The organism is Desulfobulbaceae bacterium, assembly GCA_013792005.1.
Taxonomy (GTDB): domain Bacteria; phylum Desulfobacterota; class Desulfobulbia; order Desulfobulbales; family VMSU01; genus VMSU01.
Genome location: VMSU01000190.1, coordinates 1 through 93610 on the forward strand (window position 1 = coordinate 1; position 93610 = coordinate 93610).

The window sequence follows — 93610 nt, forward strand, 5'->3', positions numbered from 1 at the left end:
AGCCTTATGATAGCGCCGGAGATCGGTGAAATTATTGCCGATTCGGGAATAGTAAAAAAAATAATTCGACAGTTGCTTGACAACGGCGGTAAATTTACCCCGGCTGGTGGAGTTCTTCGGCTTGAGGCCGGAACGGAGGGAAATTGGTTGTTGATCCGGGTGACGGACAGTGGGCGCGGTATCGTAGGTGAAGATCTGTCCCGCCTGTTTCAGCCTTTCACCCAGCTCGATTCCTCTCTTACCAAGGAGTACAGCGGCATCGGCATGGGACTCTATCTTGCTCAAAAACTGGCAACAGTGCATAATGGTGATATCGAGGTGGTGAGTACAGTCGGTCAGGGGAGTATTTTTACCCTGCGTATCCCCTTGACCGGGGAAGGTGAGAATACCGTTTGAAGGTTTCACTCTTCATGAAGAGCATACAATAATTAACCACAAGAAAGGATACCCTATGGAAAGGAAACAAAAAATCCTGATTGTCGATGACGAACCCTTTAATGTTAAGCTTTTGAAGGCTTTGTGTGAAAACCTCGGCTTTGAGACGGTGGCTGCTGCCGATGGCCGGGAGGCGGTCGCCAAGACCATTCAGCATCTCCCGGATCTGGTGCTGATGGACGTGATGATGCCGGGGATGAACGGGTTTGAGGCGACTGCCCTGATCAAGGCCGACCCCCTGACCCAGGGAATCCCGGTGATCATCGTCACCGCCCTTGGTTCCCGGGGCGACCGGATTACCGGGATCAGCAAGGGGGCTGACGACTTTCTCACCAAGCCGATCGATACTGAGGAACTTACCTTGCGGCTCAAGAATCTCCTGAAAATTAAGGAATACGGCGATTTCTTGAAAAATCACAACAAGAAACTTGAGGATCAGGTGGCGCAGCGCACCGAACAACTTCGTGGCGCCTTCACCGATCTCGAGGAAACTCACCGGTCCATTAAACTGGCCTATATCGATACCATTGAGCGCTTGGCCCGGGCCTCGGAGTTTAAGGACGAGGACACCGGCCAGCACCTGAAACGGGTGAGCTCTTTCACCCGTAAACTGGCGGAACATCTTGGAATGGGTGAAGATTTTTGTGAGGCGATTTACTACGCCTCCCCCATGCATGATATCGGCAAGGTCGGGATCCCTGATCGCATTATCCTTAAGCCGGGCAGTCTCGATCAGGAGGAGTGGGCGATTATAAAGACCCACCCGGGGATTGGCGCTGGCATCCTGCAAGGATCCCAGGCCCAGTATCTGCAGATGGCCGAGGAGATTGCCTTAAACCACCACGAACGGTGGGACGGCGGCGGCTATCCGCGAGGTCTCAAAGGCGAGGCTATCCCGCTCTCCGGCCGTTTGATGAATCTAGCCGACCAGTACGATGCCCTGCGTTCCAAGCGGCCTTATAAGCCGGCCTTTGACCACGCAAAGACCTTTTCCATTATTTCCGAAGGTGATGGCCGCACCACGCCTGAACATTTCGATCCTCAGGTGTTGCAGGCATTTCGCGACTGTCATGAGGATTTCGCCGTCATTTATGAGGAGTTGAAGGATGCGTGAGTTCGAGCAAGTCATACCATGAGGGCACGTAACTGCTTAGGTTAACGGTTTACGGTTGGCAGTTGACGGAGAGTGATCCTATCAATGGCTGAGCACACACTGACTTCATGCATCTACGAAGCATTCATGACTGACCATGATTCTTTTAACTGTAAACCGATAACTGATTACCGTTAACCTAAGTAGTTATAAATATTTTTATCTCAAGGAATAAGTATCATGCAGGTATCGTTTTCCATAACCAAGAAATTTTTCGTCCTGGCGATTCTCCTGGTTACTTTGACTGCTGCCGTGTTCGGCTTTTCCTTTTGGTCCACTAATCATTTTACGAGCGACGTTCAGCGGGTGAGCATCGTCGCCAGGGAGAGGATGCTGGCCCACGAGATGGTTTGGAATCTTTTTGAGGCGATCAGCCATGCCGAAGGTGTCGAGGCGGAGCGCTTGGCCCGGCTGGTCCGTGACCAGAAGCTGCCGAACTTCGAAAAGATGCTTCGTGCCATTGGTGATGGCTCGACTGCGGAGGGCCTGTTGCCAATGGACACTGGGCACTACGACAGTGCGCTCAGCGCTTATGCCGAGCTTGTCTCCGAGTGGCAGAAATCGTTCCGACCGGCCCTGCTCCAGGTGTCTGCGGTAATATTGTCCAGCGAGGCAGGGGAGAAGGAGGAAAGACCGCTCACCAATCTTCATGCTATCCTGAGCCAGGAACTCAAGACCTACATCGAACGCCTTGACCGTTTTTCCTCGATGATGGTTGACAACTACACTGCCGAACTGCATCATCATAACATAATCCTCTTTGTCTTTCTGGTGGTAGTGATGGCCCTCCTTGGAGGGATAGCAGTCGTGGTCCGCCGCTGTTTCGTCCAACCGATCAAGGACTTGGCTCAGGCCGCTCAAGCGGTGACTGCCGGTGATCTGTCGGTCGCCGTGACGGTGAACAGCCGGGACGAACTCAGTGGCTTGGCCACTAATTTCAATGGGATGACCGCAGCTATTTCAGACAGCCTGAGAGACAATGCCCGCCTGCTCCAGCGTTTCAAATCCTTGTCCCGCACTATCGGTCTGGTGCTTTCCGTTACCGAGATCGAAACGCTTCTCCGGGATATAGCTGAGGAGGCCTGCCGGCTGGTCGGGGCCCGCTACGGAGCGGTGGGGATCCGCGACCAGCATGGAGGCTATGAATACTTCATCCACACTGGCCTCAGCTCGGACGTATTGGCCGAGCTGAGGGAAAAATATGGCCTGCCCCAGAACCGTGGCCTGCTGCGGGAAATATTTAATGTCGATCACCCGTTGCGGGTCGCAGATATCGCGGCCCATCCGTCAGCAATAGGTTTCCCGGCAGGCCACCCCGTAATGCGAACCTATCTGGGTGTGCCGGTACGGCTACAGGGCTTGACCATTGGCGCTATCTATCTTGTCGACCGGACCGATGGTGAGCCCTTCTCCGAGGCGGATGAGGAACTGATCAGCGCCCTCGCCAATGGCACGGCCCTGGCAATCAATAATGTCCGGGTTATGACAAAGTTAACGGAACGCAACCAGGAGCTGGATATCCTTAACAGGATGGCGGCCTCTACTCGAAAATTTGAGAACCTTGAGACACTTCTGGCGAATATCCTTGATGAGATTCTTACCTTGAAGTCCCTCCGCCTTTTGAAAAAAGGCGCTATCTTCCTGAGCGATCCAAAGAATCAGGTCCTGCGGATGGCGGTTGAGAGAAACTTTGGCGAGCCGATTAAAAAATCCTGTCGAGAAGTTCCCTACGGTTACTGTCTTTGCGGGTTAGCCGCCGCTAACAAAAAAATAATCGAATGCCCGGCCTGTGTGAAAGACAGTCGGCACGTCATCTATTATGAGGGTATGGAAGAGCACGGCCATATCATCCTCCCACTTCAAGATGGAGATGAGGTGATTGGGGTGCTCTGCCTCTACCTCCCGCCTTTTACCGAGTTGAAAGATAGCGAGCGTCGCCTCTTTCAGGCCATGGCCGACATCGTTGCCATTGCTGTCTGCAACAGCCAGACCTTCGAGGCAATCGAGCATAAAGTTAAGACCCGCACCGCCGAACTGGAGATGGCCACCAACGAGTTGATTATTTCTAAAGAGGCGGCTGAGGCGGCCAATACCGCCAAGAGCGAGTTCCTGGCCAATATGAGCCATGAACTGCGCACTCCGCTGAATGCTATCATTGGTTTTTCCGAGATATTGATAAATGGTGTCGCCGGTCCCATGACCGACGGCCAGAAAGACTATCTCCAGGACGTCTACACCAGTGGTCAGCACTTACTGGCCCTGATCAACTCCATTCTTGATCTTGCTAAGATCGAGGCGGGCCGGATTGAACTTGAATATAAAACAGTGAACATTAGTGAGCTGATCAATGAGAGTCTGCTCTTTATTCGTGAAAAGACAATGACTCACGGTCTTGAGGTGACTGTAACGGTCGAGCCGGAGAACGTTAAGGTCGAGGCCGACCCTTTCCGTTTAAAACAGTTGCTGGTTAACCTGCTCTCTAACGCCGCCAAGTTCACTCCTGATGGCGGCCGGATCACGGTGCAGGTGAAATCGAGGGAGGAGTGCCTTGATCCGACGGAAAAAGGTTGCGCCACCCCTGTCTGCGAGTTGCGGGTAGTAGACAGCGGTCCCGGTATCACCCCTGGCGACCTTCAGAGACTCTTTACCCCCTTTACCCAGTTGGAGTCACATCTGACCCGCAAGTATCAGGGCACAGGCCTGGGGCTTGCTATCTGCAAACGGATCGCCGAGGCCCACGGCGGATCGATCTGGGCGGAGAGCGACTACGGCCACGGCAGTAGTTTCATTCTGCGCATCCCGCTGCAGAGGCCGTTGCCAGAGGATAATGAGGACCAGGTGGCCCAGGGCTTGTTTGGCGGTCACTGGGCCACTGATCCACTTACCGGTATTCTTCTTCACCATAACTTCATAGATCTCGGTAAGCGGGTCTGCGCCTACCACTGCCGAGAGGATCGCCCGTTTGCCATCCTCCGCCTGGAATGCCGGCAAGGGACAATCACCAAAGATTTCCTGCCGGTCATCGAGCTGCTGAAACGGGACGTGCGGCAGTACGAGATCCTGGTCCATGCCGAGCAGCCCGGGGCCTATTACATCATTCTCCTCACCTCTGATTCTCAAACTGTGGCCGGGGCCCATGAGCGGTTGGCCCGTAACCTGGCAGCGGTGAATTGGCGGTGCGGCGTCCAGACTGCGTGTTATCCAGAGGACGGCGAAACGTTTGAGGAGCTGCTGATCGCTCTGGGGAGAAACAATAACGGCGGATCTTGCGAGGTGCGGTAGGCTGGGCAAAGTCGTCAAGGTGCAACCCCGACCCATTCACTCATTTCTGATCAATGTTTGGCAGGGAGCGGCTTCAGCCACGATTCCCGGTATGTATCGCGGCTGAAGCCGCTCCTTGGGATGAGACGGTAAGCAGGCTGGTTTGGCACTACACTTTTTCAGCCTGTTTGTTCTGTCCCTTTGGCTCCGCTCAGCAACGATGGATGAGAGACCGTTCCTTGAACGGAGCTGAAGGGATTATGGCCTTGGGTACGAATCGATTTTTTCATCCACTTATTTACCAAGTTGAAAGTTCCTCCGTTGAAGGGGAGATGGTTATACGGTCAAAATTATCCGGCCCGTGGCGAAAGTTACTTGGAGAGCGACAATGAAGATTTTGGTAATCGAAGACACTCCGGCCAATATGAAGCTGGTATGCGATTTACTTAGACATTCAGGCTACACCGTACTGTCTGCAGTCGATGCCGACCAAGGCATCGACCTGGCTCGTCAGGAACTGCCGGATCTGGTGCTGATGGACATCCAACTTCCCGGTATGGACGGCATTACCGCTACCCGGTTGCTGAAGAACGACGAGGCAACCAGGCATATCAAGATCATCGCCCTTACCGCTTTTGCCATGAAGGGGGATCGGGAGAAGATGCTTGCGGCCGGGTGCGACGATTATATTGCCAAGCCGATTCGGTATAAGGAGTTTCTCGAGACCATCAGCGTTGTTGCCGGCAGGGGGAGGCGCGTTGGATAAGGCTTATTTTTGCCAAATTCAGGCCAACACCTCGTAACACCAAGTACAAAGGGAGATTTAATCATCATGACCCGCAACAACGATCACCACCAAGCCAGCGGCTATATCCCGATGCGCAAGTCATTTTCTCTGCTGTATGGAGCGATGATCATTATTCTCCTGGCCTTCATTGCCAACGGCAGCTGGTTTTCCAGTGAGATCAGCGGCCTGAACCAGGCAATCAACCTGGCCGGCTCCGAGCGGATGCGCACCTTCCAGATCGCCTACCTCCTCACCAGGGCCGAAAGTGAAACCTCGCCCCAGCGGGAGGAGACCCTAGGCCATGTAGCCATGGAGATGGTCCGTTTTGAGGAGATCTTGAACGCCTTAAAGGATGGCAGCAAGAAGTATCAGCTGCGCGATGTTGCAGCTGAAGAAATTGATCAGGCGCTGCAAAAACTCATTCACCAGTGGGAAGAAGAGTTCAAGCCCCGGCTCAACTCCATCATGATCTCCTCCTCCGCCGACAGATTGAAGTTGCTTGAAGATTATAACCGCAAGGTCCATGAGTTTGTGGAAGTGGACATTAATGGGCTCGTTGTTCTATTCGTCGCCAAAATGGACAGGTGTCAGCTGATCTTTATCTACGGTCGCTATCTCCTTACTCTACTGGCCGTTATCCTGATCGCCCTCAATCTGGTGTATGTTCGCCGGCGGATACTTACACCCCTTAGCGCCCTGTTGCAGGATACCGAGGAGGTGATCCGGGGTAATTACGCGGTGGTCGCCACGGTTGCAACCAACAACGAGCTGCGTCTTTTTGCCGAGCGGTTCAACTCCATGACCCGGGCCATTGCCGACTCCTTCGCCATCTTGGAGGAGACAGTCCAGCAACGGACCGAGGAGCTGGCCCTGGTCAATTCCCGGATGCAGTCTTTTTTTGACAGCGCACCTGACGCCATCCTCTCCATCCGCCCGGAGGATAAGACCGTTATTCTCTTCAGCCGTGGGGCAGAGAAGGTTTTCGGTTACCGGGCCGAGGAGGTGCTGGGCAAAAACGTCAGGATGCTGATGCCCGAACCCTTTCACTCCAATCACGACACCTTTGTCAATAACTACATCAACACCGGGGTCAAGAAGATTATCGGCATCATCCGGGAGGTGAAGGCACGGCGCAAGGATGGTGAGATCATCGATATCGACCTGTCGGTGAGTGAGAGCATCACCCCCTCCGGCCGGATATTCAATGCCATTATCCGCGACACCTCGGACCGGGTCAAGGCCGAGCGGGAGATGAAGAAAATGTCCAGCGCCATCGAGCAGTCGGTGGAATCGGTGGTGATCACCGATCGGGGCGGCACCATCGAATACGTCAATCCGGCCTTTGCCCGGTTGACTGGTTATAGCGCCGCTGAGGTCCTTGGCAAGAATCCACGGATTCTGAAGTCCGGGAAGCTCCCCAAGAAGTTCTATGAGGAGATGTGGGAGACGATCCTTAACGGCAATATCTGGCAAGGTGAGCTCATTAATCGCAAAAAGGACGGCGCCTTGTTCTACGAGGTGGCAACCATCACTCCGATTAAGGACGTCCAGGGGCAAATCACCCATTTTGTGGCCATGAAGAACGATATTACCGCCCGCAAACAGGCGGAACAGAAGATCTTGCAAAAAAACAGCGAACTTGAGGCCCGACTGGTTTATGATCGGACCTTTGTTCGGATCGCCACCATCTTCACCACCACCTTTGACCGCAAGCTCGCCCTGCAGAAGATGCTGGCTCTGCTGGCCGAAGCGCTCCCCTTTCCCTGTTCGGCGTTTTATGCCTATGACGAGTGGGTCGGTAAGTTGGTTTGCGAGGCCTTCTGCGGCATGGGCGGTGATCTTCAGCATGAATTTGACCTGCGGGAGGGTTTGGTCGGCCGAGCGGTAACCGATGGCCAACCGATCGTTATCGAGGGCACGGATGATTTTCCCTTGGCCATCGAAACCGGGGTGGGCGGAATTCAGCCCAAGGCTGTACTCTTGCAGCCTATTTTGTATCAGGAAAAAATTCAAGGAGTGCTGGTAATCGCCTCCGTGGTGCCTTCCAGTCAGTATGACCGGGATTTCATAGAGCGGATTGCCAGCAATCTCGGCATTGCCCTGCAGAACTTGAAGCAGTACAGCGATCTCAGAGATCTCTCCGAGCAACTCAAGCTGCGCGGCCTCGAGGTGGCGGAAAAGAACCGGCAGCTCGAGGAGGCCAACCGGCTGAAGAGCGAGTTCCTGGCCAATATGTCCCATGAACTGCGCACTCCGTTGAACGCCATCATCGGGTTTTCCGAGGTGTTGAAGGACGAAGTAATGGGTGAGCTGACTCCGATCCAGCTGGAATACTCAACCGAGATTTTTAGCAGCGGCCAGCACCTGCTTTCCCTGATCAATGATATTCTTGATCTCTCCAAAATCGAGGCCGGTAAGATGACCCTCGATCTTGAGCCGGTGAATATCCCGGAACTCTTGGATAACAGCCTGACCGTAATCAAGGAGAAGGCCATGAACCACCGCATCCGGCTTGGCCTCGAGGTTGATGAGTCAATTGGCAAGATGCAGGTGGATGCCAGGAAGTTCAAGCAGATCGTCTACAATCTCTTGGCCAATGCGGTGAAATTCACCCCTGACGGCGGCTCTGTTACAATTGCCGCTAAAGTAGCGGCAGGGGAAGCAGGGGCAGGTGAGTGGTTGGAGATATCGATCACCGACACCGGCATCGGCATCAGTGAGAGGGACCTCGCCCAGTTGTTTCAAGCCTTTGTTCAGGTGGATGGCTCTTACTCTCGCAAATACGAGGGTACCGGTCTGGGTCTTGCCATGGTCAAGCGGCTGACGGAACTCCACGGTGGCACAGTAGTCGCGGAGAGTGTCCCAGACAAGGGCTCAACCTTTACTGTCAGGCTGCCTTATCGGAAAGTCGAGGAGTCCGGGCCGGATATCGCGGCTCCTCACCCCTTGGCCTTAAACCATAGCGCCACCGAACGGGCTACTCACCACTTACCAGGGAATCAACTGATATTGATCGTCGAGGATGATGATCAGGCTGCCGGACTGCTTCGGGTCCAACTTGAGAAAAATGGCTACCAGACGCTGCGGGCCGCAACCGCCGAGGAAGGGCTGATCATGGCCCGTGACTCCCGGCCCGACCTGATAACCCTGGACATTTTGCTGCCCGGCATGGACGGCTGGCAGTTTCTGGAAAGAATCAAGGCCGAGCGGGAACTGGCCGGAATCCCGGTGGTGGTAATTTCCATCGTCGCTAACCAGCAGAAAGGATTTTCGTTGGGCGCGGCCAATGTGCTGCAAAAGCCGGTGAGCAAAGAGGCCCTCCTGCAGTCGGTTTTTGATCTCGGCGGGCTGGTAATGACAAAAGGCCGACCGTTGAGGATTCTGGTCGTGGACGATGATCCGCGGGCGGTGGAGATCGCCAGTCGGCATCTTGAAGGGGCCGGAAACCAAGTGCTGCGAGCCTATGGCGGCCAGGAGGCCATCGAGATCGCCCAGCGGGAGCGCCCTGATCTGGTGATCAGTGATCTGATGATGCCGGAGGTAAGCGGTTTCGACGTGGTGGCCGGTCTGCGCAGCGATCCGGAGACCAGAGAAATCCCGGTCATTATTTTGACCGCCAAGATAGTCACCCCTGAAGATCGAAAAATTCTGGAGGGGTCTGTGGTGCGGATCGTGCGGAAGGCCGACTTTAGTCCCGCGTTGTTTTTGGCGGATGTGAAAAAGGCCATAGCGAGGCGCCAAGAGAGAATCTTCCCTGGCCAGCCTGCCGCAGACTTGCAAACGCAACCTGAGCACCGGTCGCAAACCATAGCTCCCGTCCCGGCTGCGAACCGTGAGCCCCAACCCCTGGTTCTGGTTATCGAGGACAATCCCCGGGAGTCTGATCTGATCAAACTGTATATGGCCGACCTGGGCTATCGAGTGATCCAGGCAGCCAATGGCAGAGAAGGATTGGAGCTGATGTCCTCAACCCGGCCGGATCTCATCACCCTGGATATGATGATGCCGGAAACAGATGGGCTCACTTTTCTGGACCTCAAGGCGCAGATGTCCGAATTCTCCGATATTCCGGTGTTGGTCATCTCGGCAGCTGCAGATAGCGACAAGATAGGCGCCATGGGTGTCCGGGCCGTTTTACGAAAACCCCTGCGCCAGGGAGAACTGATGCAGGTGATCAGTACCCTGGGACTTCAGGCCCCTGAGGGTGGCAAGGTAAAAATTCTGCTGATCGACGACGACCCGCGAGCAATCAAGATCATATCCTCGTATTTCAACAATGCCGATTATGAGATTCACAAGGAGTATGGTGGCCGGGCCGGGGTGGAAACAGCTCGACGGGAAAAACCGGATGTCATTGTCCTGGATCTGATGATGCCGGACATGAATGGCTTTCAGGTGTTGGAGGAACTGAAAAAACAGCAGGACACCTGCGATATCCCGGTGATCATCCTCTCTGCTAAACTTCTGACCAACGAAGAGCGTGCCGTTCTTGCCAGCCAGGTCCAGATCGTCGTTGGCAAGGCACAACTTAGTCGTGATGATTTTGTCAAAGAGCTGCAGCGATTGTTGGTGACAAACAAGACCAAAAGTTGATGTAATGAATATTAAAAGCCTTTGTAGGGTGGGCGCCGCTCACCAAAGATATTCCGGTCATCATCCTCATCGAGGAAGAGCGGAGGCAGCGTCTCGCCTACGCCATTATGATTTAAGTTGCTGACCGACATTAAACAGTCGCTTGGAATAAATACAAAAAATGAAGAAGTGTGAGGTGTATGAAAATATTGATCGTCGAAGACAATCCGAAAAATCTTAAACTGGCATCCGGTATCCTTGCCCGGTCAGGCTATTCGGTGATCAGCGCCGAAGACGGTGACAGTGGCCTGCTTATGGCCCGGCAAGAGCGGCCAGACTTGATCCTTATGGATATTCAGCTGCCCGGGATGGATGGACTGACGGCCACCAAACTGTTGAAAGGAGCGCCCGAGACTTCCCATATCAAGATCATCGCCTTGACCGCCTTTGCCATGAAGGGAGACCGCGAACGGATGATTGCGGCCGGTTGCGATGACTATATCTCCAAGCCGATCCGCTATAAGGAGTTTCTGGCCACGGTGGCATCGTGGCTGCCCAAGGAGTGAATCGGGGTGAGAGCAGGTTGTTGACGAGAGTTAAAGCATAAATAACAGGTGGATGTACAACGCTTAAGGCGTTTTTTTACCCGAAGGAGATTGTTATATGCACAAAGAGGAAGCAAATATTCGTCGTCAGCTTCTCTGGCCATTGGTAGCTGCAGGTGTACTTATTCTTGCGGGTATATTTTTTTCGGTAATTCGCCTGCAGGAGTGGTTTGTCACCAGGGAGGCCAGGTCTCATCTTGAGGAAGTCGAGAGACTCTTCGTCGGTCTTCTTGATTCCGAGGCCAAGTTTATGCGAGTGCGGCTCGATACCCTGAAAGAGGATGACGCTCTGCAACAAGCTTGGCAGGCGAGGGATCGTCATCAACTGCTGGCTGCGGCCGATCCCATCTTCCAACAACTTCGTTCCCAGTACAATGTTACCCATTTTTATTTTGTCGATCTGGATCGGACCTGTTTTCTTCGAGTGCATAATCCTGATCGGCACGGTGACGTCATTAATCGATTCTCCATGTACCAGGCCGAGGCCACAGGTAAACTAGCCTGGGGCATTGAACTTGGACCGCTGGGGACTTTTACCCTGAGGGTTGTGGTCCCATGGTGGATCAACGACAGGTTGGTCGGCTACTTGGAGTTGGGAGAGGAGATTGAGCATCTGACCCCAATGCTTACTTCTATTCTTGATGTTGATCTGATTTTTGGCATCTATAAATCCTCCCTGGACCGTAAGGTTTGGGAAGAAGGCATGGCCATGATGGGCCGCAAGGCCGATTGGGATGCTTACGGTCATTTGGTGGTGATTGATTCAACATCCGATCAAATTTTGCCGGAAGTGCAGGAACTTTTAGGCAGCGAACATGAAGAGCATACGGAAGAAATAATTCGGGTCAAAATGGGGGACAAGATCTTCATGGGCGGGCTGGTTCCACTTACTGATGCCGGCGGTCGGAATGTCGGCGAGGTTCTGGTGCTGGATGATGAAACCCAGGCGATGAGTGAGGTGCATCGTCAGGTTACCTATCTGTTTTTAATGGTGACTGGTATCGGCGGCGCCATGTTCTTTTTCGTCTTTCTTTACGCCGGTCGCATCCAGCAGCGCCTGGTTGATTCATTTATGAGACTTTCCGAGGAGAGCCGGGAGCATCAGCGAGTAGCCGCAGAATTAGCCGGTTATAAGCAGCAACTTGAGCTTCTGGTGGAGGAACGGACGCGCGAATTGGCCACTGTCAATATGGCCTTACAGGAAGATATCGAGATCCGCGCCAAGATGGAGGCTTCCCTTAGAGATTCCGAGCAGAAACACAAGGCCATCATTCAAACGGCGCTTGAAGGTTTTTGGCAGCTGAGCTATGAAGGTCGCTTTCTCGACGTCAACGATGCTTACTGTCAACTCATCGGTTATAGTCGCGAGGAATTGTTGACCATGAGTGTTATTGATATTGAAGCAGTGGAGACGGAGAAAATTGTTGCCGAACACCTGCGGCATATTATTGACACCGGCTTTGATCGCTTTGAGAGTCAGCAACGGTGTAAATCCGGAGATGTGGTTGATGTCGAAGTGAGCGTCCGTTTTCTGGGTAGCAATACTGTTGTTGGTACTTTTTTCGTCTTTGTACGTGATATTACTAAAAATAAGGAGGTTGAACGTACCTTGAAGCAGGAAGAGGACCGCTTGACCTCGCTGCTTGCCCTTTCCCAGCTCGAGGTACAGAGTGAAATCGAATTGATTGAGCACGCTCTTGAAGAGGGAGTGAGGATCACCGACAGCGAGGCCGGATATCTGCACTTCTTCAGCGAGGCCAATGAGAGCCTTGAGCTTTATGTCTGGTCCAGTGGGGTTAAAGAGGAGTGTAGTCTCTCCAAGATGCCGCACTACCCCCTTGCCGAGGCCGGTATTTGGGCCGATTGTATTCGTCAGCGGCGGCCAGTGATCCATAATGATTTCCAGGAACACCCTGGCCGTAAGGGGTATCCGGAAAATCACTTTCCGGTCTACCGACACCTGTCGATCCCGGTATTCGAGAGCGGCAGGATTGTTGCTGTTGTCGGCGTCGGCAATAAAAAAGCGCCTTATACCGATAATGACATCCGTCAGTTGACGCTGTTTGTGAACTCGATGTGGAGCATTTTGAAGAAACGCCGTGCCGAGGAGGATCTAGCCTTCCGTTCGCTGATGCTTGATAATGCCACTGACTCGGTGTTCGTCTATGATTTAGATGGCCGCATTCGCTACCTCAACAAGGCGGCCTACACCTGTCGCGGCTACTCAGAGGAGGAACTCATCGCACTCTCCCAAGAGGCTGGTGAGGCGCCGATCTTCGCCCGGCTTTCGTCCGAACGGATCAAGGAGGTGGAGAGGGAAGGGGAAATCTCCTTCGAAGAGAGTCACCTCTGTCGGGACGGTTCGCAGTTGGCGGTGGAGGTTTTTTGCGGGGTGGTATCGGTAAGTGAGACGCTGTTGATTTTATCTATTGCCCGAGATATCAGCGACCGCAAAGCGGCTGAGAAGGCGCTGCAGCGGGAGTTGGCGGCTAATATGAGCATCGCCGAACTGGCCGAGTTGCTGATCTCGGCCGAAGTCCCTATCGCCCGCATCTCCAAGGTGGTGCTCGACCATGCCCGACGGTTGACCGGGAGTGAGCATGGCTATGCCGGCGAGATCCATCCGGTGACCGGGAATTTGATTAGCCATACCTTGACCGAGATGCTGGGGGATCAGTGTCGGATGGAAATCGGGCAGATAACCGAATTTCCCAAGGGCGCGGCAGGTTATCCGGACCTGTGGGGGCATGCACTCAACACCAGAGAAGGGTTTTACACTAACGAACCGATCTCACACCTCGCGTTTGCCGATCGATTACCGGAAGGCCACGTGCCGGTGCGTTGTTTTCTATCCGTGCCTGCCCAGATCCGTGGGGAACTGGTCGGCCAGATATCTCTGGCCAATTCTGTCGAACAATACACTGACGACGATCTTGAGGTGGTCAAGCGGTTTGCCGATCTCTTTGCCCTTGCCATTCAACGGAACAGAAACTCCGCCGAACTGGTTGCTGCCAAGCTCCAGGCCGAGGCGGCAAGTTCGGCCAAGAGTGAGTTTCTGGCCAACATGAGCCATGAGATCCGCACGCCTATGAACGCCATTGTTGGTCTCGGGCATTTGTTGCTGCAGACGGAACTGACTCTTAAGCAGAAAGAGTATTTGCAAAAGATGCAGGATTCGTCTCATGTCCTGCTTGGGATCATTAACGACGTGCTCGATTTCTCCAAGATCGAGGCCGGTCGATTGGAGTTGGAGAAGGTCCCTTTTCTGCTCGAAGCGGTGTTGTTCCAAATGAGTAGTATGATGGGGGTGCGGGCCACGGAAAAAGGGTTGAGGTTGATCTTGTCCATTGATGAACAGGTTCCGCGCTACCTGCTTGGGGATCCTTTGCGTCTGGGGCAGATTCTCACCAATCTGGTTAATAATGCAGTTAAGTTCACTGACCAGGGATCTGTTGAAGTCCATGTCGAATTGCTTGCCGAGACCGGCAAGGAAGGGAAGCAGGCGCTTCGTTTTGTTGTCCGCGATACGGGTATCGGCATGACTGAGAAACAGCGGAGTAAGCTTTTCGAGGCCTTTACTCAGGCGGACTCATCGATTACCCGTCGCTTTGGCGGCACCGGACTGGGACTCTCTATCTGCCGGCGGTTGGTGGGACAGATGGGAGGTGCGATTGAAGTGACCAGTGAGTTCGGTAAGGGGAGCGAGTTTTTCTTTGAAATCAGTTTTGCGATTCCGTCTCAAGACGAAATCAACATGGCGCTGGTTGAGGGGGCATCCGAATTCCTGCTTCCTGAGGGCCATGGAAAAGTCCATCGCGCGGGCTGGAATATTGCTCTTGAAGGGGTGCGGATCCTGCTGGTTGAAGATCAACCGGTCAATCAGCTGGTGGCACGGGAGATTCTCGAACAGGCGGGTTGTATCGTGGAGGTAGCGGCCAACGGCCGGGAAGCGTTGGATATTCTCAATCAATTGAGACGCAAGGTTGAAGCAGGGGAGAACCCGCTTCTTTTTGGCGCTGTTCTTATGGACCTGCAGATGCCGGTGATGGATGGCTACACCGCGACTCATAAGATTCGTGCCATGGCCTGGCCGGAAGGGAACAAAATTCCGATTATCGCGATGACCGCCCATGTTTCGACAGAGGAGCGAGAGAAATGTCTGCAAGCTGGGATGAACGATCATGTTGCCAAACCCATCGATGTGGAGCAGCTCTATGCCTCCCTGCTAAAGTGGGTTAGCCCTACTTCTCCTTTCGGGAGATCAAAGGTTGCGGGTCATGTTAGTTCTTGCTCTGAGAGTGATGAACTCTTGGATATGACTGGAATCGATGTCGACTCCGCCCTGGTCAGGCTTGGAGGCAATCGTAATCTGTTAGATAAACTGATTCGGCAGCTCCGGATCGACTGTCACCAACATGGTAACGCCGTTCACGTGGCTCTTGCCGCTGGAGATCGCGGCGCGGCGAGGGAGAGCGCTCATGCCTTGAAGGGGATCGCCGGCAATGTCTCTGCCACCAATTTGTTCGAGACATGTCATGCGCTAGAGTTGGCGCTTGCTGGTAACAATGATCTTGATCTTGCACCGCTGATGGCAGCCTTTGATATCGCCCGTTTAGGGGTGATGGGAACAACAGTTCCAATTGCCGATGCCTTAATAGCGTCGGAATACGATGAAAGAATTCATGGGACGGATGGTAATATTAGCCATCTTGAAGCTTCTCGTCAGGAACTTAATGCCTTCTTGCAGCAACTTGATGGGTTGCTACAGAAAAACAGCATGAAGGCAACTGATCTGATGCCGCAGTTTCATGACCTCTGTATCTCTTCTGGTTGTCTCGAAGCAGTTTCTGCGATTGAGACAGCAGTGGAGGAGCTCCGATTTGGCGATGCCCTCGATATTGTCCGGCGGATGCAAAAAAGAATAGTAGATGCCAACGGTGAAGATAATGAGTGAACAAATTCCGAAGGCGAAGATTCTGATTGTTGATGATGTCCCTACCAATATTAGGATTCTTCACGAAGGATTGAAGCAAGAGGGTGAAATTTATTTCGCCACCAGCGGTGAGAAAGCCCTTGAAATAGTGGTGCAGGAGCATCCTGATTTGGTGCTTCTTGATATTCTTATGCCCGATATGAGTGGCTATGAGGTCTGCCGACAATTGAAAAGCGATTCTACAACGAGTGGGATTCCGGTTATCTTCATTACTTCTTTGCAAGAGGAGGAGGATGAAACCAGAGGATTTGAGGCCGGCGCCATTGATTATATTATCAAACCTTTCCGGATGCCAATTATCCGGGCCAGGGTACGAACCCATCTTGAGCTTAAACGGCGGGGAGATTTGCTGAAAAGTCTTTCGAACCGTGACGGATTGACTGGCATCGCCAACCGTCGGAGTTTTGACGAAACTTTGGACTCTGAGTGGAACCGGGCAAAACGTTTACGTTCGTGTTTGTCTCTGGTGATGGTGGATATTGATCACTTCAAACTCTTCAATGACCACTATGGCCATATTGCCGGTGATGAATGCTTGAGGTGGGTTGCTCAGGCTTTAAAACAAAGTCTGCGACGGGCCTGCGATTTTGTTAGTCGGTACGGTGGTGAGGAGTTTGTCTGTATTCTACCTGAGACAGACCTGGACGAGGCTTTGAAAGTTGCTGAACATCTGCGATCCGCTGTGGCAGAACTTGCCATCCCCCATGCATTTTCAACAGTTGTTGGTACAGTCACAATTAGTATGGGAGTCGCTTCGATGATGCCGCTTCCGGAAAAAGCATCGGTCGACTTGATGCTGGCAGCCGACCAGGCCTTGTATCAGGCCAAGAATACCGGACGAAACAGGGTGTGTTACTTTCAGGATAATCCTCGGTAATTTAACGCGTTGTCTACGTATTCTCAAGTTTCTAGGCAGCAACTAACAGGTAAGCCACATTTTCCTGAAAAATCGTAAGAATCCCATAAAGACAGGCGTTGTCAAACCCGATCAGTTCTATGCCTTTTTACCAAAGATTGAAAGTTCACCATCCACTGACGATGCTTTTTAGGGTTGCTCCAAAAATGCTCTGGATAATGGATGGATTGAAATGACCATTTCTGGAAAACCAAGCAGTCGATTGCAAAGATATCGCCTGACAGAAATGGGACGTTTAAGGCTGAAGAGCTTGAAGTGTCGTAATCGTTCACCAGAAGCGTTGAACGTGCGGATTTCACCGGATTGTAAACGTTTACCGGGCGCGTCTTATATTTTAGGTTAATTTCCTTTGAGAAATGAGGCGAGCACCTCGCTTGCGGCGGAAACCTGGTTGAGTTCAATGTGCTCGTCTACCTGATGGGCCTGAGTGATGTGGCCTGGTCCCCAGATGATGCACGGCCCGTTATCCTGGAGTTCTGAGCAATCGGTGGCGTATCCGGCATTGCCCGCTTCGTCGCTGTGGCCCGCCTTTCGAAGCGCTTCCTGGAATTGTCGTATTAATGGGTTGTCTATCTCGGTCTGTACTCCTCGGGCGAAAAAAAGATTCTCGACTGCCCCTCGGTTGCCAACGACCTGCTGGATGGCTCTGGCGATCTTCTGAGGGTGATGTTCCGGTAATAAGCGCACATCAACCGATATTTCGCAGTGGTCCGGAATGATATTGACGGAGACCCCTCCCTTGATTTGGGTGACGGCAAGCGAGGCTCGTCCGAGTTCTGGATGTTTGCGCCGCGAGAGTCGACAGGCGAAGAGTTGTAAATCGTCAATGATCTCAACCATGCCGAGGATGGCATTTATGCCGAGGTCCGGTGTTGATGAGTGAACAGCCTTGCCATGGCTGGTTACCCGGCAACGGTAAACTCCTTTGTGTGCCTTAACCAGCTTGAGACTGGTCGGTTCGAGGCACAGGCACAGGTCCCACGAGCCAACTCCCTCTCTCAGGGCTGCGGCTCCTCTCAGGCTACACTCCTCATCAATCGTGGCGGCAAAGGTTACGTCATATCGCCACACATCTCGCTGTGTTCGTAATTGGATTAAGGTGCTTAAGGCAGTGGCCAGAGGCCCTTTGTCGTCACACGCGCCACGCCCCCAAATCTTTTCTTCCTTGATCTGCCCGGCAAAGGGATCACTCATGCCGGAGGCGCTGACTGTGTCCAGATGGGCTACAATCAGAAGTTTTGGTTTTTCTGGATTGGGGAATCGGGCAATGAAGTTGGGTCGTCCTGGAACGACCTCTTGGATTTGGTGCTCAATGTCCATGGACGCGCAGAGGTTTGCCAGACGGTTGACCAGTGCCAATTCTGGGGCGGTGGCATCGGTCTGTGTCTGGCCTGATGATTCGCTGGGGATGCCGATCAGCTCCTGAATCAGAGCTATGGTGTGATTGATGTCGATCATGAAGTCCTCCATTATAACCCCTCAGGTGATGAGGATGGATACCGAAGGGTGTCGGCGTTGGTTTGATATTCTAATTGGGTTGTTGTGAAAAATCAGTTGCTACGGATGGAGCGGCGTCGGGTAACCAAAAGGCTGACGGTGAACCAGCCACTGGCGACCAGGATGATAGTTGCCCCGGTGGCGGTGTTGGCCCAATCTTGTGCGGAAATGATCAGCCCGGTAATTGCCGATGACAGGCTGACGATCAGAGACCACCAGAACATGCTTCCAGCGGAACGGGCCAGATTTCTGGCAGTGGCGGCAGGCACTACCAGCAGGGCAGTCACCAGCAGCACCCCAACGGCCCAGACCGCAAAGATGACCACTAAGGAGAGGAGCGCTGCGAAGCAGTATTGATAAATGGCGACCCGCACCTTGTGCACTTGCGCCAGCAGCGGGTTGAAGCCGATGTAGAGCATATGGTTGTAGCCCCAGGCTTGAAAGAGCATGATAATGATGAAGAGCGCAATGAGTGAGGTTATCGTTTCGTCGCCAATGGTCAAAATGTCTCCGTAGAGAAAACGTTGCAGGTCACGGGCGACATTGCGATCCCGGCTGACCACAGCAAGACCAAAGGCGACCACAGCTGAGAAGAAGACGCCGATCACGGTATCGGAAGAGAGGTTGGATTTTCTTTGAACCATCATGATGGTGATTCCAACCATCACTCCGAAGATCAGCATGCTCCAATGAGGGTTGATCGAGAAGATCAGGCCTAGGGCGACACCGGCAAAGGCAGAGTGGCTGATGGCGTCGGCGAAGAATGCCATCCGGAAGTTGACGACCTGTACGCCCATGGTTGCAGCCATGGGGGCAAGGAGGATCAGTCCGATCAGGGCCTGTTGCATGAATGTCGCTTCCAGGCATTGAAAGGGGAGGATGGTGGTAATGAGCTGGGAGAGGAGGCGCTGATCAGTCACGGCGACCCTCCGGAGTGCAGCAGGAGGCGGTACAGCCTGGCCCGGCCTCGGGCATGGCGTGGGTGGCGACAAGTCCCATGTGGAGACCGAAGGTGGCAGTAAGGGTTTCGCTGGTTAACACCTGTCGGGGCGGCCCTGCGGTGATGACGGTGTGATTGAGGCAGATCACATAGGATGAGTGATGAGTCACCGTGGCTAGGTCATGGCTGACAATGAGCTGGGTGAAGGTATGCTTGAGGCGCAGGGTATCTAACAGTTCGCAAAAAATCTGTTCTCCTCGGAAATCTACGCCAGCCGCAGGTTCATCAAGGATCAGCAGATCGGGATCTTGCTGAAGGGCCAGGGCAAGCAGGACACGCTGAACTTCACCCCCGGATAGGGCCCCGAGTTGCCGGTCTGCTAGGCCTTCGGCTTGAACAGTGAGGAGTAGATCGCGGGCGCGATCGGTATGCTTTTGTCGTCTGCCGAGCCAGAGGGGAATACGTTGTTGGCCCATGGTCATGAAATCCATTACTGTCATGGGGATGCCGCGATCAAAGAGAAGGCGTTGCGGAACGTAGCCGATACGTGGCGGAGTCATGGGTTGGTCTGTAGTGATGGTAATAGCGCCGGTGTAGGGCAGTTGTCCCAGTAGCGCCAAGAGCAGGGTTGTCTTTCCTGAACCGTTGGGGCCGACGATGGCGGTGCAGCTGCCTCGGGGGATGGTTGCGCTTACCTTGTCGAGGATTGGTACGCCGCCAAGGGTGACGGTAACTTCGGAAAAGGTAACAGCAATGGGGGGGGGCGCCATTAGCTGCATGTTATCGTGCACCGAGTGTCGAGGAGAGTGTGTCCATATTATCGCGCATTACCTTTTCATAATAATCGAGGTCTGCGTCGTCTGGGCCAGTTGCTACCGGGTCGAGAGTGGCTGATGCGATGCCGATTTCTTTGGCAATCGTTTGAATTACCCTGGAGGGATATTGGGGTTCAGCGAAGATTGCCTTTGCCTGTGAGGCTTTGGCAGTTTTGATCAGGGCGATCATTTCGGATGCCGATGGTTCTTGACCTGGGTCTGATTCTATTACGGCCACGACGTCGAGCCCCATGTCCCGGGCTAGATAATCGAAGACGCTATGTTGGGTTATTATTTTTTTTGAGGAGAGTGTTGAGGCAAGGGTGGTGAATTCTTGGGCAAGGGCATTCATTTTTTCCGCATACGTTTCACTGTTGCGGAGGTAGATTTCTTTGCCGTCCGGGTCAATCCTGCTGAGTTCACGGGCGATAGATATGGCAATCTTTGCTGCCTGGCGAGGACTGGCGAAGAGGTGAGGGTTGGGCGCATTGTGGCCATGGTCATGGTCATCGTGGGATGATTTCTTGTCCTCCGAAGCAAGGATGACAGAGGCTCCCTGTGATGAGTCGATTACGGTGATTTCCGGGTTTGCTTGACGTAATGGGAGCCCCAGGAACTGTTCGAGCCCGAGGCCGTTAATGATAAAGATATCGGCAGCCGCCAGGAGATGCATATCTTTTGGAGTCAACACATAATCATGAGGGCAGCCGAGGTGGGCCGGCAGCATCAGGGCGGCAGATGAGCCCTCTCGTCCTTGGATGATATTGCGGGTAATTTGGTAAACCGGGAAAGTTGAACAGAGGATGCGTAGAGATGGCGCTTGGGCTCGGGCGGGGGAGGTGAGACCTGTTGCCATCAGGATAACAAAAATAATCAGGTTTTTTTTGATGATCTCATATGATGTTTTCATGGATATTTATTGTCAGGTTTGGAAGTCGAGCTTTGTAGAGTTCAACCCGGGCTGGGGGGAAATTTGCCCATACTCTTGTTGATGATGCGTGTTGCATGAAAGGTGTTAGCGGGCTGGGACGATGGGTGATTTGGTAAGTATATTGGATGAGAGTGCCATGGTCTTTTAGCATAACTCGTAACTCCTTGCCAAGGGCTGCAACGGTGGCGCTTGGCAAGGAAAGGAGGGGCAGGCTTGAGACGACAGTGGCTACTTTCCTGTTGTATCGGTTACAAAGTTTACAGAAATTAACGGCGTTGCCATGGATAACCACCACACCTTTGAATCGATTTTTTAAATGGCGGGCCATTCGCTTGTCCTTTTCAACCACGACGAGTTGAGAGGGTAAGACACCTCGGCGCAGTAACGCGGCAGTCACAGCGCCGGTTCCGGCGCCTAGCTCGACGATTAATCCATCGCAAGGGAGTTTGACTTGCTCAGCAATGGCCTTCGCCAGTTTGTGTGAACTTGGGCAAGCAGCTCCGACAGCGCGTGGATTGGATAGGATGGCTCTGGCAAACAAGAAGGGCGGCAGGGAAAAGAATTTTTTTCCAGTCGCAACAAAGGCGCCGGTGCTCAGGCGCTGCCATCCCCTGGCGGGGGCGAACGATAGTGGTTGCATAAGTGAGGTGTTAAGTATTCCGAGTAAAGGAGCGAAAGGTTGTGAAGTGTTGATGAGTGAAGGTGGTTCGATGTGTGGTGAGAGTCGGTTGGTTCTGGCGAAATTTTTATTATGTTGCAGCAAGTCCGAGTTACCGTGTTCAGGAGCACTATTGTTCAATCGAGGCAGCATCTCTTATTGATTTTCAATACCATCATATTCGTTTAAGTGCAAGGTGAAGGATGATGGCGTTGCAAAAAGTCCGATCTACTGCGTTGCGTGGCATTTTTGTTCGTTCGGCATACCATATGTATTGCCTTACTCACAAAAACACCCCGCTCCTTGTATGTCGGCCCTTTTGCTTAGCCATCCCGTGACTTTTTGCGAGTTCATCAAGGATGGCAGCAGGGTAAAGATTTAATGACCTTGGGACTTCCCGGTTAACACTCTTAATCATGAAATCGATACAGGCGGACAGTTCGAGATAGGCATCCCTCGACGTCAAAGGAGGTAGCGGCGGATTGAGAGTGAATTTCAGTTAATTCTTCTTTGGGGAGGAATGGTCTGCCGCTATCGGCGATAATCACATCGCAGCCATGATCGCGCGCTTTTTTGAGCGCAGCGCGCAGTCGCCGGGAAAATTCTTTCTGGTAAAAAAGATCGGCAACCAGAATCACATCGAAAGAGCCAGGGGCGTAGCACTCTGTCGCATCCTTACACATAAGGTCAATTGCTACATTGTTAATGGCCGCGTTGTATTTGGCGACATCTATTGCCGGTTGGTCCATGTCGCATCCCACTGAGCGTGCAGCCTGGTTCATGGCTGCCGCTATCGCCACCACACCTCCCCCGCATCCGCAATCAAGCACGGTTTTTCCCTTTACGAGAGAAGGGTTGTTCATGATGTATTGGGACAGCGCTTGAGCTGCCGGCCAGACAATCGCCCAGTAGGGGACGTCGCAGATTGCCTGGCACTCAGACTCCCAGGCGTGCCAAAGCGCGAAGACGTTTGAGGCTTGGTGCGCGCGAATTTTCGAACAGCCTGCTACTGATGATATGGGGGCATATTCTTGAAGCAGTTTGTGGAATGGGGTCATTGCGCTTGATGTTTTTGTACGGGGAATTTCCCCTTATTTAGTAATTTATCCTTGCACGGAAAACCTGATCCAAGGGGAAAAGTGGTAGTCTGTGACGGATGCATTGTGGGCTATTTGGCCAGAGTGATGGTGAAATAACCCGTTTTTACTGAAATAACCACGGTGTTTACTCTGGTGAACGTGGGGTGGTTTGTTAGTAAGCAAGGACAACATTATGTTGGTGTCGAGTCTTGATGGGGCAGGAACCTACCATGAAACCGTATAAATTTAATTAGTCTCGAATGTTAATGTGGCACTATTTTTGCAAAAAGTGAGATGAATGACCATTCATAATGGAAACGGTTTTTTTAAAACGTGAAAGTATAAAAAGGACTTTTTATGAAAAAAAGCATCATGTTTTTTGACTTTGTCCTGATATCTCGAATTGCCATGGCCTCTGTAGTGGATGCGCCGCACAACGAAATCTCGTGTTCGACTTGTCACAGTTATTCACTCTGGTGGCAATACTCCCCCGCCAGCCAAAATCCTGGCCCTAATGACCATGCTTCAATTGTTGAATCCGTTTGCATGGATTGTCATGATGGTAGCAGAGATATCCCCGCAGTTACGACCCATTCATCGACAGTAATAAATTCCACCGTCCATGGGGTGTGGGGAGTAGGGTGTACATCGTGCCATAATCCTCATTATCAGGATCAGCTAGATTGGGTTGGCAGCGCCACGGAGCCTTATCTGGTTACTGGAACAATTTTGGGACTCACCTATGATAGTATTCTTAATCAGTCTACCATAGCCTATGGGGGGGCAACTGAAAATCAGCATTGGCCGCAAGTAGGGGTTTTGTCCACTGATCCAGATTGGGCGAATAAGAGTGTGGTTAATCCTGATCGGGGCTTAATATTGGTCCACGACAGACAAAAGGCTTTGAGCACCTTTTCGATCATCTCCGCCACTCCCGTCGAAGTCGTTATCAAAGGGGAACTCGACCCGAATGCCGTTAATCCCGATTATGTAAATCCACAAACTCAAATTCGTAACACTACCACCTGTAACACCTTTGGTCTCATTTATGGTCAATTCATTAAAAAGACCATTGCCGGTAAGGATGTTAAATTCTTCGATCCAGCTGGCGGATTTGTGGGAGATGGGACCAGCGCTACCGGCATCTGCCAGGTATGTCATACCGATACCACTCATTTTACCAATTCCGGTGTGTTGCCTACAGGTTCAGATAGTCATAAAGGACGCGAGAGAGGTAATTGTATTACCTGCCATAAGCATAATGAAGGTTTTAAAGGCAATGGCCATGATAATACGAGTTTCGTTTGGGCTGGTAATTGCCGAACCTGTCATGACCCTGACAATGCGATCCAGAATATTGCCACGGAAATTCATAGCAGGTCTTGTGGGCTTTGTCATGTTGAGCCAGGTGGCGGTGGCCCGCAAAAAGACGGTGAGGCATTAAATGGTGTAGATGGCAGCGCCTTAGGAGCTACTAATGCATCAAGCTGTGTCGATTGTCATCTCAACGCACTGTCTTTGACCGCAGACGTTATTCATCATCAGTCCGCCCATGGGTATGCTGATGCGGGCAACTGTACTTTTTGTCATCAAGATACACTTGCGATCCATGATCATCGTGTTGTTGTTCCCAGATGTGCTGACTGCCATGAAACAGGGGCCCAGGCAGAGATTGATATGTTGCACTCACAGTGTAACACCTGTCACCAATACAGCGGCACAAAGCTTACTCTAAGTGTCGTCGCTAATGCTATTGCCACCGGGAAAGGCGCAAGTGGTATTGATATTAATTGTCTTGCCTGCCACATTGGCAGCAATTTTGATACTCAGCAGTTGGTTGGTATAATTCATCATAAGACCACTTCGGCGCAGAATAACGAATGTGAATCGTGTCATACGGCGGTGAACCATAGCCCTATGGTGGCGACCACTCCGGCCTGTACGGCAACCTGTCATGCCGGCACGGCAGGGATGGGGATCGGTGTGCCGGTGTCGTTAACTGATGGCGCTATCCATGATTCCTGCCGCACCTGTCATATCTTTGGCGGCGCTTTTCGCGGCAGGCTGGTTAACTTTACCAATCAAAAGGGGGTCAATGGCACCGGCACATTGCCTGAGGCCGGCACCGTTGGCGGGACGGACGGCGGTGGTTCATGTGCGGTTTGTCATACGGCATCAGCAGATCTAGGACTTTTGCACCACACCAGTTTCTCTTTTACCACAGAGGCTGCCTGCTCATCCTGCCATTCAGGTTTAGATACCGTGGTGAATGTTCATGGTAATAAGTGTTCCCTCTGTCATGTCGATCCGGACAGTGGCAACATGACCCGCAGAACTGGTGTCGATGGTGACGCCCGCAATGCTGATACGGTGACGACAGCTTCCTGTACGGTCTGTCATGAACCAACGACTTTCCCGACCGGTGGCATTCATCATGACACTGTTACTGCGGCGAATAACGACTGTGCCACAACCTGCCACGTGGCGGTGGATCACAGCATTACCGTGGCCGCCAGCACGGATTGCGTTTCTTGTCACAAGAACACGGCGGGGACGGCAACGGGTCTTGCGGTATCACTGACAGATGCTGCGATCCACGACGCCTGCCGGACCTGCCACGCCTTTGATGCCCAGAAACGGGGTATTCTTAAGGGATTCACTAACAGCAAGGGAGTTGTCGGTACAGGGACCCTGCCGGATGGCGGCGGTTTTTGTGAGAGTTGTCATACGATTGAGCCGATATCGGCCTATCATCACACTGTTGCCCGCACGGCGGTTGGTCAATGTGAAACCTGCCATGTTGATCCACGACCGGAGTGGGGGCCCAATAAGCCTGGTGACAATGTCAATGGTGTAATAAATACGGGAGTGTCATTGCCCCGGCCTACTCAGATGGCGTGCAAGAAATGTCATGTCAAATTTGAGGGTGGGAACATGATAGTAACCAGATTCGAACGGCCTAACTCTGATTATTCCACATATCGTAATAATTGGAATAAAACGACAGCACACACTATTCCCATGACTGCCGGCGGCACTATGGGTGCAGGAACTAGGATTAATAATTACGGGATCTGCTTAAGTTGTCATGATGGCGTCAAGGCCACTCAGGTCGGCCTGTGGCACGCTCATCCCAGTCGGTTTGGTGGCTCGTCCTGGACCTTTTCTGCTGAGGGTTTTGGCAAGACGAATCACCGAGGCAGTGGTAGTGCTGCTATGACTGTTAATGAAGGTGGGCCAGGTGATACAGCCCATTATATTCCTGGTCGTTCGAAGCATCTGGCAACCGATATCGCGCCTCAATCGGGGATTGCGGGATTCAATATTTTTACCCCAAACTATGGCGGTTTTCCTGGATATATCAATACCAACTATAGAAGCAATGCCCCCGGCATGGATTACGATGCCTTTCAATATCCAGCCTGGGATACGCCAACCTTTGTCAGGATTTCAGTCCCTGAGACAGCGAAGTTGGGTGTGCCCCCGAGTGTAACCTTAAACAACACAACCCGGTCAGTACCGGTATTTGCAAGCCTCACCCCGGTAGCCAGCCTACCGTCGGTGACCAACAGCGTCAAGGTCAAAAGTGCCATTTACGATAGCACAACATCCACGTTGACGGTTGTGGCAAGCACCAGCAGTGTCTGTGCGAATTTGAGAACGGTGTATGACAGCGGTGAGACAATAATGACCGGCAGTCCGACGAATTGTATCGCAACTATTGCTAATCCGAATTACCCGGCTAACGGGACTACTGTTGATGTGACGATCAAGAATGTCCTAGGGCTCGATGTTATTGGGTATCGGATTACTGCCCCCAATCCGGGCGTCTTAGCCTTCAGTTCTGCCAGCTACTCGGTTGCCGAGACCGGTACGGTTGCCATCGTAGTTTCACGGATGGGTGGTTCAACGGGTAGCGTGAGTGTGGACTACGCAACCTCAAATGGTTCGGCAACTGCAGGCACTGGTACAGGCGCTGACTATACAGCCGCTACCGGTACTTTGACTTTTGATAACGGCGTCACCGAAAAGACCATTCTTATCACCATCAGACCTGATTCAACACCCGAGTATCATGAGACAGTGAACCTGACGCTCAGCAACTCCACTAATGGCGCGATATTGGGGAGACCCGACACCGCCGTGTTGACAATAGTTGATGATGACTTTGTAGCAGGCACAGTTGCTCTGGCGGCTGCCTCTTATACTGTAAACGAGACAGCAGGGACAGTGGCAATTACTGTCAATCGAACGGGAAGTGCAGTAGGGGTGGTGAGTGTAGACTATTCAACTAACTCATTCGGAAGCACTGCCAAGGCCGGAAGTAATTACACTCCCACAGCAGGTACCCTGACCTGGGCGAATGGGGAGTCGGGAAGCCGAACCTTTTTCATCCCCATATTGGTGGATCCGATAGTAATCAAAAATACTAAACTCAATCTTTATATTCACAATCCGACCGGCGGTGTCAACTTAGGTGCTCAGATTACTGCGGTAGTAAATATCATTACCCCGGCCGTGGCGGTTGTTAACGATTGGCCCGCCACGCCGCAGCTTAAGGGTACGACCGGCAACCCTCTGGGGAGTCCGAACAACAACTTTATCATTGGCGCAGGATCTAATCGGCTGCTGCTGGTGGCTGTTTCATGTCTATCCAACAACATCAGCGATTTTGGACAGAATTTCAGCGCTACCTATGGGGGAAGATTGTTAACTCAAGCTGCACGACAAAATTCGATTAACCGTCAGACCTGGATTGGTTATCTTAAAGAAGCCGATATTGTTCTTCGCTCGGATAATGTGGTGAATGTGACCGTCGATGGAGTTCATACCGAGGTTGTCGCATTTATCGCCAGTTACCAAAATGTCAATCAGGCGAATCCTGTTGCCACCAGTGGGGGGAACTCCTGGCCTATCTTAAATTATGACGGGGGATATCGGACGGCGGTCAACACGACTCCGCTTCAGGTTGGTCCCGGGGGGTACGCTATCTATAACTGGTCCAGTGTTTTGTTGACCCGGATAAGTGATAGCGAGAATTACACGGAGAATGCTGATTATCTTCATTCTAGCGGAATAGCATCGAAGCCATTCCCTTCGGCAGCAAACACCAATCCAACTGTGAGTTGGTCTTACTATGCAACCGGTGGTGGCACTGATCGCAGTGGGTCCAGTTCTGGGATTACTCTCAACTCCTATGCCGGAACTGTCGCATTCGCTATGTCCACTTCGACGTACAGCGTTAAAGAAAATGTTGGGGAGGCGACAATCACAGTGCAACGTCTGGGGAGTGCATCCGGTGCGGTAAGCGTCCACTATGCGGCCTCGTCCGGCATCTATTGGACCCTCGCGGGTATCGATTTTACCCCGGTCTCCGGAGACTTGAGCTGGGGTGACGGCGAGATGACCCCCAAGACCTTCACTGTCCCCATTATGGATAATCAGCTGGCTAATTACGATAAGCTGGTAAACGTGACGCTTACCGACCCCACCGGAGCGATCCTTGGTGTACCTAACACGGCAGTGTTGACCATTGTTAATGATGAGTCGACCATCGCTTTCACTGCTTCAACATACAGTGTCAATGAAAATGGCGGCGAGGTGGTTATCACTGCCTCGCGAGCCAACAGTGCGACCGAGGCGGTGAGCGTGAACTACGCTACGATTGCAGGCGGAACTGCGATACCCGGCACGGAGTATCTCCCGGTAAGCGGTACCCTGAATTGGGCGCCAGGTGATGTGGCAAACAAGACTTTTTCAATAGTGATCAACGATAATACGGAATATCAGGGTGATAAGACAATTTATCTGGCCTTGACCAATCCCACCGGCGGAGCGCTCCTTGGAACCAGTAACATGGCGGTATTGACCATAGCTGAGGATGAATCCGGAGTGTGCTTCAGCGCTGGGACATACACTATTAAAGAGGATGGCGGAGCAGCGACCATCACAGTCAATCGTCATGGGACCTCGACCGGGCCAGTCAGTGTGGATTATTTGGCGACGGGAGATACGGCTGCGGCAGGAATTGATTTCGGTCCTGTCTCGGGTGCGCTGTCGTGGGCAGCGGGGGACCTGTCTGCCAAGAACTTTATCGTTCCTATTGTTGATGACACTGAGCCTGAAGACAATAAGAGTGTAACCTTGACCCTCAGCAATCCAACAGGTGGAGCGTTCTTCTGTTCTTCTGCTTCGTCGGTGTTGAACATTATCGATAATGATCACCCCGGGACTATCGCTTTGACCTCTTCTGCCTATTCGATCGATGAGGATAGTCTCACTGGCTGGGTGTATATCACTGCCCAACGGACTGGTGGATCTGATGGGGCAGTAACTGTCAATTATGAGAGTTCCAGCAGCACGGCGGTTGACTATGAAATAAACTGGTATGATACTTACTGGGATTATCATCTTCATCCGAGTTCAGGCACCATCTCTTGGGCTGACGGAGACATGGCGGACAAGAAGTTACTGGTTGAAGTTAATCGTGATAGTCAATGGGAAGGGAACGAAACCGTGAATATATCCCTTACCTCACTTACTGGCCTTGCGACTTTGGGTAGCCCAAATTCGACGGTGCTGACCATTGTTGATGGTGATGATTTTCCGGGCAACTTAGCTTTGGCAGCCATGACTTATTCGGTTGGTGAGGATGCCGGGACAGCGGTCGTCACAGTGACTCGTGCGAATGGTTACAACGGGGCAGTGAGAGTTCACTATGCGACGAGCGGCGGTACGGCAATTGCCAACACCGATTACAGTCATGTCGCCGGCAATTTGAATTGGGCGGACGGCGATACCTCTGCTAAATCTATTACTATACCTATTCTTAATAATTCAGTGCAATCAGCTGATAGAACAGTGGGTATCGTGCTTTCGTCACCCACTGGTGGCGCTACTCTTGATGGAAGTCTGAAGACAGCGGTGCTCACTATTGTTGATGATGAAGCAAAAGCCGGTACCATTGCCCTGACAGCGGCAACGTATAGCGTTAATGAGAACATCGGGACAGTGGCTATTACTGCCGTTCGTTCTGGTGGTTCGACTGGTTCGGTTAGTGTAAGTTGTGCGACGAACGGCGGCACGGCGACGGCTGGTAGTGATTTCATTGCCGCTTCTGGCAACTTGGTTTGGGCGAATGGTCAAACCGGAAGCCAGACTTTTTCGATCACTATCTTAGAGGACGAAGAGGTTGAGGGAAATGAAACGGTTATCTTCAGCCTCAGTAATCCTACAGGCGGCGCGGCTTTAGGAGGTGCCACAGATGGGGTGCTGACTATCGAGGCGCCAGGTGTTGCTGTATTGGACGGTTGGCCCGCTGTGCCGCAGATCTCTGGCTCAAGCTCTACTGTGAACGGGGATTTCAGTATCAGCGCCGGTTCAAATCGTCTTCTGTTGGTTGCTATTTCATGCATAAATCAAGATGTTCAAACCTTTAGTGTTACCTATGGCGGCAAGCCGTTGACTCAGGCAACCATGCAACTATCATCCTCGGCAACATGGCTTGGTTATCTGACAGAGGATGAGATTTCCTCAAGAAACGGCGATGTTGTGCAAGTTTCTGTTGATGGCAGATATCAGACCCTGGCAGCTTCTATGGCAAGCTACAGCAATGTTGACCAGACTAATCCGATTGCGGCTGCTGGCGGTACATTACGCCCTCGCTACGCATGGTTGTCCTATTATAGTAAGCCATGGGCTATTACCCCGTTTCCCCTGGGTGTTGGTACTGGCGGCTATGGGATCTATACTTGGACTGACACAGCTAACTCTTCGTTTGCATCAACGAGAATTAGTGATAACGAGAATTATACGGAAAATATGAATTTTGCATTACCTGGAATTAAGGGAGGTGTTGCCTCTAAAGCATTTTCTGAACTGGCAACAACAAAACCAGCTATTACTTGGGATGCCCCCCCTTATGCGACTCATTCAATTATTACCCTGAATAAGTTTACGGAGACTGAGGGAGTCTCCAGCCCTCTACCATCGTTGCTGACCCTCAGAGCCTCAAGCTATCGCGTCGTTGAGAATGCCGGGAGCATTACGGTTACAGTTTCGCGTGCCGGCAGTAGCCAGGGGGCGGTGTCAGTGGATTATGCCACTTTGGACAATGGTACAGCCACATCAGGCCTTGATTATGTTACCACCTCCGGCACGTTGCACTGGGATGATGGAGACATGTCTGACAAGGCCTTTAGTGTGAGTGTCGTTGATAACACTCTGTATAATCTTGATAAAACCCTATCTCTCTTGCTTTCCTCACCTGCGGGTCATCTTGCGACCTTGGGTAACTCAAGTACAGCGCTGTTGACTATTGTTGATGATGAGCTAGAGCCCGCAACCATCATAGCCTTTCCGAGTGCATCGTATAGTGTTAACGAGAATGCTGGTACAGCAACTATTACTGTTTCTCGAACTGGAGGGGCGAGTAAGTCAGTGTCAGTAAATTATGCTACGAGTGGTGGGGATGCCCAGGTAGGCACGCAATACACTGCCACCTCTGGCACACTGGTTTGGGGGATTGGTGATATGACTGACAAGACATTTACAGTAAGTATCATCGACAATCTCGCGTATTCATCACTCAACAGGCGAGTATGGATTCAGCTTACCAATCCAGCAGGCGGTGCAATTATAGGGACCCAATATTGGACCTGGTTGACTATCGTTGAAGACGAGGTGCCGGCTCTTATCGCTTTGGACTCTTCGACCTATTCTGTTAATGAGAATGGTGGGGTAGCAACTATTACGGCCAAAAGAACCGGAAACAGCACTGGTCCGGTAGGGGTGTATTATGAGGCTAATGGCGGATCGGCAGTTCTATTTTCAGATTATGGACTCACTATGGGGTGGTTAAACTGGGCCGATGGAGACATGGCTGACAAGACCTTTGTTATTCCTATTGTGGACAATAACGTGCATTCCGTTAACAAAACCGTGAATGCCATCCTGTATTTTGCCACCGGTATTGCAGCTATTGGTACCCCGGCATCAGCGACAGTAACCATTGTCAATGATGATCTCTATCTGGATGACGACGAAGATCTTGTTCAGAATGCAGTTGATCTGTGCCCCAATACCCCGGTCGGACAGGCTGTTGATGCTGATGGTTGTGCCCTGTTGCAACTGGATTCCGATCACGATGGTGTTGTCGATCCCCTTGATCTCTGTCCCGGGACTCCTGCAGGGCAGCCTGTTGCGGCAGATGGCTGTGCCGATACTGACCAGGATACCGTGGCAGATACTCAGGATCTCTGCCCCAATACCCCGGCAGGGCAGGCTGTAAATAGCAACGGCTGTGCACTTTCGCAACTCGATACCGATAACGACACTGTTAACGATGACCTGGATCTTTGTTCGGCTACCCCGACCGGTCAGAGCGTCGATGTCAATGGCTGTGCGCTGTCGCAGTTGGATACCGATCATGACGGGGTTTCCGATGCACTGGATCAGTGCCCTTTTACCGCCTCTGGTGCAACTGTCGATGCCTCTGGGTGTTCAGTTGATCAGCAGTCCTATCAGTTCCCGGATAGTGGCCAGACCACTTCGTATACAAATACCTTTGGCGAGGATCATGATTATCCGCTTAACCCATTATCCTATGTGGTGGAAGGTGCTACAGTGGTTGATCAGAATACTGGTCTGATTTGGCAACAGCAAGATGACAATACCAAACGGAACTGGGATGCTGCCATCAGTTATTGCAGTGATCTGACTCTTGGAAATCAATCCGACTGGCGATTGCCGAGCCGACAGGAATTGATCACAATTTTGGATATGGGGCGACAGCAACCAGCCATCAATCCAACTTTTACCAGCACCAAATCGGATAGATATTGGACAGGTGTCTCAGGTGCTCTGTCGTCTACAAGCGCCTGGACGGTGTCTTTTACTAATTTAGTTAATCCTCTGTTCCCGCTGCAAAAGACAGGCGCCAATTATGTGCGATGCGTTCGTGGAGGTCGGTGAGGGTTGCGGAAATTGAATAGTATCAAAGTTTATCATGAGGAGAAGTGATGATTAAGATTCGTAATTTTCTGGCAGTTATTGGCGTGTTGTTGGCGATACCAGCCTGGGCAGTGAATTATACCGACAATGGCAACGGTACGGTAACCGATACCCGCACTAAACTTGTCTGGCAGCAGACGGACGATGGTGTGCAAAGGACCTGGGAAGGGGCTATCGCGTATTGCGAAGGATTGTCTCTGGGTGGGGCGATAGACTGGCGCCTCCCTAATTATAAGGCGTTGCTCTCTCTTGTTGATGATAGTCGGTCCAATCCAGCTATTGACCCGATTTTCGGAAATAACAATTCTCCCTTCTTTTATTGGACATCGACCACAATTCCGGGACAAACACCCCCCAATGGTCTGGCAGCTGCAGTTTTTTTTGAGCAAGGCACAGGAGCACAGGATAATAAGGTTAATCCGTATTCCCTTGCTCGATGTGTAAGGGGAGGCAATTAGCCTCGGAGCTTAATCTGACGGCAGCAGGTTTTTATTTGAGACGGAGTGTATATTGTACAGGGGGCAAAGACTCTGTCATGGTTGCAGCGTATTGAATGTGACAGGTTGAAGAGAATGGTTAACTTTCTTCTTTCCAAACTAATCATTTAATTGTATATGATACACTCTTAAAATGTAGTGCGTCTCGAATGGACATTTTCAATCCTTCCTGAGCGTACTGCATGGACGCTGTGGAGAGGTGTCCGAGTGGCCGAAGGAGCACGCTTGGAAAGCGTGTGTACGGCAACGTACCGAGGGTTCGAATCCCTCCCTCTCCGCCACCATCATATAGATTGTTTTTTTTGATAGCCGGGTCCCGCGCAATAAAGGCTCACGAACCCCGCCAGGTCCGGGAGGAAGCAACGGTAGTGAATACCTTTATGTGCCGCGGGGGTGCCTGGCTATCTTTTTTTTGTCCTCTCGGGTGTGCGAATGCTTTGCCGATCAAGTAAAAAAAACGGTAACCACTTTTCGTAGTCCATGTCATATCGCGTTCTTGCCAGAAAATGGCGTCCTCAAACATTTTGTGACATCGTCGGTCAAGAACCGATTGTCCGCACCCTTCAAAACGCTCTTCGCCGTAACCGTGTCGCCCATGCTCTGATCTTCAGCGGCGTTCGTGGAGTTGGCAAGACCACCATCGCTCGGATCATGGCTAAGGCCATAAATTGTCATAATCCGGCTGAAGCCCCATGCGACAAATGTTCCTCCTGTCTGGCAATCATTAAGGGCAATGCCCTTGATCTTCATGAGATTGACGGCGCGTCCAACCGCGGTATTCAGGAGATCCGCGACCTGAAAGAAAATATCCGCTTCATGCCTGCCCAGGAACGGTTCAAAGTTATCATCATTGATGAAGTTCATATGTTGACAACCGAGGCCTTCAACGCTCTCCTCAAGACCCTCGAAGAACCGCCCGAGCATGTGTTTTTCATGTTTGCCACTACAGAAATCCATAAGGTTCCGGTCACTATCCTTTCTCGGTGCCAGCGGTATGAGTTGAAGCGGGTGCCGTTTAAGGCCTTGTTTGATTTTTTTGCCTCAATTGCCAGTCGGGAAGGGGTGACAATTACTTCGCCAGCACTGGATATAATCGCCACCGAGGCCGATGGCAGTGTTCGTGATGGCTTAAGTTTGTTGGATCAGATCTTTGCCTTCGGTGGAGATACTGTAACGGAAGATGATCTGCGGTTAGTCTTGGGCTTGGTGGATCGTCGGGTATTTGCAACGCTTGCCTCGGCACTTCTTGGTGGGGACTTGGCAGGCTCCTTGTCTTTGCTCAATGAGACCTACAGTCAGGGGATGGATCTGAAACGTTTCGCTCAGGGACTGCTCTTTTTTTGCCGTTCTCTCCTCATCGCTAAAACCAGCAAAGAGCCATCTGTCATCCTTGATATTTCCGAACAGGAGATGGCATTGGTTAAGGAAATTTCCGGCAGGCATTCCATTGAAACTTTAAGCAACTTGTTTAGTTTGGTATTGAAAGGGATGGAGGAGATGCAGTATGCTGCTCATCCCAGGATGATCATCGAGATGCTTTTCGTAAAAGTCGTGCAGGCCGGAGCGATTGTGCCTGTTTCAACCATTCTCACGCGGCTTGATGCACTGCTTGACGGGCATCCGGCGCCGATTTTTCCATCTTCTCTTCCGGAAGGAGATATGTTGGCGCCTGCCTCTACGATTGATAGGGGGGTAGCGGGTGTAGGGTCTGTGAGCAAGCCTGTACCAGGAATCATCCATGTAAGCGCCTCGGTTGTTGTTCCTGCAGAGCCAGCGGCAAAGGCGTCAGACTCTTCTTTGTCTGCTGTGGTGACGGCGGAGGAGGAGACGACGGACGATGAAGAGGTGGAGGACGAGAGTCATTCCCTTGTAGACAGCACACATGTTTCATGCCAAGCTGTGCGCAATGTGGAGCGCGATTGGGATGCTTTTCTTGGTCATGTTCGAGAGCGTAAAAAGTGGATGGCCGTCACGCTCGGTCAGGCTGAGAAGGTGACGGAAGAGAATGGTACGCTCATTGTACGTTATGACGAATCTGCTGAATGTCACATGTTGCAGGATGCAGCCAATCGTAAGCTTCTCACTGAGTTTGCCCAGGATTTTTTCCAGAAGGAACTTGGTGTCAGGATTGAGGTGGCAGGAAAGACGACAGGTGGTGAGCTTGATCAACCCCAGGAAGACCGACGTGCTTTGTCCAACGATCCCAGGGTGCAAATTGCTGTGGAGATTTTTGGAGGCCAAGTGACGGGAATCAGGACCGGCCCCAGGAGTCGGTGAGATAATGGTGCTTTTTCGTAACTGCTCAGCTTGTCGGTTTACAGTTGACGGTTGACGGTTGACGGTGATTGGGTCCTGCCAATGGATGAGGACACACTGATATTGAGTATCATGCGATGATTTATGACTAATCATGATTCTTTTAACCGTAAACCGATAACTGATTACCGTTAACCTGTGTAATTACGCTTTTTCTTAGGCACTTTGTAGTGAGGGGGCATTGTGATTTTGAATACACGATCGGGAGGGTTGTATGGATATTAATCAAGTTATGCAACACGCGCAGCATTTCCAAAAACGGATGGCTGAAATTCAGGATGAATTGGCTGGGCAGAAGATCACCGTAACCGTCGGGGGTGGGATGGTGACAGTGACGGTCAATGGTAAGAGCGAGTTGTTATCAATCGCAATTGACCGCGAGGTAATTAATCCGGAAGAACAAACGTTACTTGAGGATCTCATTGTCGCTGGAGTCAATGATGCTATGCGGAAGGCACGCGAAGCGATGCAAAATGAAATGCGTCATTTGACCGGTGGTTTTAATATTCCTGGTATGTCGGGGATGTTTTCCTGATTGATATGTTCTGGCACGAAAGTGCCTATTTTCGTAGTTATTTAGGCATCGGTTTGCGGTTGACAGTTGACGGTTAGTGAGTAGAGAAGTGGTCGTTTACTCACTGATATCACACATTATTCAATGAGTCATGATTGACCATGAATCTTTTAATCGACAGGGAAGTGTATGGAGGTCGTACCAGCTGCTTTGGCTCGTCTAATTCATGATTTTGAACGTTTGCCCGGGGTAGGTAAAAAAACCGCTACCCGGCTGGCTCTGCATATTCTGAGACGACCTGAGGCCGAGGCTCATGGTTTTGCAAGTGATCTCGCTGAGTTACATGCAGCTATTCGCCTCTGCGAGAGCTGCTTTGCTTTTTCTGAGCATAATCCATGTATGATCTGTAGCGATGAGAGCAGAGACAGGCAGATGATTTGTGTGGTTGAAGGTCCAGGGGACCTCATCGCTATTGAGAAAACAGGGGCGTTTCAGGGGTTGTATCATATCTTGCATGGAGTGCTGTCTCCCATGGACGGGATTGGTCCATCAGAGATCAAAGTTGATGCCTTACTTGATCGGGTCAAGGCTGGCGGAGTATGTGAAGTGCTGCTGGCTACCAGTTCCACTGTGCCAGGAGAGGCGACTGCTTCCTATCTTGCCGAGCGTCTCAAAAACATGGTTGGTGTCTCTCGTTTGGCCTGCGGAATTCCCTTAGGAATGGACATTAAATATGCCGATGAACATACCCTGGCCCGCTCAATAGAATCACGGATGACAGCTAAATAAATGAGACAATATCCTTGACATGGGCCACAATTATTGGTATTCACGGACGGATAAACGCATTAAGCAGTTGTAGGAAAAATATAATGGTCATAGGCGCGTAGCTCAGTTGGTTAGAGCGCTTGCTCGACACGCAAGAGGTCAGCGGTTCGAATCCGCTCGTGCCTACCAGTTAATCATTAAGCTTCGTACTTTGTACGGAGCTTATTTGTTCATAAGGGTAGTTTTTGTTGGGGTGTTGTACACGATGAGCGAGATTTGTATTTCCAATCCGACTGGTGAGAGTAAGGATGTGCCGAATGGCAGCACCGTGGCGGAGGCGATTAAGTCTTTATATCCCAACAAGGTCAGAAAAAGTGCTGTTGCCGCCAGAGTCAACGGAAATCTTGTTGATCTGAGCAGCACACTCACTGAGAATGCCGTTGTCGAGGCCATTTCTGTTGAGAGTACTGAGGGGCTTGATGTCTTGAGGCATAGCGCTGCTCACATCATGGCTCAGGCAGTACTCGACCTGTATGGGCACAAAGTGCAAGTGACGATAGGTCCCTCGGTTGAAGATGGTTTTTACTATGATTTTGACAAGAAAGAGCCTTTCTCGACTGACGATTTTGAAAAAATAGAAGTACAGATGCAGTCCATCGTTGATGCTGACCGTCCTTTTGTTCGGACAGAGGTCAGTAAAGCTGAAGCGCTTGCGTTTTTTCAAGAGAAAGGACAGAAATATAAGCTGGAAATCATCCAGGAATTAGATGCTGAGAGAGTCAGTCTCTATCAGCAGGGTGATTTTGTCGATCTTTGTCGAGGGCCGCATCTGCCTAGTACCGGCTGGCTTAAAGCCTTTACTCTTATTAAGGTGGCAGGGGCGTATTGGCGTGGTGATGAGAAGAACGCCATGCTCCAGCGTTTGTACGGGACTGCTTTTGCTGACCCGAAGGCGCTGAAACTCTTTCTTTATAATCTTGAAGAAGCGAAAAAAAGGGATCACCGCAAACTTGGCAAAGAGCTTGAGCTTTTTACCATAAGTGATCAAGTCGGTCCTGGTTTGATCTTGTGGCAACCGAAGGGTGCACAACTCAGGAAATTGCTCGAGGATTACTGGAAGGACGAGCATTATCGTAATGATTATGAGTTACTTTTTACGCCTCAGATAGCACGGCGTGATCTGTGGAAGACCTCTGGCCATCTCGATTTTTATGTGGATGACATGTTTTCTCCCATGGTAGTTGACGATGTCAATTACCAGATCAAGCCGATGAACTGTCCATTTCACATCGCTATTTATCAGTCGAGAAAACGGAGTTATCGAGAGTTCCCGATTCGCTGGTGTGAACTGGGTACCGTATATCGTTATGAAAGGACTGGCGCCCTCCATGGCCTGATGCGTGTCCGTGGCTTTACTCAGGATGACGCTCATATCTTCTGTCTGCCTCAGCAGTTGGAAAAAGAGATATTCAATATTCTTGATTTGAATCTTCATATTCTGAAGACTTTCGGATTTTCAGACTATCAGATTTATCTGTCAACGCGTCCTGAAAAATACGTTGGTAGTGATGGAAATTGGGAGAAAGCGACAGATGCGCTGAAGCTTGCTCTGGAAAATAAAGGTCTTTCCTTTCAGGTTGATCCAGGGGAGGGAGTTTTTTATGGTCCTAAGATTGATATTAAGATTAGAGATGTCCTTGGCCGTTATTGGCAATGTTCAACAATTCAGGTAGATTTCAATCTCCCTGAACGATTTGGTATAACCTATACTGGTGAAGATGGCGCCGAGCATCAGCCTATTATGATTCATCGGGCATTGATGGGATCTCTTGAACGATTTTTCGGAGTACTGATTGAACATTACGCAGGGGTATTTCCGTTATGGCTCGCCCCTGTTCAAGCCAGGGTTATGAATATCTCCGATGCACAGGCTGAATACGCAGAAGGTGTATATCGTCAGATGAAGAAATCTGGCATTCGGATTGAAAAAGATTTTAGAAACGAAAAGCTAAACTATAAGATACGGCAGGCCCAATTGGTCAAGATACCGTATATGTTGATCATCGGAGATAAAGAAGTTGAGGAGCAAAAAGTGACGGTTCGTTTACGTGACGGTCAGAATTTGCCTGCTATGTCTGTCCCTGAGTTCATCGAGATGATCAGAGTGGAAAGCCAGATCCCTGTTAGTTCGGAGTGACAGTGAATGGTATTGTTCAAAAAAACCTAATGTATGAGGTGCGAATATTAAAGGTCGAACAAAGGCTGCTCCCAAGGGTGCAGAGGCAAGGGTCAGAATAAATAATCAGATTAATAACAAGGAAGTTCGAGTTATTTCTGAAACCGGAGAACAGCTTGGCATATTGTCCAACCTTGTAGCGTTGCGAACGGCACAAGAAGCAGGCCTTGACTTGGTTGAAGTATCAGCTAATGCAGAACCTCCTGTATGCCGGATAATGGATTATGGCAAGTTTCGGTATGAACAGAGTAAGAAACTTGCAGAGGCCAAAAAGAAGCAGACCGTTATCGAGGTAAAGGAAATTAAACTCAGGCCGAAAACTGAGAAACATGACCTTGATTTTAAGATAAAAAATATTCGTAAGTTTATTGAACAAAAAAATAAAGTAAAAATCACGGTTCGTTTCCGAGGTAGAGAGATTGTTTATGCAGAGACTCAAGGGAATGATACGTTAAAGAAAATCGCTGATGCCGTAATGGATATAGCGATTATAGTTCAAGAACCAAAAATGGAAGGCCGACAGATGGTCATGTATGTCGGGCCCAAATAATGTGAGGGAGATTTGTAATGCCAAAGATGAAAACAAATAGAGGCGCTGCCAAGAGATTTAAAATGAGTGCGTCTGGAAAAATAGTACGCAGTAAGGCCTTCTCCAGTCATATCTTGACCAAGAAGACCACCAAGCGGAAGCGTAATTTGCGTAAGAGCGCATTGGTCGATCCAACTAACGCACCAAACATCAAGAAATTACTTCCGTACTTATAAGTCGTTTTTTCATTCAGGGCAGATCGGTTGTATAATGTTTTTTAATTTTCTATCACTTGTGTAAAAGCTGTAATAGATTACGGATTGAATGATCACCTGAGCTAGTTATATATAATTTTTTATCGTGCATTACGAGCAAGGAGAATACGATGCCTAGAGTTAGCCGTGGTTTTAAGGCGCGTCGCCGAAGAAATAGAGTATTGAAAATGGCCAAAGGGTATGTTGGTGGTAGACATCGTCTGATCAGATCAGCCACCGAAGCCGTTGAACGCGCGCTGTGTTATGCTTATCGTGATCGTCGTCAAAAGAAACGAGATTTCCGTCGGTTATGGATAGCTCGTATTTCAGCAGCTGCCAAAATGAACGGACTTTCTTACAGCAAGCTGATTGGTGGTATGAAAAAGGCAAAGATTGAACTTGATCGTAAGGTTCTTTCCAATATGGCCATTCTCGATCCCAACGCCTTCACCCAAGTTATAAAGCTGGCTTCATAACTTGCCATCTCCGTTTCCTATGGAAGAAGAACTCCTCTGCCTAAAAAGCGAGGCGTTGGAAAGTATTGATGCTGTTCAAGCCTGTGATGGCTTGGAGTCCTGCCGAGTAAAGTATCTGGGCCGTAAAGGCCTTTTTACTTCAATTATGCGCAGCTTGAGTCAAGTATCAGAAGCTGACCGACCTCGATTTGGTAAGCTGGCCAATGAGATAAAACAGCAGATCGAGGCGGCTTTTTCTGAGAAACAGTCATCTTTCGACTCAGTATCAGGCGCCTCGAAAAGTAAAGCCATAATTTTAGATGATTTGACCTTGCCTGGCCGTGCTACCCCTTTTTGTAAGCATCATCCGGTAACACAGGTCATGTCAGATATCTGCGCTATTTTTGAGCGCCTTGGTTTTACTGTGGCGGAAGGGCCAGATATCGAACTCGATTTCTATAATTTTGAAGGACTTAATATCCCTGAGCATCATCCAGCTCGTGATATGCATGACACCTTCTACATCAGCTCCAATGTCCTGCTCAGAACGCACACTTCGCCGATGCAAGTGCGCACCATGGAAAAACAGTCGCCTCCGTTGAGGATGATCGCACCAGGCAAAGTCTATCGCTGTGATTCCGATATTACGCATACTCCCATGTTTCACCAGGTAGAAGGATTTCTGGTTGACCGAAATGTCTCATTTGCAGACTTGAAGGGAGTTCTGTCGACTTTTATCTCACAAGTTTTTTCACCGGATACGGCAATACGTTTTCGTCCAAGTTTTTTTCCATTTACTGAGCCAAGCGCGGAAGTTGATATTGCCTGTGTTATTTGTGCAGGGGCAGGGTGCCGTGTCTGTAAACAGACTGGGTGGTTAGAGATTCTTGGCGCTGGATTAATTGACCCAGAAGTTTTTGCTAAAGTTGGTTATGACCCTGAACAGTATAGCGGATTTGCCTTTGGTTTAGGGGTCGAACGGATTGCGATGCTCAAATATGGCATTACAGATATTCGGCTGTTTTATGAAAATGATATCCGTTTCTTGCGGCAGTTCTAAGCAGCTCTCAGTCTAAAATATATCCAATGAAATTTACCGTTAATTGGCTCAAGCAATACGTAGACTTTAGTTTCACCCCGACCGAACTTGCTCACCGGCTTACTATGCTGGGGCTTGAGGTTGATGCGGTAGAGGCACTCTATCAAAACATTGATCAGATTAAAGTCGCGCGGGTGCTCTCTGTCGCAAAGCATCCCAACGCCGATAAACTCACTCTTTGTGAGGTCATTGTAGGTGATGACCGAAAAAAGATTGTCTGTGGCGCCCCGAATGTCAAGGCTGGTATGCTTGTACCCGTTGCTTTGCCAGGGTGCACAATGCCTGCTGGGTTTGTGATCAAAACTTCCAAACTCCGAGGTGAGGTTTCTGAGGGAATGTTGTGTTCTGGTACAGAACTCGGCATTGCCATAGACAGCGCCGGGCTCATGGAATTGTCTGAAGAGTGTCGTTGTGGTGATAGGCTGGTTGATGCTTTGGGGTTGCTCGACACTATGATTGAGGTTGATATTACCCCTAATCGAGCCGATTGTACTAGTCTTATCGGGATAGCTCGTGAAGTGGCTGGTGTTACTGGCGCACAGTTGAAGATGCCGGTGAGTTCCGCTTTCCCCCTCGCGACCAATCACGAGGCTTTTGCTGTTGAAGTTTCTGCTCCAGAAGCTTGCCCTCGTTATGCAGCACGTCTGCTTAAGAATGTTACTGTTGGTCCTTCCCCATGGTGGTTAAAACGACTGTTGATGGCAGTAGGGCTTCGTCCAATCAATAATGTCGTTGATATTACCAATTTCGTGATGCTCGAATACGGGCAGCCACTTCATGCCTTTGATTTCTCCCTAGTCCATGGCCAAAAAATAATCGTTCGCAATGCTGTTGAAGGCGAGAGGATGACCACTCTTGATGGTGTCGACAGGTCACTTGATGCCGACATGCTGTTGATATGTGATGGACAAAGACCGGTTGCTATTGCAGGAGTCATGGGTGGGCAGAATTCGGAAGTATCAGCACAGACTACCGAAATTCTGCTTGAAAGCGCTTGCTTTGATGCGGTTGGTATTCGTCGCACCAGTAGAGCATTAGCGTTATCCACTGATGCATCATACCGCTTTGAGCGCGGTGTTGATCCCAGGGGAACAATTAATGCTCTTGAGCGGGCGGCACAGTTAATTGTAGAGTTGTGCGAGGCAGAACTCGTCCCAGGAGGAATTGACTGTGCCGCCAATTCTTTTGTGCCCAAGCAAATCATCTTGAGAACCAGCAGGACGTGCGCACAGCTCGGAATTAGCGTAGATCAATCGGAAATTTCTTCGTTACTTGCCCGGATTGGTATAGAATCCACAGTTGCAGGCCCTGATACGTTGCAGGTCATTGCACCTAGTTTCAGAGTCGATATTGAACGTGAAATCGACCTGATAGAAGAAATAGCTCGATTAAAGGGTTATAATGAAATTCCGTCAACCATGCCCGTTGTTCCCATGAGCATGTCAGTTCAGGACCCTGCGAGATCAATCAGGCAACGTCTTGCGACTGTAATGGTAGCCCTTGGGGCATATGAAGCAGTCAATTACAGCTTTACCTCGGAGCGGTATGGCGATCTTTTAGGATTGAGAGCAGATGATCCGCTACGGAATCAGGTAAAGTTGATCAATCCCCTGGCAGATGATCAAGGTGTAATGAGAACCATGTTGTTGCCCGGGTTGATGGAGAATCTTAAGCATAACTTGAATCGTCAGAATAGTGACATCGGCCTTTTTGAGATAGGTAAAGTATTTTGGCCAGTGTCTGGGCAGGAACAGCCTCATGAGGGCTTACGACTGACTGCAGTTTTTTCAGGAAGACCCGGTGTCGATTCGCCAGTTCTCCATTATGGCTCACGGTTGTTTGATGTTTATGATCTGAAGGGTATAGTTGAGATCATAATGAATCAACTCGGGTTGAGTAAAGTTCAGTGTGTTGCTTTTAATACGCCGCCTATATACGTTGATCAGGCGGTATCGCTCGCCATAGTGGTCGGGGATCTGCAAGTTGGAATTCTTGGGCAACTTAAGAGATCAACGTTGAAATCATTTGGCATTAAGCAGGATGTTTTCTTTTTTGATATTGACCTTGATCTAATTTTCGACCTTGAACCAGCACGGCCCTTGTTTAAGCCTCTATCCAAATTTCCTTCGGTTTCCTGGGATTTGGCTTGTGTTGTCAGAGAGGATGTTGGTGCGGGCAAAATAGCAGCATCGATCATGGACAATAACTTTCCACTTGTCCGTCGAGTCGAGATATTTGATGTGTATCGAGGGAAGCCTATTGCTGAAGGGATGAAAAGTGTCGCTTTGTCAATTACTTATCATTCTGAAGAGCAGACGCTTGATGATGGAGCTGTTGGTAAGGTTCACAATGCCATCATGGAATTTATTCGTACTCGATTTGATGGCCAATTACGGGAGTTATGAGATGAGTGCTGATAACGTTACACGCAGGCATTTATCTAATGCCATTTATGATCAGGTTGGATTCTCCAAGCAGATTTCTGGAGATATAGTTGATGCTTTCTTCGATCAAATCAAGGAGGCGTTGCTTTCAGAGGAGAATGTCAAGCTGGTTCAGTTTGGATCCTTTAAGTTGAGAAAGAAAACTTCAAGAATAGGCAGAAATCCTAAAACTGGCGAGACTATAGAAATTACTAGTCGAAGTATGGTATCATTTAAGCCAAGCAAATCGTTGAGAGACAGGATTAACAGGAGTATTTGATTCTTCAGACAATAGGGCATCAGCGTGGGGCGTAACAACACTGAGACCATTGAGATTCCAGATAAGGTATATTTCAAAATTGGTGAGGTTTGTCGACTGACAGGCGTCAAGCCGCATACATTACGCTATTGGGAGTCTGAATTCACCACAATAAAACCACAGCGTGTCGGCTCCAAGCAACGGATGTATCGACGTGTTGATGTCGAGAATATCTTACTCCTCAAAAAAATGCTCCATGAAGATGGAATGACCTTAGCAGGTGCCAGAAAGTCCTTGGCGAGAAAACCAAAAGATGATATTAAGGGTACTTTGCCTGTGTCTGTGTTCACTATGGTTCATGAAGTCAAAAGGCAATTGTTAGCGATTAGAGATTTGATATCTTAGTAATTGGGTCGGGATGTAGCGCAGTCTGGTAGCGCACTTGAATGGGGTTCAAGGGGCCGGAAGTTCGAATCTTCTCATCCCGACCAGTGTTGACAAGGGGTTAGCTCTAATTGAGTTAACCCCTTTTTTGTATGTTTGCCCGCCTGAGGCACCTGCAATAAAAACAAAACAGTTATTTTTCGTTACTTTCCGTGAAATCCTGTTATTGCCATATCGCTAGATTTCACTATCATTGGCAGCCATCTTTATCTACTTCCCTCCAATTGAGGCGTTAGCCATGTCACTGCAGACTATTCAAGATCTATTGACCAAACACAAACTCGTGGAAGGAATGATCCATAAGCAGGAGATGCCACGTCAAGACCTGGTCGGATCTATGGTGCATAAGCAGCATTTGGTCGAGCTAGGGGCGGTGTTTGCTCGGATGGCACCTTCTGAAATTGCTGACATCCTTGATGAACTTTCACCGGATGACTTGTTTTTGGTCTGGGGGCAGATCAACGACAAACTGACAGACGAGATCTTAAGTGAGGTTTCCGACGCAACCAGAGATACGCTGGCCACTCGCAGCAGTTATCTCGGATCTGCTTGTGTGGTGAATGCCTTCGAACTGGCGCAGGGCCAATTATGTCAGACCACTATTGAGTCGGTTGAAGATCTGGAGGGTATCAAGCCTATTTGGGTCGATCTGGTTGGGACAACTAAAGCTGATCGGCAAAAAATAGGGGAATATTTTGGGCTGGAACTACCCGATCCAGAAGACCTTACAGACATTGAGTCCAGTGCGCGTTTTTTTGTGGAAGAGAATAACGAAATCCATCTGCATTCTGATTTCTTACTCGACAGGGAAGGGGATTCGCGTAACGTCCCGGTTGCATTCATCTTGTTTCGAGAGATATTGTTTTCCGTTCGCCAGGAGGAACTTCCTGTTTTTCGTCTGCAGCGTTTACGTGCGCGTATTCCTAACAGCTATGTTTCTGATGGCGTAAACATTTTGCTGGATCTTTATGCGGCTGACGCCGAATATTCAGCAGATTCGTTGGAGGAGAGCTACCTTGAGCTTGGTGCGGTAGGTAAACAGGTACTTAACAGAACAATGACCGATGAGGATGCTGCTAAAACCCTTGCTGCAATCGCAGAAGAGGAGGATCTTAACGGACGCATTCGCAGAAATGTTCTGGATACTCGTCGCGCACTGACCTTCCTGATTCGGAGAAAACTTCTCACTTCCGCTCAACTTGAGGATGCTCAACAAATTCTTCGAGACATCAAGTCTCTTGATGGGCATACCGCCTTTTTGTTTGAAAAGATCAACTTTTTGATGGATGCTACTGTCGGATTCATCAATATCAACCAGAATAGGGTAATATATCGCCTGACGGTGCTTAGTCTTATCTTCCTGCCCCTTAATGTGATTGCTGGTATCGGAGGGATGTCAGAGTTTTCGATGATGACTAAGACAATCCCTTGGCCTGTCTCCTATAGCCTGTTTACCGTTGGACTCTTGATCGTTGCCTGGATTACCTTGGTAATTCTAAAGATTTACGAAAGGAGAAACAGTCCAAAATAGTTTTCGAGTTATCTTCTCCTGGGCGTGGAGTGTTGTGAGGCATAACGTCTTGTGATTGATGTATAAAATTCTTTCCACAGCCATGTTGCCTGAGGCTTACGCTTGACTTGATTATCCCTTTAGAAATAGAGTTAGTTGAGCTAATCTCAAGGGAAAAACGGTTTTTTGTTTTCTCAAGTCAACTGCCGCGCCATCTTTTATCCCCGAATCTGCTTCGAATGCCTACCTCCGCATTAAGGTACTGACGCCAACGGTGTCGACACCACCTACTGTTCCGATCTCTTACTCAGGGCGTTTTATCTTTTTTTATCAGACTTTCCTCTGTGTTTGTTTAGGTTGTTTTTTTGCTTAGACAGGTTACTATTATGAGTCAGTGGGCACTGTGGGCAGGGAAAATTTATGAAAAAAACCGTTTATTGAGAGGTTATAACTAATATCTAGAGTATCCTGAGACGTTTTGTGAGAGTTCTTGTATCGTGAGGTGTGTCGAAATTGATTTGAATTATAAAATAATTACTAGTAAAGTAATTGACATATATGGGATTTTTTACTAGTGATTATCATTACGTAAGTTGCTTTCTGATTGTTATGGTATGTCTGGGAAAAGGAATTTGCCCTTGTTCGTTCACCCAACATGTTCTTAATATACGCGGAAAATTATTTAGTTATGAAGGCGATCAAGTTTTCAGAGTTCTTGTTTCAATTGATCGAAAGATTTTCGGTTAATAACCGTCTTTTATCGTGCAGTCCATCCACCAAGTTTTATTCCGAACATTCATATAATAAATTATCCCGGCCGATATTTTTCGCGGCAACTCTATCACATCTATGTCCCCTGTTTTGTCGATTGAACAGGAGCATGTCTATTGAATAATTGCTTTTCTCGGGCCTCTTATTGGTAAATTTATTGAGCAGAGACATATTTAACACAGGAGAATGATTGAATGAGTGCTCAGATCTATTCTAGGGAACAACTAGCGCATGACGTTGTCGAAATCATTAAGGATATGACCCAGGACTGGGATCTTGATTTTAATGGTGGAATTGACGTCAATACGAAACTCGTAGGTGATCTTGCCTTCGAATCCATCGATATTGTACAGTTTATTGTAGCCATGGAAGAGAAGTTTCAGCGTCGGGGGTTACCCTGGGAAGAGGTGCTCATGACCGATGGCCGCTACGTCGATGAAATCATAGTAGACGACGCTGTGCGACTTCTCTATTCTCATCTCAACACGAGCGTTTAATTTGTTAGCGCACACAGGGGAGCGAATGATGCATCCGACCCTTTTGATTGGCCTAGACGGCGCGACCTTCACTATCCTGGATATCCTGATGGAGCAGGGCGTTATGCCTTTCTTGAGTGATTTTGTCCGGCAAGGGGTACGGGCCGAACTCCGTTCTACTGTTAATCCTCTTACTCCTCCGGCGTGGACAACGCTTATGACTGGAAGGACGCCGGGTAACCATGGGATTATCGACTTTATTTGGGCGGAACAACGCACCACCGACCATTATTTTACCCTGTATAATTTTCGCGACATCCAGTGCGAAACGATTTGGTCTATGGTTTCAAGGCAGGGTGGGCGAGTCTGTTCGCTCAACTTTCCGATCATGGCCCCTCCACCGGCTGTGAACGGTTTTGTTGTCCCCGGCCTTGTCTCCTGGAAGCATCTGCGCCGCAGCACCCATCCTCAAGAGATATACGAGGAGTTGAAAACCATTCCTGACTTTAATCCCCGAGAGTTTGCCTGGGATTTTGCTTTGGAGAAGGAGGCGGCTAAGGGAGTGCCGGCGGAAGAGTTCGAGAATTGGGTGTATTTTCATCGCCGACGTGAACAGCACTGGTTTAATATCACCCGTCAGATTATGAGCAAGGGGCAGCTCGATCTTGCGGCTATTCTTTTTGACGGGATGGATAAGATGCTCCATATTGGTTGGCGTCTGCTCGACCCTGCGTGTTTTTCCGGCACTCTTTCCGATGAGGATAACAAGGTGCGAGAGCATATCCTCGGTTATTTCCGGGACCTTGATGGTTTCTTGGCGGATCTCTGCGAGATGGCTGGACCAGATGCCCGGGTTGTGCTCGCCTCTGATCATGGATTTGGTCCCGCGTATGAGGTTTTTCGAGTCAACACCTGGCTTGAACAGGAGGGTTATCTTGTCTGGAAAGATTTAGAATCTTCGGATGCCAAAACTCAACAGAGTGTTCAGCGTTTGGTCGATCAGCACTTTGTCCACCTTGACTGGGAAAAAACCACAGCGTACGCTCGTTCGACGACCTCCAACGGCATTTATATCCGGCAGGCCAAGTCCGGGAATGACTTTGGTGTCCCGGCGGACAAGTACGAAGTTTTTCGCAACGAGCTTCGAGATAAATTGTTAAAGGTTGAAAACCCAGATACCGGACGAACTATTGTCAAGCAAGTTTTCACCCGGGAGGAGGCCTATCCTGGCGCCAATAACGGACAAGCGCCTGATCTGACACTTGTAATGCGGGATCACAGTTTCATCTCCATTCTGCGCAAGGAACCTTGTGTGGCTACCCGCCCGCATCCAGAGGGTACCCACTATCCGCAAGGGGTTTTTATTGCGCGTGGACCAGGCTTTCCACAGGGAGTGACGGCTAGCGAGTTTTCCATCTGCGACATCACCCCGATCCTGCTTTATTCCCTTGGACTTCCCATCTCAGAAGATATAGAGGGAAGGATTCCGCCAGGGGTGTTCGAGGAGGCTTGTCTCAAAGAAACACCGATCAGGAAAGGACCTCCTACCTTGCCGCCAGATTCTTATGCTGTTCAAGGGGCTTATCATACTTCTTCAGACGAAGAGAACGCCATTATGAACCAGATGAAGGCCCTTGGGTATATCGAGTGAGAGGGGGCTGTGGCCAAGATTGTTCGTAACGGTGTAAGTCTTCACCACTCTACTCTCGGTGCAGGCCGAAATGTTGTCCTTATTCATGGATTGGGAGCCAATCACGGATTCTGGGCCCCACGGCTGTTGCTGCCTCTGGCAAGGCGTTACCGAGTCATCCTTATTGACTTGCGCGGCCATGGTCTGAGCAGTATGCCCAAGCTTGGCTATAGTGTGAGTGACTTTGCTGAGGATGTATTGTGTCAGTTAGATAATTTGAAGGTGCAGCAGGCGGATATCGTCGGACACAGTTTTGGAGGGATGGTGGCCCTTCAGTGCGCAGTAATGGCGCCGGAACGGATACGAAGCATTTTTCTCGCAGACACACGGGTGCGAAGTCTTGAGCCGATGAGCGCTGAAGAGACCCCGCCTGAAAGTGCGATTATTACCAGAAAACTTGAGGAAGTAGGACTGGTTATCCCTGCAGGTGAAAAGGAGGCAGGCCTTTGGTTGCTGGAGCAATTCGCCTCACCCCGCAAGGAAAAGGCCAGAGAACAGCTTCAGCAAAGTGAACCTTTTATCCCTTTTTCCGCTAAGGAGGGAGGGAATAAATCGGCTAAACGCTGGCTTGAACTCCTTGAGAACACCTCATTGCGTGAGGAGATTTCCCGGTTTGATCAACCAAGCCGGGAGGCGCTTGCTGCTGTTCGACAGCCCACCATGGCGATGTACGGTGAAAGTGCTCTCACTCGAGAGTCTTTGGAAGGACTCCAGCGCTATCTTCCGCACTTTTGTTCGATGATCCTCCCTGGCGCCGGTCATTTTTTTCCTCTTACTCATACCGATATTTTTTTGCAAACCCTTATGGGCTTTCTGGATGGTCTAACGGAATTGCGCAAGGAAGAGAGACTCCTCATGCAATTTGCCGTGCAGGTGGCGCAAGACGGTAAATCGATTTTTCTTGGCAGGACGCTCAATGTCTCGTCCGGTGGCCTGTTGGTGGAGGGTAGGGTACGACTTAAGATGGCTGAACAGTTGGAACTTAAGGCTCTTTCGCATAAGGGTGAGTCCTTGCCGCCGCTTCTTGGCAGGGTGGTGAGGATTGATGAAGATACAATGAGTAATTTGTATCGTTTTGGCATAGCGCTCTTTCCGACTGAGGAGGATTGGACTCGGCAGACTGTGCTGTGCCAATCAAGGAATACTGATCCGATCACCCCTGTAACTCAGGATGCGAGCAATATTCCACCATGATCGATACAGCGAATCCCCTTAGTGGACAAGTCGCTATTATCACCGGAGGCAGTATTGGTATCGGCTATTGTACCGCCGTGGCTCTTGCCCGGGCAGGGGTGAAAGTTGTCCTTGTTTCTCGGGATCAAGATCGAGTCGATGGGGCGGTGGCTGAATTGCTGCAGGATAGTGTTGAAGCGGAAGCCCTTGGCCTTGCCCTTGACGTGAAAAATCCGACCGACATGGAGACTATGGCCATGCTCACCATGGAGCGTTTTGGCCGTATCGATATCCTGATTACTGCGGCTGGAGTTCTCAGGGTGGGTAGCGGTGTCCCCCGGACTCTGGCTCAGATGCCCGTTACAGAGTGGGACGATGTGCTTACAACAAACCTCCGAGGTGTTTTTCTCGCCAATCGGGCAGTCATTCCCGCTATGCTCCGGCAGCGCGCGGGGCAAATCGTCAATCTTTCCTCCACTTCGGGCCGGAAGGGTCTGGCCTTTGACGCTGCCTATTGCGCTTCAAAATTTGGAGTGATCGGTCTAACCGAATCTTTGGCCGAGGAGCTACGTACCTCGGGGATCAGGGTTCACTCTCTTCTGCCTGGAGCCATCGACACCGGGATGTGGGACCAGAACGGCCCCCTGCCCCCTCCAGAAGATCTTTTGCCGCCTGAACGAGTAGCGGCTTGCATCCATGCCCTTCTTCTGTTGCCGGAGGATGTTGTGTTTGACGCTCCGGTAATTGAACCGCTTAAGAGGCATCAGCCGCCTTCCGTGACCAGCCGGCGGCGGTAATGACCAGATAAGGAAAGAGAAGACTATGAGTTTAGACCATCACGTGGCAGTTGTTACCGGCGGCGCGAGCGGCATCGGCAAAGCGACCTGTCTGGTCCTTGCAGAGAAGGGGGCGAAGCTTGTTATTGTCGACCTTGAACCTCTCCGATTGGAGGCGCTGCTTGGCGTCCTGCGAGCAAAGTTTCCTTTGTGCGAGGCCATGTCCTTTGTTGCCGATGTCCAGAATCCTGAGGCGGTTGAGGCTATGGTGCACGCTGTTGATGAACGTTTTGGCCGGATCGATCTGCTGGTGCATTCGGCTGGAATTCTTCGCCTGAAGGGAAGCGGTCCCAAGCTTCTTCATCAAACAAGCGTTGAAGAATTTGATGCAGTGGTAGGGGTTAACCTCAAAGGAACTTTTTTAACTAACCGGGCGGTATTGCGACTGATGATGCGGCAGCGACGAGGGCACATCGTCAATATTTCTTCCACTTCAGGCATCAAGGGGCGGGCCTTTGACTCGGTATACTGCGCCTCGAAGTTTGGCATGATCGGGCTTTCCGAGGCCTTGGCCGAGGAAGTCAGGGCCGCAGGAATCAAGGTGCATGTGATTCTGCCGGATGCGGTGGATACTCCCATCTGGCAGCAGAACGGTCCGGTCCAACCGCCTGAGGATACCCTTCCTCCAGAAAGGGTTGCGGATCTTATCCTCTACCTTGCTGAGCTGCCAGAGGATACCATTCTCGACCATTTGGTCATTCGAGCGTTTCGCAGTCGTCGTAAGCGTAAAAAAACAACTGATCCTGGCATCGAGGCGGCGCCTAATTCAGCCTGTTCCTCGGAAAAACAGTAAGGAGTGGGAGAGAGGTGAACGTGGAACCGCAAAATGCCCCGACCAAGCAGGCGCTCAACCGTCTTTATGATGAGCGGATGTTTAATGAGATGGTGGATGAGTATTATAGCGGCAGCAGATTCCTGAACTTCGGGTATTGGGAGAATCAGGTGCAGAGTCCCAAAGAGGCCAGCGAAAACCTTCTCGGAAGGCTGCTCTCATTTATTCCGGAAAAGAAGGGGACCATTCTTGACGTGGCTTGTGGCACCGGAGCGACCACCCGCTTTCTCCTCAATTTTTATCCTCCCGAGCACGTAACCGGCATTAATATTTCCGCAAAGCAGCTCGACACCTGTCGGCAGATGGCGCCTGGTTGCCGCTTTTTGGAGATGGATGCGGCAGCACTGCAATTTTCCGATGCCTCCTTTGACGCTATTATTTGTGTTGAAGCGGCCTTTCATTTTCACACCAGGGAGAAATTCCTGCAGGAGGCGTTACGGGTTCTTAAAACTGGCGGCATCCTGGTGCTTTCCGATGCTTTGATCTCCAGCGTTGCCAAAGAGCAGCGGCCACACTTTCCTGAGGCAAATTTCATTGAGCAACTGGAGGATTACCGGGGACTTTACCAACAGCTCGGTTTTGCCAAGGTCGTGATCGAGGATGCGACCAAGCAGAGTTGGGAGGCCTCCTTCTGGAGCGTTATTCAATTTGCCTATGGAAAATTCCTGATTGGCGCCATTGACGCGGATCAGCTTTATGCCTTTCTTGACCGAATCTATCGGCTGACAACGGATCTTCATCACTATGTATTGGTAAAAGCGATGAAAGAGTCCTAACTGGATCTTATTATCGCATATATCTATTTTGAGACATCATTATGACCTCTCCTGATCAGGCAAGTTCTCCGCAGACTTCGGCCATTGCCGCCCACTACGATGCCACCATGTACCAGCCGGTATTCCTTGAGTATTACGGGCACAGCAATTTTTCTAATTTTGGTTATTGGGATCAAGAGGCACAGGATCAAAAAGGCGCCTGCGAAGCTTTGATGAAAAAGCTTCTGGGCTTGTACCCCGGAAGTCGGCAGGGCCGGGTGCTTGATGTTGCCTGTGGCAAAGGAGGGACCACCAAGCATCTGCTTGATCTTTTTGAGTCAGATAACATCTCGGCGGTCAACATTTCGAGTAAACAACTGGATTCTGCCGCCGTTGTTGCTCCAGGGTGTCATTTCGCGGCCATGGATGCCGTGCAGCTGGGTTACAAAGATTCGAGCTTTGACTTGGTGGTGTGCGTGGAGGCGGCCTTTCATTTTGTCACCCGCGAGCGGTTTTTTACGGAAGCATACCGGATTCTTAAACCAGGAGGCACGCTGCTTCTCACCGATATTCTGATGAATATCGAAGCGGAGACCAGATTGCCTTACCGGACTCCGGAGAATTTTGTCGCTGACGTTGAGGCTTATGAAATGATCCTGCGGACCAAGGGGTTCGTAAACATCAATGTAATTGATGTGACCAAGGAGTGCTGGCATGGCTGTTATTGGAATATGGTTCGTCTCGCTCATGCTCAATTTTTAGCTCGGCGCATTGATGCTGCCATGCTGCGTGCCTATCTTGAAAAGGCGTACCGGATGGTAGAAGATATTGAGTACTATTTCTTGGTTTCCGCACAGAAAAAAGGCGAATAAGTGTGAAAAAATTATGAGCGCATCCGGTCAATCATCTTCAGGAGTAAATCGCGAGGGAGTCTTTACGATCACCAAGGACTGTCAGCCGAACAAGGACGGGTATGACAGTCTGATGTACTGGGGACCTCTTGAGGAGTATTATTGCGGCAGTGATTTCGTTAACTACGGTTACTGGATGGAGGATACCCCGGATGCGCGCGTGGCTTCGGAGAACTTGATGGAGCAGCTTCTTGCCTGGCTGCCGAAGAAAGAGGGTGCTATTCTCGATGTAGCCTGCGGTAAGGGGGCATCGACCCGCCATCTGCTTAATTATTATCCATCTGCCGCGATCACCGGTATTAATGTCTCTGAGAAACAGCTTGAGACCTGCCGGCGGCTTGCCCCAGGTTGTCGGTTTATGCTCATGGATGCCGTTGCCCTTGATTTTCCGGATAACTTCTTTGATAACATTATCTGCGTGGAGGCGGCGTTTCATTTCAATACTCGGGAGCAATTTTTCCGTGAGGCATTGCGGGTGTTGAAACCGGGAGGGCGGCTGGTGCTCTCCGATATTCTGCTCACTCAGGAGGCTGAAGAGCGGAGACGGTTCCGTGCTGTGGATAATTTTTTACCTAATCTGGCAGCTTATGAAGCGGTGATGAGGCGGGTAGGCTTTACAGGCGTCGAAGTGACGAATGCCACAGCTCCTTGTTTTCACGGGGCCTACTGGCACCTCATCCGTTTCAGTCACGAAAAACTCCTGCGCCATGATATGACGATAGATTCGATGAAAAATTTTTTGAAACGGGTACTCGCCTTCGTTCCCGAGATTCGCTACTACTTACTCGCCTGCGGGCAAAAATGATGGCGTTGCAAAAATACCGATCTGCTGCGTTGCTGTGCGGTTTTGCTTATTCGGCATACCTTAAAGTATGCCTTCACTCATAAAACACACCCAGCGTCTTGTATATCGGCACTTTTGCTTAGCCATCCCCTGATTTTTTCAACAGATTGTTATGATTCGTTCGTAGAAAATTCATTATTTTCAGGTTTTGATTCCTCCTAACAGAGTTATTTTATGAAAAAATATCAAGTCAACATGACTTACGAGCCCTTTGCCAAGGAGCCGGAATACATTGAGGCCAATCGTGCCTTTGTCCGGAAGATGGATCTTGACGGGGTTGAACGCCTTCTTGATCTTGCCTGCGGGATTGGCACCATGAGTGAACTGCTGCTCGATCGTAAGCCGGGTCTTGATATTGTTGGCATTGATCTTTCTCGGGAATCGTTGGCCATCGGTCTTGATTCTTTCCGCACTGCATCGCAGTTGGAAAGAGAACAAAGAGGACCGTTAGCCTTTGTTCAAGCAACGGCCGATGTTCTGCCCTGTTTTGACGACTGCTTCGATGCGGTGGTGATGGGTAACTCCATCCATATGCTGCCTGATGCCGACAGGCTGGTGACTGAAATTGGTCGGGTGTTGCGGCCTGCCGGATTTCTCGCCTTTAATAGCACCTTTTATGCCGGCACCATGCCGAAGGGTACGGAGAAGTTTCATCACGAGTGGATGAAGCAGGCTGTCTCCTATCTGGTGCGCAAGGATCTTGAACTTCGTAAGGCAGGGGAGCCAGGGATCCCCAGAAAACGGGGGACCATGCCCGGCGCCTTTTCCAACCAGTGGCCTTCGCCTGAGGAATGGACTGCCACTTTGGTGAGACACGGCTTGAGGGTAGAGTACCGTGGGGAACGGATGGTGGAGATGACGCAGCGCAATTTTGAGTACATTGGCGCGTATGGCGGTTTTGCCAAGGTGGTTTTGAGCGGCTATCCGGTCGAGGAGGCAAGTGAGGCTCTGCAGGCCACCGCCGGACCAGCTTTGACTGCGGTGGGTATGACCACCGTTCCCAGGCTTTGGCTGGAAATTATCACAAGAAAAGAGGACGCAGCATGAAGGATCTGGACATTCTGTTTATCGGGGCGGTCATGAATTATGATGGCTCGACCGGCTCACTTGCCAATTACATCCGCAAAAAAGGCAAGTGGATGGCGCCGTTTCAGTATATTTACGATCAGCATCGGGAACTATTCACCTCCGAAGCCGATGCCTGTGTCTATGATATTCCCAATTTAAGCATCTGCGAGCTGGTTGATTACCTCAAGCGTCATGGAGAGCTTGAATTTCATATTATCTGGCATTTCGACTACCATAAGGAAGAGATTCTTGAGATCTTCAGGACCAGGCCTCCTAAGATCATTGCCGTATCGAGCACCTTGGCCTTCTTTCCTGAATATCTGAAGAGCTGCATTCACTGGTTGAACACCCATAAACCGGCGGAAACCCGGGTGGCGGTTGGTGGCAAATGGCTTTATGCCAACTTCAGCCAATTTGGTCCTTCCAACAAGTTTGAGAAAACACTTACCGAAGTGGATGCGGATTATTATGTCATTAATCGCTACGGTCAAGAGACTCTGCGTCTGCTGCTTGCGGCCCATAAGACCGGGGACACCGCTGCGATTCGGGATCTGCCGAATCTTGCCTATCGGCGAAGCCTGGACTTGGGGCAGCCGACGACAGCCACCCATGCCGGAGCAGACTACATCATCAATCCGGTAATCACCGAGGCCCACGAACAGGGAAAGTATCTTGTCGATTTCCACAATATCGGCGAGCGATTCCTTGGTGATATCGTCCACGTACGCACGGCGAGTTCCTGCCCTTTTCACTGCCGTTTCTGCACCTTTCCTGCTTTGGCCGGGGAATATGTCGCCTTTGGTCTCGACCTCGTAATCGCCCAGCTCAAGCAGCTTAAGAGCTTGGGGGTGAAAAAACTGTTCTTCATTGATGATACCTTCAACGTGCCGCTCAAACGGTTTGAGGAGTTGCTTGACCGGATGATCGCGGAAAATCTCGAGTTGGAGTGGGTATCTTTTTTTCGGGCCCAATATTCCACTGCCGAGGTGGTCAAGAAGATGCGGGATGCCGGTTGCCGCATGGTCTTTTGCGGGATTGAATCGGGTAATGATGAGATTTTGAAGGCCATGAACAAGCGGGTAACGGTCGCTGATTTTGAGCGGGGATTCGACTTTCTTCATCGCGCCGGTATTACTATCGCGGCCTCTTATTTTATCGGGTACCCCGGTGAGACCCACCAGACCGCCATGGACACCCTGCGATTGCTCAACGACCCCCGGATTGCCTTTTCCCGTGGCAGCGTCTTCTATTACGATCCCAATGCCCCGGTGGGGGCGATGGCTGAAGAGTACGGGCTTTCCGGTAATGGAGCCGAGTGGAGGCATAATACCATGAGCAGTCGGGAGGCCGCTCAGATCCATCTGGAGATAGTGGACAAGATTCAAAACGTCAATGTCCAGATTTCTGACGGCGCTGGCTGGAGCGTCTTTCACCTCTACTCCAAGGGGCTTAGCATCGAGCGGCTGCAAACCCTCTACACCGAGTTTAATACCATTCAGAAAGAACAGATTCAGGGGGCTGGTCGCACGGCCCTCTCCCAGTACCGGGTGTTTGGCAAAAAACGTAAGGAAGAGGCGTAATCACCATGAGTTCCGGTGCGCTTGCTGATCTGAAGGTCCTCGATCTCACTCATTATATCGCTGGTCCGTACTGCACTAAACTGTTGGCAGGTTTTGGGGCCGAGGTCCTCAAGATCGAACGGCCCGGCACGGGGGACCCGTTGCGATCTGTCGGCCCGTTTACCAAAGGGTGTTCCGATATCGAGATGAGCATTCCCTTCCTCTGGTTGAATACCGGAAAGAAGAGCGTGGCTTTGGATCTTAAGAGCGCCCCCGGCTTGGAATATGTTAAAAAGCTTATCGCCTGGGCAGACGTTTTGGTGGAGAACTTCGCTCCAGGGGTCATGATGCGTCTTGGCCTTGATTATGAAACGATTCAGGCTATTAATCCTCGGTTGATCATGACTTCAGTGAGTAATTTTGGCCAGGTTGGACCTTACCGGGACTGCCGAGCTGAGGAGATTACACTTTATGCCATGAGCGGCCAGATGAACGCCACCGGCGATCCTGATCGTGAACCGCTTGCCCCTGGGCTGGCCATTAATCAATATACTGCCGGTCTTCATGCCTATATCGGGACTCTTGCCGCCCTGCATCACCGTGAGAAGACGGGAGAGGGCCAGCACGTGGATATTTCGCTCCACGAAAGCGGGGTGGACAATATCGAAATTGGGTTGATCAATTTTCTTCATCAGGGCATTCGCAGCAGGCGCAGTAAACATATCATGGTTCCTTGGCGCAATTACCCCTGTAAGGACGGAATGGCGACAGTTATTTGCGCGCCTTTTCGTCACTGGGTACAGGGGGCAAGACTTTTTGAGGCGCCGGAGCTTCTGCAGGAAAAATATCATCATGTCCGGGGTCGTCACGTGGAACGTGAACGGGTGGAGGAGCTTATTCAGCCGTGGATCAGCTCTAAGACCCGCGAGGACATATTTCATGCCGGCCAGCAACAAGGGCTGGCCTTTGGCTATCGGGCCAGTTTGGCCGAAGCCTTGGCGCTTCCCCAACACCTGGCTCGCGACTTTTTTGTGAAAACAGATGACGGACGTGGTGGAAGTTATAACTATCCCGGGGCGCCGTTTAAGCTTTCCGCAACCCCATGGCATCAGGAACGGGCTCCTCTGCTGGGCGAGCATACTGCGGCAGTGCTTAGCAGGACTCTAAAGCTGGACCGTGCCGAGCCGGATCAGCTCGGTGCAGCGGGGGTTGGGGAAGGGTTTAAACAAGCTGCTGCAGAAGACGCGTCTAGGGTTACACCGAGGGGGGCCTTGACCGGTATCCGGGTCCTTGATCTCACCCATAGCTGGGCCGGGCCGCATGGTACCCGTATCCTTGCCGATCTTGGCGCTGAAGTTATCAAGATTGAGTATCTTCCCAGGCTCTGCCTGCTCCGGGCCGGGATCGTCAAAGATCAAATGTACAACAAACGGCCCATGTGGTTTCAAGTAAACAGGGGTAAGCGTTCTGTGACCCTGGACATGAATAACCCTGAGGAGCTGGAGACCTTTCTCGATCTTGTGCGGATCTCCGATGTGGTGGTGGAAAATGCCCGGGGTGGGGTGCTCGAACGTCGAGGTCTTGATTATCACAGTCTTGTTAAGGTGAAATCAGACATTATTTTTCTTTCCATGGCTGCTTTTGGCAAGACAGGGCCTTATGCCTCGTATGCCGGATATGGCGCTACCATGGAGGCGTTAAGCGGAGCAGAATCTCTCACCGGATATTATGGCTCGACCGAAACCAAGCGAGTTCGCGAGATCGATGTGACCAATGGCATTTTTGGCGCTGCCGCAGTCCTTACCGCTCTTCACCACCGCGAGAAAACCGGCAAGGGGCAATGGATTGATCTCTCTCAGTTGGAAACAGTCTCTCACGGCCTTATCGGCGAGCATCTCCTCGCTTTTGCCATGAACGGTATCGTTCCCCCTGTCCGTGGCAATCGTCATGAGCGGTTTGCTCCCTGTGGCTGCTACCCTTCGCTAGGAGAGGATCGCTGGGTGACCCTGGTTATCCGCAATGATCGTGAATGGCTGGAATTATGTGAACTTATTGATAGGCCTGCATTGAGTAATGATCCACGCCTGCAGACCGTCACTGGCCGCATGGCACATCACGACGAGATTGATCGCGCCATTGCTGAGTGGACCTCTGCCAGAGAAGCCGGTGAGGTGCAGGATTTACTTCAGTCGCAAGGTATTGCCGCAGGTGCAGTAATGAACGTTGAAGATCTGAGTCGTGACCCCCATCTCGTGGCACGTGGTTTTTTGGTGACCACAAGCGACGGAGGAGAGGAATTGTATCCCGGCAACCCTATACGACTATCTCGAGATCACTCTCCTCCTGCGTGGCGGGGGCCTGATCTTGGTCGCGACAACGAATATGTCTTGTGCTCGTTACTCGGCAGGAGTCAGGCCGAAGTCCCTCATATCTGCGAAGATGATCTGGGCACGGCCTTGGATCCTTAAATGAGCCTCATGGATATCGAGACCATTCCCCACTCACTCCCATCGATTTCACCGTTGTTGCGGCAGCATTTTTCTCCCGCTGTGGTTGGTGGCTGGGGTGATGGTCAGAATTCGTATGTCCATGCCATGACATGGTTCAAGGGGCATCTGTATGTTGGAGTCACCCGGAATGCCTTAAACGGCGTTCGGCCATACTCCCGGATGGAGGCCATGGAAATTTACCCGGTGAAGGTGCCTGACATCCAGTGGGATCTTGACTGGCGTGCCCCGATTTGGCGGTATAGTCCGGAGGCAGGCACTTGGGAACGGGTCTTTGTCTCACCCATGGTCATGGGTACACGCGGTTTTCCTGTGCCACGCCAGTGGGGTTATCGTAACATGAGGGTTTTTCAAGGAAAAAGCGACCCTGAACCCGCCCTCTATGTTATTTCCTGGGGGTCGCACATGGGACCTGGTCCACATGTCCTGCGCTCATTAGATGGAAAGCATTTTGCCGAGGTTGGAGATGAAGCCCTCAAACGTATCGGCGCCACCACTCTCCGAGGACTTGTTCCCTTCAAAGGCCGCCTCTTTACTTCGCCCGCTGCCCGCTGTGGCGGTACGGATACCGGCACTCACGATGTCCCGATTATCCTTGCCAGCGATGACCCGGCAAACGGATCGTGGAAGCAGGCGTGTATGCCCTGTTTCGGGGATCCGAATAATATCGCCATCTCGGCTATGGCGGTGATGGACGAGTACTTGTATGCCGGCACCATGAATCCTACGGAAGGCTATCAGGTTTGGCGGACCACGGCAGAGGGGGACCCGCCCTATAGTTGGGAGCGGGTCCTCACCCTTGGCGCCTACCGGGGAAATCTCAATGAGGCGGCTGCCACTTTGTGTCCTTATCGCGGCGCTCTTTACATCGGCAGCGGTATCTACAACCTCGGTTTTGACCGTATCCATGGGGTAGGGCCTGGTATGCCGGAATTGATTCGCCTGTATCCCGATATGTCATGGGATCTTATTGCCGGCGAACCGCGATTGACTCCAGATGGGGTAAAGATGCCGATGAGCGGATATGGCGCTGGGTTTAACAGCCCCTTTGTCGGATACATCTGGAGCATGTGTGTCCATGATGGGTGTCTCTATCTGGGCACGGCCAACTGGTCGCCATGGCTGCTGTTCACAAAAACCAGCATTTGGGAGGAATATATTGTTAAGCAACTTCCCTCGGTAGACATGGAAAGCCTGTTAAACTACCTGGGCGGATTTGAACTCTGGCGCACTGGGGATGGGAATCGTTGGGCTCCCATCACGCGCAACGGGTTTGGTAACTGCTTCAATGTTGGGGTTCGCACACTGTCCTCGACTCCGGTAGGGTTGTTTGTCGGGGTGGTGAATCAGTTTGGTGAAGAGGTGGCTGTGCGACGCCAGGCCGGTTGGCGCTACGAATATAATCAGCGGGGCGGTGTTGAAGTGTGGCAGGGTAACACCGAGACTCCTGCACCTCCTGAAAGAAACGAGGCGATCACCATTGTTCCCATGCGGGACGAGTATGGAGTCTTGTTGGGCAGGCCAAACACTGATAAATGGCTTTCGTTTGTCGCTCGGTTCTACCGGCAGAGCGGTTGGCACCATACCGGATTCTGGCGTATTTCCATGCAGGAGGCCAATGATGCCTGCGAAAATCTCATGGCGGAACTTGTCGCTTTTTTCCGGCCTGAAGCCGAAGTGAAGGAGCCTCAATATCCTAAGCCCCAACAGGTGCAGCAGTGGATTGCCTCTCGCAGCGATGAGCCGTGGGAGGATTACCAGCAAAAGCGAAAGAGCAAGAGCAGGGAAACTATATTGGATGTGGGGTGCGGACTTGGCAATTCAACAGACTATCTTGCCCGATATTACCATTCAACGGGCATTATGGGAGTGGCGACGAGTAATGAACTCGCTGCTCTTTGTCGGCGCCGTTATCCGGAACTGGGATTTGTGGCGACACGATTTCCTAAACTTTCCGTGGGCAAGGGCACTTTCGACAAGGTAATCTGTAATGAGGCGCTTGCCAGTTGTAGTTCACGTCGCACGCTTCTGGCCGAGATACACCGCGTGCTCAAACCCGGTGGGATGCTGGTTTTTTCTGATATGATCCTTCCGTCCAGCAAGGACGGACCATTTTCTTTGGAAAAATACCATGAGCTTCTCGAAGAGATCGGTTTTGATAGTGTTCGTATACTTGACGTGACCGCTCATACTTCGACCTTCTTTCGTAATCGGTGTATGAGTTTTTTTCTTACTGAGACGCTGCTCCATAACACCCAGCACAAAAAACCACACGATTTTCTTACTTTACTGCCAGGTGGATTTGGGGAGATTCCTTGCTATCTCCTTGGTTTTGGCGTACAAAAGACGAAAAAGCCAAATATGTTGAAGAGATTGATTTCTTAGTAACCGTTCACCAACTGTAAACGTTCACAGTGCTGCAGATTCGCGAAAGAGGCCTGTGCGCTATACATATGGTCTGCGAACCAGGCCGATGACAAAGCAGATGCGGCGCTGCTGAATGTTTACGATTTCTTAGTTGTTTTCTGTTGAAACGAGGTTTTGGTAAACAGATGGAAGAGACAGAATTTTTCCCCCGCATCAAACGATTGGGCAACGGGCCTCAGGCCAAGTTAGCTCTCGCCATCGCCCATGTGGAAAAGGGGGACGCCCAGGCAGCCATTGTTGAGTGCGAGGGTGTGCTTTGTTGGAATAGTCGCTACGCTCTGGCGCATTTTGTCTTGGCCGGAATTTATACCGATCTTGGCCGCTACCAAGAGGCGCTTGCCTCTTCGGCTGCAGCGCTCGATAGTGATGACAAACTTACGGAAGCGCACCGCTTGCGAAGTTATGTTTTCACTGAAACTCAGCGTTACCGCGAGGCTGTGCGCGAACGGCACGCAGCTCTTGCTCTTGATCCTGAAAATGCTCTTGATTATCACCGTCTGGGAGAATTGTATTTGGCTCTTGGTGAGATTGAGCAGGCTATCCAGGCATTTCGGCAGGCGATACATTACAACCCGCAGATGGCGATGAGTTATTATGGTCTGGCCAACGCTCTGGTGAAGGCCAAGCAGGATGAGGACGCGACAGCGACCTTGGAAACTGTATTGCGGATTAGCCCAGGGTTTCCCAAGTCCCATCTGCTGTTGGGAGATATTGCCATGAACCGTGGCCAGTTTGCCGTTGCCGTATCCCACTATCGGGAAGCGCTTAAGCTGAATCAGAAACAGGCGGAACCGCATTACCGGCTGGGAGAACTATATTTACAGATGGGTGAATATCCCACCGCCTTACTGGAATTTCGGCTCTCTCTTACGATTAAACCTCGATATGCCAAGGCGCACCATCGCTTGGGCAACATCTATTTTGCCCTTGGGAATTTCAACCTTGCCCTGCAACAGTACGAAGCGGCAGTGATTTGCAACCCTAATCTTGCCCGCGCTGTGGCTGATTCCGGCGATGCCCTCCTTGCCTTGGGTCGTTGGGAGGAGTCGGTTGACCGGTATCGTCGCGCTTTAGGTCATATCGATATCGTAAGTAGCGAAGGCGATGCCTTGCTCAGTGAGAACCGTCCCATGGAAGCTATCCTTGAATATCGGGAGCGACTCGGGATGGAGAAAAACCTGATCATCCCGGCGGCTATCACCTCAGAACTGAAAACCCCCAGGCATCTCGAACAGGACGAACGCCGCCGCGAAGATCGTTTGGCCCTTGCCATGCCGGTTGACTTGCGGGAGCAAGCGGGAAGCTACGTAGGGGCCACCTTGGTCAACATCTCGAATAAAGGGTTTCTGGTGGAGACTCCGGAGGAGATGGTGATGGAAAGCGAGATTGAGATTATTACTGATCTTGATGTGGAGGGTCGCAAGATATCAGCTCGCGGCAAGGTAGTCCGTCAGGAAAATGGAAAGCCTAAGGGTCCGTTTCGTTACGGTGTGTCACTTGTTCAAAAAAGTGATGCATGGGAGCGGTATCTTATTGATACGACAAATGACTCAGGAGGAGATTCGTGATACCATTACGGCCGACACTGCGTGAAGATCTGCAGATCATCCCGCGCCACGACGAGGAGGGACGCTGCCGCTACCTGCTCAAGGACCCTATCAGCACTGAAGTTTTCGATTTCGGAGCGGAAGAGCATTTTCTCTGTGAGCGTTTCGATGGTGTCCAGCAGTTGCCTGCGGTTAGAGAGGCCTTTGCTGCCAGTTTTGGAGTGGTTATCGCCACTGAATCACTGGAGGCCTTTGTCCGCTACCTTGGAGCGCTGGGCCTTCTCAAACGGCCCACTGGGGAGGAGACTGTCGCTGCCCATGATCAGGGGATGCATTACCGTCTCTGTAATCCTGACCGGTTTCTCGGGGTTTTTGCCTCCTTGTTTAGCTGGTGCTTCTCTTGGGTTGGACTCGCAGTTGTCGGAATGCTCGCCTTTTTCGCCTTAGGGGTGGCAATGCGGCACGGTAGCGATTTTATATTCGGGCTTCGCTTCATTCCTAAAGAAGAGTTGGTCTTAGCTATTCCCCTCTATTGGATACTGTTCATCAATCCCTTATCTGAAACTGCCAAGGCCCTGTCTTGTCGAGTTAATGGAGGTCATGTCTACGAGTTTTGTTTCTCCTGGGTTTTTCGGGTGGTACCGCATTTTTTTGTCAATGTCAGTGAGGTGTTCTGGGTGATGGATAAAGCAGCGCGGATGCGGGTTCTTCGAGCCGGGCTCATTGTTCAGATATTTCTGGTAAGTGTCGGACTTCTTTTTTGGAATAACGTGGATCCTGCAACGCCACTCCAAACTTTTTTCGTTATCTTTACTCTTGCCGCTACAGCGAATCTTTTCTTTAATGCCCTGCCTTTTATCCAAAAAGACGGGTATTTTTTACTGGCTACCTATCTTGAGGATGGGAATCTTTGGGACCGTGCCCGGGCCTTGGTTAAGTCGTGGGTATTACGTCGTCCCTTGCCGGAGCCACTTTCTCGCCAGGAACAAATGAGATTCAAATGGTTTGGAGGCCTTTTTTACATCGTGCAGTATGGTCTGCTCTATATTCTGATGGGGATTGCGGGGTATCAACTGATGACCAGGCTCAAGGGCATCGGAGCGCTGCTCTTTATGGTTATTTTAGTTCTTCGCTTCGAGCCATTCCTTGCTGAACAGTTTCGTAAGTTGCGATCACTCATCCCCTTGCCTCGATTCGGTAATCAGGTTGGCAGGGTTTGGCTGTCCCGTCTGGTTTGGATCATTTGCTTGATGGGAATAGTTTTGGTCTGTTTTCTGCCGTATCCGTACGAAGTTGGAGGCAACTTTCGTATTGTGCCAGCCACTCAGTATGGTGTCCGCGCTCAGGTGGAGGGAGAAATCGAAACTGTCCTTGTTGGTGAGGGGCAAGTGGTTAAGGCCGGTGAGTTGATTGCCAAGATCCGTGAACGCGATTATCGGATGAAGGTGGAGGCGACACAAGCATCGGTAGATGACCTTCAGGCCCGTCTGAATCTTTTAAAGGAAGGAAAAAAACCTGAGGAGATCGCCCTTGCCGAACAGCAGGTAAACTCCGCGACTAAAAGTTTTGATTACAGTTCCGCCCAAGCTCGGCGATATGAGGACATGTTTAAGAATAGAGCCGTTTCTGCCGAGGACCGAGAGAATATTATGCGCACTCGAGATCTTGATCTTGAACGTCTGGAGCTTGCCCGGCGCAACCTCATTCTTCAGAAAAGCGGTCCGCGCAGCTCTGAAATTCAGGCGTTGGAAGCGGAATTGCGCCTACAGGAAGTTCTCCTTGCTCATGCCAAGCAGGATCTTGTCTTAACCTCCGTGCTCAGTCCGATTGATGGACGGGTGATTACCCCAAATATCCAACAGATCAGAGGACAACGTCTGATGGAGGGTGATCTGTTGCTGGTGATCGAGGATACCAGTTTCGTCCGGGCCGAAGTTGAAATTTCAGAGGATGATATCAGTGATGTCACAACAGGTTCGGAAATAACCTTCAGGGCATGGTCTGATCCTCTAGTTAATTTTCAGGGTAAGGTGGAAGAGATCGCCCCGGTGGCTTATGACAAGAGTCTTAAAAGGGTACGACGGGCGTTGTCGTTGAAGGAGGAGACTTTTGAACAACGAGAAATACTTCGTGATCAGGGCAAGGCTGTCCGCCTGCTCTGTGCCCTTGATCTTCCTGAAGATGCTATTATCAAAACTGACATGACAGGGTGGGCAAAAATCGAAAGTGCCCCACGACCGGTGGGGGTTGCCTTTACTCGTTGGTTCATGCGCTTTCTTTTTGTCGAGGTCTGGTCCTGGATTCCTTGATGAAACTTATACCCCGAGGAGTATCTATGTTACAGTGTCCAATCTACAGGCAGACAATTGCGATTATTCTGGGTTTAACCTTGGTCTTCGGCAGCTCTGGTGTGCAAGCGGAGGCGCTTTCTCTGGAAGAGGCCTATCGTTTGGCACTTATTACCCATGAACGTATTGGCATTGCCGGGCAAGAGGTGAAGAAAAGTGAACTGCTGCCGAAAAAGGCGCTGAGTATCATGCTTCCTCACGCTAGTATTGACGGCTCTTATGTGCTGCTTGACGATGAAATGACCAAAACCACTCGGTCTCATCTCTCGGCACCTCCGTTTATCGACCAAGACATCATGGTAGGTCCTACCGTGGTCGCTCTTGAAGATCAAGTGGGCGCTACTTTTACCCTGCGGCAATCTATCTATAGAGGAGAGTTTTTTCCCCTTAGGAAGGCAGCTGCTCATAAGATTGAGCACAGTCGCGAAAGCCTTTTTGAGACCATCCAAGGTATTTTTTTTGATGTGGCAACAGTCTATTATGAAGGTGTTACCGCCAAGGCTCTGATTAAGACCTCGGAGGAAATGATCGTAGTTGCACAAAATGGATTGGATAATGCCCATTCCAAAGTTAATGCCGGAAAATTAACCGAGGACGCGGTACATCTTGCTCAACTCAATGTGAGTCGCGCTGAGCGTCAACTTATTATTGCCCGGCAACGACTGAAGTTCGCCAAAGATGTTCTTGGGCGATTCACTGGTCAGGAAAATGCTGTGGATGATATCGTGGATCCAACGTTACGTGTTCCCCGTCAGGATGATTTTGACGCCCTGTTGGAGATTGCCTATGCTAACCGCTTTGATCTTAAAGTTGCCAAGATCAACATTGAGCTGGCGCGCGATGATTTGGATATTTCGAAGAGCAAGAATTATCCGGTCATGGACGCGGAGTGGAAATATTTCTGGTATAATGAGGAGCCTCCTTCAATGGATCAGGAATTTTGGGCAGCCTCGGTCAAGCTTTCCGTGCCTCTTTTTGAAGGAGGAGCCCGGACCCAGGAGGTACGGGAAAAAACGATCACGCAGGAGCAGGTTCGCTCGGCATATACCAATCTTACAAAAGACATTCGGCTTGAGGTGGAGGAGAGCCTTCTGATGATTAATGTTCAGGAGGCGACTCTTGATAATATCCGTCAGCAGGTGGAGGCGGCGAAAAAAAATCATCAGATTATCTCTGCCCGCTATGAGTTTGGCGCTGCCACATCCCTTGAAAATGATCAGGCTTTTGCCGCTTTAAACAACGCCAGGACTCAGTTGGATAGTGAGATCTACAATTATCAGATGGCATTACTTAAACTGGAAAAAGTGCTTGGTGTTTTTAATCAAGATCTTATCAAAGAAAAATTTTCCAAGGAGAAGCACGGGACTTGGCAAGAGGGGAAGAAAGAGGTGTCGATCAGTCCTAGTCGGCTGGCGCTTGACTTAACAACAACATCTGATTTTAGTTGGGGCAGGGCATCCGTTTCATCAATGTCCGGGAGGCCACTCTCGGAAACATCTGACAGCAGATTGTGCGCTATGGTCTCTGAATAACCCGTTGCTTAGAAAAGATGGCTTTTTGCAATAGTGCGGTATTTCTGGGATGTCAATCTTGACAATCTCGCAAAAAAGTCCGGGGATGGCTAAGCAGGTAAGCGAGCCTGCGAGACTCCGAAAGGTGCGATATACAGGTAAGCGATCGAAGAGAGACTCCGAGGCGCTGGGTGTGTTTTGTGAGTGAGGCCATACATATGGTATGCCGAACGAGCAAAACCGCCACGCAATTCAGTTCAATCCCCGCTGGTGTTGGACGGGGACGCAGTAGATCGGACTTTTTGCGACGCCATCAATCCTGAGGAATAAAATGAAGCTATTATGCATCTCTTGTCTTTTGACCCTGGGTATTTTTTTTATGAACGGCTGTGTGCCGCCCGCCCCTTCTGCTGCTGATAGCGCCCAACGGTCTGGGACCACTGCTATGCACAAATTACAGCATGGCGGACTTACCCGTACTTTTGCGCTCTATCTCCCCGTACGATACAATCCCAGCGTCAGTCATCCTCTGGTTATCGCGCTTCATGGCGGTGGCGGCGACGCCAAGAAATGGCCCACCTACACAAATAATGGTTTTGAGCGTCTTGCTGATCGGGACCAGTTTCTTCTCATCTACCCAGAAGGCATTGAAGGGCAATGGAACGACAAACGTGGCGTCAAGGATTTTGCCGCCCAGCGGGATAATGTTGATGATGTCGGATTTATTGGGGTGCTTATTGATTATCTTGTATCCAATTACCCGGTGGACCGTGATCGTATCTATGTTGCCGGCGCTTCCAACGGCGGGATGATGGCCAATTATGTGGGGGCGCAGTTCTCGGATAAAGTGGCTGCCATCGCCACGGTTATCGCCTCTATTCCAGATAATCTTCTCCCGCTCATGCATCCAAAGCAGCCCCTTTCCGTACTGATGATTAACGGTTCCGAAGATCCCTTGGTGCGTTGGAAAGGTGGTGTGGTGAAGTTCGGCAAGAAGGAGACCGGGTCAGTGATCCCGGTGGAAAAGACCTTACAGTTCTGGGTTAATCACAATAAGCTTAATTCTCAGCCGAAGGTGATTGATCTGCCGGACAAGAATCCTGAGGATGGTACCAGGATAACTCGGTCCGTCTATCAGGGTGGGGGGGCGAGCGCCGAGGTGGTCCTCTATACGGTAAAGGGCGGAGGTCATACCTGGCCAGCCTTTGAGGATAAACGCGGACCGCTTATGAAGTTGATGGTGGATAAACTGGTTGGCAAGAAGAGTCGGAATTTGGACGCCTGCCAGACCATTTGGGAATTTTTCAAGAGTCATCCTAAAATACGGACACAATAGAACTCATGATTGCTGATGAAATAGTTGTAGTATCCGGTCTGCCACGATCGGGCACATCGATGATGATGTCCATGCTCTCTGCCGGAGGAATTGCGCCACTTAAGGATGAGCTTCGTCAGGCTGACGAGGACAACCCTCGGGGCTATTGGGAGGATGATCGGGTTAAACGGCTTAAGGATGACAGTTCCTGGATGGGTGAGGCCCGTGGCAAAGTGGTAAAGGTTGTTTCGGCGCTGCTTCCCTGTTTGCCGTCCCAGTTTCAATATCGGGTCATCTTCATGGAGAGGGCTCTACCTGAAATTCTTGCCTCCCAGAACAAGATGCTTGAGAGGAGCGGTCGGCAACCGGCAGCCACCGACGACAAGATGACAGTATTTTACTCCCAGCATCTCGATAAGATCCGGGGCTGGCTAGCGACACAAGCTAATGTTACAACGCAGTTTCTTTCCTTCAGCGAAGTCGTTCGCGATCCTCGGCAGGCAGCTGATGATGTTGCTACTTTTCTCACCCAGCCTTTGGATATTGCCCAGATGGTGTCGGTGGTGGATGCCGCTCTCTACCGCAAAAGAGCCTGATCTGCTAGAGGGCGGTAATAATTGATCTCCCCTCCTGGCTTCAACAGCGCAAACCTATTCTCCTGGGACCTTTTTTAGGCGTTTGAAGGAGGTCCAAGATAAGACAACTTAAAACTTGGAGGTCATGCCATGCGAAGTGGAGTTCAGGAGCAAAAGAGACAGGATCGAGCGGGAGTTCAGGGGATATCGGCGAGAGGGATTCTGGTGACAGCCCTGTCATTGTCAGTATGGTGCCTCATCCCTAGCATCGAGCCTCTGGCTGCCCTACACAGAGTGCAGTCGGATGAAAGCCGGGCTTTCTTGACTCTTTCAGCCACGGAATCGGCAAGCCAACGCACCGGAACCGGTCAATATATTCCCCGCTTACGACTGCAAACACCTGAAGACACATCTGCCGGGATAAACAGCTCTGGGCCGCGAACTGGCCTTATCGGCATTGGTGATAGCCTGACCCATGGCACTATGGATGCCACCAATAACCAGATTAACACCTCGAACGCCTATCTGCAGAAGGTCGCTGATTCTCTGGCGGCGGAGATCCCCTTGCTGTTTTCACAGCCCTATTTCAATGAGCAGGAGAAGCGGATTAACCCGTTCCTTATCCCTACTAATGTAGCGGTTGACGGTGACGATATCTTTTCACTGGAAGGGTTGGAGTACTATAAGCGGGTAGGTGCCATTGACAACCTTCTCAGCCGCGACCTTGTTGCCGACCGCCTGTTGCCTGTCTTTTTGAAAGATAACTATGACAAGGTAATCTATCCCATTAATCTCTTTACCCGGAAGCCGACGTCTCAACTCGATGCGGCTATATGGTTGATGAACAACGGCGCCAGACTAGCCCGGGCGGAACGGACGGTGACGGTGTTCTGGGAAGGGAACAATGACAGCAGTCTTGCGACCTTGGGCGGAGGCGGCAGCAATCCTCAGTTTCAGCCAATCCCTTTCGATGTGGTGAAAGATGAGCTTAAACCCGGCCTCCGACTCTTGCTTGCGATTGGCGAGCGCCAAGGCGCTATCTCCTTTGCCCCATACACTCAAGAAGCCATTGAACGCAACCTTACTGATGCTGACGATTTTTCCGCTCAATACGAAAAGGCGCTGAGCAGGTTTCTTGCCGAGACGGTTGGTGCGTCTGCGGAAAACACGGTGCTGGCAGTAACCCTACCGTATTACAGCGCCGTTGGCTATTTGATGGACTCGGAGGATCTTGAGTTCTATCTGAGCAAGATCGATCCTACATACTCCGTGCCGCCTACGTTTGTACGAGTGGCGCCGCCGGATAGTCCAATTATCAATCCCCTGCAGGGAGACAGGATCTCACTGCTTACCTTCGGCATGATGTGCGCCTATCTCAGCGCCGGTCACACGGTGGAGGAGGTTAACCGGGTTCTTGAGATAGATGGTCGGCAACGAGACGGTCTAGTGCTTTCCGAAGAGGAACAGCTGTTTATCATGACCCGCATTGACACCTTCAATGAGGCGATCCGTGCCGTGGCTGCGGCTCATGCGCCAACGGTGCAGCTTGCGGATGTGGGGGCTTTTCTTAATGAGACCTTTCTTGGCCAGCGGGTTATCACTGTGGGTGGGCGGACATTTTCCCGAAAATGGGTGCGGGGCAATGGTTTTTCCTTGGACGGGGTCCATCCCGGCTATACCAGCCAAGCGCTTATCGCCAATCTGATCATCGAACAACTTAACGAACTGTTGGGGATTGCTGCTCAGCCGGTGGATTTGGAAGAGGTTATCCTCCACGATCCCTATATAGACTGGGATGGTGACGGTTGGGCAGCCGGACCGGAGTATGCTTCATCTGGAATAACGCGCCTGCTCTTTATGTTTAAGGACCCTAATGACAGCGATCCTGAGGTGCAGGTGGAACTGCCGACCAATGTCTGGGACCTGATTTCAGATACCTTGCTGGCCGAGATCCTCAATATCCCCGCCATGAAGGATGAGGCAAAACGGCGAGGAATTACCGTGGCTCCTCACTGTTTGGAGTGGGTTAATTGATAAACAGTAGTAAGCTCAAATTCCGTAGGTAGGCAGAAAGTAAAGATGTCAGATAGCTATCTCTGATGCGCCTGAATCAGAGCTCAATAGTTATCTTGATCCCGTCATTCTTTCGACCTTTCAAGATGTCTACCGACTCATCATAAAAACAAGAAGGGGGTGCCAGAAAATTTTGTGAGCACCCCTTCAATTTTTCAAGCATCACAGTAGTTACCATAACTTGGTACCAATGCAGGAATATTTGAGATTGCTGATCAACACATCGCACTCTAAAAAAATTAACTCCTGATCAAGCGACCTACCCCTTAATTGACATCGAGTCCTGACAGTACAACAATCGAAATTTGTCACGGAAAGCAAAGCGCGTCTATTGAGAACCATGATATTTGACGCAATCCTGACCAAGAAGGCTTTGTGCTGAAGGCTTAATGCTTGACTCTCACAAGCTTTGCTTGATAACATGAAAGTTATTCAGGAGAAATTAGTACCGTAACCCATTGAGGCACAAAAACTTATTGCACGAATCATTTCGGCGCCACTACCACACCGAAGGAGACCGGCGTCACTTGAAATTTAATAGACAGGTCCTTTCGTAGTGAGAGAGTTTGCAAAGTTCACAAAAAGGTGAAGGGGTATTCGCATGGAAAATGGTATCCTGAAAGTTTTTGGAAAAAGCCCGATTGCCAGGAGGCTGACTCTCTCAATCATTCTGTTCAGCTCCCTTATCACCCTGCTCATAACTATCGCTCAACTCTATGTAGACTATCGGCACGATGTCGGCCAGATTCACATCGAGATAGGGTATATCAGTCAAAATCACCTTCCAGCCCTGAATCATTCCATTTGGGTCTATGACCCCAAAGCGACTCAACTCATCCTGGACAGCTTGGTCAAATTTCAAGACATCGAATTCCTCGGCGTCACCGTCAAGGGCAAGGAGGAATGGCACAGCGGCACCATTTCATCAAAGCGGCAAATTCGAGAGACAGTCCCGCTCGAATATCTCTCCGCCGGCAAGATGACCCCCATTGGCACCCTTGAGGTTGTTGCAAGTCTTGACACTGTATACGGGCGGCTAGTGCGCAAGGGGGTCATGATCCTCTTGGGCAATGGGCTAAAAACCTTCCTTGTCGCTTTTTTTGCACTTTTTGTGATTCAAAAATTGATAACCAAGCATCTTGTCAAATTGGCAGACAACGCCCAAGTCGTTACCGCTGGCCAAGAGATCATTTTCACCCTGGACAGAGCGGGGGAAAAGGGGACATCCCCAGACGAGCTTGACTATGTCGTCTCAGCCTTGAACTCCATGCAGGAGAGATTGTCTCAGGATTTCATCAACCTCAGCCGGGCCAAGGAACAGATACGGGAGAACAGCCTGCTGCTCCAATCGGTGATGGATGGCACCACGGATTGCATTTTTGCCAAGGACAAGCAGGGGCGCTACCTGCTTGCCAATCGGGCTACTTGCGAGACGATCGGCAAGCCGCACGAAGAGATCATCGGCAGAAACGATTCCGAATTGTTTCCATCAAGCTCGGCCCAGGAGATAGACGGCAACGATTCAACCGTGCTTCGCGAAGGGAAAACAGTGCTCGCCGAGGAAAGGCTTGAGACTGCCTACGGTCATACCGTGTGGCTGACAAACAAGAGCCCATGGATGGACGAACAAGGGCAGGTTGTCGGGCTCATTGGCATCTCGCGCAATATTACGGACATCAAGAACTACGAGGAGGAAAAGCGGCACCTGGAAGAGAGACTCAATCAAGCCCAGAAGATGGAGGCCATCGGCACCCTGGCCGGTGGTATCGCCCATGACTTCAACAATATCCTGGCCGCCATCATCGGCTACACCGAACTCGCCCAGGATAGCGCCCCGCCTAACTCAAGGCAGGCCGCTGATTTGGAAAAGGTACTGCTATCCACCCTACGTGCCAAAGACCTCGTTCAGCAGATCCTCGCCTTCAGCCGGCAGAGTAAGATGGAGGCCATCCTTTTCCAGCCAGCCAACATCGCCAAGGAGGCTCTCAAACTCCTCCGAGCCACTATCCCCACCACCATCGACGTGCAACAGGATATCGACCCCAACAAGTGCGGGTTGATCCTGGCCGACCCAACTCAGTTCCATCAAATTATGATAAATCTCTGCACCAATGCCATGCACGCCATGGAAAGCACCGGCGGCCGCTTGACCGTTTCCTTACGAAATAGACAGGTCGGCGTCGATCCCCTGCCCGCTGACCTGCCTGCTGGTGCCGATGCCTATGTGGAGCTCTCGGTGCAGGATACCGGGCACGGCATCTCGCCTGAGGTTCAGAGTAGAATATTCGAGCCCTATTTTACTACCAAAGGGGTGGGTAAGGGCACGGGCATGGGCCTGGCCATCGTCCACGGTATCGTGCAAAGCTGTGGCGGCCTGATCACCGTTGAAAGCGCCGTGGGACAGGGCAGCACTTTCAAGGTCTATTTCCCGGCGGCCAGACAGGGGGATATTGTCGAGGGAAAAAAGACTGCGGATTTACCAGTGGGTAGCGAGCGCATTCTCCTGGTTGACGACGAGGAGTTTCTTGTTTCCTACGGCAAAGAGTTTCTTGAGCGTTTAGGATATTCAGTCACCGGGCGCACCAGCAGCCTGGAGGCACTGCAAACCTTTCAAAACCATCCCGAGCAGTTTGATCTGGTGATCACCGACCAAACCATGCCGGGGCTGACGGGGATTGATCTCTCCCGGCGGCTGCTGCAGGTGAGGCCTAATATCCCGATCATTTTATGCACCGGCTTCAGCGGCCTAGTCGATGAACACGCGGCCAAGGCGGCCGGCATCAAAGCATTTACCATGAAGCCCATGCTAAAAAAAGGCATAGCACCCTTGATACGAGAGGTGTTGGCCACGGCGCAGGCAAAGCACTAGTGTGCCGTGTTAAGAGGAATATCGATTAATTCAGCAGGGAGGAGAAAACCATGAAGACGATCTGGCACAGTATTGCCATACTTGCGACGAGTGTTATTTCCCTGACGGTGGTCTCCCCATCTTGGAGCGAGGATAAGACCTATACCCTCAGTTACAGCTCAGGGACTCTTTTTCATGAGCTGGTACGAGACCGGATAAAGGTCGTTTACGAGCGGGCCGGACTCAAGGCGAACTTTGTGGCTCTGCCTCACAACCGGGCTCTGATGAGCGCCAACGACGGCACGATCGATGGCGATGTGGGGCGGATAGCCTCGACAGTTGAGAAGTACTCGAATCTGGTGCGCCTCAACGTCAAGGTGATGGACCTAAACGGCGCCGTGTACACCACCCGTGATGATATTGCAGCCTATGACGACTCCATCCTCACCAAGTCCCGGGTTGGCTATATCCTCGGGGTACGGTGGACTGAGGACAAGATGAAGGGGCTTGAGGCAACCGTGGTGCAGACCTACCCTGCCCTTTTCGACCTTCTCCTCGATAATAGGGTGGACGTGATTCTCACCACAGAAGAAAGCGCCGAGCCGATCATCAAATCCTTGGGTGACAGGGCCGCCCCCATCCGAAAGCTTCAGCCCTTTGCCTATACAGCGCCGATCTACCATCTCTTGAACAAAAAAAACGCGGACATCATACCCCGCCTAGAAAATGCCCTGACGGCCTTGCAAAAGGAAGGCTATTGGAAAGATTGAGTCTATTTCCCCTCGTTTGGGCTTCGACTCATGCTACGCAACCTGACTCATTAATAAATGTTTTTTCTCCACCATCCATTAATCACAAAAGCCCCTTTGATGGAGGTGATGATAATTACTGAGCAGATCGCAAATTGACGAGAACGCCTGGGAGCGTTTTCAGCACCCCCTTCGACTTTTCAAGATAACGTATCGCCACCATTAGAATTTTGAATCTTGGTGGCGTGTCGATGCCTTCCGTGTATCATGCCCGACAGTATGTCTCCCCCGGTGACAGGACAAGAAAAATCCAGCAAATCCGATCAGACGGAAGCAGCCACATTTACGGCTTCTTCGTGCGGTACACGCTGCAGTACACTTTGGTGTCGTTCCCGTCACTATGCACCCAGGAAATGATGAAATTTCCCTTGGCTGATGCAGATACCACAAAACTATTTGCCGGCTTGTCTTCCACATTCAGCTGTGAGCCAGGAGTCCCCCACTGACCATTATCGTTTTCAGCAAAAGAAAGACGGGTGAAAGCGTCATCACCCCTCTCCATCCAAACGGCAATCACTTTTGCGTTATCCGCCATAGCACAGCTACCGAAGACCACGAACTGATACTGCTGCGGATCTGCGACCAAGGCATCATCCGCACCGGGATGGCTCCACTTCCCTTCCCGGTACTGACTCAGGTACAGGGAGTGTCTTCGGTCTTGGAAGTCTGTCCATAACAGAAGAACATCACCGTTGCTCGACATGCAAAGATCATTGATATCAGTTGCAATACTGGCTGTCGGGGTAACAGCATCATCAGAAGATTGGGGATGCCTCCACTGGCCGTCTATACGTTCACTCTTGAAAATGACATTCTTGTTGCCAACCCCCTGCTTCCAGAAAATAACCGCATTGCCCTGATCATCCATCGCCACTCGAGGGGCGTATGCGCCTCGTCTCCCCTCACCTTTTGGGTTGATAAAGCTTTTCAGGTCTTCAGGGTGGGTCCATGCATTGCCTGAGGTAGGCTGAAAATGATGGACACGAAAACTCTGATGATTCATAAACCAGAGTGGAGGTGTCACCATGGAAAAAATTCCGCACGGCCGGTACACAAAGGAGTTCCGGGAAGAGGCCGCCCGGATGGTGCTTGAGGGCGGCCTGTCTGCCGGGGAAGCGGCCCAGCGGCTCTCCTTGCCGAAGAGTACTCTCGAGACCTGGGTGCGAGCAGCCAAGGTGGGCAAGCTCGGCAATATTGGCAAGAATCGACGCCCACTGACTGAGGTAGAGATAGAATTGGCCAAGACCAAGAAGGAGCTTGCTATGGTCCGGATGGAGCGTGACATCTTAAAAAAAGCAACCGCGTATTTTGCCAAGGAGTCGCTGCCCGGTACGCGCTGATGGAAGCCATGCGACCCACCTATCCCTTGCCAGTGCTGGGCCAGGCTTTGGCGGTATCTTTGAGCGGTTACCATGCCTGGCGCACCCGGCCGCCGTCGCGCCGACAACGGGAGGACGCCAGGTTGGCGACAGAGATCAAGGCGGCCCACCGCCGCACCAGAGAGAGCTACAGCGCTGAGCGTTTGCAAGGGGACTTGGCTGATCATGGGGTGCGGGTTGGGGTTTGCCGGATCAAGAGATTGCGCCGTGAACTCGGCATCCGCTGCCTCCAGAAGAGAAAATTTAAAGCAACGACCAATTCCAATCACTCCCTGCCGGTGGCCAAAAACTTGCTGTCCCAGAATTTTGCGGCCAAGGCTCCCAATCGGGTTTGGCTGACGGACATCACCTACATTCCCACCGATGAAGGGTGGCTTTACCTGGCCGGACACAAGGATATCTGCACCGGCGAAATCGTCGGCTACGCCATGAGCAACCGGATGACCAAGAATCTGGTCAGCGAATCTCTGTTTAGAGCGGTGACCGTCAAACGGCCTGCTGCCGGTCTTATTCATCACTCGGACCGTGGCAGCCAGTACTGTTCAAGGGAATACCGTAAGCTATTGCAGCAATTCAAGATGCAGTCCTCCATGAGCCGCCGAGGCGACTGCTATGACAACGCTCCGATGGAAAGCTTCTGGGGCACCCTGAAAACCGAGCTGACCTTCCACCGGCGTTACCAGACCCGGCAGGAGGCGATGCGGGATATCCAAGAGTACATTGAGATCTTTTACAACCGGCAGAGAAAGCAGAAGAAGCTTGGCTATCTTTCCCCGGCCGCTTACGAGCGCCGGTTTTATCAAACGCAAAAAGCTGCGTAGGGTTTTCGTGTCCACTATTGACGACCGACCTCAACTTTCTCTTAGGAGTACCATTGAGTCGTTCAGAGGGCATAGCCTCTGAACCTGCACCTTGCCCTCAGGGCAAGGTTTCTAATCATTGAATCAATGAAGCGTCCTGAAAAGATTATTTCACTCATGGAGCGAGTGGCCCGCTTCCTCTATTTTACGCTACCCACGTCAAACAGTAAGGAGCCAAAAAAATCAAACAAGGCGTATCGTGAGTCAGTTGCCGGGAGTCGTTGTCGGTAGCGGAGTTTGTACGGGACGGCGCTTGGCCACATTGATCAAGAAGAATAGTGAACTAAGATTTATCCCCTTGATAGTCCCCTCTATATCGGTAACAATATATTCAGGAAATGAAAAAAGTTACATTCAGTCCTGGAATAGCTCCCATGAATATTTTCCCTAGCTTGACAGTGCCGTTAATAGGTGCTTATATAAGTCCTGTAAACAGACCAAAATGGAGGCCAAATGAATACCATATTTTCTGAAGACATTGTCCCTGTCAGCATGCTCAAATTAAATCCTGGAAAAATAGTCAAACAGGTGCAAGAAGTACATAGGCCGGTTGTTTTAACCAGCCGAGGTCGAGGTGTTGCTGTTGTCCAATCCCTAAAGGATTATGAAATAGGCATAGAGCAACAAGCTTTCATGAAAGCAGTTGTCAAAGGAATGGTTGATCTTGAAGAAGGCCGTGAAGTAAGCTTGGCAGCTATAAAGAAACATTTTAACATCTCCTAAGATGTCCGATAAAATTGAAATTATGTTTGCCAATTCAGCTCTTCGGGATTTGGGAGATGTAACTGAATACTACAGAGAGCGGCAAGTTCCCCACGTTGGAGAAAAAATGGTTGTTAATATCATAAACGACGTAGAGTTACTTGGGGAACAACCAGACATGGGGCGTATTGTCCCCGAATTTGATTTGGAATACCTTCGAGAATTGATTAGACCGCCTTTTAGAATCGTTTATCGGCGTGACCGCAATAAAATTCGAATTGTGAGAGTTTGGCGGAGTGAACGATTGATGGTTCTGCCCAACGCATGATGCTGTCCCTTTTTATTTGAGTACGTCGCTACGCGGTATGAATACAAGAGCCACTTTTGGTGGCCCTATCCCTAAGACTTATCCCCTTGATAGTCCATGTTAATCTGAATCGATGCAGACTGCACAAATTAAGCCATCCTGCTGAAAACTCGTTATCGTCAGCATCCGTCCTTGCTCCGAGCCGTTAACAGAGACGAGAGCGCAAACACTCCCGTTTTGTCGGTTAATCTCTGTGATGGTCAGCGTTTGATCGGTCAGGCCTCCCAGCGCCTTTATTGCCGCCTCACGGGAGCACCAGAGCCGTAGTCGCCATTCTGTTGCCTCCTCCGGCAATCCGGCCAGAAGTGTCATCTCCTTGGGCTTGAACGCTATCTTGGTAAATTCAGTATCAACTACTCTGAACGGCTCAATATCAATGCCTATTCCTCCTGAATCGGATAGGCGGGCGGCCAGAGCCACGACATTGCCTTGCGAATGGGACAGGGATATCCGGGGGGTCCACCTCAGCTTCTCGATCCAGGGACCATTCGCTTGAGGTTGGCCCTTCTCGTCGGCCACAATGATAATATCAGCCGGCCACACATCTTTACAGCCCTGTTGACAAAGCAAACGTCGAATAGCTTCCTTGCAAGCGAGCCTGGCCAATAGCCATTCCGTCCTTCGTGTCTCGGGATAACTCAGTCCGTACCACAGTTTACGCTCCTGTCTGCTCAGAATGATGTGGGCAATAACCTCTCGCAGCACGTCGCCATCAGCGCCGGTAAAGTCCAGTTGTCCTGCCGATAAGATGCTGCAGGCAAGGCACGAGTTGTCGATAGGTTGGTTATGCGGAAGAGGCCAAGGGCGGCTGAGCATGACATCCCGACTGCCCCGGAAATGATGGAGGTATTCGGGCATATTGATCCGTTTGTGGCGTAATCCTTTGATCCGGCACTTGAGTGACCCGTCCTCATCACTGAGGATGATGTCCGAACGGATGGCATCACCCTCAGTGGCGCTCTTGGTCAGGCAGGTCGTGTCGTTGGAATTAGCGGCAGCGTAGAAATCTATTTCCTCGGCAGCCACAGGGAAAATAACGTACTGGTTGGGGATGAAGTGTGCAGCCCAGAGGCCGACCACCTGACCTGCCGCATCGAGGTGGAGTGGTGAGGAGAGGAGGTCGGAACTTTTGTCCCGGAAGAGGGGGACATGATGTTGGATGGTAAGCGTTGCCGCAGCACCACCTTTACCCCAGCGGCGCACCTTGCCGATATTTTGGAAGGCCAGCCCGTGGAAAAGGGCCAGCGGATACAATTGGTCGGGTATGCCGTCCGCAGTCCAGGAGGGATCGGCCTGATCGTCTTCTTCGCTTATTCCGCGAGATAGGGCGTCGCTAAAGAGAACCGTTCCTTCCATAGCGGCTTGACCTGCGTGGCGGGGGCCGATAAAGAGTCTTGCCAAGCCTTGGTTAGACTCTTTTGTTTTTTGTGCCAGCACGGTTATCTGGAGTTGTCGTTTCTTGAAGATAATCCAATTTAGAGACTTTACAGAGCGAAATCCAGACAGATTTTTGCCGGGGAAGAGTTCGGCGGCGGCAGCGGCCAATAGCTCAAGACTCATAGTAAAAGGCATTACGGCAAGGCCATGGAGACTTTTGTCATCTCGGGAAACAGCGCCGCCCAAGGTGTGATCCTGCAAAAAGATATCCCGGTCAAGATCGAGAACAGACTCAAGTTCAACTTCCGTTTTATCTACAACCTTAGCCACGTGATCGATAAGGGTATGCCGATTGACTTCGGACTGGAGAGGTTGTTCGAGGAAAGAAATGATCTCACCCAAGGTCCGTAAGCGGTTCAACTGTTCAGAGCGGTTGTCATCAAAGCCTTCAAGTTCTTTGCCCAAGGCCCCTAAAATCTCGACCCGCTTGATTGAATCAATTCCCAATTCCGCTTCAAGGTCCTGATCAAGAGCCAGCATCTCTTCTGGATAGCCGGTGCGCTCACTAACCAGCCGTAACAGGAGCGTTTTGGCCTTAATAGTGGGGGAGGGAGCAACGGGCAAGGGAGAGGATGGGGCAGCTGGCGGATTCTGTTGGTGAGTGGGCGTTGGTGTTGGATCGGCAGGGCGGGTGGCAACAGAGGAGCTGACAGGGGGAGTTGCTGGAGTTTTGACAACGCGTTCATGTTCCCCAGAGCTGCTGCCAAGAAATCCTTCCATGGTCTGACGTTGGATATCGAGAAAGCGCTCCATGGTTTGAAAGTATTGATCCATCACCGGGTTGGTTGGATGTGTTGCTGAAACCTGTGGTGGACTGGGCATATCCTTCACTGCCGTAGATTCCATTGGGGTCTGTTTGGTCAAAAAAGAGAGGTCTACCCCGTCCAGCTGCAACAGCGGTAAGTCCCGATTCAGCACGATCCCGCCTGGCGCAGTGTCTGGCAGGGTTTGCAGGGTGAAGTCGATCTTGATTGCCTGGCGATGGCTATAGAGCTTCGATAGCTCCATTGGTACCCCATGGGCGGCAGCCATGCCAAGGGCATGCAGTAATTGTTTGATTCCTGAGCGATGATGTGCGTTGGTGGCGACGGCGCAGTGCGGCTGGTCTTTGAGGATATCATTAACAAATCCGGTCAGGTTGGCGCGGGGACCGATCTCCAGAAAGATGCGAACACCATCAGCGTACATCGTATTAATGGTCTGGTGGAAGCGGACAGGTTTTACCCACTGTTCTAGAGCCAGGTGTCGGATCTCCTCGGGCTGGTCAGGGTAGCGGTCGGCTGTCAGGCAAGAATAGAGTGGTATTTCAGGTCGCTGGAAGGGCGCTGCTTCGTACAACCGGCGCAGGCGCTGTAGAGCGGCTTGGAATCGCTTGGTATGATAGGCGCGTTGAAAAGGTAAGACTTGGCAGATGGCCCCCAGCCGTCGCAAGCTGGTCTCGGCCTTGGTGATGGTCTCGTCGGTGCCGCAAAGGACAAATTGGTGCGGACAATTGGCCATGGCCAGACACAGGAAATCATGGCTGTCACCAATGACTTTATCCACCTGCTCGGCGTTAATTCCCCCCACGGCCAGCAGTTTGCCATGGGGGATATCATCGGCTGCCTGTAATGATTCAATGATGCTGTTGCCAATCCGGATGTAGGAGAGGACATCCTCTTCACCTCCTGCCAGGGTGACGGCCCCTGCTGCTTCAAGCGCGGCCAGTTCTCCGGTGCTATGGCCGACCACGGCATCCGGCCTGATGCTTAAGTCGGTGAGAATCCGAAACAGGGCTCGGTTGGCGGTACTGACCGCATCCGCCGCACCAGCCATGGTGAAGATGGTCTTTTCTGCCTCGTGATGCTCACCTGGTGGAGGGAAGATAAACGAGCTGGGCAATAGGCCGTTTTGAAGTCCGGCATAGGCCCGGTCAAGCAAGTCGAAGCAGGAGCGCGCCTCTGGAAAATATCGGCAGAGGTCAGCCAGCATATTAACATATTGCGAGCCCTCGCCTGGAAAGAGAAAGGCTACTTTGCCGTTTGGGGCGAGTTGGTCCTCGAAAAAGAACAGACCGCTTCTGTCTTTGATCTGTTTACGAGCTGGGTCCGCCAGAATTTTTAAGACATGGCGGAGCTTTTTTTCAAGGTCTGACCGATTGTTTACGATCATGGCTAATCGGGGTCCATCTTTTTCTAGTTTGCTGTTGACAGTGAAGCTCATGTCCGCGAGTGAACTGGCTAGCGCCTGTGGCGAGTCGAGCCAGGTGGAAAAATTTTGAATCGTCCTGATCAGAGTGTCTCTCGTGCTGCCGCTAAAGACAAAGAGTTCGGCCTCCCATTCACTATCAAGTCCTTGTTCTATCTGGTTGTTTTCGTGGTGTTCCTCAAGGACTACATGGGAGTTGATGCCGCCAAACCCGAAGGCGTTGACTCCGGACCTGCGCGGATACCCTTCATGGCCATGGATCCACGGTCTGGTTTCGGTGTTGATGTAAAATGGGGTCTCTTCAAGGTGAAGATCGGGGTTAGGGGTGTCGCAATAGAGTGTCGGAGGTAGCACCTTGTGGTGAAGAGCCAGGGCGGTCTTGATAATTCCGGCGATGCCAGCCGCTGGGATGAGGTGGCCGATCATCGATTTGACTGTGCCGATGGCGCAGCGAGATGACATTTCGTCCCGCGAGCCGAAGACAGTGCGCAAGGCCTTAATTTCAGTGGCATCGCCTAAAGGGATGCCGGTGCCGTGGGCTTCGATCAGCTCGATGGTTTTAGGATCAATTCCTGCGGCATCATACGCTCGACGCAGGGCGAGGACTTCGCCGTCAAGCCGGGGTGCAAGTAAACCGGAACCCCGTCCATCGCTGGAAGAACCGACACCCTTGATTACCGCATAGATTCGGTGCTGGTCCCGAATCGCATCGGACAACCGTTTGACCACTATCATACCGATGCCTTCGCCCAGCATGGTGCCGTCGGCATTCTGATCAAAAGGCTTGAGATGCGGTTGGCGAGAGAGCGCGCCGAGGTGGCTGAAGATCATGTGAATAGGGGCATGGGTCGAGATTTGAACCCCACCGACAATAGCGGCGTCGCACTTGTGCAGGGTAAGATCGTCGGTGGCAATTTCGAGTGCCAGCAGACAGGAGGCACAGGCGGCATCCATAACCAGATTGCGGCCATGCAGGTCAAGGCGGTTGGCAATGAGGCCTGCCACCAGATTATGGCAGAGACCTGGCGCGGTTTCAGGAGAAAATGGGGGAAGTTGGATTTTAAGTTTTTCTTTGAGCAGGGCGAGATCGGTGTCGGTGTATTCTGGGTGCAGTTGCCGCAGGAGGGCTATGGTTTGGTCGATGACGACGCTGTGTTGCATCGCTGACATGAATCCCCGGTTGACATAGGTACCGCGGCCAAGGATGACTTCAGTTTTTTCCCGGTTGATGGGTAAGGTGGGAAAGCCGGCGTCAACCATGGCGGCATAGGCCACTTGCAGCGCCATGAAATGTTCTGGTTCAGCGCCATCAATGGCCCGTGGCATGACCCCGAACTCAGAGGGGCGAAAAGGCGGCAGGTGATCAAGAAAACCACCCATTCTGGAATAGACCCGATCATTGGCCGTGCTGTCTGGATCATAGACTTGATGCAAGAGATTCGTGGACGGCGCCTCACCGATGGCGTCGACTCCGGCGACGATATTGTGCCAAAAGGCTTGCAGGCTTGGGGCCTTCGGAAAAAAACAGGCCATACCGACGATAGCGATATCAGCGCTGGTGCGGGTCAGGTCAGGTCGGCTCATATAACGTCTCCTTCGCTGGTGTGTCCTGCTTTTTCAGTCAATCGGTTTAGTTCCTTGCTGCCAGTGGCTTCCAGTCGCTCGATCATACCTAGCAGGACTCCTTTTTGGTCGATAAAATAGAGGTTAAAGATAATCCCATGTTGGTGAACGCTTTCCACCACCTCCAGCTGACAAGACACCTCTGTCACCAGAGAGAAAGGCTGGTACAAATGGACTGCCGCCATGGCTGACGGGAGCATGGTCATGTCCCGATGGAAGCGGGTCCAGATCAGGGCCAATTGCAGCCCGCCATCCAGCAGGATGGGGTCGGTAAGCCAATTTCCTGTCGCGACATTCTGCAGGCATTGCCCAGGTTTCGAGGTCTTGAGAGTTGCCCGCAGGCCGTGGTCGTTAATCCCCTCGATAGAGGTGATGCATTGAAACAGAGGACCATGAAAGAGCCATTTGTCATAGGTCTCATTTATGGACATTCCCAACGGGTGCAGTTCACCAAGCACGGGTAGGGGGCGGACGGCAACAGGCGGTGGGGACTGATGCAACTCCGCGATGCCGCTATAAGAGAGGCGGCCCCCTTCCTCTGTCGAAATCCCGAGTGTAAGTCTTCGGAAGTTGTTTCCGGTTGTGGTGGTCTCGTGAGCCGAAATTACGATTTGGAGACGCTCCTGTTCAATGACAATACCTTTCAGCACTCGGACCTCGCGTATCGCCGTGACCTGCCAGCCGGGGTTGAGGGTGGCGGCTGTCTCTGCCATGATTTCAACAGCTACGGCGGCCGGCAACACCGGCCTGCCATCCAGACGGTGGTCATCGAGATAGAGGTGTGTTTGCGGATCGAGTGTCAGTGGCACAAGGGTGGGGTGATTATCATTATGGTGTGGGGTAATGCCTTGCAGTAGGGGGCAAAGAGTCGATGGCGCAGGGAGGTTGGCCAAGGCAACCCAAGGGCCGTCACCGAGCAGGATTTCGACTTCGTTCTGTTGTCCGTAGGTTATCTCTCGAACGAAGGCTAAGGCCCCTTCATCCTGGCCCACCAAGTGCACCTGACGCTTTAAAAATTGCTCTTGGACCTCCGGGGTTGCCATGCCGGAGCCAGCCCATGGCCCCCAGTTAAGGGCAACGGATCGTCCCGACCAGTGTCGATTCAGCCACAGCGCAGTCTTATTCATTACTTCATTGGCGGCAGAGTAATCGCATTGGCCCCGGTTGCCAAATGTGCCAGCGACCGAAGAGAAGAAGGCTACGAATCGTGGCGCTATTGTTGGCAAGGCGTTGGCAATGGTCCAGGTACTGTTGGCTTTAGTGAAGAAGACCCGTGCGAACGACTCCCATTTTTTATCAACAAATAACTTATCCTCAATAATGCCGGCGCCGTGAATGATGCCGTCGATGGCGCCGTATTGCTGATGAATGCTGGTCAGGAGCGCCGAGAATTTTTCTGAGTCGTTGACGTCGACCTGGTGATAGACGACCCGACTGCCCGCCTGTTGCATCCTGGTCATTGCTGCGCTGATTTCGCGTTCTGCCAGCAGCCGACGACAAGAGTCTTCAACTTCGGCGATAGTTAAAGAGAGCTTTTGTTCCTGCGACTGTTTGATAATGGCCTGCTTGATTTCCAGGGCGGAGGAGAGGTGGCTGAACTCTTGGTTGGTACCAGGAGCAGGGGCTGGTGAGCGGCCAAGCAAAATTAATGTAGGTTGGAACCGTTCTGCCAATTCGATGGCCACCCGGGCGGTAATACCCCGAGCGCCGCCGGTTATAACTATCACCCAATCCGAATCGGGATGCAGTTCGGTTTCAGTGACTTGCGGCAGGGGCGCCAGCCGTCCGACTAAACCGTAACGGTTGCCGCCGAACAGGCCGATCTCTACGTGTTCGTCAGTGGTGATCAGTTCAGCAAAGAGAGAGTGGGCAATGGTTTCGACGGGGTCGGCAGGTGAGGTGTCAATGACTTTGACCCGGACTTCCGGCCACTCAATCGCAAGGGTCTTCATGAAACCAGACAGCGCGCCTTGCCCTGGGAAGAAATCTTGTTGATACGCATCGTCCAAACCGAACGTGCCGCCCATGGCGGTTGCGGCTGCCACCACTCCCCGGGAGTCCTTGAGATCATCTGCAAAGTATTGCAGGAGTGCAAACATTGGCTTGATGTCGGAAATCAAGCGCTGCTGCCATTCGGCGGCATTTATCTCGGCAAAAGGAGCAGGCATCGGCTGCAAGGGAGAGAGGTGGATGAAGCCGCTGATTCCGGCATGACGTTTTTTGATTAGGTCGGCCAGCGACGCGGTAGCGGTTTGGTCCAGAAAATATTCCGTCCAGTTTCCTGCCAGCTGGCGCTGTTTACAGGATCTGAGCAGCAAAACTTCACAGCCATTTTCGTGGAGAGTTCCGGCCAAGGTCTCAGCTATGCCGTGGCCGTCATCGGTGATCAGCAGTGGATAGCGTTTGGGTAAGGGTAAGGTCTGGGACGGCAGAGGCATAGGGCTGGATTCTACCACACAGCGAGGCAAGAAGGCAGGCGGGGGCTGAACAGAAGTCACTGGTTGAGGAGCTGATGAAAACTCCTGATCGGACAGAGGCGGGTCTTCGGTCCGGGATGGTCTTGTGGGTTCTGGCTTTGTTTTGGCCCAAGACAAGATCTGACGTAAAGTCCGAGCTTTCTCGACCTCCGCAGGTGGGACCCCCCTCTCGCCGTCGGTATCGCGACCTTTAAGGAATTCGCCAAGGATCTCTACCCGCTTGATGGAGTCAATCCCTAAGTCGGCCTCCATGTCGCTGTCCAAGTCGATCATCTCTGGCGGATAACCGGTCCGGGCACTGACTACAGCCATCAATTCGGCCTCGGCGTCGTAAGCAGGAGAAAGGATTTGAGTCATCGGTTGGTCTGAGCTGTCGGTCTCATTGTTCACTGGGAGCGGCTCAGGCGGAGTCACTCGGTGATCATCACTTGTTGTTTGGGGTATACTTCTGGTCTCATCGTTTGCGCCAGCAAGGTAGCGCGCCATCACGGCGTGTTGGGTATCAAGAAAATGCCTCATCAACTGTTGAAAACCGATCAGGGCGGCATCTCGGTTTTCCAGCGAAGGATGAGACGCCGAAGAGACGACAGTTTGGTCGGTTGCTGATTGAACGGGATGGTGAATTGGTTTGCGGATAACGTCGTGAAATTGAAAAGGAGTAAGAGGCGGCAATGCGGGCTTGTCAGCCGGTCGGGCGCCGGAGCCATTAACGAGCCAGGTGGTTGGGGAGAGTTTTTTTTGGGGCTGATCGCATTTTTTAGTGAGCCGACCTGCAAACAGAGGGACAAGGTCGATTGGTGTTCCATGAATAAAAAGCTCGGCAAGGGCGAAATGCAATTGAGTAAAGGCAGATCGACCCCGTTGATTAGTCACGACAGCTAGGTGAGGGCGATCTCCCAGGATTTTGTCGACCAGGCCGGTGAGCACTCTGCCCGGACCACACTCCACAAAGATTCTCGCCCCGGCCTGATACATGTTTTCGATCTGTTCGACAAAGCGAACCCGGTTGACCAGGTGATTGACCAGACTGTCTTTGATTGATGCGGGATCAGTCGAGTGGGGCGCTGCGGTGACATTGGAATAGACCGGTAATTTCGGCTGCTGGATGGGCACTGATTTTAGGTAATCGGTCATCGCCGCGCAGGAAGGTTTGATCAATGGGGAGTGGAAAGCGCAGCCTACCGGAAGCTGCCTGACTTTGATCTCCTGATGTTCAAATCGTTTCATCGCTGCCTGAATCGCCTCCGTGGCGCCGCTGATGACCACTTGGTCCGGGGCATTGATGTTGGCGACCCATACTCCAGGGATCTCGGCTATTAATGATTCAACACTGTTGGCATCGGCTTCAACTGCTGCCATGATTCCGGGGGCGTCTCCCGTACCTTCCAGGATGAACCGGGCTCTGGCTTCTGAGAGGTGGAGGAGGTCTTCTTCGCCAATGGCCTTGGCAACGCATAGGGCAACATATTCACCGTAGCTGTGGCCGGCGACCATGTCTGGAATTACCCCCAAACGATGAAGCAGATGATAGATGGTAAGATCGGATGTGCCCATGGCCGGTTGAGCGGCAGTGGTTTGGGCAAGTTCCGCAGCCTGTTCACGTTGTTCTGCTGTGGTGAATACCTGAGCAGGAAAGATTACAGAGGAGAGCGGTGTTGAACGCCGAGCAGTGAGCAGCATGTTGCTCCGCTCGAACAGTTCCTGGACCCATGGAAACTGGATGGCCAATTCCGCCATCATGTTAACGTACTGTGATCCTTGGCCAGGAAAAAGAAAGGCGACCTGCTGGCCTGCCAGGGAGGAGTTCAAACGGTAAAACAGGCCACGGGGGTCAGTAAAGTGCTTGGGGGAGTTGTTAAGTTCTGTCAAGGCCTGGTCAATTTTGGCTAGCAGGTCTTCAGTCGAGTTGGCGATGAGGGCAAGTTTCGCCATCATGCCCTTGTCGCTGGCAGGATGAGTTGAGTTTTTCAGTGTATTGGCATGGGAAAAATCTTTTAAGGAGGCGGTTTTCGATTGATTGACCACGGTCTTGAACTGATGGAGCGCCTCCGACAAAGTCACTCCATCAGTCGCTTGCCAGCAGAAAAGCTCTGTCGGCCAGTCCTGATAGGATGCAGAAAGTTCCGATTGGTAATAGGAGCCAAGGTATTCCTCAAGAACGGTATGGTAATTGGTGCCGCCAAAACCAAAGGCGTTGACTCCTGCCCGGCGTGGATGCTCCGAGCGGAACCAGGGTCTCGGATCCCCGTTGACATACAAAGGGGACCCCGCTTTTTGCAGGCCGGGATTGGGCGTTTCAACCCCCAGAGTGGGCGGCAACACCTTATGATGCAGGGCCAGCGCTGTTTTCACCAGACTGGCCAGGCCGGCAGCGGATTTGGTGTGGCCGATCATCGATTTCACGGAACCGATAGCGCAGTTGCGGGGAGTTGTGTTTTCAGCCTGCAGGACCTGGGAGAGAGACTCTATCTCAATCTTGTCGCCTTCGACTGTGCCCGTGGCATGAGCTTCCATAAGTTCTACCGTTGCTGGTGAAAATCCGGCTTTGGCGTAGGCCCGTTTGAGGGCCCTCATCTGACCCTTGACGCCAGGCGCGGTTAAGGAGCGATCACGACCGTCGCTTGAGGCTCCCATTCCTTTGATTACCGAATAAATTTTGTCTCCATCTCTCTCAGCGTCGGCCAGCCGTTTTAGGACTACCGAGACAATGCTTTCACCGATGACGATGCCGTCGGCCTTGGCATCCAAGGAGTTACACACCCCTCGTGGTGACAGGGCATGAGTCTTGGAAAAACACATGTAGGTAAAGGGGTTTTGCATACAGTCGGCGCCACCGGCTATTGCCAGGTCGCAACTACCGGTCTCTAGTTCCTTGACCGCACTGTACAGGGCGGCAAGAGAAGAGGCGCAGGCTCCGTCAACCAGGGTATTCATCCCACCAAAATCAAAACGGTTGGCGATTCGTCCGGCAGCAACGTTCATCAGGATGCCGGGGAAGGAGTCCTCGGTCCATTCTGGGAGATGGCCATTAAAATGTTTAACAATATCATCTGCTTGATTACCAAAAAACATGGGGAGCATGGTCCTGAAGCTATAGAGCTGGGCCAAGTCGCCGGCACCGCTGATCCCCATGGTCACCGCGGTTCGTTCTCGGTCAAAAGGTCGGCGGTCATAACCGGCGTCACGGAGGGCATGTCGCACCGACTCCAAGGCCATGAGATGAAGCGGTTCAACAGAGGGGATCATCTTGGGCGGCATGCCATAGTTCAGGGGGTCGAAAGGGATATCGTCCAGAAAGGTGCCCCATTTTGCGTAAATCCGGTCAGGAGTATACCGGTTTTCGTTGAAGAGAGCGGTGAAGTCCCAGCGCTCTTTGGGAATCTCCCGAATGGCGTTAACCTTGTTGACGATGTTATTCCAGTAGTGAGTTGCATCCGGGGCGAGAGGGAAAAATCCGGCAATACCGATGATGGCGATGTCTGAAGGTTGCGAGGTGGCGCTCTTTTGGGGGAGGGTGGTTACGGAAGCGGTTGCTGCTGTGATCTTGTGGAAGCTGTTAATTGCCAGATCATGATGAAGCTCGGCAATAGTGGTAATTCCGGTTTGGAGGGCTGCCATCTGTCCGACCATGTAGATACCTTCTTCGTGCTGAACGGCTTCGTCAACGACTTTCAGTGTTGATTTGTCTGAGCGGGTGACCCCCTTTGCGGCTATGCGTAGTCGTCCTCGCTCCATACCTTCCAAGATATGCCTTGCTTCTTCAATGGGTATTTTCTCTGCCAACAGCCTTCGTTTTTCGCTTAAAAAACACGTGGCGAACGGAGTTGTAACACACCGGACAGCATGTCCTGGTCCAGTTTCAAGCAGGGTGGTTTGCTGGCAGTCGATCATTTTCTGCTGGTACAGTGGCACGATGGCGCCGGAAGTCACGGCTTCTTTGGTGAAAAGGTACGCGCTGCCGATCTGTAGGCCGACACTGGCGCCACGGGCTGTTAATGGGGCGGTCATCACCCCGAGCATTGCTGCAGAGAGCGAGTCTTTGATTCCACCCGCAAAGAGGATGTGAAATCCTTGCAAGCTGCCGGATTTCTCGGCATGAACAAGGAGTCGTTGGATCATGGTCTCCCAGAGAACAAATCCACAGAAGGGTCCGACATGGCCCCCTGCTTCGCGGCCCTCGAAGATGAAGCGGCGCAGGCCGTGATCGATAAAAATATCGAGGATACTGACGGTGGGGATATGGACATAGGTGTGAATTCCCTCTTTTTCGAGTCGTTTGGCCTGGTGAGGTTGACCGCCGGCCAGCAGCGCAAATGGAGGGCGGTGTTTAATGAGGACATCCAACTGCTCTGCAAAAACTTGTGTCGGCAGGAACCCGAGCAGGCCCACTCCCCAGTTGGAGTGGTTAAGCAGTTTTGCCGTGGCGCTGAAAAGAGAATCCAGCTCGTCGTGACGCAGCCAGGCGGCAGCCAGGAAGGGAATTGCTCCCTCTTGGGCAACGGACAGGGCAAATTGGGGCGTGTCGCTGACCCTGGCCATGGGACCTTGGACAAGGGCATACTTAGTGTTATGACTTTTGGCCATAGCGCCGGTTGATGAGAATGGATTCCCTTCTGTCATCAACCGACAGTGTTTTTCAACGCTTTGCTTGATTGCCTGGACAATGCCGCTCACAGTAATAAACGTGTCGGCAAAGTAGCTGGCGACGGCAATGTCTTGTCCAAGCATCAGGAAAACGTGTTCTTCGTCAGGGTGACGGGTCGTCATGGTCTCAGCAAGGTGACGCCGCCATTGAAGCAGGCGGTCATCGCTGCCCAGCGGTTGTTGGCATAACTGCTGTTCAATCTGGTGCAACTCGTCAATGACTGTTGAGCCGGAAAGGGATTGAATCCGGTAAGTTTCGCCTACTTCCTCGCCAATTATTTGGGTCTTCCGGCCATCTTGTTTGCGAAGGATCTGTTGAGCTTTGGGGGAGAGAGAGGACTCTCGCGCAAGGCACAGTTGTGCGTCAAGTATCACTCCAGCAGCGCCAGCCATATAACAGGCGCTGGCAGTGTGTAGGCCTATGCCGCCGTGCACCCAAACCGGCTCTGAAAATGCTGCTTTGACTTGCTGCAGTAAAATGAAGGAGGTCTCTGAGCCAACTCTGCCTCCGGCTTCGTTGCCTTTGATAATAAATGCGTCAACACCGCAATGGTGGCCTAACGCCGCCTCATTAAGTGAGGTGCATTCGAGCATGATGGTGATTTTGTGTGTTCGGAGGGAGGATACGGCCTCGTGCAATTGTTCCGGTTTCGGTGTTGTTAAGATGACCGTAGTCAGCCGGGGAGGAGGAGCGGAACAGACTCCGAGAAAAAAATGATCGACTACGGCATTGATTTTAATGCCGTAGTCGTTGATGGCAAAGTGGTCGAGTTTGTTGATGGAGGCGAGGGCAGTGGGAGTATCGTCGCAAAAGGTTAAGTCAAGGACTCCCAACTCTCCAGCCCTGCTGCCGGCAATAGCTAAAGATGGATCAAGGAGACCTGGAATTGTGCACGTTATAATTGATATCATTTTTTGCTTCTCGGTTGATATGACTATTGAGTCGTAGCTTGGATTAGGCCGTTGTTTGACCATGAGAATCCGAATTTGTCTTTTCGAGTGTCTCTGGCTTTCACTTTTCGCCAGGGTGACGTTACATGGCAACGATAAGCATAATAACTTATTGATACTGAGATTGAACTAACAATGATTGAGTGAATTGGCAGACCATCAACGCAACTTCACCCTGATTCTTTGATTTTCCTATTAATTAGGAAAATCAAAGAATCAGGGTGAAGTTGTCAGTCTAACTCAGTGGTGAATGTTTGGGATTTACAGGGTAACACAACCGGTGGCTGGGCAATGTTCACTCAACCATCGGTTGCGCCGGATGATGTTATTCTACTTTCCCGGTCAGGCCGAGATAATCGTCAAAGGTTGCATCGCCGTCTGTATCAATGGAAATCAACCGTGGATCCTTAAATTTTACGAATCCACCAAGATCGAGTCCTTTGATGCAGGCAGGCGGTGCAAAACGATTGGCATTTTGCAGCATGAGATTGATGGTGGTGTCTTGTCCTGATGTGTCGGCCAGGAGGTCGTCATCACCGGTGCTGATTGCTCCGCCACAGACTACTCCCAGAGAGCGGATAGTCGGTTGTACAGAGATGACCCTGGAGAGGAAGCCAGGATCGCCACTGGCACAGACATCATCACAGGTTCCGCCTACTGAGGCGCAATCGCTGTTGGCGCTGCAAAGGATCGATGGATCGTTAGCGCATTGCTTGGTAGCGAGTTGCATGCCGGTTTCGATATTAAGGTCGAGACAGGCGCCAAAGAAACTGCAGTCACCGACAGTTGGCGCATCCTGTGCCAGACAGCTATGGGTGCTGGGCAGTTCGCCGTCAAGCAGGCCGTCGTTGTTACGATCGAGTACCAGGGCGACGGAGAGGTCGTTGAGACGTACTGACGTTTCAACATCGGAAGTAGAGATATCGTCCTGGATCAGCAATCGTGGCGGAACGTCGGCTCGAACGCAGAACAGAAGCGGTTGTGCCGCATTGATGTTGATCTCCGCGAGCTTGGTTTTCGTGGCAGTGCATACCACGCGCTGGGCCAGCGGTAGAGTGGTGCAGTCCACACCTTTAAAGCCGTAGCAGGCGCCTTTTGCTATGGCGGTCTTGACAAGACTTTGCTGGCAGGTGCCGCTGCAATCCGCATCCGTCTTGCAGGAAACGGTATTGTCGTCGCTACAGACACCGACAGACAGTGTCCCGCAGTCCACCGGCAGGAGATCGCCCAGTGTCTTCCCTGTGCTATTGCATCCGGTCTTCAGACGCCCGGATGTGGTCATGCTGGCGAAGAACTGATTAAAGGTGTCGTCGGAGAGGGCGACGAAGACCTCGTCGACACCGTTAACCGGCAGGGATGGGATCGGAGCCGGAGTAAGTACAGCGCCTGGAGTGGGCTCGACCTCGGGGTCAACAACCAGGGTCTCAAAATTTCCCTTAAGTCCGGCAACAAGGCCCTGAGGGGTGATCTGTACGTCGCTTAAAATCGCCGACAGTTTTTGGCCCGTTCCTTCGACTTCCTGCTCATCGACCTTGATATTTTCCAGGGCAATGGGGTCAGGTGCTGATGAACCGACTTCACCCTCGAAGTTGATGTCGATGGTTTGTCCAAAACCGATGACTGGAATGAGGTTGTCCCCGGCAATGATATTAACCAAAGCGGCAATCGGAGTGAGAAGAATATCGCAAAGGGTGGCGAGGCAGCCGATAGAGGCGTGAATGTTGCCGGTGGTTGGCTGCGAGTTGATCGGCTTGGTGAAAAGTGGAGCGCCCGGAGCCTGGGTGCCAAGCAGTTGTCCCTCGGTGATGTCGAATTCCAGTTTTGCCCCGGACAGGGTTGTGCTGGTGGTGCCGGAGACATTGGTCTTGGCGACACAGACACCAAGCACTTCGGTGCGGCAGCGTCCTTTTGCCTCCATGTTGATTTTCACTGTGGGCAGATTTATGGCAACGTGCATCTTGTCGTTTTGAAAATCGACCGGACAGGAGATTTGGTTCGGATCCATTTCGAAACCGGTGACATAGATACGAACTGTCGGGTCACAAGAGCAGGCTGAGACTTCCATCTTTTGTGAACCTACCTCCTTGTTGAGCATGTCCTTTTTCAGGTTGTCATAGAATTGTTGGCCAGCCCCAATGCACCGCTTGTTGA

The 93610-nt window shown here is 51.3% G+C and carries 54 protein-coding genes, 3 tRNA genes and 1 other RNA gene; 49 read left to right on the forward strand and 9 right to left on the reverse strand.

From position 1 onward, the window contains the following. From FP815_12120 to FP815_12155, 8 genes are all read left to right on the forward strand, one after another. On the forward strand, window positions 1–396 hold a 396-nt coding region (locus FP815_12120; protein ID MBA3015676.1), incomplete at its 5' end, for a hypothetical protein. Window positions 397–451: 55 nt separating this feature from the next. Beyond that, on the forward strand, window positions 452–1549 hold the full coding sequence (locus FP815_12125; GenBank protein ID MBA3015677.1) for a response regulator: 1098 nt from the start codon (window positions 452–454) through the stop codon (window positions 1547–1549). A 219-nt stretch (window positions 1550–1768) separates the two neighbouring features. After that, window positions 1769–4870, forward strand: a complete 3102-nt coding sequence (locus FP815_12130) for a GAF domain-containing protein (GenBank protein MBA3015678.1) — start codon at window positions 1769–1771, stop codon at window positions 4868–4870. A gap of 367 nt (window positions 4871–5237) precedes the next feature. Next, complete coding sequence (locus FP815_12135) at window positions 5238–5615, forward strand: response regulator (GenBank protein ID MBA3015679.1); 378 nt, start codon at window positions 5238–5240, stop codon at window positions 5613–5615. 66 nt (window positions 5616–5681) lie between these two features. Further along, a complete protein-coding gene (locus FP815_12140; GenBank protein MBA3015680.1) occupies window positions 5682–10229 on the forward strand; it encodes a response regulator in 4548 nt (1515 codons plus the stop codon). Between the two features lie 179 nt (window positions 10230–10408). Beyond that, window positions 10409–10774, forward strand: a complete 366-nt coding sequence (locus tag FP815_12145) for a response regulator (GenBank protein ID MBA3015681.1) — start codon at window positions 10409–10411, stop codon at window positions 10772–10774. Between the two features lie 97 nt (window positions 10775–10871). Continuing rightward, entirely contained in the window at window positions 10872–15767 is a 4896-nt protein-coding gene (locus FP815_12150; protein MBA3015682.1) for a PAS domain S-box protein, read from the forward strand. Then, window positions 15760–16683, forward strand: coding sequence for a PleD family two-component system response regulator (locus FP815_12155; GenBank protein MBA3015683.1), 924 nt, complete (start codon window positions 15760–15762; stop codon window positions 16681–16683). The genes FP815_12150 and FP815_12155 overlap by 8 nt, the downstream gene beginning before the upstream one ends. A 378-nt stretch (window positions 16684–17061) precedes the next feature. Here FP815_12155 and FP815_12160 read toward each other — a convergent pair whose 3' ends face one another. The 6 genes from FP815_12160 to FP815_12185 all read right to left on the reverse strand — a co-directional run bounded on the left by FP815_12160 (window position 17062) and on the right by FP815_12185 (window position 22621). Continuing rightward, on the reverse strand, window positions 17062–18192 hold the full coding sequence (locus tag FP815_12160; protein ID MBA3015684.1) for a M20 family metallopeptidase: 1131 nt from the start codon (window positions 18190–18192) through the stop codon (window positions 17062–17064). A gap of 80 nt (window positions 18193–18272) precedes the next feature. Continuing rightward, entirely contained in the window at window positions 18273–19067 is a 795-nt protein-coding gene (locus tag FP815_12165; protein MBA3015685.1) for a metal ABC transporter permease, read from the reverse strand. 64 nt (window positions 19068–19131) lie between these two features. Continuing rightward, window positions 19132–19929 (reverse strand): metal ABC transporter ATP-binding protein, encoded by a 798-nt coding sequence (locus tag FP815_12170; GenBank protein ID MBA3015686.1) that lies wholly within the window; start codon window positions 19927–19929, stop codon window positions 19132–19134. Window positions 19930–19939: 10 nt separating this feature from the next. Beyond that, the gene (locus FP815_12175) at window positions 19940–20884 is read right to left on the reverse strand and encodes a zinc ABC transporter substrate-binding protein (protein MBA3015687.1); all 945 of its coding nucleotides are present in this window, start codon (window positions 20882–20884) and stop codon (window positions 19940–19942) included. After that, window positions 20868–21716: a hypothetical protein gene (locus FP815_12180; protein ID MBA3015688.1), complete on the reverse strand. Its 849-nt coding sequence runs from the start codon at window positions 21714–21716 to the stop codon at window positions 20868–20870. The genes FP815_12175 and FP815_12180 overlap by 17 nt, the downstream gene beginning before the upstream one ends. A gap of 257 nt (window positions 21717–21973) precedes the next feature. Next, a complete protein-coding gene (locus FP815_12185) occupies window positions 21974–22621 on the reverse strand; it encodes a methyltransferase (GenBank protein ID MBA3015689.1) in 648 nt (215 codons plus the stop codon). A gap of 378 nt (window positions 22622–22999) precedes the next feature. Between FP815_12185 and FP815_12190 the strand changes: the two genes are divergently transcribed. The 38 genes from FP815_12190 to FP815_12375 all read left to right on the forward strand — a co-directional run bounded on the left by FP815_12190 (window position 23000) and on the right by FP815_12375 (window position 74793). Next, a complete protein-coding gene (locus FP815_12190; protein ID MBA3015690.1) occupies window positions 23000–32614 on the forward strand; it encodes a DUF1566 domain-containing protein in 9615 nt (3204 codons plus the stop codon). A 47-nt stretch (window positions 32615–32661) separates the two neighbouring features. Then, the gene (locus tag FP815_12195; GenBank protein ID MBA3015691.1) at window positions 32662–33111 is read left to right on the forward strand and encodes a DUF1566 domain-containing protein; all 450 of its coding nucleotides are present in this window, start codon (window positions 32662–32664) and stop codon (window positions 33109–33111) included. A 232-nt stretch (window positions 33112–33343) separates the two neighbouring features. Then, window positions 33344–33431, forward strand: a tRNA-Ser gene (locus FP815_12200). A 26-nt stretch (window positions 33432–33457) separates the two neighbouring features. Beyond that, window positions 33458–33556: signal recognition particle sRNA small type (gene ffs / locus FP815_12205), an RNA gene on the forward strand. Window positions 33557–33630: 74 nt separating this feature from the next. After that, window positions 33631–35427 (forward strand): DNA polymerase III subunit gamma/tau, encoded by a 1797-nt coding sequence (gene dnaX / locus FP815_12210; protein MBA3015692.1) that lies wholly within the window; start codon window positions 33631–33633, stop codon window positions 35425–35427. 253 nt (window positions 35428–35680) lie between these two features. After that, on the forward strand, window positions 35681–36001 hold the full coding sequence (locus FP815_12215) for a YbaB/EbfC family nucleoid-associated protein (protein MBA3015693.1): 321 nt from the start codon (window positions 35681–35683) through the stop codon (window positions 35999–36001). Between the two features lie 168 nt (window positions 36002–36169). After that, the gene (recR, locus tag FP815_12220) at window positions 36170–36769 is read left to right on the forward strand and encodes a recombination protein RecR (protein MBA3015694.1); all 600 of its coding nucleotides are present in this window, start codon (window positions 36170–36172) and stop codon (window positions 36767–36769) included. Between the two features lie 91 nt (window positions 36770–36860). Continuing rightward, window positions 36861–36937: transfer RNA gene (locus tag FP815_12225), tRNA-Val, on the forward strand. 76 nt (window positions 36938–37013) lie between these two features. Next, on the forward strand, window positions 37014–38945 hold the full coding sequence (gene thrS, locus FP815_12230) for a threonine--tRNA ligase (GenBank protein MBA3015695.1): 1932 nt from the start codon (window positions 37014–37016) through the stop codon (window positions 38943–38945). Window positions 38946–38991: 46 nt separating this feature from the next. Next, the gene (locus FP815_12235) at window positions 38992–39534 is read left to right on the forward strand and encodes a translation initiation factor IF-3 (GenBank protein MBA3015696.1); all 543 of its coding nucleotides are present in this window, start codon (window positions 38992–38994) and stop codon (window positions 39532–39534) included. A 17-nt stretch (window positions 39535–39551) separates the two neighbouring features. Then, window positions 39552–39749 carry a 50S ribosomal protein L35 gene (rpmI, locus tag FP815_12240; protein ID MBA3015697.1) on the forward strand — a complete coding sequence of 66 codons (198 nt, stop codon included), beginning with the start codon at window positions 39552–39554 and terminating at the stop codon, window positions 39747–39749. 149 nt (window positions 39750–39898) lie between these two features. After that, window positions 39899–40243, forward strand: a complete 345-nt coding sequence (rplT, locus tag FP815_12245; protein MBA3015698.1) for a 50S ribosomal protein L20 — start codon at window positions 39899–39901, stop codon at window positions 40241–40243. 19 nt (window positions 40244–40262) lie between these two features. Further along, a complete protein-coding gene (gene pheS / locus FP815_12250; protein ID MBA3015699.1) occupies window positions 40263–41282 on the forward strand; it encodes a phenylalanine--tRNA ligase subunit alpha in 1020 nt (339 codons plus the stop codon). A gap of 26 nt (window positions 41283–41308) precedes the next feature. Then, window positions 41309–43726 carry a phenylalanine--tRNA ligase subunit beta gene (locus FP815_12255; GenBank protein MBA3015700.1) on the forward strand — a complete coding sequence of 806 codons (2418 nt, stop codon included), beginning with the start codon at window positions 41309–41311 and terminating at the stop codon, window positions 43724–43726. A 1-nt stretch (window position 43727) separates the two neighbouring features. Further along, window positions 43728–44024, forward strand: coding sequence for an integration host factor subunit alpha (locus FP815_12260; GenBank protein ID MBA3015701.1), 297 nt, complete (start codon window positions 43728–43730; stop codon window positions 44022–44024). Window positions 44025–44048: 24 nt separating this feature from the next. After that, complete coding sequence (locus tag FP815_12265; GenBank protein MBA3015702.1) at window positions 44049–44408, forward strand: MerR family transcriptional regulator; 360 nt, start codon at window positions 44049–44051, stop codon at window positions 44406–44408. A 9-nt stretch (window positions 44409–44417) separates the two neighbouring features. Beyond that, window positions 44418–44494: transfer RNA gene (locus FP815_12270), tRNA-Pro, on the forward strand. A gap of 191 nt (window positions 44495–44685) precedes the next feature. After that, entirely contained in the window at window positions 44686–45978 is a 1293-nt protein-coding gene (locus tag FP815_12275; protein MBA3015703.1) for a magnesium transporter CorA, read from the forward strand. A 944-nt stretch (window positions 45979–46922) separates the two neighbouring features. Continuing rightward, window positions 46923–47225 carry an acyl carrier protein gene (locus tag FP815_12280; protein ID MBA3015704.1) on the forward strand — a complete coding sequence of 101 codons (303 nt, stop codon included), beginning with the start codon at window positions 46923–46925 and terminating at the stop codon, window positions 47223–47225. A 25-nt stretch (window positions 47226–47250) separates the two neighbouring features. Then, window positions 47251–48855 carry a nucleotide pyrophosphatase gene (locus FP815_12285; protein ID MBA3015705.1) on the forward strand — a complete coding sequence of 535 codons (1605 nt, stop codon included), beginning with the start codon at window positions 47251–47253 and terminating at the stop codon, window positions 48853–48855. A 9-nt stretch (window positions 48856–48864) separates the two neighbouring features. After that, window positions 48865–50088, forward strand: a complete 1224-nt coding sequence (locus tag FP815_12290) for an alpha/beta fold hydrolase (protein MBA3015706.1) — start codon at window positions 48865–48867, stop codon at window positions 50086–50088. Continuing rightward, a complete protein-coding gene (locus FP815_12295) occupies window positions 50085–50864 on the forward strand; it encodes an SDR family oxidoreductase (protein ID MBA3015707.1) in 780 nt (259 codons plus the stop codon). Before FP815_12290 ends, FP815_12295 begins: the two co-directional genes overlap by 4 nt. Window positions 50865–50889: 25 nt before the next feature. Further along, complete coding sequence (locus FP815_12300) at window positions 50890–51696, forward strand: SDR family oxidoreductase (protein ID MBA3015708.1); 807 nt, start codon at window positions 50890–50892, stop codon at window positions 51694–51696. A 14-nt stretch (window positions 51697–51710) separates the two neighbouring features. Further along, window positions 51711–52511, forward strand: coding sequence for a methyltransferase domain-containing protein (locus tag FP815_12305; GenBank protein MBA3015709.1), 801 nt, complete (start codon window positions 51711–51713; stop codon window positions 52509–52511). A gap of 41 nt (window positions 52512–52552) precedes the next feature. Next, window positions 52553–53362 carry a methyltransferase domain-containing protein gene (locus FP815_12310; protein ID MBA3015710.1) on the forward strand — a complete coding sequence of 270 codons (810 nt, stop codon included), beginning with the start codon at window positions 52553–52555 and terminating at the stop codon, window positions 53360–53362. 112 nt (window positions 53363–53474) lie between these two features. Then, complete coding sequence (locus FP815_12315; GenBank protein ID MBA3015711.1) at window positions 53475–54206, forward strand: methyltransferase domain-containing protein; 732 nt, start codon at window positions 53475–53477, stop codon at window positions 54204–54206. Between the two features lie 213 nt (window positions 54207–54419). Beyond that, window positions 54420–55292 (forward strand): class I SAM-dependent methyltransferase, encoded by an 873-nt coding sequence (locus FP815_12320; protein ID MBA3015712.1) that lies wholly within the window; start codon window positions 54420–54422, stop codon window positions 55290–55292. Continuing rightward, a complete protein-coding gene (locus tag FP815_12325; protein MBA3015713.1) occupies window positions 55289–56893 on the forward strand; it encodes a radical SAM protein in 1605 nt (534 codons plus the stop codon). Before FP815_12320 ends, FP815_12325 begins: the two co-directional genes overlap by 4 nt. 5 nt (window positions 56894–56898) lie before the next feature. Beyond that, the gene (locus FP815_12330; GenBank protein MBA3015714.1) at window positions 56899–59340 is read left to right on the forward strand and encodes a CoA transferase; all 2442 of its coding nucleotides are present in this window, start codon (window positions 56899–56901) and stop codon (window positions 59338–59340) included. Continuing rightward, complete coding sequence (locus tag FP815_12335) at window positions 59341–61764, forward strand: methyltransferase domain-containing protein (protein ID MBA3015715.1); 2424 nt, start codon at window positions 59341–59343, stop codon at window positions 61762–61764. It abuts the gene before it with no gap. Between the two features lie 167 nt (window positions 61765–61931). Beyond that, on the forward strand, window positions 61932–63374 hold the full coding sequence (locus FP815_12340; protein MBA3015716.1) for a tetratricopeptide repeat protein: 1443 nt from the start codon (window positions 61932–61934) through the stop codon (window positions 63372–63374). Next, on the forward strand, window positions 63371–65662 hold the full coding sequence (locus FP815_12345) for an HlyD family efflux transporter periplasmic adaptor subunit (protein MBA3015717.1): 2292 nt from the start codon (window positions 63371–63373) through the stop codon (window positions 65660–65662). Before FP815_12340 ends, FP815_12345 begins: the two co-directional genes overlap by 4 nt. Next, window positions 65662–67233, forward strand: a complete 1572-nt coding sequence (locus FP815_12350; GenBank protein MBA3015718.1) for a TolC family protein — start codon at window positions 65662–65664, stop codon at window positions 67231–67233. The genes FP815_12345 and FP815_12350 overlap by 1 nt, the downstream gene beginning before the upstream one ends. Window positions 67234–67543: 310 nt before the next feature. After that, complete coding sequence (locus FP815_12355; GenBank protein ID MBA3015719.1) at window positions 67544–68548, forward strand: phospholipase; 1005 nt, start codon at window positions 67544–67546, stop codon at window positions 68546–68548. Window positions 68549–68553: 5 nt separating this feature from the next. Further along, the gene (locus tag FP815_12360) at window positions 68554–69123 is read left to right on the forward strand and encodes a sulfotransferase family protein (GenBank protein MBA3015720.1); all 570 of its coding nucleotides are present in this window, start codon (window positions 68554–68556) and stop codon (window positions 69121–69123) included. Window positions 69124–69252: 129 nt separating this feature from the next. Then, window positions 69253–71136, forward strand: coding sequence for a hypothetical protein (locus FP815_12365; GenBank protein MBA3015721.1), 1884 nt, complete (start codon window positions 69253–69255; stop codon window positions 71134–71136). A gap of 640 nt (window positions 71137–71776) precedes the next feature. Beyond that, window positions 71777–74044 carry a response regulator gene (locus FP815_12370; protein MBA3015722.1) on the forward strand — a complete coding sequence of 756 codons (2268 nt, stop codon included), beginning with the start codon at window positions 71777–71779 and terminating at the stop codon, window positions 74042–74044. 50 nt (window positions 74045–74094) lie between these two features. Continuing rightward, window positions 74095–74793, forward strand: coding sequence for a transporter substrate-binding domain-containing protein (locus FP815_12375; GenBank protein ID MBA3015723.1), 699 nt, complete (start codon window positions 74095–74097; stop codon window positions 74791–74793). Between the two features lie 322 nt (window positions 74794–75115). On the opposite strand, the gene FP815_12380 is transcribed toward FP815_12375, so the two are convergent. Next, the gene (locus tag FP815_12380) at window positions 75116–75859 is read right to left on the reverse strand and encodes a hypothetical protein (GenBank protein MBA3015724.1); all 744 of its coding nucleotides are present in this window, start codon (window positions 75857–75859) and stop codon (window positions 75116–75118) included. Here FP815_12380 and FP815_12385 point away from each other — a divergent pair. From FP815_12385 to FP815_12395, 3 genes are all read left to right on the forward strand, one after another. Beyond that, window positions 75858–77032 (forward strand): IS3 family transposase gene (locus FP815_12385; GenBank protein ID MBA3015725.1). Its coding sequence is split into 2 segments (ribosomal slippage): window positions 75858–76134 and window positions 76134–77032, totalling 1176 coding nucleotides; the frame shifts between segments, so codons are not numbered across the junction. The two genes, FP815_12380 and FP815_12385, sit on opposite strands and share 2 nt — an antisense overlap. Before the next feature lie 492 nt (window positions 77033–77524). After that, window positions 77525–77794 (forward strand): type II toxin-antitoxin system Phd/YefM family antitoxin, encoded by a 270-nt coding sequence (locus FP815_12390; protein MBA3015726.1) that lies wholly within the window; start codon window positions 77525–77527, stop codon window positions 77792–77794. A gap of 1 nt (window position 77795) precedes the next feature. Further along, entirely contained in the window at window positions 77796–78101 is a 306-nt protein-coding gene (locus tag FP815_12395; protein MBA3015727.1) for a type II toxin-antitoxin system RelE/ParE family toxin, read from the forward strand. Between the two features lie 99 nt (window positions 78102–78200). Here the strand turns inward: FP815_12395 and FP815_12400 are convergent, their stop codons facing one another. Together FP815_12400 and FP815_12405 are read right to left on the reverse strand one after the other, a co-directional pair. Further along, window positions 78201–83348, reverse strand: coding sequence for an acyltransferase domain-containing protein (locus FP815_12400; GenBank protein MBA3015728.1), 5148 nt, complete (start codon window positions 83346–83348; stop codon window positions 78201–78203). Further along, window positions 83345–91483 carry an SDR family NAD(P)-dependent oxidoreductase gene (locus FP815_12405; GenBank protein MBA3015729.1) on the reverse strand — a complete coding sequence of 2713 codons (8139 nt, stop codon included), beginning with the start codon at window positions 91481–91483 and terminating at the stop codon, window positions 83345–83347. The genes FP815_12400 and FP815_12405 overlap by 4 nt, the downstream gene beginning before the upstream one ends. Window positions 91484–93610: the final 2127 nt, after the last annotated feature.

Bases quoted from the DNA above. Each gene is read 5' to 3' on its own strand.
- FP815_12125 (MBA3015677.1), top strand. From the start codon at position 452: ATGGAAAGGAAACAAAAAATCCTGATTGTCGATGACGAACCCTTTAAT.
- FP815_12130 (MBA3015678.1), top strand. From the start codon at position 1,769: ATGCAGGTATCGTTTTCCATAACCAAGAAATTTTTCGTCCTGGCGATT.
- FP815_12135 (MBA3015679.1), top strand. From the start codon at position 5,238: ATGAAGATTTTGGTAATCGAAGACACTCCGGCCAATATGAAGCTGGTA.
- FP815_12140 (MBA3015680.1), top strand. From the start codon at position 5,682: ATGACCCGCAACAACGATCACCACCAAGCCAGCGGCTATATCCCGATG.
- FP815_12145 (MBA3015681.1), top strand. From the start codon at position 10,409: ATGAAAATATTGATCGTCGAAGACAATCCGAAAAATCTTAAACTGGCA.
- FP815_12150 (MBA3015682.1), top strand. From the start codon at position 10,872: ATGCACAAAGAGGAAGCAAATATTCGTCGTCAGCTTCTCTGGCCATTG.
- FP815_12155 (MBA3015683.1), top strand. From the start codon at position 15,760: ATGAGTGAACAAATTCCGAAGGCGAAGATTCTGATTGTTGATGATGTC.
- FP815_12160 (MBA3015684.1), bottom strand. From the start codon at position 18,192: ATGGAGGACTTCATGATCGACATCAATCACACCATAGCTCTGATTCAG.
- FP815_12165 (MBA3015685.1), bottom strand. From the start codon at position 19,067: ATGCAACAGGCCCTGATCGGACTGATCCTCCTTGCCCCCATGGCTGCA.
- FP815_12170 (MBA3015686.1), bottom strand. From the start codon at position 19,929: ATGGCGCCCCCCCCCATTGCTGTTACCTTTTCCGAAGTTACCGTCACC.
- FP815_12175 (MBA3015687.1), bottom strand. From the start codon at position 20,884: ATGAAAACATCATATGAGATCATCAAAAAAAACCTGATTATTTTTGTT.
- FP815_12180 (MBA3015688.1), bottom strand. From the start codon at position 21,716: ATGCTGCCTCGATTGAACAATAGTGCTCCTGAACACGGTAACTCGGAC.
- FP815_12185 (MBA3015689.1), bottom strand. From the start codon at position 22,621: ATGACCCCATTCCACAAACTGCTTCAAGAATATGCCCCCATATCATCA.
- FP815_12190 (MBA3015690.1), top strand. From the start codon at position 23,000: ATGAAAAAAAGCATCATGTTTTTTGACTTTGTCCTGATATCTCGAATT.
- FP815_12195 (MBA3015691.1), top strand. From the start codon at position 32,662: ATGATTAAGATTCGTAATTTTCTGGCAGTTATTGGCGTGTTGTTGGCG.
- dnaX (MBA3015692.1), top strand. From the start codon at position 33,631: ATGTCATATCGCGTTCTTGCCAGAAAATGGCGTCCTCAAACATTTTGT.
- FP815_12215 (MBA3015693.1), top strand. From the start codon at position 35,681: ATGGATATTAATCAAGTTATGCAACACGCGCAGCATTTCCAAAAACGG.
- recR (MBA3015694.1), top strand. From the start codon at position 36,170: ATGGAGGTCGTACCAGCTGCTTTGGCTCGTCTAATTCATGATTTTGAA.
- thrS (MBA3015695.1), top strand. From the start codon at position 37,014: ATGAGCGAGATTTGTATTTCCAATCCGACTGGTGAGAGTAAGGATGTG.
- rpmI (MBA3015697.1), top strand. From the start codon at position 39,552: ATGCCAAAGATGAAAACAAATAGAGGCGCTGCCAAGAGATTTAAAATG.
- rplT (MBA3015698.1), top strand. From the start codon at position 39,899: ATGCCTAGAGTTAGCCGTGGTTTTAAGGCGCGTCGCCGAAGAAATAGA.
- pheS (MBA3015699.1), top strand. From the start codon at position 40,263: ATGGAAGAAGAACTCCTCTGCCTAAAAAGCGAGGCGTTGGAAAGTATT.
- FP815_12255 (MBA3015700.1), top strand. From the start codon at position 41,309: ATGAAATTTACCGTTAATTGGCTCAAGCAATACGTAGACTTTAGTTTC.
- FP815_12260 (MBA3015701.1), top strand. From the start codon at position 43,728: ATGAGTGCTGATAACGTTACACGCAGGCATTTATCTAATGCCATTTAT.
- FP815_12275 (MBA3015703.1), top strand. From the start codon at position 44,686: ATGTCACTGCAGACTATTCAAGATCTATTGACCAAACACAAACTCGTG.
- FP815_12280 (MBA3015704.1), top strand. From the start codon at position 46,923: ATGAGTGCTCAGATCTATTCTAGGGAACAACTAGCGCATGACGTTGTC.
- FP815_12285 (MBA3015705.1), top strand. From the start codon at position 47,251: ATGATGCATCCGACCCTTTTGATTGGCCTAGACGGCGCGACCTTCACT.
- FP815_12295 (MBA3015707.1), top strand. From the start codon at position 50,085: ATGATCGATACAGCGAATCCCCTTAGTGGACAAGTCGCTATTATCACC.
- FP815_12300 (MBA3015708.1), top strand. From the start codon at position 50,890: ATGAGTTTAGACCATCACGTGGCAGTTGTTACCGGCGGCGCGAGCGGC.
- FP815_12310 (MBA3015710.1), top strand. From the start codon at position 52,553: ATGACCTCTCCTGATCAGGCAAGTTCTCCGCAGACTTCGGCCATTGCC.
- FP815_12315 (MBA3015711.1), top strand. From the start codon at position 53,475: ATGTACTGGGGACCTCTTGAGGAGTATTATTGCGGCAGTGATTTCGTT.
- FP815_12320 (MBA3015712.1), top strand. From the start codon at position 54,420: ATGAAAAAATATCAAGTCAACATGACTTACGAGCCCTTTGCCAAGGAG.
- FP815_12325 (MBA3015713.1), top strand. From the start codon at position 55,289: ATGAAGGATCTGGACATTCTGTTTATCGGGGCGGTCATGAATTATGAT.
- FP815_12330 (MBA3015714.1), top strand. From the start codon at position 56,899: ATGAGTTCCGGTGCGCTTGCTGATCTGAAGGTCCTCGATCTCACTCAT.
- FP815_12335 (MBA3015715.1), top strand. From the start codon at position 59,341: ATGAGCCTCATGGATATCGAGACCATTCCCCACTCACTCCCATCGATT.
- FP815_12340 (MBA3015716.1), top strand. From the start codon at position 61,932: ATGGAAGAGACAGAATTTTTCCCCCGCATCAAACGATTGGGCAACGGG.
- FP815_12350 (MBA3015718.1), top strand. From the start codon at position 65,662: ATGAAACTTATACCCCGAGGAGTATCTATGTTACAGTGTCCAATCTAC.
- FP815_12355 (MBA3015719.1), top strand. From the start codon at position 67,544: ATGAAGCTATTATGCATCTCTTGTCTTTTGACCCTGGGTATTTTTTTT.
- FP815_12360 (MBA3015720.1), top strand. From the start codon at position 68,554: ATGATTGCTGATGAAATAGTTGTAGTATCCGGTCTGCCACGATCGGGC.
- FP815_12365 (MBA3015721.1), top strand. From the start codon at position 69,253: ATGCGAAGTGGAGTTCAGGAGCAAAAGAGACAGGATCGAGCGGGAGTT.
- FP815_12370 (MBA3015722.1), top strand. From the start codon at position 71,777: ATGGAAAATGGTATCCTGAAAGTTTTTGGAAAAAGCCCGATTGCCAGG.
- FP815_12375 (MBA3015723.1), top strand. From the start codon at position 74,095: ATGAAGACGATCTGGCACAGTATTGCCATACTTGCGACGAGTGTTATT.
- FP815_12380 (MBA3015724.1), bottom strand. From the start codon at position 75,859: ATGGTGACACCTCCACTCTGGTTTATGAATCATCAGAGTTTTCGTGTC.
- FP815_12390 (MBA3015726.1), top strand. From the start codon at position 77,525: ATGAATACCATATTTTCTGAAGACATTGTCCCTGTCAGCATGCTCAAA.
- FP815_12395 (MBA3015727.1), top strand. From the start codon at position 77,796: ATGTCCGATAAAATTGAAATTATGTTTGCCAATTCAGCTCTTCGGGAT.
- FP815_12400 (MBA3015728.1), bottom strand. From the start codon at position 83,348: ATGAGCCGACCTGACCTGACCCGCACCAGCGCTGATATCGCTATCGTC.
- FP815_12405 (MBA3015729.1), bottom strand. From the start codon at position 91,483: ATGGTCAAACAACGGCCTAATCCAAGCTACGACTCAATAGTCATATCA.